Source organism: Agrobacterium sp. 22-214-1, from assembly GCF_053522465.1.
Map to the genome: position 1 here is coordinate 173015 of NZ_JBNWCK010000006.1, position 112480 is coordinate 285494.

The following is a 112480-nucleotide window of genomic DNA, read 5'->3' on the forward strand; positions in this document are numbered from 1 at the left end:
AGCATCCGGTCGCGAAAGGCTCGTTGCCTGGCCTTACCCTCGGTGTCCATTGCTCTCGCGAAGATCGCGATGAATGGCATGTGCTGAAGCTCGACGGCGTGCAATTCGACTGGCGCAATGACGGACGGGTGCTTCTGACCTGGCGCATCAGGTTTCCTCTTCCCGATGCCGGTGAAACAAAACTTACCCTGACGCGCGTTCGTCTGAAGTCGCCCGAAACCGAAGCGGCTCTGACCGAGAGGGAGACAGCATGAGTATCCCTGGCGACAACTATATCGGTGAACCGCAATATCCTGACACATGGGCCACGAAGACGCCGCGTGAGGGACTGCGCGACATCGACGAGGCGCGTATCGTCTCTTTGGCTCCGGATGTATGCCTGACACCCGTTGGCTCATCGGTGGTGCCCATTCCCTATCCGGTCGTGGATTTCTGCGGCCATGATAAAAACTACACGCCCTCCGTTCTCTTCACGGGCAAAAAGGCAATGGTGATGCGTTCGTGTACGACACATGTGCACGGCGACGCGCCGGGCAGCCGCAAGGGGGTAAAATCCGGCACGGTGGAAAGCATCTGCGAACCCATCGGGCACGCTGATCAGGTGCGTGCCGAAGGCTCGCATGTCATTCGCCACCTCGATCGTTTTTATATGAACAGCAGGAATACCCAGGGTGAGGCGATCTTCGTCCGCAGCACGCAGACCTATGATCCTCCCAAGGACGATGATCCGGTGCGGGGATCGCTCCGATGGCAGGACGGGTCGGACGAAGGCCGGGTTATGAGCGATGCGTCGCCCGAGCCGTTTAAAGAGGGCGAGAAATACGCTTATGCGGGATCGGCTGCCGCAGCGACGACTGGGGCTGCTCAAAACTCTGCGCAAGCACTTCGCGGGGGAATGCCCGCAACAAGGCCGACTGTCCCCCAGACTGTTCCTCGTGGTCCGGGAAGGGTGATAACCCCGGGACCTGCCCGAGCGCCTCAGTGGTATCGTACCCCGCCTCACAGGGTTGTGAGCGATCTTGCAAAAGTTGGCCGTCTCGCGAGGGTGGGCATTTGGGCCCGCCGCCTAAATGTCATCGGGATATTATCAAGCGTCCTTATCCCCGATAATGGTGCAAATCTGTCTGACGTCGTCCCACGGGACGATCAGGAGCGGCGGATCAAAGAAATGTTCGACGAGGGTGTCGACGCCGGACACGACAGCTGGGAGATGCGGGATTGGGCGATGGAGGAGCTCCGTCGACATCGGCAGCGAGTGCTTGAGGAACCAGAAACTCGACCGCAGGCATTACCCCAGAGCGAAACCGTACGTGTCTCCGATCGGGACGAATACCGCAAGAAGTGTCAGGTCGACCGTTACGGCAAGATGAAGAACGTCTGCGGTCAGTACGGCATGCAGGCTCACCATATAGTTCCGGACTGGACGCTTCGTTATGGTGCAAGAGAGGAGGCCGATAAGCGTATTCCGAATATGCCCAGCCTTAATGATGGTATGGCTATATGTGTTATCGGCAATGCCCGGGTAGAGCAAACCGAGCACTGGGGTGGTCATCTGGCGGACAAGGCGATCGAAAATGCCGGTAGAAATTCAACGCCACCTTTCACGGCACCCTTGCATAAAGTAGTTCAGGCGTCGGCCCAGGCTATGATAAGTGTGAGGCCCGATTGTGCAAAAGAGATTATGGCAGCCCTGACGACCCAATATACTGGAAAAAATCCCTTCCAGCTTTTACGAGCTAAACAATACCCTCCCCTTCCTGAAGAAACCATATCGGCTTTGAAGTCTGGAGCTGTTGAAGGAGCGACCAGAAAACCATGAAAACCAAGCTGCCTATCGATTTTACGAGAGCATATGCGAGGTCGGGCAAAACGCTCGCCGTTGTCGCAACGAGAGACAATGCTGAACCTTTCGATCCTGATGGCCGATTTTACCGGTATGATCGTGACGACGTGCCGCCGCAGGACTGGACGTATTCCGACTTCGGTTTCCATATTCAAAGCATGACTGTGTATCATAGCGCTGAGCATGCTACGCCAGATGGTTATTTCGTTTTGCTGTCGTCGGAGGGTGACGTTTATCACACCTACTGGAAGGAGAATTTTCAAGAGAAAATTCAGGGAGCCGGTAGTTGGAGTGAAGATTCGAAAGGCTATGGGCGTCTCACTCGCATCCGCGAGATCGGGCAACACCTATATGCCTGCGGAGAGGGGGGGCAAATCTATGTTCGCAAGGGAAGCAATGATTGGCGCCTCCTGACTGACAGATTGCTGCTGAACCCGAATGCGCAGGAAGAAGCAAAGCCTGAAAAAGAGCCGGAATTTCTTTCTCCGGAATGGCAGGAATGGGTCACTCGGTCGGCCCTCAATCCAGCCTCCCGCGATATACTGTTCTTTGACATAAACGGGTTGTCGGAAGAAGCCATCTATCTTTGCGGGGAGGAGGGGCCCGGTACCAAACCGGTCCTTTGTTTCTGGGATGGTCATGAGTTGCACGAACTGAAAATTCCAATTCCGGTAGCCGCTTTGACCGGAATTTACATCGAGAATCCTGACAGTGTCTGGATATGTGGGAGAGAAGGTGTCCTCATACACGGAAGTCACACACGGGGATTTTCGCCTGTCGCATTACGGCAGCAGCATAATCTCTTTCACATGATCACTCCGTATCGGGAAAAACTCGTCATGGCGGCGAGCGTTCGTCCCGGCGGTCTTTATGAGTATGATCCCAAGACAGGAAGTTTTGGCAGATTTGATCCTCCTCTTCCGCGCTTGAGCAATCGTGATGATAACGAATCTATGGACAATGGTCCGTTTTTTGCGCAGGTGACCGAAGACGTGCTTTGGGTCGTCGCATCGAAAGATGTTTTCCGCTTCGATGGTGCGGCTTGGGAGCGGATAGAACACCCAGATCTCTGAGTTGCGAGCTTCCGAAGGCTTCGAATGTTATTGGTGCGGCAGCTGAGGTAAGCATGCAGTTTGGACAAGATTAGTTTTCTGTCGGGTCTGCCTGAGGCCGCCTAAAATCGCAGCAACGTGGACCGGGAGGGAAATGGCATGAGCATTCCCCCTCCCCGACAACTACAGCGGTGAACCACAATACCGAGACACATGGGTCACCGGGACGCTGCAATAGGGCTGCATCTCCTTTATGAGGCACGTATCATCTCTTTGGCGCTTGATGTATCCCTGACTCAGGTTGGCTCATCGGTGATGCCTATTCCGGCGCTGGGGAAGTTTTACTCGGAGAGGGCATCGGAGCTTACCGCCAAGCCTTGTTTGGATTTTTGAGAGCTATGGATTTGGTGCGATGTTTGGGACTCGCCTGGCCCGAAAGAAACGCACCGACATCCTCTTCCCGAAGAGGCGGCGCATAGATATAGCCCTGCACCAGCGTGGCGCCGAGGCCTTCGAGTGCGGTGAGCTCGGCTGGTGTTTCCACCCCTTCCACCACGCATTCCAGTCCCATGTCGCGGCTGAGGGTGAGAAGGGATTTTACGATTTTGTAGCTGGCCGGTTTTTCGTGCAGATCCGTGACGAAGCTGCGGTCGATCTTGATCTTGGTCAGCGGCAATGCATGCAGTCGCGTCAGGCTGGAATAGCCGGTGCCGAAATCGTCCAGCGATATGCCGCAGCCGAGACGGCGCAGCATTTCGACCGATTGCCTCACCTGTTCGAAATCATGGGCAAAAGCCGTCTCGGTAATTTCAAGGTCCAGCCGTCGTGCATCGAAGCTGCTGTTTTCGATGATGCCGAGCAGGGAAAGCACGCCCTCATGGGAATTGAGGTCCTGGGCCGAAAGGTTGAACGACAGGCGCAGGGAGGGTTCCCATTTGGCGGCGGAGGCGAGCGCCATCTTGAGAAGCGGCCGCGTCAGCGAACCGACGATACCGGCTCGCTCGGCGATGGGGAAGAACTGGCAAGGCGGCACATGCCCGAGAACCGGGCTGTGCCAGCGCGCCAGCGCTTCGAACCCTGCCGTCCTTCCGTCGCGTATATCGACAATCGGCTGGAACACGACCGAAAGCTCGTTTTCCATATCCCGCTGCTTGAGCAGGTGCTCGACGCGGGCTTCGATATTGATCTGCTTTTCGTGCTCCGCATCGAACAGAACGGCATCGCCACGCCGGGTTTTCTTGGCGTGGTAAAGGGCATAATCCGCCCTGTCGAAAAGCTGTTCAAGCGTGGAGGCGAGGTTCGGAAACACGGCAATTCCCATGGAAGCGGAAACATGCACGGTGCCTTCCGGCATATGGTAAGGCGCCCTCAACTGCTCGGAGATCGCATTGGCATTTGCGACGAGTTGCGCGTCATCCGGTATGATCGGGGCGACGATGGCGAATTCGTCACCGCCCAGCCGAAAGGCCCTGCTGGCTTTCAGATTGGCGGTGAGGCGTTTGCTGACATTGACAAGCAGCCTGTCTCCCACGGAGTGTCCGTAAAGATCGTTGACGGGCTTGAACCCGTCCAGATCGATGACACCCAGCGCCAGCCGGGTTCCGTTGGCCCTGGCTTTTTCGAGCTCGGCCTCAAGATGGGCGAAAAAGGCGCGGCGGTTGGGCAGTTCCGTCAGGCTGTCGATATTGGCAAGCAGCAGGTTTTCGTTGCTGAGCGCTTCCGTGCGCTGTTGTGAAATGACCATGCGCTCGAAATTGCGGTAGTTGGTCAGCAGAATGGACATCATGCCGGTGCAGACCAGCAAAACGTTGATGGCGATGGCAACAAAGGTCGGTTGCTGCGACGCCAGAAAAAAGGCGATGAAGGCGCCATTGACGATGAGCGTCACCGTGAAGGCGGCCGAGCGCACATACATCAGACAGAAAATGCAGGAAATGACGGTAATCGCCATGTAGAAGGCGACGTGGGATTGCGTATAGGCATCCCCATAGGGCACCAGCAGGAAAGACCAGAGCGTGAATGCCATGGCGATGCCGGCAGCGAGGCGATTGGTGCGTCGAAGGGCTGCATGCGCCACCCGCGGTTCGGGATCCATGCCGCGCGTCCTCCACCAGAAGGCGACCCTGAGTGTGCAGCCGAGTGTGAAGAGGGCGGGAACTCCAACGGTGAGCCAAGGCGGCGCCAATCGCATATGCGTCACGGCAAGCGCCCATGTGCTTGAAAGCAGGATGAAATACATCATCGGCATCTGTCGGGTGAAAGCGCGGTACTGTGCTTTCAGCAGATCAGGATTGTCGGACCGGACGGACATGAAGTCCTGCAGTTTTTGTGTGGCGGTCAGTATTTTCATTCATGGCTCTTCAAGTACAGAACGTCATTTGTAACATAATTCCCGTTACATCATTGGAAATACACAGGGTTAACCGACAGACAACTGCATCAACCGCAAGATGCAGGCGCTTCGCTTCGCAACATTCCAATGTTTTCCTTATTAAACGTTTCCTACGAGGATATTGTTAGTGGTGAAGCAACCCTTTGCTTCATGCCATGAGTTGCGGCGAATCCATTGAATTGGCATGATCGGCCCGCCCGCTTCCAATGTTCATTAGCTCCCTTTCGATGCCCCTTGAAAATTTTGAACGCGCGTGCAATATGAACGCGTGTTCAAACTTTGAGAAATGGTTCTTGCGCATGGATTCGATCCACTATCCCGATACATTGGCGGCGCGTGCCGAATTGTGCCGCAGCGTTATTCTTTCCGCCGGGGAGCTGGTGCTGAAAGGTTTTCAGGGCGAGGCTACGCGCAGCTTTTCGATGAAGGGGCCGCAGGATTTTCTGACGGTGACGGATGCTGCCTCCGAAGCGCATATTCGCGGCGCGATCATGGCTGCTTTCCCGGAAGACAGTTTTTTCGGGGAAGAGGGCGGCGGCGAGATCGGTGAGCGCGTCTGGGTCGTGGATCCCATCGACGGCACCGCCAATTTTGCCCGTGGCATTCCGCATTTCTGCATCTCCATCGCCTATGTCGAAAACGGCCAGACCGAAATCGGGGCGATCTATAATCCCGCTCTTGGCGAGCTTTATTTCGCCCGCCGCGGCGAGGGAGCGACGCGCAACGGGCAACCGATCCGGACTGCGGAAACGGAGCGCTTCGATGCGGCTTCGATCGAGATGGGGTGGTCCACCCGTATCGCGAATGCGACCTATCTCGATGTCGTCAGGAACCTGCTCGATATGGGCGCCAATGTCCGCCGTGCCGGCTCCGGCGCGCTGGCGCTTGCCTATGTGGCTGATGGCCGTTCCGATGGCTATCTCGAATTGCACATGAATTCATGGGATTGTCTTGCGGGGCTGCTACTCGTCAGCGAAGCTGGCGGCGATGTGTGCCCTTTTCTGGAGATCGGCAGTCTTCGGGAGGGCGGGCCGGTGCTGGCCGCAGCAGCCGGTGTTGCCAAAGGCGTCAGCCAGGCATCGAATATAGCGCTGCCCGCGCGGCAGCTGTCGGATCGTCCGCGGGCGGTATCGGCGTGATTCATGGCGGAGGCCCTTTTGCAGAGGGGGGCTCGTGCTTCATGCATGTGGAGGAATGAAATGGATGGACCCGTTTATGCCCGGCCCGCAATCAGCCTGATTGCGGAAGGGCTCGGCCCGCACAATGCCGCGCTTTACATTGGCGGCAGCGATGGTGCGAGCGATCTCGGGCTCCTGCGCCGGCATGGCATCACCACCGTCGTCAATTGCGCCGTCAATCTGGATATCAATCTCGTGCAGGCGGTGGCGGAAAAGGGCGACAGGCGCGCCGTGGGTTATGGCGATATCCGTTATTACAAGCTCGGTCTTATCGATGGCGAGGGCAGCCCCGACACCATGATGCTGGGCGCCTATTACATTCTCGACGGCGCGCTTCGCCAGACCATGCCGAAGCGGGAAACCTATCCCTTTGCCGATGGCGGCAATGTGCTCGTCAATTGCCGCAGCGGCCGCAGCCGTTCCGTCTCACTGGTGGCGCTTTTCCTGCATAAGCAGCAGCCGGATCTCTATCCGACCCTCGACGATGCGCTGGCCGTGATCCGTACGAAACGGGAATTGCGGCCTGACGAATGGTTCGAGACGCCGAAACCCATGCTTTACGCCGCCGCCCGCCGTGCTTCCGACTGGATCGACATGGTCGAGGGCAGAAAGACCGCCCAACCATGCTGACACGCATGCTTCCCTCCGTTGCCGTCATCGCAGACGCGCATTTCCATGACACGGCAGCCGATTTCGGATTTCCCGGCATCGAAATCGATGGCCAGCGCATCACCATGCGCAGCTGGTCGGATACGCGTGAATCCACCCGGGTTTTCAACGAAAGCGCCGATGCATTGCATGCGGCGCTGGAAGAGGTGCGGCAGCGCGGCATTCGCCATGTGGTGCTGCTTGGCGACTATACCGATGATGGCCAGCGGGTGACGACTGAAACGCTGAAGAACATCCTGCAACGCCACAGCGACGCCCACGGCACGGCCTTCTACGCATTGCCCGGAAACCACGATATTTTCGGACCGCGCGGCCGGCACCATACCAAGGAGTTCTTGACGGAAAACGGCAAATGCCTTTCCGTTTCAAGCGATGCGCGGCGGGCCGGTGAGCGCGTCGTCGTTAGCGACGGGATGTATTGCGAAGGTTATCCCGTGGGCCTTGGCCCGATGGCGGCTTTCGGTTATTTCCGCCAGCCGGATTATCTGCATTGGGAAACACCCTTCGGTGTTTCCGATGCGCCGGAGGACCGGCTGTACGCGGTGCGCTCACCCGATGGGCGCAATGTCTACCGCCTGATGGATGCCTCCTATCTGGTCGAGCCGGAGCCGGGTCTGTGGCTACTGATGATCGACGCCAATATTTTCGAGCCGCTTGATGGTGAGTTCGAAGCGGGCGAGGAGGCGGCTTTTATCGACAGCACCTCCGGTGGCTGGAATGCGCTTTTGCGCTGCAAGCCCTTCCTCATCGACTGGATCGCTGATGTGCGCCGCAGGGCGGAGCTGCACGGCAAGACATTGCTCGGCTTTTCCCACTATCCGGCGCTCGATCCTTTCGATGGCGCAAGCGGTGCGGAAGGCACCCTGTTCGGTGAAACCAATGTCGTGCGCCGCACGCCGCGCAAGGCGGTGGAGGATGCGCTGTTACAGGCCGGGCTTGCCGTTCATTTCAGCGGGCACCTGCACGTAGAAGGCGTAACCCGGCGCGGGGAAGGCGAAAACTCGCTCACCAATATCGCCGTGCCGTCGCTCGTCGCCTTTCCGCCCGCCTTCAAGGTCGTCCACCCGTCGCGGCAGGCAATCCTTGTCGAGACGGTGGAGATGGCCGCGCTGCCGGTCAATGGCCGCATTTGCGATGGCTATGCAAAGGAAACCGCACTGGCAGGCGAGGCGAACGACCGGGCTTTTGCCGCCGGCAATTACGGTGAATTTCTGCTGGGCCACAAGCGGGCGCTGATCAGGCACCGTTATTTCCCCAGGGAATGGCCGGCCGAGGTCGTCACGGCAATCGCCGATAAAAGCGTTCGGGAGGTTCTCGATCTGCTTGGAGAAGAAGGCCTTTCCTCGTCTGATGCTGCTGTCCTGTCCTTGGACCTGCCGATATTCGAGCTGATTGCCGACTGGTATTGCCTGCGCCAGGGCGCAGGTCTGGCACTGCCGCATATCGCGCCGCAACGGCTTTCCCTTTATCGAACGCTGGCGGAGCGCTTCGGCCGGGAGCCGGATCGTCACAATGGTTCGGTCGAAAGCTTTCTCGAAATCTTCTTCGGAGCCCTCGGCCTGTTTCTCGAGCGTGCCGAAGGCAGCCCGCGCGATCTGGAGCTTGGGCTCGCACCGCCGCGTGAACGGGTTGCGGTTTGACCTGAGGTGTTTGCAACAAGCGTGGCCGCCATGCTGGGTCTGAGCCCGGACCGGCGGCGAGGATGACAAGCGGGGTGATCCGATGGAATCTGTCGTGGTCAGCATCAATCTGTTCGGCGCAGTGGCGCTGCTGCTTTTCGGCCTTGGGCAAATCAAGGACGGAATGTCGCGCGCCTTCGGCGCCCGGCTTCGCATCGGCCTTGCGGCCGGCACGCGGGGCGGGTTTCGTTCTTTCATCGCCGGTCTCGTGGCGACAATCGCCCTGCAGAGTTCGACCGCTACGGCCTTGATGGTCGCCTCCTTCGTCGAAAAGGACCTCATCGCGCCGGCCATGGCGCAGATCGTGCTGCTGGGGGCCAATGTCGGCACGGCGATGACCGCCTGGATTGTGGCGCTTGGGCTTGGCTGGCTGTCGCCGATGCTCATCCTTGCCGGTGTTGTCCTGTCACGCGGAAAATCGGTGCAACGGCAGGGAGCCGGTGCGGCGCTCGCCGGTGTCGGCCTGATGCTGCTTTCGCTGCATCTTCTTTCGGCTGCGACAGATCCCATAAGGCAATCGCCGGCGCTCGGTCTCTTCATCGGCATGCTCGGCAATGCCTGGCCGGTGGCGCTGATCTTCTCCGCCGTATTGGCCGCGCTCGCCTCCTCCAGTCTGGCGATTGTCGTTCTCATTCTGTCGCTTGCCGCAAGCGGCGGCGTTGAAACGAGCCTCGTGATCGTTCTGGTGCTCGGCGCCAATCTCGGCGGCGCGGTGCCGCCGGTGCTGGCGACGCTGAGAGCACCGGTTGCAGCGCGCCGGGTGGCCGTCGGCAACCTCATCGTCAGGGCAATCGGCTGTCTCGCGGCGCTGCCTCTTGCCGGATATGGCGCTGCGCTGCTGGAGATGTCGCCTTTCTCGCACGCCAATCTTGCGGTCGATGCGCATCTTTTCTTCAACCTGGCCGTCGCCGCCATCGCCTGGCCGCTCTCGCCGCTGTTGCTGCGGGTAACGACGGCGCTGTTTCCGGAAAAAGAGAAAAGCGAAAGCCATCGCAGCTATCTCGACAGCCACGATCTCGATCAGCCGGTTGCCGCCCTTGCCGGCGCGAGCCGCGAGGTCCTGCTGGTCGGCGATCTGATCGAGCGCATGCTGCGGCAGGCGGGCGAAGCCATGCGTGACAGCGACGTTGCGAAACTCAATGATATCAGCGCGCTGGAAGGCCGGGTCGACCGGCTACAGCACGACATAAAGGTCTATGTCTCGAAGGTGGGGCAGGACGGCTTGAGCGGGAAAGACCAGAGGCGTGCGATGGATATCGTCGAATATGCCATCAATCTCGAACATATCGGCGATATCATCGAGAAAGGCATCCGCCCGGAAATCGCCAAGAAGATCGATCTCGGACTGCGGTTTTCCGATGATGGCAAGAGCGAGCTTGAGCGTCTTTTTACTGTCACTCTCGACAATATCCGCATGGCGCAATCCGTCTTCGCAACCCGCAATGCCGCGCTTGCACGCCGGCTGGTGGAGGTGAAGGAAGATGTGCGGCGCCTCGAAAAGCAGTCGTCGGAGCGCCATCTCCAGCGCCTGCGCGACGGGCGGGCTGATAGCATTCAGACCAGCTCGGTGCATCTCGACATGTTGCGCGATCTGAAACGCATCAACGCCCATATTGCCGCCGTCGCCCATCCGATCCTCGATGAAAGCGGCCTTCTTATCGAAAGCCGCATCAAGCAGGTCGGTTAGGGGATATGGTAAAGCCGCGTGACGGCTTATGCCCGGAATGCATTTGCTCTAGCGCGCGGTGATACGCTCGACCATGGAAACGGGTACGACCTGAAGCCGGGTTTCCGGCTCATCGCTATCGAGCGCGGTTAAAACCTTCTCGGTCAATGCGTCGAAGGATTGGGCAACGGTGGTCAGCTGGTAGCTTTTCCAGCCCGCCTGCGGAATATCGTCGAAGCCGACAATCGAGATGTCTTCCGGCACCCGGCGGCCCATTTCCAGCCGCGCGGCGTCCATGAAACCGAGCGCCAGCAGATCGGTCACGCAGAAAGCGCCGTCTATCGTCTTGTCGGATAGCAACTCGCAGCCGGCCTGATAACCGCTGTCATAGCTCGTCGGCCCGCCGGACCATGGAATGACCTCGATGCCTTCGATGGTCATGCGCTGGGTAAAGGCGGCGGCGCGGCGCAACTGTGCCGGCGTCTGGCTGCCGCTGGAAATGACCGCGACCTTTTTGCATTTCGCTTCCACAAGCCGCATGGCGGCAAGATCGGCGCCGCGGGAATCGTCGCTCAGCACCATATTCGTATCGGTGCGATCAAGACGCTGATTGATGAGAATGAGCCGCACGCCATTGGCGATGCATTCATCGACGATCGAGGCCGGCGGTTCGCCGGAGAGCACGACGATGGCCTGCGCACGGAATTCGAAGAGAAGCTCGATCAGCGGCGCAATGTCCTTGCGGGCATCCGCCGCATTCAGCAGCAGGCATTGCAGGCCACGACGCAGAAGGCCGATGCTAAGGAGATCGAGCTGCTTTGAAATGAAGGGGGAGCCGAGGTTGGCGCCGACGACCCCGATGAGGTTGGAGCGGTCATTGTTGAGGCCCTGCGCCAGCCGGTTGACGCGGTAGCCGAGTTCCTGCGCGGCTTTCAGTACCTTGCGCCGGACGGTCTTCGATACGCTGCCGCCGGGTGTGAAGGTGCGCGAGACGGCGGAGCGCGAAACCCCGGCCTTTTTCGCCACTTCTTCGGCCGTCACGAACCCTCTCGCCATTCAACTCCCCCGTTGCGAAATCCTATGCCTGATATCACAGGCCATATGATGTCGGCTATTCCAATTGAAATTTTTCACCTGTGCTCGGCCACGCTGAGAAAAGGCCGCCCGCATTCCAGGAAAATGTCTCATCCGTTCCATTGTCGCCATGCAGGGGAAAAACATTTCCCACGCAAGCTCGTTCAAAAATTACAGTTTTGTGACAAAAAACCATTTTAAAACAAATAAATAAGTTAGTGATCACGTGTGCATTTTTTCATTGACAAAATGTTTTTTAAGACGGATCATGCATTCCAAGGTCAAGGAAGATATGGAATTTTTATTCTACATCGGCCTTGCCGGCGATGTTTTCGGGAGGAGCTGGATCATCGTTATTTGTGGGCTGGACGCCCGCTTGTGAAGCATTGACGCATTGCTGAAGGTCAACGCACGCGCCGCCTGTTCCGCGGGTCGCGCGAAGGCGGGTGCTTGCCGGCGTGTGGCGGCAATTGCGTGGCCATATGGGGAGAGATAATGGCTCTTTTAAGCGAATCGACGAAGGCGGAGGCGCTGGGAAGTCCCCCGGCGACCGCGCCTTCGGCATGGCAGGCCTGGCGGTATCGTCTCAAGGTCGCGCTCAGGGAACCGACGACGCTGATCGGCGTCCTGACGGCGCTGCTTTTCACCTATCTGATCGTCGTTCCGATCATTTCGATCATTCTCGACGCCGTCCGCGTCCAGTTCGGCCACGAACGGCGTCTCGGCAAGGATGTCGGCGATCTCACGCTTTATTATCTCGACAGGGCGTTTTTTTCGCCCGTCGCATCGGATCTTTTCTGGCGTCCGCTCTTCAATACGCTGACCGTGGCATTCGGGGCGATTGCGCTTTCGCTCGTCATCGGCACCGTGCTCGCCTGGCTTATCAGCCGGACGGACATGTTCGGCCGTCGCTGGTTCGCCACCGCCTTGATCGTGCCCTATATGCTGCCGGCCTGGACCTTTGCGCTTGCCTGGACGACGCTGTTTAAAAATCGCACCGTTGGCGGTCAGCCCGGCTGGTTCGAGGCGATAGGCCTCACTCCGCCGGATTGGGTGGCTTATGGGCGTTTCCCGATCACCATTATCCTTGCCCTGCACTACACGCCTTTCGTCATCCTGCTGTTCGGCTCGGCGCTTCGCCGCTTCGACTCGCAGCTTGAAGATTCCGCCCGCATTCTCGGCGCCCATCGTTATCAGGTGGCGTTGCAGGTCATCCTGCCGCTGATGCGCCCGGCGCTGCTTTCTTCCATGGTGCTGATCTTCGCGAAGTGCCTCGGCGAGTTTGGCGTGCCCTATGTTCTCGGGCTGCCCGTGAAGTTCGAGGTCCTGTCCACCTCGCTGTTCCGCAGCATTGCTTCGCGCCAGACCGGCGTTGCCGGCGTCGTTGCGGCCTCGATCATGCTCATCGGCATCATCACGCTCATGATCGACGCCCGGCTCGTTCGCGAAGCCCGCCGTTTCGTGACCATCGGTTCGAAGGGCTCGATGAACCGGCAAAACCGCCTCGGCAGGATGCGGCTTCCGGCAACCGGCTTTGCGGCCGCCATCTTCATCCTCAGCGTCGGTCTGCCGCTTCTGACACTGGCGCTCTCGACCGTCATGAAAATGCCGGCCCGCTTCACGTTCGAGAACTTCACGCTCGATTACTGGATCGGCAGCAATCTCAACACGGTGGCTTTGCAGACTGGCGTGCTCCTGAGCCCCGATCTGTGGGCAGCCGCGAAAAACACGATGATGATCGTCGGTCTTGCCTCGCTCACATCGGGTATTCTCGGCCTGCTTGTCGGTTATGTCGTCATCCGCACGCCGGTGCGGGCCCTGTCGGTCTATCTGCGACAGGTGACGTTCCTGCCTTATCTCGTGCCCGGCATCGCTTTTGCCGCCGCCTATCTGTCGCTCTTTGCCGTTCCGCGCGGGCCGATGCCGGCGCTTTATGGCACGGTGACGATTCTCATCCTCGCGCTGATCGCCGACCAGATGCCCTATGCCTCGCGCGCCGGCATTTCGGCCATGACGCAGCTTGGAAAGGATCCCGAAGAGGCGGCCCAGATCGCCGGCGCGGGCTGGTTCCGCCGCATGATCTCCATCGTCATTCCGATCCAGAAGGGATCGCTGGTGACCGGGGTTCTCCTGCCCTTCATTTCGGGCATCAAGGGCTTGAGCCTCTTCGTGATCCTGGCCGTGCCGAGCACGGATGTTCTGACCACCTATTCGCTGCGGCTGGTCGATTACCACTACACGCAGGCCGCCAACGCCGTGGTGCTGATCATCGCCGCCATCGCCTATTTCGGCACGCTGTTGGCCCAGAAGCTGACCCGCACAAATCTTGCAGAAGGACTTGGAAGCTGATGCCTACCATCAACCTGCGCGGTGCGCAGAAAAACTACGGTGTGAATTCCGCAAATGCGGTTTCCGATCTCGATCTCGAAATTCGCGACGGCGAGTTCATGTGTCTGCTCGGCCCTTCCGGCTGCGGCAAGACCACGACGCTGCGTATGATCGCCGGCCTTGAAAACCTCTCCGGCGGGGAAATTCGCGTCGGCGACCGGGTGATCGATTCCGTTACCGAAGGCATCTTCGTGCCGCCGGAAAAGCGTGAAATGGGCCTGGTCTTCCAGAGCTACGCTCTGTGGCCGCATCTGACCATCGAGCGCAACACGGATTTCGGCCTGCGCCTGCGCAAGCTGCCGAAAGCGGAGCGCGAAGCACGGGTGGAGCGCGTCATGCAGGCGCTCGATATCGCCAAATATCGCGACCGCTATCCGTCGCAGCTTTCCGGCGGACAGCAGCAGCGCGTGGCGCTCGCCCGCATGCTCGCGGTCAATCCGGGCGTTCTGCTTCTCGATGAGCCGCTCTCCAATCTGGATGCCCGGCTGCGGCTGGAAATGCGCGCCGAGCTGAAGCGGCTGCACAAGGAGTTCAAGACCACCATCGTCTTCGTGACACATGACCAGTGGGAAGCCATGACGCTCGCCACCACCATCGCCGTCATGAACGAGGGCACGCTGCAGCAGATGGGCACGCCGAACGATATCTATGACCGTCCGGCCAATCGTTTCGTCGCCGAATTCGTGGGAAGCCCGCCGATCAATATCCTGACCTTCGGCCAGCCCGGCGTGTCGGATATAGCCGACAGGGCGGAAGCCTATTTCGCAACGCGTTATCCACAACTGCGCGGCATCGCCTCGATCGGCATGAGGCCAGAGGCGATGGGTTATGCGATGAAGCCCGAGGATGTGCCGCAGGGCAGCTTCTCCGGCGAAATGACGGTGACCGGCGTGCTGCCGACCGGCGGCAGCTGGATTCTCGAACTCAGAAGCGAGAACCACACGTTGTTCCTGACCACCCATTCCCTGCCGCGTATCGACAGCGGCGACCGCGTGTTTTTCCACGTGCCGCCGGAGGCCCTGCACGCCTTTGACGTGAGGGGGCAGCGCATCACCGAGGCGGACGCCGTTCTGCGCAACAGCACCTACAACTGAAAACGCCGCCGAGACGGCTGAAGGAGAAGCAGTATGAAGCGGACAATGACGGGCCTGAGCCGGCTGTTATGCGCAACGGCGATCGCCGCAACGCTTGGCGGCGCGGCGAAGGCGGGAGAACCTTTCGACCTCAATGCCCTGATCGAGGCGGCGAAAAAGGAAAAGCCGATCACCGTCTATGACAGCACGGGCAAGATCGTCGAAATGGCGAAGAACTTCGCGGCAAAATATGGTGTCGGCGCAGAGGGCGCGAAGGTGAAGGCTTCGGCCCAACTGGAAATGATCATCCGCGAGGCGCGCGCCAACAATATTCAGGGCGATGTCTCTATCATCAGCGATGCGCCTGCGGCGATGGCGCAGCTTATTCCGCTCGGTTTCGTCGAAAGCTGGCTGCCGCCGGATATGGCCGGCAATATTCCCCCGGAATATCAGGACCCGCTTACCGTCGTCACCAGCGCCAATGTCTGGGCCTATAACAGCGAGCTTTTCGACAAATGCCCCGTTTCCAACATCTGGGAACTGACCGACCCGAAGTGGAAGGGCAAGGTGGCGATGCAGGATCCGCTGGGCAAGGCCTCCTATGTCGACTGGTTCAACCAGATGGCCAGCCACGGCGACGGCGAGGTGAAGGCGGCCTATAAGGCGCTTTACGGCAAGGACCTCGAAACCGGGGAAAAGAGCGCGACTGCGGCCTGGGTGAAGGCGCTCGCCGCCAACGCTCCGCTGCTGACCGACGCCGATGCGGCCGCTGCCGAAGCCGTTGGCGCTCCCGGCCAGAAGGAGCCCTTCATGGGCCTCATCAGCTCGGCGAAGTTCCGCGACAATGTCGAGAAGGGCATGAAACTCGGCCTCTGCAAGGAGCTGAAACCCTGGGTCGGCTGGCTCTATCCGGGTGTCGGGCTGATCACCAAGGGCACGAACAGCCCGAATGCGGCGAAGCTCTTCATTCATTACATCATGACCGCCGAAGGCATCGCGCCGCAGGCGATCGACGGCAAGATGTCGACCAACAAAGAGGTGAGCCTGCCTGCGGATGAGCCGTCGGGTATCGGCGCCGTTCTCGATGACATTCTGCCCTACAGCATGGCGACCAGCCTTGAAGACTGGGATGCGCGTGAAACCTGGCAGGACTTCTGGCGTGTGAACTACAAAAAATAACGGGGGGACCATCTGGTGACGATCACTACTCAGAACAAGAATGGCAATGAGCGCAGGCGGCGCAGGACCGCCTCCGCACTTTGCCTCGGCTTTTCGCTGGCGCTCAGCGGGGCCGCCCATGCGCAGGATGCCTTCAATCTCGATGCGCTCATCGACGCCGCGAAGAAGGAAAAGCCGATCACGGTTTATGCGGTGACCGGCAAGATCATCGATACGGCAGAGGCCTTCACCGCCAAATACGGCGTGCAGGCGAGCGGCAAGAAGGTGAACGAGGCAACGCAGGTCGAGTTGATGATCCGCGAACATCGGGCGGGCAATGTCGTCGGCGATGTCAGCGTGGCAACCGATGTCGCCTCCGCCATGGGCGAGCTTCTGCCGGAAGGCATCGCCACCAGCTGGACGCCGCCGGATCTCGAAGGCGATATTCCGCAAAAGCTGCGCGATCCGCTCGTGGTCGTCTCGGACCCGCATGTCTGGACCTACAATACCGAGAAATACGACACATGCCCGGTCACCAACATCTGGCAGCTGACGGAGCCGAAGTGGAAGGGCAAGCTTGCCATGCTCGATCTCTTCGACAAGCCGCTTTATGCCGACTGGTTCAACCAGATCGAAACCCATCACGATGCCGATGTCGCCAGGGCCTATGAGGACCTTTACGGCAAGAAGCTGGAGACGGGCGAAAAAAGCGCAACGGCGGCCTGGGTGAAAGCCTTTGCCGAAAATGCGCCGCTGCTGACGGATTCGAGTTCGGTGGCGGATGCGGCGGGTGCGCCGGGGCAGGCCGATCCCTTCTTCGTCATCACTTCGGTGGCGAAGTATCGTGACAACGAGGCCAAGGGGCTGAAGCTCGGTCTTTGCAGCGGCGTAAAGCCCTTTTCCGGCTTTCTTTATCCCGGTTTCGGGCTGATTGCCGGGCAAACGAAAAGCCCGAATGCGGCGAAGCTTTTCCTGCATTACCTGATGACGGAAGAAGGCATCGCACCGCAGACCGCTGACGGCAAGCTCTCCGGCAATATGAAAATTGCCCTGCCGGCGGATGAGCCCTCGAAGGTCGCCAATCATCTCGATGAGCTGATGGCTTTCGACGCCGCAACGGCGGCCGACGACCTCGACAAGCGCGAAGGCTGGCAGGATTTCTGGCGTGTGAACTACAAAAAATAAACGGAAGGCGGGTGCGAGCCCGCCTGTCTTTTCCTTGGGAGGGGAAGCGATGCGAAGAACCAATTTGAGGACCGCCTCGGCCATGGCCGCAGCTGCAGCGATTATGGGCGTTTCCGCATTGACCGCGGCGGCTGAAGAGACTTTCGATCTCGATGCTGTTCTTGCGGCTGCGAAGCAGGAGAAGCCGATCAACATCTATGACAGCACTGGCAAGATCGTTGAGATGGCCGATAAATTCAGCGCCAAATACGGGCTGAAGGCGACGGGAGTGAAGGTTTCCGCCAATAGCCAGCTGGAGATGATCATCCGCGAAAGCCAGTCGAACAATGTGCAGGGCGATGTAGTGCTGATCACCGATGCGCCTTCGGCGCTCGCCCAGCTTCTGCCGGCAGGTTTCGTCGAGAATTATCTGCCGGGCGACATGGTCTCGAAAATCCCGGCGCAGTTTCAAAACCCGCTGGCCATTTCCACCAATGCCAATGTCTGGGCCTATAATACCGAAGCCTATGACAAATGCCCGGTGACGAATATCTGGGAACTGACCGAGCCGAAATGGAAAGGCAAGGTCGCCATGGTCGATCCGCTCAGCAAGAGCACCTATACGGACTGGTTCAACCAGCTTGAAGCCCACGGCAATGAAAAGGTGGCGGCAGCCTACAAGGCCCATTCCGGCAAGCAGATGGAGGAAAAGGGCGCGGCAGCCGCCTGGATCAAGGCGCTGGCCGCGAATGGTCCGCTCGCCACCGATGGTGACGACCCGGTGGCGGAGGCGGTGGGCGCGCCGGGTCAGAAGCAGCCCTTCTTCGGCCTGCTGAGTTCGGCCAAATTTCGCGACAATGCCGACAAGGGCTACAAGCTCGGCCTCTGCACCGATCTCGATCCCTGGGTCGGCTGGACCTATATCAAGCTCGGCCTGATGGCCTCCAAGACCAGAAGCCCGAACACTGCCAAGCTCTTTATCCATTACGTCCTGACGGAAGAGGGCATCGCCCCGCAGATGAAGGACGGCAAGCTGCCGACCAATACCGACATCAAGATGCCGGATGACGAGCCTTCGGGGCTGATGAAGGTCGCCGACCGGCTGATGGGCTACGATTCCGCCACCGGTCTCGATGATTTCGACCGCCGCGAGGAATGGCAGGATTTCTGGCGCGTCAACTATACGAAATAACCCCGGCTGGCGCGGCCCGTGCCGCGCCGCCTCCTCCCTTTTGCGAACGAACGGACTGGACATGCCGATGCAGACCTCATTGAGCGAACGGAAACCTGGAGACGAGGATGCGTTTTCCCGCTCTGTGCGGTTGATGAAGATCGCGGAAACAGCGGCGCGTGCCGTGCGCGATCCGTTGCTGGCGGCGTTTCGGTCGGATATGGCGGTGGACTACAAGGTCGATCTCCACGATATCGTGACCATCCATGACAAGCGCGCCGAGGCTGCCATCCGCGCCGTCATTCGCGAACGGGAGCCCAATTCGGCGATCATGGGCGAGGAGGGCGGCCAGATCGGTAGCGGTGAGGTGCAATGGTATGTCGACCCCATCGACGGCACGGCAAATTTCGCCCGCGGCCTTGCTTTCTGGTGCGTGTCGATCGCTGCCGTCATAGGCGGAGAAGTCGTCGCCGGCGTGGTTTACGATCCTGTGGCAGACCAGATGTTTTCCGCCGATCTCAAAACCTCCTATCTTGATGGCGAAAGGCTGCATTCCCGCAGCGTTGCAGATGAGACGCGGGCGACGCTCATCACAGGCTATCCCGTCTCGCGCGATTTCCGGCTGGATGGGCGGGAAGCGGCGCTCGCCAATTTCGGGACTCTCACTGAGACCTTTTCGACATTGCGCCGGCCCGGCAGCGCTGCGCTCAGCATTGCCCATGTCGCGGCCGGCTGGACGGATGCGGCCGCCGGTTTCGGCGTCAATGCCTGGGATGTGGCAGCAGCCATTCTCATCCTCAAAAACGCCGGTGGAACCTATGAGCCGCTGACCCTCGGAAAGGTGGCGGAAGGTTCCGCCGATTTCCTTTGCCCGGGCTATATCGCCACGGGTGAGGGGGCCAGCTATCCGACATTGCAGCGGGTGGCGCGATCCATATCCGAAAGCCGCATCGCCAATGCAGCGATGCAACTGAACCAGTCGGCCGCGAAGGCCTGAAGACGCAATAGATGACGGCGGCCGTATAGACGCCGATGGAGACATGACATGCCGCAATCGCGACCGACCCCATTCCGAGAGCAGGAAACAGGCGAGCTGCCGAAGCTCAGCCGCATCTATGAGCAGCATCCGCTTTACGGCGTCGATCTCTTCATTTCCGGCAAGGAGGGGGCGAGCGACCTCAATCTTCTACGCCAGAACGGCATTACCACCGTCGTCAATTGCGCCGTCAATCTGGATTTCAATTTCGTGGAGCAGTCACAGGTCGTTTCCGACCACGAAGGCAGCGTCTATGGGCCGGGCGAAATCCGCTACTACAAGATCGGCCTGATCGACGGGAGCGGAAATCCCGATACCCAGATGGTTGCGGCCCATTATATCCTGCGAGCGGCGCTGGAGCAGATATTGCCCGACAAGCCCTCCTATCCCCGGCGGGAGCGTGGCAACGTGCTCATCAATTGCCGGGGCGGACGTTCGCGTTCCGTCGCCGTCGTTGCGCTTTTCCTGCATCTCACGTTGCCAATGGAGTTTCCGACGCTGGATGACGCCATAGGCTTCGTTCGCCTGAAACGCGAATTGCCGGAGAACGAATGGTACAAGGCGCCGAAACCCGTGCTTGCGGATGCTGCCCGCCGGGCCGCCGGCTGGATTGCCATGATCGACGCCGCGCATTGAAAGGCGGGAGACTGTCGGGTCAGTTTTGTGGCTCCAGCGCGCTTGCCGCGGCCTCGGCACGCGCGGCGGCCTCCTTTGCTTCCCGCTCGGCGCGGGAGGCCGCTTCCGGGTTGCTCGAACCGTCATAGCCTCCCATGGCGCGTTCCCCGATGGCGATGTGGACATCCTTGAGCTGGATGATGACAAGACCGATGAGGATGGCCGCGCCGATAAGGAACGCTGTTTTCCCGTTCATGGTCATTCGACTCCACGCTTCGTGTTTGCCGGCGGAGGAAACAGCCGGCAAAACCGCCGCTCAGCGGGACAGGAGGCCGATGCCTGTTTCCGCATCGAACAAATGCATATCGGACGGGTCGATGTCGAGGCCGATCGTTTCACCGGCCTTGACTGCGCTGCGTCCCTGCACCGCGATGACCAGTTCGGTGGAGGTTCCCGTCGTGAGGAAGGTCGCCGAACCGGTCGTTTCCACCGCGGAAACCGGCAGCGCCAATGTCGCTCCGGCTGCTGCGGCCGGCCGGATATGTTCCGGCCTGATGCCGACGATCACATCTTTGCCGGGCGGCAGGGAGGTCGGATTCCCGATCGATTGCTGCGGCTCGCCTTCGCCGAACCTGAGCTGAAGCGACGCGCCATCCGGGCTGACGGTCGCCGGAATGAAATTCATGGCCGGCGAGCCGATGAAGCCCGCAACGAAACGATTGACCGGGCTGTCGTATAGTTCCAGCGGCGTGCCCTGCTGCTCGATCACGCCATCGCGCATGACGACGACATGATCGGCCATGGTCATCGCTTCGATCTGGTCGTGGGTGACGTAGACCGAAGTGGCATGCAGGCGATCGTGCAGCGCGCGGATTTCCTTTCGCATGTGGACGCGTAGCGCCGCATCGAGATTGGAAAGCGGCTCATCGAACAGAAACGCCTGCGGGTTGCGGATGATCGCCCGGCTCATGGCCACACGCTGGCGCTGGCCGCCGGAGAGTTCGCGGGGATAACGCTTCATCAGCTTTGAAAGACCTGTTGTGGCGGCAACTTCTTCCGCCGCCTTTCGGGCCTCGGCCTTGGCCACGCCGCGCATACGCAGCGAATAGGTGAGATTTTCCTCCACGGTCATATGCGGGTAGAGCGCATAGGACTGGAACACCATGGCCACGTCGCGCTTGCGCGGCGGCACGCCGTTCATGAGCGTGCCGGCAATGCGCATGTCGCCGGCCGATATGGTTTCCAGCCCGGCGAGCGAGCGCAGAAGGGTGGATTTGCCGCACCCGGAGGGGCCGACAAGCGCGACGAAGGTGCCCTTCTCGATGGAAAGGTTGATGTTCTTCAGCGCATGAAAGGCGCCGTAATATTTGTTGACGCCGGAAAGTTCGATCTGAAGGGTCATTTGAGCGCTCCCGATGTCAGGCCGGATACGATGCGGCGCTGCAAGAGAATGAAGAGGGCGAGAATGGGCGTCACATACATGGTCGCATAGGCCATGATGTTGTTCCATTCGCTGGTGTTGGGGCCCATGAAGGAATTGAGGCCGACACTCGCCGGCTGCAATTCGGCCGCCTGGATCATCGATTTCGAATAGACGAACTCACCGAAGGCCTGCATGAAGATGAGGATGGCGCTGACGAGGATGCCGTTTCTGGCAAGCGGCAGCACTATGTTGAAAAACGCGCCGGCCCGGGAGTTGCCATCCACAAGTGCGGCCTCTTCCAGTTCCTGCGGCACGGCCATGAAGGTGGCGCGCACAAGCACCACGAAGAAGGGCATGCTTTTCGCTGCAATGGCGAGGATGACCGACAGGCGCGGATAATCGAGAAGCCCGAATTGCGAGAAGCCGACGAAGATCGGCGTGATCATCAGCGATGCCGGCAGAACCTGCAGCATGAGGATGAGGAACAGGCCGATATCCACCCAGACATTGCGATAGCGCGCCAGCACATAGGCGCAGCCGACGCCGAGAATGGTGATCAGCAGCACCGCGCTCGAAGCGATCAGCACCGAATTCCACAGGTATCTGCCCATGTTGCGGCTGTTCCAGACATAGGCATAGGTCTGCCATTGCGGGTCCGTGGGCCAGAAGGCGGGCGGATTGGCGAACATTTCCGAGCCGCTTTTGAGCGAGGTCAGATACATCCAGTAAAGCGGGAAAAGGTAGATGATGGCGAGCACGATGGCGATGGCCAGCATCAGGCAGTTGCGGGTCGTGATGCTCATCCGCGCACCTCATGCCGTGTGGAGCGCACATAAACGATGGAGGCCAGCATGACGAAAACGATCATGATGACGGAGATCGTGGCGCCCTTGCCGAAATCATATTGCCGGAAGGACAGGTCCCAGGCCCAATATTGCGCCACGTTGGAGCTGTTGTTCGGTCCGCCATCGGTAATGGCGGCGAAAAGATCGAATTGCTGCAGCGTAAAGATCAGCCCGAGCGAGACGATTGCACCGATGGTGGAGCGCATCATCGGCAGGGTGATGGTGTGGAAGCGCTGCCAGGCATTGGCGCCGTCCAGCTCCGCGGCTTCGTAGAGGTCGCCGGGAATGGAGGCGAGGCCGACGGAAAGCAGGATCATGTTGAAGGAGGTGCCGAGCCAGATATTGGCGATGACGACCGCCCAGAGCGAAAAATTCGCATCCGAACGCCAGAAGATATTGCCCGATATCAGGCCGCTTTCCCGCAGGAAGAAATTCAACACGCCGAAATCGCCCGAGAGAATCCAGTTCCAGATCGCGCCCACCACGAGGCCGGGCATGACCCAGGACACGAGAAAAAGGCCGCGCAGCCAGGTGGCGCCGGGAAAATTGACCCAGAAGAACAACGCCAGACCGAAGCCGATGGCGAATTGCCCGGCAATCGAGGCCACAACAAAGGTGACGGTGTTGAAAAGGATCGGCAATGTTTCCGGCTGCCGGAACAGATCTATATAATTCTTGAAGCCGACGAAGGGGCGCACGAAGGTGCCCAGGCTGAACATGTCGACTTCCTGAAAGCTCATGACGATGTTGTAAATGAGCGGCAGCCCCGCCATGACGAACAGGAAGCCCAAAGGAAAGGCGACAAGGACGATATCGAAACCGCGACCGTCACTGACGCTGGAAAACAGTTTTTTCATGAAACATCCTCGCAAGCTCCAGTCGGGGCCGCCGCCGCTTGTCGCGGCAGGCAGCCCCACCGGGAGGAACCCCCTGGGTGGAGGCCGGAGAAACCCGGCCGCCCGCCCGGATCAGCCTTCGACCAGCTTTATCTTTTCAGCGGCCTGGTCGAGCGCGGCTTTCGGCGTCATCTGACCCGAAAGCGCACCCTGGATGGCATCTTGAATCGCCTTGGAAATCTTCGGCCATTCCGGCGAGGGGCCGCGCGGCTGCGCATATTTCAGCTGTTCCACGAAGGTCTTCAGCGCCTCATCCTTCAACGCATTGCCGGTAGGCGGAACCGGAATATCCGAGCGCGCCGGCAACTGGCCGAAGTTCTTGAACATGTCCTTGTCCTTAGAGGCGAAGAACTCGATTGCCTTGAAGGCCTCTTCCGGATGTTTCGTCTTGGAGAAGATCGCCCAGTTATAGTCACCCATGGCCGAAGACCGGGGGGCGTCGGGCGTGGGAACCGGCAGCAAAGCAACACCCCAGTCGAATTTGGCGTCCTTCAGCATGCGGTCGATTTCCCATGGGCCGGAAATGACCATGGCGGCATTGCCGGCGTTGAAGGTGGCGGTGGAATCCCACTGGCTGCGCGTCAGCGTATCCGGCGATGCCAGCTTTTCATCCAGCATCAGCTTCCACGTCTCGAGTGCTTTGACGGCACCCTCGGTATTGATGTTCTTGTAGGTCGCGCCTGCCATCTGCGCCCAGGGCAGGAACTGGAAGGTGCCTTCCTCATTCGCCTTGGCGCTGAAGCTGATGCCGTAAATATTCTTCGAGGGGTCGGTCAGCTTGCGGGCCACTTCCACCAGCTCGTCCCAGGTCTGCGGCGGTTTTGCTGCATCGAGGCCTGCGGCCTTGAACAGGTCCTTGTTGTAATAAAGCGCAATCGTATTCGTCGCCTTCGGCACGCCGAAATATTTGCCGTCCCACATCACCGATTTCAGCGGTCCCGGAAAATAATTCTCCGTCTTGATGACATCCGACTTGGCGATCATGTCGGTCACATCGAGAAAGGCGCCGCGTGCGGCGAACATGGCGTGGTTGGGGTTGTCGATGGCGATGATGTCGGGCGCATTGCCGGTGGAATAGGCGCGCATGGATTCGCTCACCACATCATCGAACTGCAATTGCCGGTATTCGATCTTGATGCCGTTATTGAGCGCGTTGAACTCCTTGATGAGGTTCGGCGCCGGCTGGATATCGCGATCCAGCGACCAGAGGGTCAACGTCACATCTTCTGCCTGCGCCGCAATAGCGCCGGCGGATACGCCCGCCAGCATAAACGCGCCGGCCATCATGCATTTCGCGATACCCATAATCTCCTCCTCTTGGTTATCGTCTCTGCAATTTTCGAAAACCTTCTCCCAAAAGGCTTCCGTTATGTCGGATCGACGACGAAATCGCCGCCGCGGCATTTTTTCAGATAGTTCAGGCCATGCACCTGGCCCGTCATTTCCAGCGCGTCGCGATAGACGGGGTCATGCCAGCCCTCGATGTCGATGGAGCCAGACCAGCCGGCGAGGCGCAGTTCGGAAATAATGTCCGTCCAGTTGCTGTCGCCGAAGCCCGGCGTGCGCATGAAGACGAATTTTTCCTTGCCGAAAATGCCGTGCTCGCGAATGACATCCCAGCGGATGGTCGCGTCCTTGCCGTGCACATGAAAAATCTTGTCCGCCCATTTGCGGATCTGCGGCAGTGGGTCGATCAGATAGACCATCTGATGGCAGGGTTCCCATTCGATGCCGATATGCTCGTCCGGCGTTTCGTTGAAGATCAGTTCCCATGCGTCGGGATTGTGCGCGATGTTCCAGTCGCCGGTCTGCCAGTTGCCGTCCATGGCGCAGTTTTCAAAGGCGATCTTCACGCCCTTGTCGGCGGCGCGTTTTGCAAGCTCGCTCCAGATTTGCCTGTATCGGGGCAGGCTTTCCGGCAGCGGTTTGCCGCGCAGCCGGCCGGTGAACCCCGCAACGCAGGTCGCGCCGAAATGGTGGGCATTGTCGATGCAGTCTTTCCAGCCCTGCAATGTCTCAAGGTCGATGTCGGTTTCCTCCAGCGGATTGCCGAACATGCCGAGCGTGCTGATGGTGATGTCGCGCTCGCCAATCGCCTCGCGGCAGCGCTTGCCGAGTTCGGCAAGGTCCTGACCGTTGGTGGTCTGCCAGAAGAAGGGCTCGAAGCTTTCAAAGCCGAGATCGGCGATCTGGCCGATGCGTTCGGCGGCCTGTCCCTTGGTGGCGCTGACCATGGTGCCGATGCGGATGGATGTTGCCGGATTGCTCACGTCTTTCAGTCCTTATGCTGCAATGGAAACACGCTGGCCGAGGCGGGCGCTTTCAATCGCGCCGATCACCATGGCAAGGCTGTTGATGTTGTCGAAGGAGGCCGTTTCCGGCATCTCACCCGTGCGGATGGACTCTAGGAACGAGAGAATGACGCTGGCATGGCCGCGCGTGTCCTTCTCGGAAACGGTTTCGGAAACGTTTACGGTCTTAAAGCCGCGCAGAAGCCCCTGTTCGTCGCCGGCCACGGAGGCGGAGAAATTGTCTTCCCCGTCCCAGAGGATCATGCCCTTCGAGCCGATCAGTCGCCAGCGCGCTTCCCAGCTGGTCCGCTCGCCTTCGGCGCACCATGAACCGCGATAGGTGAAGACGACATCATTCGAGAACTCGAAAATGGCGTTGGCGCTTGCGCCATGGGCATACCATGAGCCGGCCGGGTTCTTTTCCACGCAGAAGACGGAGAGGGGTTTTTCATTGGCGACGAAACGGGCCGCATCGAAGGTGTGGATCGCCATGTCGAGAAGCAGGACGTTCTTCATCTCCTCGCGGAAGCCGCCGAAATGCGGCCCAAGGAAGAAATCGCAATGGATGGCCGTCAAATTGCCGATGACGCCGTCTTCCACCGCGCGGCGCAGCCGCCGGATACCCGCCACAAATCGTCGGTTTTGCACCACGGCATGAATTTTTCCGGCTTTTTTCGCCAGTTCTACCAGCGTGGCGGCTTCCTCCATCGAGGCGGCAAGCGGCTTTTCGCTGAGCACATGGCACCCGGCCTCAAGACCGGCCTCAACCACGGCGAAGCGCGCCTGCGGGATGACGATATCAAAAAGGATGTCGGATTTCGTTTTAGCGAGAACCTCGCGCAGATCCGTGCCGATGACCGCGTCGGTGAGGGCGAATTCTTCGGCAAGCGCGCGGGCCGTGTTCTCGTTCAGGTCGACCAGCCCGGCGATCCTGATCGCGCCGGCGATTTCCGGCGTGGATTGAATGGCGCGCAGCCAGCCTTTGGCCATGGCTCCGCACCCGCATAAAACGGCATTGAATGTCATCTCATCTCCCCGGACTCTTTCGCAAACTCCTCTTTGCGCAGAGCGTCGTAAACGTTTACGAGACTATGCCGATGATGTTAGATATGTCAAGACCGTTAAGGGGCGCGTCGATTGCGCGCCGGGCCTGGGAGGGGGAGTGCATGAAAGGAATTCGTCAGCTTGCCGATTATCTGGAGATATCGATAGGCACTGTTTCCCGTGCCCTGAACGGCAAGCCGGATGTAAACGAAGAAACGCGGCGGCGCGTTCTGGAAGCGGCGGAAAAGCTGGGTTATGTCGCCAACCAGTCCGGCCGTAGCCTCAGGCAGGGAACCACCAATGTCATCGGCCTGATGACCGGCAGCGACGCGCAGACCGTGGAGAACTCCGACAACTTCTTCCTGGGTGTGACGGACGGTCTGCAAAGCGTGTTTTCCGGACATAATCTCGATCTCATCGTTCTGCCCTGTCCGGGGGAAGAGGATCCGGATGAATATCTGAAGCGCATGGTGGCGCGCCGCATGGTGGATGCGATGATCATTTCCGCGACGCGGCGGATCGACAAACGTGTGGATTTCCTGAAGCAGACCCGGCTGCCTTTCGTAGCGCTCGGACGCACCGCTTCCAGCGACACTCACGCCTGGATCGATCTCGATTTCGAGGGCGTCGCGAAAAATGCGGTCGACCGCCTTGCCGCTGCCGGTCATCGTTCGATTGCGGTGGCGGTGCCCGACAGCGATATCAATCTCGGTTATGTTTTTCTGGAAGGGTACAGGCGCGCGCTGGAAGACAATGGCATCGCTTACGATTCCTCGCTGGTCATCCGTGCGAAATCGAGCGAGCAGGGCGGTTATCACGCCGCCAGCGAGTGGCTGCAGATGCGGCCCCGGCCAACGGCGATCGTGCTGATCTACGAACTGATGGCGGTCGGTCTTTATCGGCGGCTTGCGGAAGTGGGCCTGAAACCGGGGCGCGATCTCGCCGTCATCGGCTTCCGCGATGGCCCGCGCGGCCAGTTTCTGGAACCGCGGCTGACCAGTTTCCGCATGTCCCTGCATGATCTCGGCGTGACGGTGGCCCAGACGCTGTTATCGACCATGCCGGCCTACGCACCCTTTTACCCCGATCAGGCCCGCCATTGCGTGTGGCCCATGCTTCTGGTGGCCGGCGAGAGCGATCCCGCCCCATAAGGCCGCAGGCGGGCGTTAAAGCTTGAGGCCGTCAACGCTCACGACGCCGAAAGGATTGAATTTATATTCGTCTTCCTCATACCGTGTGTCGTCTGAGAGGGAGGCGCCACGGCCCTTCAGGGTGGCTTCAACGCCTTCACGCGCCATTTGCTCGGCGATATCATCTATCAAGGCAGCTATCGTCAGCTGTTCGGCGTTCGTCGATGGCTGGTCCTCGTCTTTTTTGGTGAAGCGCACCTGCACATCGGGCAAGCCGATCAGGTGAAATCCGACGCTCGTCATGCCTTCGGCATCGTCTCCTATGGGGCGGCGTGCGAAAGCCAGACGGCAGGTTCTGGCAAGCGCCATCCCGTCATCGGCGGCCGCCTCGCCGCGCGACTGCTCGTAAAGCTGCTTCCAGCGCCTTGCGCCATGGGCGACGCCCGCACTTTCACCCTTCACGGCGACAGCGCCGTGATCGAGCATGTGCTGTACGAATCCGAGGGCCTTTGCGGATGTCTTCACCGCTGTTTCGGCATCCATGGACGGGCTGAGCACATAAAGAACCGAGCCGTGTCCGGCGACGGCTTCCTCATCCTCCGGCTGGTAGGCATCGGGGTCGACGCGATCCCAACAGACATTGAACGAACGTTCCATTCGGTCGTCCGCCTCATCCTGTGAATAATCCTCGTCGAGACTGAAATCGGGCGCAAAATCATCGATGGCGGCGCGGGCGCTCTTCTGCAGCGCCGCCAGCCCATTTTCCGCGCCAAGAAAACAGAGGATGTGCCGGGGTTTGTATTCGGAACGGGATTCAGCAAAGGCCGCCGGCTTGCCCGTTGCTGCGCCGAGAGACGGCCTTGCCAGCATAAGGCCGCCCAGAAATGCGAGAACGCCACGACGCCCGGAATTCATCCGATACCCCCAAAGTTTCCATCAACAGGATGAGGGGGTTTTACACCGGCATATATCATTCAGCCATATGGCGTTCGATATTTTTGGCATCGCGGTTTTGTGCCCCGGAAGGAGCCGGCGGCCTGAGCCGCTGTGTCATCCGGCAGCGACTATTTCGTGGTGTAACCGCCATTGACCAGAATGGTCTGGCCGGTCATCCACCAGCCATCCGTGACGAGAAAGCGGATATAGGGAACGATGTCCTCGATATCGGTGAGACCGGTTTTCGAGAAGCCGGAAAGAGCGGCGGCGCTCTTGTGATAGGCCTGCGCCTCCGGCGTTTCCTGACCGTAGAAGAATGGTGTGTCCATCGGTCCGGGACCGATTGCCGTCACGGATATGCCGCGTTCGCCAAATTCCTTGGCGGCTGCACGGGTGAAATGTTCCACCGGGGCCTTGGTGCCGGCATAGCTGGCGTAAAACGGCGTGAAAGCGCCCAGGAGCGATGTCACGAGGGTGCAGATCTTGCCGTTATCGCTGACATGGCGTCCGGCCTGCTGGAGGAAAAAGAAGGCCGACTTGGCGTTAACGGCAGTCATTTCGTCATATTCGGCTTCGGACGTGTCGAGGATCGGCTTTTTCAGCACCTTGCCGACGGTGTTGATGGCAATATCCGGGCGGCCGATGGCGGCGACGGCATCGGCAAACAGCTTTTCGACCGCACTTGCCGTGGTGAGATCGGCCTGAAGGGCGACGGCCTCAGCGCCGGCCGCCTTCACGGCGGCCACGGTTGCCTCGGCATCGGCCCTGGTTGCGGCGCTGTTGTAATGGATGGCGATGGCGCGGGCGCCTTGGCCGGCAAAATCGCGGGCAATCAATCCACCGAGATTTTTCGCGCCGCCGGCGATGATGACGGTTTTGCCCTTGAGGGAATGGTCTGTCATGGGTCGGCCTCCTTTTGCCGTGCTCGGCCACGCTGGTGGCCGCTTTCGTTGCAGCAGGATATCGTCTAGCATTGCGTGATAAAGGCACTTATTCTGACATAACTTGTCAGAAAATCCGCACAATAGGGTGTTTTCGGTTGGACCGTATCGACCTGTTCCGCATCTTCACACGCGTCGTTGACTGCGCGAGTTTCACGCGGGCCGCCGATACGCTCGGCATACCGCGCTCTTCCGTTTCGGCGGCGGTGCAGGAACTGGAAGGGCGTGTCGGTGCGCGGCTGCTGAACCGCACGACGCGCAAGGTCTCGCCAACCGAGGATGGCTCGGCCTTTTACGAGCGCTGCCAGCGGCTGATCGCCGATGTCGAAGATGCGGAAAATCTCTTTCGGCAGACGGCGGCGCAGCCTTCGGGCCGGTTGCGGATCGACGTGCCGGGCCGGATCGGGCGGCTGGTCATCGCACCGGCACTCCCGGAATTTCTCGATCTTTATCCGCAGATCGACATAGGCCTCGGCGTTACCGACCGCGCCGTCGATCTGGTGGAAGACAATATCGATTGCGTGCTGCGTGTCGGACCGCTCAGCGATTCCGGCCTGATCGCGCGGCCGATCGGCAAGCTGCCGCTGATCAATGTCGCAAGCCCCTCTTATCTCGCGCGTCACGGAACGCCGAAAACGCCCCACGATCTTTCCCGCCACTGGGCGGTCAATTACGCGTCGCCGTCCAGCGGGCGGGTGGAAAACTGGGAGTGGGTCGAAGGCGAGACGCTGCATTCGCTTTCCATGCGCGGCCGCGTCGCCGTCAACAATGCCGAGGCCTATATCGCCTGTTGTCTTGCCGGTCTCGGCTTGATCCAGATACCGGCTTACGACGTCAGGCTGCATCTGGAGAGCGGCGAACTCATCGAGGTCATGCCAGCCCATCGGGCCGAGCCAATGCCGATGACGTTGCTTTATGCCCACCGCCAGCATCTGTCGCGGCGGCTGCAGGTGTTTGCGGAATGGCTGGAGGCCCTGCTGCGGCGACGGCTTTTGTAGCGTCGCGGTTTGCAGGCCCCCCGATTGGTTGCGGATGTTTCGTCGCCGGTCGCCACGCCGGCACATCCGCGTCAGCCGCCATACTGGTCATCCGTCACCTGTTCCATCCAGTCCACAACCTTGCCGTCCTTGACCTCCTGAAGTGCAATATGGGTCATGGCGATATCAGGTGCGGCCCCGTGCCAGTGCCTTTCGCCCGGTGCGAACCAGACGGTATCGCCGGGACGGATTTCCTCCACCGGGCCGCCTTCGCGCTGCGCGCGTCCGAGGCCGGAGACCACAATCAGGGTCTGGCCGAGGGGATGGGTGTGCCAGGCGGTGCGGGCGCCGGGTTCGAAGGTGACCTGAGCGCCCTGAACCCGCTCGGCATCAAAGGGGTTGAAGAGGGAATCGATGCGGACCTGCCCCGTGAACCATGCCTCGGGGCCTTTCGCCGATGCCCGTGTTCCTGCGCGCAATATTTCCATTGGTCGTTCTCCCGATTGCTGACTCGAGGCGATTTGAAGCGGGAATCCTCCCATTGTCCACAGTGAAATGAAAATCGACATGATCTGTCGGCCAAGGGCGTTTTCCGAAGCTCCGTGCCGCGTTGGTTTTGGCCCATGTCTCGATTTTTCAAGCCTTTTCCGTAGGTAGGAACTGCTCATCCGCCACCGTTCCACATCCTGCGATAAAAATTATTCTCGGGATTGACTCATTAATGAAAACGGTTACATTCGCCGATGTAAACGGTTTCATTAGTTAAAAACCGTGCTTGGAGGAGCAAATTTCATGTTTAGACATTTGATGGCTGCTGCCGCGATGGTGCTGGCGGCGGGCACGTCGGCGCATGCCCGGGAGCAGAGCTTCAAGATCGGTCTTTCCAATTCTTTCGTCGGCAGCGAATGGCGCACGCAGATGATAGAAGAGGCTCAGGCTGCCGCGAAAGCGTGGGGCGAAAAGGGCGTCAAGGTTGAGGTTGTCGTTCAGAGCGGCAATGTCGATGTGCAGGGGCAGATCGGCCATATCCGCAATTTCATGAACCAGGGCGTCGATGCGATCCTCATCAACCCCGGCAGCCCGACGGCCTTCGATCCGATCTTCGCGCAGGCCAAGGCGCGCAATATTCTCGTCATCGCAACCGACGCCGAAGTGTCCTCGAAGGATGCGCTCTATGTCGGCATCGACCAGAAGGCATGGGCGGCGCAATCCGCGCAATGGCTTGCGGATGCGCTGAAGGGCAAGGGAAGCGTCGTCGCCATCAACGGCATCGCCGGCAACCCCGCCAACGAAGCCCGCGTCGCCGGTTATCGCGAAGTGTTCAAGAAATATCCTGACATCAAGGTGCTGAACGAAGCCAATGCGAGCTGGGATCAGGCGCAGGGCCAGCAGGCCATGCAGAACCTGCTCGCCACCTATCCCGATATCAGCGGTGTGTGGGTTCAGGACGGCATGGCGGACGGCGCATGGCGCGCCATCGAAGCCGCCGGCAAGACCAAGGACATTGCCGCGACCGGTGAAATCCGCAAGGACTTCATGACCCGCTGGGAAAAGGAAAAGTTCAATTCCGGCGCTTCGGTCAATCCTCCCGGCGTCATGGCCAGCGCGCTCAACGTCGCTGTCCTGAAGCTGCAGGGCAAGGAATTCAAGGACGGCGTCTTCGGCGGCACCTATGGTAACGCCATCTATATTCCGATCCCCTTCGTCAGCAATGACAACCTTGCCGACAACATCAAGGCTGCCGATGGCAAGCCGGGCTACTGGTCCGTCACGGCGACCGTGACGCCGGAACAGGCCGGCGAGTTCTTCAAGTAAGAGCCGTTTCGGGTCGGCGACAAGCGCCGGCCCGAACCAGAATTTCGAGCGCGGACCGGGCCTTGGCCGGCCGCCTGTGACAAGCATTATTCGGGGACATGCGATGGCGAACGCTTTGGAAGCGGCCGGCATAACGAAGAATTTTGGCGCGGTGCGCGCGCTTTCCGACGGCAGGCTGACGGTTGGTCGCGGTGAAATTCACGCATTGCTGGGCGCCAATGGCTGCGGCAAGAGCACGCTTTGCAAGATCGTTGCGGGCGCGGTCGCGCCGACCAGCGGCACGATCCGGTTCAACGGTGCGGAAGTGCGCTTCAAAAGCCCGCGGGATGCCGAAAATGCCGGCATCGCCCTGTTTTATCAGGAACTCAGCCTCATTCCGCAGCTTTCGGTCGCCGATAATATCTTTCTCGGCCGCGAGCCGAAACGCGGCATCTTTGTCGACGGCAAGGTGCTGAAGGCCGAAGCGGCCAGACTGATCGCGCTGTTTGATGGTGTGGCTGGCGAAGGGCTGGAGCCGGACGCAATCGTTGGCAATCTGCCGCCGGATCAGCGCCAGCTCGTCGAAATCCTCAAGGTCTTCGCGCAGAATGCCAGCCTGATGATCATGGACGAGGCGACGGCGGCGCTCGATGGCCGCCAGTCCCAGCGCTTTTTCGAGATACTCCGGGCCAAGAAGGCGGACGGTATCTCGACCATCATGATTTCCCACCGCCTCGACGAGGTTTTCGCCGTCTGCGACCGCATCACCGTCATGCGCAACGGTGCGACGATTTCCGAACTCGACACCGCAGCCACCACCCGTGAAGCCGTCGTGCACGACATGGTCGGCGATGTTCGGGCCGCTCCTGCCCGTCAGAACGGGCGTTCGGCTGCTGCGCCGAGCCTGAAGCTGGCGGATGTTGCAGGTGAAGGCGTTCGCGGTGTCTCTCTGGAAGCCTATCCGGGCGAAATCGTCGGTCTGGCCGGCCTGCAGGGGCAGGGCCAGTCGGCCTTGCTGAAGGGCCTTTTCGGCGCCAACCCATTTGCTGCCGGCCAAATCCGGTTTGAGGGTCGTGAAATCACCATCGGCAAGCCTTCGCAGGCGGTTCATAGTGGTTTTGCCTATGTCTCTGGCGACCGTGGCCGTGACGCTTCCCTTCAGGGCCGGTCGATCTTCGAAAATCTCGTCGCGGCGCTGATGGTGCGTGAAAAGATGCGGCTGGTCCGTCCCGCGACTCTGAAGCCGCGCGTGCAGAAGGTCGCGAACGACATGAAGACGAAGTTCGCCGGCCTCGATATGCCGATCGGCACGCTTTCGGGCGGCAACCAGCAGAAGATTTTCATCTCCCGCTGGCTCGCCACAGCACCGAAACTGCTGCTGCTCGACGATCCGACCAAGGGCATCGATCTTGGCGCGAAAGCGGATCTCTTCGCCCTGATGCGGCAGCAGGCCGATGCTGGCGCGACCATCCTTCTTTATTCCTCGGAGGATGCGGAAATCCTCGAATATGCCGACCGTATTCTTGTGTTCAACGGTGGACGCATTTCTGCGGAACTGACCGGAGCCGACATGACATCCGTAAACATGACCCGCGCCGCTTATGGAGATGCCGCATGAGCGCCTCCGGTTTTCTGCGCAGGCAGCCATGGGTCATCACCCTCGTCGTACTGGCGCTTCTCATCGCCGTGAACACGTTTCTGCAGCCTTCCTTCGTTCAGCCTTCCGTGCTGCAATCGAACCTGACGACGTTTCTGCCGCTGATCCTGGTCGCCATTGGCCAGACCTATGTCATTCTGGCGGGCGATATCGATCTGTCGGTCGGCAGCATCGTGGCGCTCGCGAATGTCGTCACCGTCAGCGTCATCGCAGCACTCGGCGGCACGACGGGGGCCGTCTTCGCCGGCATGGCGGCGGGTGCGGCGGTTGGGCTGCTCTGCGGACTGGTCAATGGCCTCTTCATATCCGGCCTGCGCTTTCAGCCGATCGTCACCACCTTCGCAACCGGCATTATCTTCGCCGGGCTGGCGATCTGGGTTCTGCCGCAGGCGGGTCTTCCGGTGCCGGAGGCCTATTGGCAGACCTATTCCGGCAGCTTCATCGGCTTGCCCTTCGTGCTGTGGGTGCTGATTGGGGGCATCGCCTTCACCCTCATCGTGTCGCGTATTCCGTTTCATACGCACCTGTTGGCCGTCGGCGGCAATCGCACCGGGGCCTTCCAGACGGGTCTGCGCCTTTCGGGCATCCGCATCGGCGCATATATGATCTCCGGTCTGTTCTCGGCGCTGGCGGCGCTGTGCCTGACGGGGGAGACGGCCTCGGGCGATCCGTTGCTCGGCGCAAGTCTGGCGCTGTCCTCCATCTCGGCCGTGGTTCTGGGCGGCACCGCACTTTCGGGCGGTTTCGGCAGCTCGACAGGGTCGATTGCCGGCGCACTGGTGCTCGGCATGATCGGTAATGTGATTTTCTTTGCGGGGCTGCCCTTCGAGTACCAGACGCTGGTGCAGGGTTTGATCGTGCTGACGGCGCTGGCCGGCGGCGTTCTGGTGACGAGGCGTTGATATGACCAATCCCGGCTTGCAAATCAAAACCCTCCTAACCGATCCCCTGACCATCGCCATTGGCGCATCGGTCTTCCTGCTGCTGGTCGGCGAATTGTTGTCGCCCGGCTTCGCGCAAGGGTCCCAGATCGTGCGGCTGCTGACGATTGCCGCCATTCTCGGCATCGTCGCGGCGGGTCAGAACCTCGTCATCCTAGGCGGACGCGAAGGCATCGATCTTTCCGTCGGCGCGATGATCTCGCTCGGCGCCGTCCTTGCCGGCAATATGATGAACGGCCAGAATGCCGGCATTCCGCTTGCCATTCTCGTTGCCGGCGGCATTCCTTTCCTGATCGGCCTCATCAATGGCCTCGGCATCACCTTCGTGCGCATTCCGCCGCTGGTGATGACCCTTGGTATGACGGCGGTGATCCAGGGCGGATTGGTCGTTTATTCGCAGGGTGTTCCGTCGGGCGCGGCAGCACCCCTGCTGGCAGGTTTCATCAACCGGCCGCTCATTTTTGGCATCCCCGGCGTACTCTTCGTCTGGCTGGGCATCGCCGCAATCATGCTGTTCGTCCTGCGCCGCACGGCCTTCGGTTTCGCCATCTACGCCATCGGCTCCAATGAGCGGGCGGCGACGCTCACCGGATTACCCGTCTCTTTGATCCGCACGTTGCTTTATGGTCTTTCCGGCCTGTTTGCCGGGCTGACCGGGGTGTGCGTGATCGGTTACACCGGCACCTCCTTCATCTCCGTCGGCGACCAATATGTGCTTCCGTCGATCATCGCGGTCGTCATCGGCGGCACATCGCTTGCCGGCGGCGCGGGCGGATATGTCGGAACCATGGCCGGGGCAGTTGCGCTCACCATTCTGCAAAGCGTACTGATAACGCTCAACCTCGATGTATGGGCACGGCAGATCATATTCGGTGTCACGTTGCTAGCGCTGATGCTGCTTTATGGCCGCCAAAAGCAGTTGCGTGTGTGACAGATGAGCAAAGACCAAGGTTCGAATATCAGGGAAGTGGCAGCTCTCGCGGGCGTTTCCATCGCGACCGTATCGCGGGCGCTGCAGCAACCCGACAAGGTTCGCCCGGAAACCCGAAAGAAGGTTTTCGACGCCGTCCGGCAGGCCAACTTCGTTCCCAATGCGCAGGCGGCAAGCTTCCGCCGCCAATCCAACAATACCGTCATCCTTCTCGTTCGCGATATCGGCAACCCGTTTTATCTCGAAATCTACAAAGGCGTTGAGGAAGCGGCGGGCGAAGCGGGCTTCAAGGTGCTGATGGGCGACGCCCGCAACGACGAGAATCGCGTGGCGACCCATATCGACATGGTGCGCCAGAAACATGCCGACGGCCTGATCCTGATGACCGGCCAGTTTCCCGCCGAGCTTCTCGAACAGGGCGATGCGCTGCCGCCGATTGTGATCGCGTCGGAAACGGTGCCCGGCCTCGCGCTGCCGACCGTCAAGGTGGACAACCGCGCCGCCTCCAAAAACGCCATGCGCCACCTCATCGAGGCGGGACATCAAAGGATCGTGCATCTGGCCGGTCCGGTCCCGGAAAGTCTGGCGCAGGAGCGTTTCGATGGTTATCGCGCGGCACTTGCCGAAGCCGGCATCGCTTATACCGACGAACTTGTCGTGACGGGCGATTACAGCATCGAGGCCGGACGTCAGGCAATTGGCAGCCTTCTCGAAGGCGGCATTGCCTTTACCGCAATCTTCGCATCGAGCGACCAGATGGCGATTGGCGCGATCAGCGAATTGCGTGCGCGTGGCGTTTCGGTTCCGGCCGATGTCTCCGTCATCGGCTTCGACGATATCATTTTCGCCAATGCTTTCGAGCCGCCGCTGACCACGGTGCGTCAGCCCCGCCAGGAAATGGGCCGCAGGGCCATGGCGCTGATGGTGGATCGCCTGAACGGAAAACGCACGGCTGAAACCATCGTGCTGGATACGGAACTGGTGGTGCGCGGCTCGGTCGCGCCCTGCCGCCCGCCGCATCGGTAGCGGCCAGACTGTGAATGCAAGGAGTGTAAGGACATGAAGACGATCAAAGGCCCGGCGATTTTCCTCGCGCAATTTGTCGGGGACAAGGCCCCCTTCGACACGCTCGACAATCTCGGTCAATGGGCGGCTTCCCTCGGTTACAAGGGCATTCAGGTGCCGACCGATCCTAGGCTCTTCGATCTTGAAAAAGCCGCTGCCTCCAAGACCTATTGCGACGATATCAAGGGTCGTCTGGCGGAAATGGGTATCGAGATCACCGAGCTTTCGACCCATATTCAGGGTCAGCTCGTCGCCGTTCACCCGGCCTATGACGAAATGTTCGACGGTTTTGCACCTACCGAACTGCGTGGAAAACCGCAGGCGCGGCAGGAATGGGCGGTCAACCAGCTGAAATATGCGGCGAAAGCCTCGCAGCATCTCGGCCTCAAGAGCCATGCCACCTTCTCCGGCGCACTTGCCTGGCCCTTCGTTTACCCATGGCCGCAGCGCCCGGCGGGCCTCGTCGAACTGGCCTTTGCGGAGCTGGGCAAGCGCTGGACGCCCATTCTCGATACATTCGAGGAGAATGGCGTCGATCTCTGCTACGAACTGCATCCGGGCGAAGATCTGCATGACGGCATCACCTTCGAGCGTTTTCTCGAAGCCACCGGTAACCACTCGCGCGCCAACATCCTCTACGATCCCTCCCACTTCGTCCTTCAGGCGATGGATTATCTCGATTTCATCGACATCTACCACGAGCGCATCCGCGCCTTTCACGTGAAGGATGCCGAGTTCAATCCGACCGGCCGTTCCGGCGTTTATGGCGGTTATCAAGGCTGGGTCGACCGGCCGGGTCGTTTCCGCTCGCTGGGCGACGGGCATGTCGATTTCGGCGCGGTGTTCTCCAAGCTCACTCAATATGATTTCGACGGCTGGGCGGTGCTGGAGTGGGAATGCGCGCTGAAACACCCGGAAGACGGCGCGCGCGAAGGCGCTGGCTTCATTGAAAACCACATCATCCGCGTGACCGAGCGGGCTTTCGACGATTTCGCCAAAAGCGGTGTCGATGATGCCGCCAATCGTCGCCTTCTCGGTCTCTGAAAGGAAACTTCATGTCCTCCACGATAGCAAAATTCGATAGCCGCCGTATTCGTCTCGGCATGGTCGGCGGCGGTCAGGGCGCCTTTATCGGGGCGGTGCATCGCATCGCGGCCCGGCTGGATGACCGTTACGAACTGGTGGCCGGCGCGCTTTCTTCCGACCCGGCACGCGCTGCCGCTTCGGCAACCTTGCTCGGTATTGCCCCCGAGCGTTCCTACGTCTCGTTTGAGGAAATGGCGGCGTCTGAGGCTGGACGCGAGGACGGTATCGAGGCGGTCGCCATCGTCACGCCGAACCATCTGCATTTCGCCCCGTCCAAGGCCTTTCTCGAAGCCGGCATCCACGTCATCTGCGACAAGCCGGTGACCGCGACGCTGGAGGAAGCGAAGGCGCTGGCCGAGATCGTCAGGGCATCCGACAGCCTGTTCGTCCTGACGCATAATTACACCGGCTACGCGATGTTGCGGCAGATGCGCGAGATGATCGCTGATGGATCCATCGGCAAGCTGCGCCACGTTCAGGCCGAATATGCGCAGGACTGGCTGACCGAAGCCGTTGAAAAGACCGGGGCAAAGGGTGCGGAATGGCGCACCGACCCCAGCCGTTCCGGCGCTGGCGGCGCAATCGGTGATATCGGCACGCACGCTTTCAACGCCGCTGCCTTCGTCACGGGCGAAATCCCGACAAGCCTTTATGCCGATCTGACGTCGTTCGTTCCGGGCAGGCAGCTGGATGACAGCGCCAATATTCTGCTTCGTTATGCAAGCGGCGCGAAAGGCATGCTCTGGGCGAGCCAGATCGCCGTCGGCAACGAAAACGCGCTGTCGCTCCGGGTATATGGCGATAAAGGCGGGCTTGAATGGCACCACCGGGTGCCGGATGAGCTGTGGTTCACGCCTTACGGCGAGCCGAAGCGGCTGATCACGCGCAATGGCGCGGGTGCAGGCGATGCCGCCAACCGCGTCAGCCGTGTGCCGTCAGGGCACCCGGAGGGATATCTCGAGGGTTTTGCGACGATCTACCGTGAAGCCGCAGATGCAATCATCGCAAAAAGGGAGGGAAAGACAGCCGCCGGGGAGGTGATTTATCCCGGCATAGAGGACGGCCTTGCGGGTCTCGCATTCATCGATGCGGCCGTCCGGTCCAGTCGGACCTCGTCCTGGGTCGGGATCGACATCTAGCTCGCCCAATATCGGGCACGGACGACGCAGGGCACAGGAGGCGGTGCCCGGCATGACCCGGCCAGACGGCCGGGAAAGGCGAGGGCACGCGTGTCGTCATATTGATCAAACGGAAAGGGAGTTACGCGTTTGAAAACGTTCAAGTCAAAATTCGCTGGCATGGCATTCGTCGTCGGATTGGCGGCCGGTTTCGCAAATCCGGTTTTTGCCGATGACAGCAAGGTGCTGCCGATTGCCGCGCAGATGTACACGCTGCGCAATTCCGGAACGCTGGAGGAGCAGCTTGCCATTCTCAACCGCGCCGGCGTTTCCGCCGTGGAAACCGTGGATATGCAGAAGGTCAGCGCCGGCGAACTGAACACATTGCTGGAAAAGCACAAGATCAAGGTCATTTCCTCGCATGTGCCGATCGACAAGCTGCGCGGCAATCTCGATGCGGTCATCACCGAGCAGAAGGCTGTCGGCAACCCGGTCGTGACCGTGCCGTTCCTGAAGCCGGAAGACCGCCCGAAGGACGCTGCCGGCTGGACCGCCTTCGGCAAGGAGCTTGGCGGTTACGCGGACAAGCTTTCCGCGGCGGGCCTCTCCATGGCCTATCACAACCACGACTTCGAGATGGTCGAATTCGACGGCAAGACGGCGCTTGAGCTTTTGCTCGATGCGGCAGGCCCGAAGCTGCAGGCCGAAGTCGATGTCGCCTGGGTGGCGCGCAGCGGCAATGATCCTGCCGAATTCCTCGGCACGTTGAAGGGCAAGGTTTTCGCCATCCACGCCAAGGACAATGCACCGGCCGGCACGGCGGAAAACGAGCGTGGCTTCGCCACACTCGGCACCGGCGTTCTCGACTGGAAGACAATTCTGCCGGCGGCCAAACATGCCGGCGCAAAATGGTTCATCCTTGAGCACGATCTTCCGCTCGATGCCGAAGCGGTGGTGACCAAGGGCAACGCGTTCCTCAATGAACGCCTTCCGACCATTCAGTAAACACTGCCAGTGAAACCAGAACCGCTCCCCGGCGGCCGGTTTCGGCGGGGAGCATGAGGTTCGACAGACGCATGACCAGTTTCCGCCGCGTCGCGACGGGAGGCGCGTTGCCCTGTCGTTTTTTCCAAGCTCACATCGGAGGAGTTATCATGGCAAACAATCATTATGATGCGATTGTTGTCGGCTCGGGCATCAGTGGAGGCTGGGCCGCAAAGGAACTTACGCAAAAGGGCCTGAAGGTCCTGATGCTGGAGCGCGGCCGTAATATCGAGCACATAACCGACTATCAGAATGCCGACAAGGAAGCCTGGGATTACCCCCATCGCAACCGCGCCACGCAGGAGATGAAGGCGAAATACCCCGTTCTCAGCCGCGATTACCTGCTAGAAGAAGCAACGCTCGGCATGTGGGCCGACGAGCAGGAAACGCCCTATGTCGAGGAAAAGCGCTTCGACTGGTTCCGTGGTTACCATGTCGGCGGTCGCTCGCTGCTCTGGGGCCGCCAGACCTATCGCTGGTCGCAGACCGATTTCGAGGCCAATGCGAAAGACGGTATCGCCGTTGATTGGCCCATCCGCTATGAGGATGTTTCTCCATGGTATGACTATGTCGAGCGCTTCGCAGGCATTTCCGGCAGCCGCGAGGGCCTGGATATTCTCCCCGATGGTGAGTTCCTGCCGCCCATTCCGCTCAATTTCGTGGAACAGGATGTGGCCAGCCGGCTGAAAAAGGCGTTCAAGGGCACGCGCCACCTCATCAATTCACGCTGCGCCAACATCACCCAGGAACTTCCCGATCAGGAGCGTACGCGCTGTCAGTTCCGCAACAAGTGTCGGCTGGGCTGTCCCTTCGGCGGCTATTTCAGCACGCAGGCCTCGACCCTGCCTGCGGCGGTCGCCACCGGCAATCTGACGCTCAGGCCTTTCTCCATCGTCAAGGAAATCCTTTACGACAAGGACAAGAAAAAGGCGCGCGGCGTCGAGATCATCGATGCTGAAACCAATCTGACCTACGAATACACCGCCGACATCATCTTCCTCAACGCCTCGACGCTGAACTCGACATGGGTGCTGATGAATTCTGCCACTGATGTCTGGGAAGGCGGTCTCGGCAGCAGCTCGGGCGAACTCGGCCACAACGTGATGGATCACCATTTCCGCATGGGCGCGACAGGCCAGGTGGAAGGTTTCGAGGACTTCTATTTCAAGGGCCGTCGTCCGGCGGGCTTCTACATTCCACGTTTCCGCAATACCGGTGACGACAAGCGTAAATATCTGCGCGGTTTCGGGTATCAGGGCTCCGCCAGCCGTTCGCGCTGGGAACGGGAGATCGCCGAACTCAATATCGGTGCCGACTACAAGGAGGCCCTGACGGATCCGGGCGGCTGGACCATCGGCATGACCGCCTTCGGAGAAATGCTGCCCTATCACGACAACCGCGTGAAGCTCGATCATGACAAGAAGGACAAATGGGGCCTGCCGGTCCTCTCCATGAATGTCGAGATGAAGCAGAACGAACTCGACATGCGCGAAGACATGGTCAATGACGCCGTCGAAATGTTCGAGGCGGTCGGCATCAAGAACGTCAAGCCCTCGCGGGGCAGTTACGCCCCCGGTATGGGTATTCACGAAATGGGAACGGCCCGCATGGGCCGCGACCCGAAAACCTCCGTCCTCAACGGCAACAACCAGGTCTGGGATGCGCCCAACGTATTTGTCACCGATGGCGCCTGCATGACTTCGGCCTCCTGCGTCAACCCGTCCCTGACCTATATGGCGCTGACGGCGCGTGCCGCCGATTTTGCCGTTTCCGAACGCAAGAAGGGGAACCTGTGATGAACAGACGCGAACTGCTGAAACTGATAGCCATTGCCACCGGCCTTCCGCTGATCGGCGCGGATGTCCTCACGGCTGCCGAAAACGCTGCCAAGCCCGCCGGCGCTACCCACGTCTTCACCCCGGAGGAAATCCGCTTTCTGGACGAGGTGGCGGAAACCATCATTCCGCGCACCTCCACGCCGGGGGCGAAGGATGCCGAAGTGGGTGCCTTCATGGCCGTCTATGCGGCCGATTGTTATACCGACGAACAGCGGACACTTTTCCTTTCGGCGATTTCCGACATCGACAAGCGCAGTCAGGCCGAACACAAAAAGGCCTTTCTGGAGCTGACGCCGGAACAGCGGCAGGCGCTGCTTGCCGCGCTGGACAAGCAGGCCAAGGCGGAACAGACGCCTGCAAAGCCGCACGCCTTCACGCTGGTCAAGCAGTTGACGCTGCTCGGCTTCTTCACCTCGAAGATCGGGGCCACGGAAGTTCTCGTCTACGACGAGATTCCCGGCGGTTTCGAAGATCGCGTTCCCTACAAGAAGGGCACGCCCGCCTGGGGCACGACCTGAAGAGAGAACTGTTGGCCCGTCCGCATTTGCAGACGGGCCACACTCAAGCGGCAAGACAAGGATGACACGATGCGCAAGACAGTAATCATCGCGGCGGCTATGCTGATCGCAAGCACCGTTCCCGCTCTTTCGGAGGGCGATGTTGCCAAGGGGGAGGCGGTGTTCAAGCGCTGTTCCGCCTGTCACGCCATTGGCGAGGGCGCGAAAAACAGGGTCGGCCCGCAGCTTAACGGTATCATTGGCCGTGCGGCAGGCGGCGTGCCTGACTATACTTATTCGGCTGCGATGAAAAAAGCGGGCGAGGACGGCCTTGTCTGGACACCGGAAGAATTGCGGGATTTCCTGAGCGCGCCCAAGAAGAAAATACCCGGCAACAAGATGGCGCTGGCCGGCATCAGCAAGCCGGAAGATCTGGACAATCTCATCGCCTATATCGAAAGCGCCGCTTCGAAGCCGGCTGAGTGAGAGCAGCACGGCTGCCCGGTGGAAGTAAAACTCCTGGCGAAGGTCAGGCGCCTGCGCGCTACACCTGGCTCACTTCGCCCTCCGCCAGCTGCGCGAGGCCCGGCAGATTGCAGACCAGAAGCTTCTGCCGTCCGCCCTGCACCAGCCCCTTGCTCTCCCAACTGCTGAGGATGCGGGAAACGGTGTGCAGTGTCGTGCCGGTCATTTCGGCTATATCCTGTCGCGAGATTGGAAAGTCAATGCGGATGCCGTCCACCTCTTTACGTCCCGCCTGTTGCGAAAGGCGCAGCACGGCGTGGGCTACCCGGCGCTCCACCTCCTGCGTCGACATTTCGCGGATGCGCGTATGGGCTTCCTCGAGGCGCTGGCCGATGGTCTGCATGGCGGAAACGGCAAGATGTGGGTTCTGTTCGACGAATTGCGGCCAGAGGTCCGTCTGCCAAGAGAGTATGACGCTTTCGGCAGCGGTCGTGGCGGTGCCGGGATAATCGGACCGTTGCAGCGCCCGGGCAAAACCGAAGAGATCGCCGGGATGCACCACGCGCACGATGATCTGCTGGCCGTCATGGGTCACCTGCGTCACCTTCAGGCGGCCGTGGATGAGCAGAAAGAAATGCGTGGCCGATTGGCCCTGCTCGAAAATGGCTTCGCCCGGCGGCACCAGCCGGGATGTGGCGTGGGTCAGCAGCCCGTCCAGCTCATCGTCGGCCATCTTGGCAAACAAGGCCAGCGACCGGATGACGCTTCGGTCAATCTTCACTTGCACCCTCTCCGGTGATTGGCCGCCGCCCTGGTTCCCGCAATGGGCACCCGGGTGTCGGCCTCTTCTGTATCCTCACAATACAGCACTATCACGGGTCGAAGAAGATCAAATGATATGAATCAACCGATTGTTTTTATTGACGATTATCAAGAAAATAGAGCGGTTGCGCGAAGCTTTTCGAGAAGCGGCGCATACCAGCGCGTATCCCTCACCAGCCGGAAACCCAGATTGTCCGGCGGCACGCCGACGGCGCAGCCGCCGCTTTTCGGGTTTTTGACGAAGGCGCTCATCGCCGCCCGGTGTTTTCCCGAAGCGACGGGAATGCCGCAGGAGGCGACGGTGTCGACTACCTCGCCATCCGTGCCGAGCGTCACACGGTGGCTGCAGCTGGAGGTCCATTCCCAGACATTGCCGCCGAAATCGGCAAGGCCATATTCGTTTTCGCCGAAGCTGCCATAAGATTGCGGAACGGGGTTGCCCGAGGCCTTGCGGCTGGTCTGCCGCTCGTAATCCGCCAGCCAGCGCAAAGCGGGGTTTTCACTATCCCCAGCCACACCGAGCGTCTCATCCGGGAAAAGCGACCCGGCGGCGAAGGCCAGTTCAGCGTCGCTCGGCAGGCGCCAGACAGTGCCTGTCCGTTCGCTCAGCCACGCCGCATAAGCGCGGGCGTCGTCCTGGCTGATGCCGGTTGCCGGTATCGCGCCGCCGACCGGAGCGGCAAAGCCGGGTTCCGGCTGCTGACAGCCGCCTTCCGCCACGCAGCGTGCATAATCCGCACTCGATACCTGATATTTCATGATCGTCAGATTTTGCCGCATCGCCACGTCGACCATCGGGCCATCGACGGCATAACCGTTTCGGAAATATTCTCCCTCCGCCCGATAGGTGAAATGTCCCGCGGGCACGGTGATGACCTGCGGAGCGATTATGGCGGCGCGTGGATCGGCGCCGCTGCGGATGATCCCGGACTGAAAACCGATGGCCGTTGCCAGAAGCGTTGCAAGCGAGAGCGGCAAAAGAAGCGAGACGGCATTTGGGAAATGGTTGTTGCCGGGAATGCCCATGGGAACCTGCCTGCGTCAAGAAGACGCTAAAGTTCGGACCTGCTTTCAGGCCGCATAGCAGAAGGGGGAGCGCGCCGCGACCGCTGGCGGCGGCGCGCTCCCGTTTGTGTCAGATGCTCGAGGGGGCGAGCACCGCCTGCATCAGGTTGTTGTTCCACTCACCCGTCACCTTGAAGTGCGCGGCCGCGCCTAGCTCGAAAGCTTCAATGAGGTTGTGGTTGACATAAGCGTAGATGCCGGGCTGCTCGAAGGTATAGAAGGCCGCGCCCGCCGTGCCGCCGGGAATGAACCAGGTTTCCTGGTCGAGATCCGGCGGGTTGCGGAACTTGCCCGTCGCCCAGACATAATCGCCGTGGCCGCCGATGAGGTGCGGGCGGGTATCGCGGTTTGCCTGCGAATGGACGATCAGCACCTTCTCGCCAACGGCGGCCTGAAGGGCGTGTTCCCCGGTCAGGGCGCCGACTGCGCCGTTGAAGACGATGTGGCTCGGCGTCAGCTTGCGCATCACCTCCAGCGTGTCGGCCATGGCGTCGCCGGCGCTTTCATATTTCTTGAAATTGCCGTTCTCGTCGCGGGGAATGTAGAAGTCCTGCTCGCCGACATAATAGACCTTGTCATAAACAAGCTCCTTGCCGTGGCCGTCCGTCAGGCCCTCTCGCGGCAGTACCATGATCGCGCCATTCATGCCCGAGGTGACGTGCCAGGGCACCATGCCGGGAGGTGCGCAGTGATAGACGAAGACGCCGGCCTTGGTGGCCTTGAAGCGCAGGATCGCCTTTTCACCGGGGTTGACGATGGTGAGCCCGCCGCCGCCAAGCGCGCCGGTGGCCGAGTGGAAATCGATATTGTGCTGCAGCTCGTTGCTATCGGGGTTGATGAGGGTCAGTTCGACATAGTCGTCCTGATGCACCACCATCAGAGGCCCGGGAACCGAGCCGTTGAAGGTCATGGCGTGGACCTCGGTGCCCTTGTCATCGAGGATCATCTTCTGCTCTTTGATCGTCAGCGTGAACTCGACGATCTTCGGTCCACCTTCGGCTTTCTGCGTGTGGGCGTGCACGAAGGGCGGTTTGACGAGATCAACTTTTACGCGAGGTAGCGCTGCAATCTCTGCGCTCGTCAATGGCTTGGCTGCGGCCTTCTTTTCCTCTGCCGCGCTCGCTGCCGATGGCATGATGACGGGAGCTATAGCCCCTGCAAATGCTGCGCCTGCGAGAATATTACGCCGTGTGATGTGGAAGGTTTCCGTCATCATTCTTCTCCTATCCCTCTTAGGGCAGAGCATGTTTCGCTCTGTCACAGCATTTGTAGCGGAGGGGCGGAAATACAATTTGAGATGGAGCAAACTTCGCTTTCGGCACCCTGCGACATTTTGGCAGGCGGCTGAAGGCCGGTGAGGAAGCGTCGCACCGCCTCTTTGCCTGTTCGCAAAGAAGCCGGACGGGCTTGGGTCTAGACATATGTCAAGACCAAGCAAGGAGCATTATAATGAGTGGCAGCGAAACCGTTCTCACCCAAGGGCGCAGCCGGCCGAAGGGCGGCATTCCACGAGGGCTGGCGCGCACCGGCCCGGTTATCTTTTCTTACGGCTTCCGGCCGTTTTTCCTCGGCGGCGCCCTCTGGGCCATCGTGGCGATGCTGTTGTGGATCGCAGCCCTTTCCGGCTTCATCGACCTCGGCGGGGATTACGGCGCACCGAACTGGCATGCCCATGAGATGCTGTTCGGTTTCGCTTCGGCGGTGCTGGCGGGCTTCCTCTTAACGGCCGTGCCGAACTGGACGGGGCGGCTGCCGGTATCGGGCAAACCTTTGGTGTGGCTGTTTGCGCTCTGGTGCGCCGGCCGGCTTTTCCTGCTTGTGCCGGATCAGGTAGGCGTGGTCACCGCCGCAGCCGTGGATGGGCTTTTCCTGCCGGCACTTCTCACGATCTGCGCGCGCGAGGTCATTGCCGGGCGCAAATGGAAAGACCTGAAAGTGCTGGGCGGGCTACTGGCGCTTTCCATCGCCAACATCGTTTTCCATGTGGCGGCGATCGAAGGCGACCTGAGCCAGATGGCAACCCGCCTCGCGGTCTCGGCCTATACGGTTCTTGTCATCATCGTCGGCGGCCGCATCGTGCCGAGTTTTACCCGCAACTGGCTGAACCGTTTCGGCCGCACGGATTTCCCCGTGCCCTATAACGGCTTCGATACCGCCGCCATCCTCACTGGCATCGTTGCGCTGGCCGTCTGGACGATAGAGCCCGAGAGCATCGTGGCGGTGCCAACGGCGCTTCTGGCCGCGTTCATGCACGCCGTGCGTCTGATCCGCTGGCGCGGCTGGACGACATGGCCGGAGCAGGTGCTGGTGGTGCTGCATGTGGCCTATGCCTTCATTCCCGTCGGTTTCATCACCATAGCGCTGGCGGCTCTTGACGTCATGGACACACGCTCCGTCCTGCATGTCTTCACCGTCGGCGTTATCGGCTGCATGATGCTTGCTGTCATGACGAGAGCGAGCCTTGGCCATACCGGACGCAAGCTCGCGGCCAGCAGGGTCACCATTGCCGCTTATGCGGCGCTGATCGCCTGCGCGCTGCTGAGACCGGCAGCCGAGTTCTTCCCCGGTGCGATGATGCATCTTTATGCCTGCTCGGCGCTCTTCTGGATCGTGGGTTTCGGCCTCTTCTGCGTTGAATATGGGCCGATCCTGATGCGCGAGCGCAAACCGCTGAAAGCCTAGATTGCTTGCGACGCCGCTAAAACGAAACGCCCCGGAAGCAATTTCCGGGGCGTTTCGTTTTCTGGGGATTTGATTTCTGGCTTAATGCGCGCCGGCACCGGCGCGGATGAAGATGCGAAACGCCGTGCGCGCCTCGTCGAAATTGCCGGCCCATTGGTGGCCCCTGGCCAGAAGGTCCGGGTAAAGAAAGGTCGGTTCCTGCGGCATCAGCACGAAGATCACGGCACCCGGCGGAAGACGGTCAAGTGCGGCAAGAGTGCGGCTCGCCTGGCCTTCGGTCGTCTCGTCGCTCAGATCGAGATAGACGACCGGATCGGGCCATATCTGCGGCTCCTCGGCATTACCCGCAAGCGCCGGTGACACGGAAATCTGTTCGGTCTCAGTGGATTGCGGCGTAAACAGCACTTCCCAGTCACCGCCGCTGATTTCCCTGACCTTATGGTCGAAACCGCGCTCGGCCATCACCTTGAACAGCGGGACGGGCCGGAAGGTGGCGTATAATCGCAGCGCCTCACCGGGAGCAAGCCCGGCCACGGCTTCCATGATGGCCGGAAAGGGCTCGCCGCCGCTCTGCAAAAGCGGACGGACATCGAGTTCCCTGATCATTTCCGTCATTGCATCACCTCATCTGTCGGCTGGCGGCGGCAAAGGCCGGCCGCCAGAGGTCTTTTCACCACGCGGCCGGGGCAGGGGTCAATGTTCGGATCCGCAGCAGCATTCGCAGCCGGACATATCGTCCTCGGAACCTTCGGCCTGTTCTTCAAGCCGGCCGATATCGAGGCGCCAGACTTCCGGACCCTGTTCGAGATATTCCCAACCGAACTGGCCAGGGAAATTGGTGGCGAGCTGGTAAAGCAGCGGACGGGGATCGTGATCGCTGGTGATCTGCAGCGATTGCCCCTCATTCAATGCGCTGAGCGCACCAAAAATGCGCGGATGGCGTTCGCCATGCGGAATGATGCGCACATCGATATTGGTTGCGGTTTGGGCTTCGGACATAGGCGGGCTCCATGGCCGCGGATGGAATGATGTCCGGCGGTGCGGCCGGCCGGCGGACTGGAAAAACCTATCTGCCGGGCGGTCGGGAGACATTGTCGCTGCGCAAACAAACCTGAGATTCGTCAGGTCCGTCTGCGTTATATGCGTCACCCGGCAAGGTTGCGATAGATCGCCGGCAGCGCCGATGGCAGCTTGGCGATCCTGTTGACGATGGCATAACCGTTCTGGCCGAACATGGCCGGAATATAGGATTGCGCCTTGCTGTCGACCGTTACGCCGAAGACGCTGACGCCCGAGCGCCGCGCCTCGGAAACCGCGCGGCGGCTGTCCTCTATGGCGAAGCGGCCCTCATAATGATCGACATCGTTCGGCTTCCCGTCCGTCAGCAGCAGAAGCAGCTTGCGCCGCTCCGGCCTGTCATGCAGCTTGGCGCTGGCGTGGCGGATGGCGGGGCCGATGCGGGTGTAGAAGCCGGGTTTCAGCGCCGCGATGCGCCGCTCGACAGCGTGGCCCATCGGCTCATCGAAATCCTTCACCGTTTCCACCCGCACCCAGGAACGGCGGCGGGAGGTGAAGGTCAGGATGGAGTGACTGTCGCCGCAGGCGGAAAGCCCGTGGGCAAGCACCAGCAAGGCTTCCTTCTCCACATCGAGAACCCGGCGATTGTCGAACCACGCATCGGTCGATAGCGACACGTCGACGAGGATTGTTACGGCAAGATCATGCGCCTGTGGGCGGCTTGCCATATGAATGCGGTCGCTGCCCTGTCCGCCGGCGGCGATATCGCTTCTGGCGCGAACCACCGCGTCAAGATCGAGATCGTTGCCGTCAAGCTGGGCGCGCAGCATCTCGTGGCGTGGCCGCAGCACCTCGAATTGCCGCCTGACCCGGCGGATGAGGCTTTTGGTGTCCGGGCCGGGTTCCGGTGCCGTCTCCGCGTCTTTCGCCGGACCGGCGATGACCCGGCAATGATCGGTGAGATAGCTGCTGCTGCGATAATCCCATTCGGGATAGGTGAGCTCTGCCGTCAGCGCGGTATGGTTCAGTGCTTCGGGCGGCAGGTCGAGATCGAAGCGGAAGCGGGCGGAAGGACGCCCCTTTCTTTCACCCAGCGTCATATCGTCAAGCTCGTCCGCCGCGCTGCCATCGGCATCGTCGCTATCGTCACCCGGCCGGTCGACATTGACCATCTCGGCCATGGCGAGGATTTTTTCGAAACGGTTGAGGATGAAGGGGCTGCGTTCGGTCTGGCGGTTCTCGGTCTTTTCGCGCACGGCGATATGGCGGGCCGCTTCCGCGCCCTGCGGCGCGGCGCCCGCTGCCGGCTGGTCTTCGCTCTGCCTGGCCTCGGATGTTTCGCGCAGCAGCGTGTCCGGCCATAGCGGCACCGGCAACATCGGCAGGTAGCGCGGCGGCGCCTTGGCCGGAAAGCCGGCGGGTGGCGCATGGCCGTCGATCCCTGCCGCATCGGCGAGCATGGAAAGCACCCGTTGTTCCACCTGCTGCTCCGCCTGCGGCAGCGGCCGTTTCTGCCGCACCGCGAGCATGGCGGCGCAAAGCCGGCGATAACGGGCCTTCATTCCGGGGAAGGCATGGATGACGGCTTTTGCCAGTTCTGCGGCGCGGTCGAGCCGGGCAAGATCGTTGCGAAGCGGGTCGGCGGCCATGACTGGTTCAAGCGGCATCATCGCCATGGCGGCGGCGAGCCAGAGATAAAGATCGCGGTTGAGACGCCGGTCGGGAAACAGATCGAGCACCGGCGGCAGCATCAGCGTGGCATGATCGCGTCCTGGCTGGGCGAGCTTCTCTTCGCCAAGACCCATGCGCTGGCGCAGCCTCAGCCGGTGGCTGGAGGTGCGGGCGCGGGCCGGCGCGATCTGCACCGCATGTTCACCGCCAAAACCGCGGAAACATATGGCCAGCACGGCCTGCATATCTTCCAGCTTCACGGCATGATCCGGGAAGCGCGGCCATGTGCCGGTTTCGCCGATCAGCCTGTGCCAGGCGCGGCCGACGGTTTCTTCCAGTTCCAGAAAGTCCAGCATGGTTTATCCTCATGGCATCGGACCCGGAACGCGCGGGGCCGCGCAATCCGGTGTGGATATCAAAGCGCCTATCGAATGATCGCATCCGCGACTTCATGCAGCGCGGCCTTCACATCCGGCTCGTCGGTCAGCGGTTCGATCATGGTCGCGCGCACGGCCTGACGGGCGGGAAGGCCGGTATCGATGAGGCTGGCGCAATAAACGAGCAGACGGGTGGAGACGCCTTCCTCAAGGTCATGGCCCTTCAGGCCGCGCAGCCGGTGGGCAAGATCAACGAGCGGCTCGACGTCGCGCGCATCCAGCCCGCTTTCATGCGAAACGACGGCGATTTCCTGCTCCTTGGGCAGAAAATCGAATTCAATGGCGACGAAACGCTGGCGGGTGCTGGGCTTCAGGCTTTTTAAAAGGTTCTGGTATCCGGGATTATAGGAAACGACGAGCATGAAGCCGGAGGGTGCTTCCAGCACCTCACCGGTGCGCTCCAGCGGCAGGATGCGACGGTCGTCGGTGAGCGGATGCAGCACGACAGCCACATCCTTGCGCGCTTCCACAATCTCATCGAGGTAACATATGCCGCCCTGGCGCACGGATCGCGTCAGCGGGCCGTCCATCCACACGGTTTCGCCGCCTTTCAGCAGGTAACGGCCGGTCAGATCGGCGGCGGCGAGGTCGTCGTGGCATGAAACGGTGGAAAGCGGCAGGCCGAGTTTCGCCGCCATATGGCTGACGAAACGGGTCTTGCCGCAACCTGTCGGGCCTTTCAGCAGCAGCGGCAATTGCCGCACCCAGGCGCTTTCGAACAGCGTGCATTCATTGCCAAGCGGGGTGTAGAACGGCGTGTCCGGCAGAGGCTGCGGCGCGGGGCGGAATATCGTGTTCATGGTCATCTCCATGTTTGTTGATAAGGAACCGGCTCTCCGGGGGAAAAGGAGAGCCGGTCCGTTTTCTCATTCGGCGGGTTGCACGAGGCGGGCAACGTCACCCTGTTTTTCTTTGCCCGGGACCAGGATTGCCCAGATGAACATGGTCGCCGAAATGAGAACCGCGAAACCGGAGCCGAGGCGGATCCAGTAGAAGATCGCCAGCTGGTCCTGCACATCCATGAAGCTTTCGCCCATGACCCGCTGAAGCTGGATTTGCACCACGCCGGCGAAGGTCAGCGCGAAGGTCATCACCGACATGGCCGTGCACATGACCCAGAAGCTCGTCATCGAAAGCCACTGGTTGTAGGGCGCACGTTTCTTCATTTCCGGCACGGCATAGGCCATCATGGCGAGGTTCAGCATCACATAGGCGCCGAAGAAGGCGAGGTGCCCGTGAGCGGCTGTCAGCTGCGTGCCGTGGCTGTAATAGTTCACCGAAGACAGCGTGTGCAGGAAACCCCAGACGCCGGCCCCGAAGAAGGCCATGACCGAGCAGCCGATCGACCACAGAAGCGCTGCGCGGTTCTCATGCTTGCGGCCGGCCTTCCAGGTCATGACGAAGGTGAAGATGACCATGGTGAAGAAGGGGGCCACTTCCAGCGTCGAGAACAGCGAACCGATCCACTGCCAGTAACCCGGTGCACCGATCCAGTAATAGTGGTGGCCGGTGCCGAGGATGCCCGAGAAGAGGGCAAGGCCGACGATGACATAGAGCCATTTTTCCACCACTTCGCGGTCGATGCCGTTGAGCTTGATCATCAGGAAGGCGAGGATCGAGGCCATGATCAGTTCCCACACACCTTCCACCCAAAGATGGATGACGTACCACCAGTACATCTTGTCGAGCGCGAGGTTCATGGGGTTGTAGAAGGCGAAAAGGAAGAAGATCGCCAGACCCCAGAGACCGAAGAGCAGGATGTTGATAACCGTGGTCTTGCGGCCCTTCAGCGCCGTCATGGTGATGTTGAACAGGAACATCAAAACGACAAGCACGATGCCGACCTTGATGGCGAAGGGCTGTTCGAGGAATTCGCGGCCTTCATGGATGCGGAACATATAGCCGACCACGGCGACGGCGGCGGCCACCAGGAAGATCCAGAACTGCGCGATGGCGAGTTTGGGGCTGTAAAGCTCGGTTTCCGTTTCTTCCGGCAGAAGATAGAAGGTCGAGCCCATGAAGCCCATTAACAGCCACACGACCAGTGCATTGGTGTGGATCATGCGCACGATGTTGAAGGGCAGAAGCTCGGAAAGCGTATTGGGCAGCACGTAGATCGTCGCGGCGACGACGCCGAACAGGATCTGCGCCACGAACAGCCCGATTGCGCCGTAAAAATACAGCATGGCGACTTTTTGCGTCTGGTATTTCATCTCGTCATCTCCTTGCCGTCAGCCTCAACCCGCATCGTTCGGCGGCCAGTTCTGCGTCTTGATCCGGCTCGTCCATTCGAGGAAGTCGACGAGATCATCGAGTTCCTGTTCGGTGAGATTGAACTGCGGCATCTGGCGGCGGCCTTCGATGCCGGTGGGCTGGGCGGCCATCCACGCCTTGATGGAATCGCGCGCCGCTTCCTTGTCTTCCACGCCGCCATAGCGCTTCCAGACATTGCCGAGTTCGGGCGCGAAATAGGCGCCTTCGCCGAGCAGCGTGTGACAGTTGATGCAGGAATTTTTCTCCCACACATGCTTGCCGCGCGCGACGCTTTCGGTCAGCGTGCTTTCATCCGTCGAGGTGGTGCGCATGTAATAATGGCTATGGGCCGTCAGCCCGACGAATATGGCGAAGAAGAAGATGGAGCCGCCGTAAAAGACGTTTCGCGCTCCTGTTTTGGTCAGGCGTTCTGCCATGCCAATGGTCCTTTCCATCCGGAAGACCGCTTATGCGGACTGGCTTGATCGAACCCTCTTGCCGGAATTTGCCGGCAGGCTTCGGGTCTCGCCCCTTTCTAGCCGCTGGCCGCCGGCGTTCTTTGCCATTTGGCAAACAAGTGGAGAGGTGGTGTGGTCCGCTTTTTCAGAGCGAGAAAATGCCCTGCAGGAACGCCCGCAACAGGGCTGCGGCGGCAAAGATGGCCGGCCATGCCAGAAGTGCCGTGCGCAGCAGGCCACGCTCTTCGCGAAAGCCCAGAAAATCGTCGATGACGCGTCTGGATTTCATGAGCGCGAAAAGCAGCATCAGGCAGGCGGCGGCGACCGGTGGCAGAAGCGCCGCTTTCCACGATGTCACGACGGCTGTGCCGGCGAGAACGAGAATGGCGAGTGCTGCAAAACTTCTCGCAAGCTGGCGGGAGGTGCGGTGGATCATGATGTCAAACCAGATAAATAACGGGAAAAATGACGATCCAGACCAGATCGATGATATGCCACAGCGTTGTCACCAGCGTGACGTTCTCGTTTTTGGGAAAGACTGCGACGAGAAACAGCAGCACGGCCACGAAGACCACATGCAGCAGGTGGAAGCCGGTGAGCAGGAAATAAAGCTCAAAGAAAGCGCCATAGGCGGGATCGGACGCGAATGCGATTTCGGTGGAGTATTCATAGAGTTTTACGCCGACGAAAGCGAAACCCAGCAGGCCGGCAAGCGCGAGCGCCCGCCTTCTGCCCGGCAGCGCGGTGTGGCGACTGGCCGCAACGGCCGCCTGCCAACCGCTCGCCAGCAAAATCAGTGTGTTGAGGCCGGCAAGTTGTGGCTGCAGATGTTGGCGCGCGGCGGCGAAGGCCTCGGGATTGAGGGTGAAGGCAATGATGAAGGCGCCGGTCAGCGCGCCGAAAGCGGCAAGTTCGCTCCAGACCAGAATCCACAAAAGCAGGTTTCCGCTTTCCTCTTCCGTATTGATCGCCATGGCCTTGTCCGTAATTGTAAAACAGCAAGCCACGCTTAGGCGTCCTCAAACCCCGCTTCTTTGCGGTCGGTCAAAGAAGGGAGCGCGCAAAGTCCTATTGTCATGACAAAGCGCAACTCTCAAAAATGGAGCTTCCCATGAACGACGCGCAGGTCGGGCTGATTGTCGCAACCCCTGTTATCATTGGCTTTGCGGTGCTGTTGTACCGTATGGGAGTTTTGCAGCGCATGGGCGCGGTTTCCGCCGTGCTTGCCTCCGTGGCGATCGCGTCGGTGCTGTTCCTGAACCAATGAGAAGACAGTCGCATGCTTGAACTTGTCGCCGCTCTTTCGCTTTTCGTGGCGCTGCATTCCATTCCCGCCGTCCCTGCCGTGCGCGGCCGGTTGATTGCGGCGATCGGCCGGCCCGCCTATTTCGGGGCTTATTCCGTCGTCTCGCTTCTGACGCTGGGCTGGGTGTTTTATGCCGCGCTGTCGGTCGATTATATTCCGCTTTGGGATGTCGCGCCCTGGCAGGCGCATGTCACCTTTCTGGCAGCGCCGATTGGCCTGTTTTTCGTGCTGGCCGGCCTTCTCAGCGCCAATCCGCTTTCCATTTCCGTGCGGCAAGGGCAGGAGCCGGGGGCCATTGTCCGCATCACCCGCCATCCGGTGCTTATCGGTTTTCTGTTCTGGTCGCTTGGCCATGTCGTGCCGAATGGCGATCTGCGCTCCGTCATCCTGTTCGGCGGCTTTGCGCTGTTTTCGCTCGGCGGAATGGCCATGACCGAGAAACGCGCCCGGAAAAGGCTGGGGAATGCGTGGAACTTGGCGGCTGCCGGAAGCGCTACGATTCCCTTCGCGGCGGCTCTCACAGGCAAAACCCGCATCGCCGTCGATGGGCCGATGCTGCTTGCCGCGGCGCTGATGGGGTTGACGGCGTGGTGGCTGCTGGCCGGCGGCCATGCCATGCTTTTCGGCGCGGACCCCATGGCCTATCTCTGATCGCTTAGGGCGCCTTCACCATATGCGGCTGCCATATCGGCGCTTGTGGCGCGGAAGCGATGCCGAGCTGATCGATGGCGCGGGCGGCGAGCTGGTCGACAATATCGTCGACGCTTTGCGGCCTGTGGTAGAAGGCCGGCACCGGCGGCATGACGATGGCGCCAGCCTCCGTCACCGTGCACATGTTGCGCAGATGGATAAGATGCAGCGGCGTCTCGCGCGCCATCAGCACAAGTTTCCGGCGCTCCTTCAGATGCACATCGGCGGCGCGGGTAAGGAGATTGTCCGAAAGCCCGGTTGCAATGGCCGCGAGCGTCCGCATCGAGCAGGGGGCGACGATCATGCCGGCCGTCAGGAAAGAGCCGCTGGCAATTGCCGCGCCGATATCGTCGACGGCATGATTGACGCTGGCGAGCGAAAACATCCGTCCCATGGCTTCAGCACCTTCCTCATGCAACACGGTGCGTCTGGCGGATTGCGACAGGACGAGATGGATTTCGACGCTTTCCATCGCGGCGAGGCGCTCGACGATGCGCAGCGCTATTCCGGCACCCGAGGCACCGGTGACGCCGACCACCACACGGCACGGGCTCATGGCTGTTCTCCAAGGCCGAGATCGCGCCACATCAGATCCACTTTCGCGATCAAGTCAGGCGTCATGGATAGCACGCGGCCCCATTCGCGCTCCGTCTCCGGCGGCAGCTTGCGGGTGGCGTCCAGACCCATCTTACCACCGAGGCCGGTTTTCGGCGAGGCGAAGTCGAGATAATCGATCGGCGTATCGTTGATGATCGTTGTATCGCGCGAGGCGTCGAAACGGGTGGAAAGCGCCCAGACGACATCCGCCCAGCTGCGGACATCAATATCGGGATCGACCAGAATGATGAGCTTCACATAGCTGAACTGCGGCAGCATCGACCACAGGCCCATCATCACCCGCTTTGCCTGACCGGGATAACGCTTGTCGATGGAGGCGACCATGACGCGGTAGGAACAGGCCTCCGGCGGCATCCACAGATCGACGATTTCCGCAAACTGCCTCTTCACGAGCGGCAGGAAAATCTCGAGCATGGCTTCGCCGAGAACCGAGGGCTCATCCGGCGGCCGGCCGGTATAGGTGGAAAGATAGATCGGGTCGCGGCGCATGGTGATGGCCGACAACGTCATGATCGGAAAGGCTTCGACCGAATTATAGTAGCCGGTGTGGTCGCCATAGGGGCCTTCCATTGCCGTTTCTGTGGCCGAAACAGTACCTTCCAGCACGATCTCGGCATTGGCGGGCACCGGCATTGGCACCGTCAATGCCTTTGCGATGCGGCTTTTCGAGCCGCGCAGCAGGCCGGAAAAACCAAGCTCGCTGATATGTTCGGGAAGCGGCATGACGGCGGAAAGAATGGTGGCGGGATCAGTGCCGATGGCGACTGTTACGGGCATATCCAGCCCGCGCGCCTGCCACAGCCGGTGGTGATGCGCCCCGCCGCGATGCGCCAGCCAGCGCATGATCACCCTGTCCGGTCCCAACACCTGCATGCGGTAGATGCCGACATTGATATCGTCGGGATCGTCAGGCGAACGGGTGATAACCAGCGGCCATGTGATGAGCGGGGCCGGCTCGCCCGGCCAGCACCATTGCACCGGCAGGCAGGCAAGATCGACCGCATCACCCGTCACTACCTTTTCCTGCACCGGCGCGCGCGAGACGTTGCGTGGCCGCATGGATAGTGCGGCCTTCAGCAAAGGCAGCTTACCCCATGCATCGGCCATGGATTTCGGCGGCTGCGGCTCGCGCAATTCGGCGAGCTTTCGTCCAAGTGCAGGCAGGTCGCCGGTCTCAAGCCCCAGCCCCCATTCGATGCGCTGCCGCGTGCCGAAAAGATTGGCAAGCAGCGGCATGTCCCGCACCTTGCCTTCATGGTCGACAGGTCGCTCGAACAGCAGTGCCGGCCCGCCATCGGCGAGCACGCGGCGGTGGATTTCGGTGATTTCATGCACCAGCGATACCGGTTGGCGAATTCGCCGCAGCTGCCCACGCTCCTCCAGCAGCCGGATGAAACCGTGCAGATCGGCGGTGCGGACGGGTCTCGTTTCTGTTGCTTCGTCTCTCATGCCGCCTGTTTGCAGGCGCCAGTGCGGCATGTCCTTGCGCTGCCGCAAATGCGGCTCAGTGCGAACGAAGATATTCGGCGAGAACCAGGGCGTGGTTGTGTTCGGTATCGTGGGCGGCATAAAGCAGCGTGACCCGGCCCTTCGCCATCAGCTCCTTCATGTGCGCCACGGCATCGGGATTGGCGGCCAGCTCCTCATGATAATGCCGGGTGAATTCCTCAAAGCGGGACGGCATATGGGAGAAGTTCTTGCGCAATTCGTTGCTGGGCGCGATTTCCTTCATCCACAGGGAGAGCTTTGCGTTTTCCTTGCTCATGCCGCGCGGCCACAGCCGGTCTACCAGAATGCGCGCGCCGTCATCGTCGCTGGCGGGTTCGTAAATCCTTTTGACCCTTAAATCGGACACGGGCGGCCTCCCTAGCTTGGCAAGTGAATGATTTATAGCGGCTTTTGTGAAGGCGCACCCGAAAATTTCCCTGTCTTTGCGTTCGCTCAAACCGCCATCCGCGCGCTGCGGTTAGGTTGCCGCCCCAACTGAGCCGACAGGACCTTTCATGAGACCATTTCCCGCTGCCATCGCCCGCCCCATGAATTTCCTGCCCATTGCCGTGGTGCAGCGAGCGACGGCGGCGATGCTGGCGCAGATCATGAAGCGGCATCCGGATATGTTCGTCCGGCTCGGCGAACATCGTGGCAAGCGCTACGCCTTTCTGCCCGTCGATCTCCCCTTTGCCTTCTTGGTCGAGCCGGCAGGTCCCGCCATCACCGTCAGCCGCAAGGCCCGCCTGCCCAAGACGGATGCGGCGGTCGAGGGACCGCTCTTCATGCTGCTTGCGTTGATGGAGGGGCGGCAGGATGCCGATGCGCTGTTCTTCTCGCGCGATCTCAGCGTCACCGGCGATATGGAGGCGATGCTGGCGCTGCGCAATGCGCTCGATGACAGCGGTATCGATCTGCCGCGCGATCTCGGTGCATTTGCCGGACCTTTCGCGCCAATGGTAACGGGTCTTGCGAACCGCCTGCGCGGCCATGTTCTATCCGAAACACGGGGAGGTGAGGCATGGAACTGATCTGTCCTGCGGGAACGCCTGCCGCCTTCCGCGAGGCCGTGGATGCCGGGGCGGATGCGGTCTATTGCGGTTTTCGGGATGAAACCAATGCCCGCAATTTCCCCGGCCTTAATTTTTCCCGCGAGGAGCTCGCCGAGGCCATCGTTTACGCGAAAAAGCGCGGTGTCCAGACCTTCGTGGCGCTCAACACCTTCATGCGCGCCGGTAGTGAGGATATCTGGTATCGCGGTGCGGCCGATGCCGTGAAGGCGGGGGCGGATGCGCTTATCCTTGCCGATTTCGGTCTGATGGCGCATGTGGCGGAACATCATCCGCAGCAGCGTATCCACGTCTCCGTGCAGGCCTCCGCCTCCAATGCGGACGCTGTGAATTTCCTCGTCGATGCCTTCGGCGCGAAACGTGTGGTGCTGCCGCGCACGCTGACCATTGCCGACATCGCCCGGCTGGCGCGGCAAATCCGCTGCGAGATCGAAATCTTCGTGTTCGGCGGTCTCTGCGTCATGGCGGAGGGGCGCTGCTCGCTATCCTCCTACGCCACAGGCAAGTCACCCAACATGAACGGCGTCTGCTCACCGGCCAGCCATGTGCGTTACCGGCAGGACGGGCAGGAGCTGGTATCGGAACTCGGCGAATACACCATCAACCGTTTTCCGGCCGGCGAGGCGGCCGGTTACCCCACGCTGTGCAAGGGCCGTTTCGAGATCGCGGATGACAGGTCCTATGCCTTCGAGGATCCGGTGTCGCTTGACGTGATGGACCAGATCGATGCCTTGCGCGAGGCGGGCGTCAGCGCGCTGAAGATCGAGGGCCGCCAGCGCGGCAAGGCCTATGTGGCGGAAGTGGTTTCCACCCTGCACCGGGCGCTTGCCGCCGGTGCTGAGGAGCGCGGCAGACTGCTTTCCCGCCTCCGGCTCCTGAGCGAAGGGCAGCGCACCACCGTCGGTGCTTATGAGAAACGCTGGAGATGACGGCGATGGCAAAACCCGCAAAAGCCACATTGGCCCTCGGCCCGGTCCTCTATCTCTGGCAGGGGGAGAAATGGCGCGATTTCTATTTCCGTATCGCCGATGAAGCGCCCGTCAGCCATGTCTATCTTGGTGAAACCGTCTGCTCCAAACGGTTTCATTTCACCGAGCCACATCTGGCGGAGGTGATCGAGCGGCTGGAGAGTGCGGGAAAACAGGTGATCCTCTCGACGCTTTCGCTGGTGACGCTGGAGCGGGAAAGCCGCCACCTGCGCGGCCTGATCGCCGACAGTCCCTATCCGGTCGAGGCGAACGATCTTTCCGCGCTAGGCATGCTGCACGGCATGCAACATGTCGTCGGGCCGATGGTGAATGTTTATAATGCCGCGACCGCGCGGTTGCTGTCGTCTCGCGGCGCGAGCGCCATATGCCTGCCGCCGGAACTGCCGATGACCTCGGTGGAGCGCATCGTGGCGGAGGCGCCTGATGTGGACTACGAAATCTTCGCCTTCGGCCGCCTGCCGCTCGCCATTTCGGCGCGCTGCGCCCATGCCCGCGCCAAGGGCAATATCAAGGATAATTGCCAGTTCGTCTGCGGGGACGATCCGGATGGATTGCCGGTACGCACGCTCGACCGGCAGTCGTTTCTGGCGCTGAACGGCGTGCAGACAGTGTCGCACACCTGCCAGTCGCTGCTTGGCGAATTGGAGGATCTGGCCTCTGCCGGCATTTCCCGCTTCCGGCTGTCGCCGCAGGACTGCGACATGGTCGCGGTGGCGCAAATCCATGATGATGTTCTGGCCGGCAGGCGGGAGGCGGAGGACGGTCTTGCACGTCTCGAGCAAATCTATCCGGACGTGCCCTTTTCCAATGGTTTTCACCACGGGCAGGAAGGGGCGGCCTGGATCGCCCGTGCCCGCAACACGGCGCATGGGGTGAATGCATGACGACGAACGGGCAAAGTGAGCAAACGCTGCCCGCAGCGGCACCGGGCGGAGCGGATATCGCGGCGGCAATCCATCTGGTGCGCGACATTGTCTTGCAGAGCGCGCTTGATTGCGGCTGCCGCGACAGGGTGCACGAGGCGCTGCGCGAACTCGAGGATTTCGAGCGCCAGCGCAATATCGTCAAGCTTCTGGCCGCCGCCCGCGAGGAGCGGCGCAAGATCGCGCTCCTGACCGAGATGCTCTGCGATTTCGCCGAAGACGACAAGGTGGATGAAGGTGTGGTTGAAACCGCAAGCCTGATGTTTCTCGATATCGCCGCCGCCGCTCAGGAGGGCTCGCGACTCCTGCGGGACGCGCTTTCACTCAAGAAGGGTGAATAAATCCCTGTTTTCGGCCCTGTTTGATCCTGCGCAAAGAGCAGGCGCTTGCAAAATGTCATTTCCGGGGTGGTGACGCGACGGGACCGGAAGACAGGTCTGAGCGGGCGTCACGCGCATCATGGCGCTTCCGGCGCGAAAGGATCAGGACCATGGCCCATCTCACCCGTCGTCAGGCTCTTTCAGCCTTTTCCGGGCTCGCGGTCGCGACACTTGCCGTACCACATGTTGCGAAGGCGGAAGCGCCGCTCACCTTTTATGGCCCTCCGGCCGCGCCCTCCGCCGTGCTGGCCCATGCGGTAAAGGGTGGGTTCCTGAAGGATGTCGCACCCGGAGCGGTCTTCAAAGCCTGGAAAACGCCGGATGAAATGCGCGCCGCCGTCGCCTCCGGCTCCATGGGGGCGGTGGTGATGCCGAGCTACGGCGTCGCCAATCTCCACAATCGCGGTCTCGGCCTCGGGCTGTTGAACGTGCTGACCACGGGCCTGCTCTATATCGTTTCGAAAGACGGGACGTTGAACTCCCTGCAGAGCCTTTCCGGCAAGACCCTCGCTTTGCCGTTCAAGAACGACATGCCCGATTTCGTGCTGCGCCGCCTTGTTGCCGAAAACGGCCTGAAGCCCGGCGACATCACGCTGGAATATGCCGCTTCGCCGCCGGAAGCCGTGCAATTGCTGCTGACGGGCCGGGTGGATGCCGCCCTGCTGAGCGAGCCGGCCGCGACCGCCGTGCTCATCAAGGCGAAGTCTTTTTTCATGACCGTCCATCGCACCATCGATATCCAGCGGGAATGGGCGAAGGTGGCGGGCAAGGCTGAAATTCCGCAGGCTGGCCTCGCCTTGACATCGCCGGTCCAGCAAAAACTAGGCAGGGCCGGCATCGAGGCTTTGCAGGGCGCCATGGAGACGGCGCTTGCCAGCGCTGCGGCCGATCCGAAGATGGCGGCCGCTGCGGCCGCCGATGCCTTGGGTTTTCCGCCGGAAATCATCGCTGCCTCCTTCCCGACAAGTCATCTGTGCGCCCTGAAGGCGAGCGCTGCGCGCGCCGATCTCGAGGCTTTCTACGATGAGCTTGCCAAGGCCGACCCGGCAATCATCGGCGGCCGGCGGCCGGATGACGGGTTTTATCTGGTGTAGCAGGCATGAACCGCATTCTCGAAAGTCTTGGCTGGATGGGCCGCTATCTTTGGGCGGGCTGGGCCGGGCTTTCAGGCATTTTCTGTTTTCTCGCCGCCTGGCAGGCCGGGCATGAGATTTATGGCTCCTTCATCCTGCCTTCGCCCGGGGAGACCTTCGCGACAATGGGGCTTCTGGCGGCACGACCGAATTTCTTCGCCATCCTGTCGCAGAGCGCCGTCAGGGCCCTGACCGGCTTTGCCATCGCCGCCGGCATCGGCACGGTGGCGGGCGTGCTGGCGGGCTATTCTTTCGCGGCCATGCGGTTGATGAAGCCTGTCGTCACCGTTCTGCTCGGCGTGCCGCCCATCGGCTGGATCGTGCTTGCGCTCATCTGGTTCGGCTCGTCGGGGGGCACGGCTGTCATGACCGTCATCATCGCCTCGGCTCCCGTGTCCTTTGCCGGTGCGCTGGAAGGTGTCGCCAAGCGGGACCGTCAGCTGGAGGTGATGGCGCAGGCCTTCGGCGCTCCATGGTTTTACCGGCTGCGCACCGTCACCATGCCGCATGTGCTCTCCTACCTCTTCCCGGCCTGGACGACGACGGCCGGAAGCGCGTGGAAAGTAACCGTCATGGCCGAGCTCCTTTCGAATTCCGGCGGCATTGGCGGCGAACTGGCCACCGCACGCGCGCTGTTCGACATCGCACAGGTCAGCGCCTGGCTCACCATCACCGTCGCGCTGGCGCTGCTGACCGATTACGGCCTGCTGCATCTGCTGCGCGAGGCGCTGGAACGCTGGCGCGCCGCCGGGCTACCATGGGGTGTCAAACGATGAGCGACCGTTCCATCCTGCGCTTCGAACATGTCGGCCACGCCTTTCTCGGCCGCAGCCTGTTCGAGAATTTCAATCTCGGCATAGCGCCGGGGGAAACCGTGGCGCTGCTCGGCCCCTCCGGCAGCGGCAAGACGACGATTTTGCAGATCGCGGCTGGTATCATCGATCCTGTTCGCGGCCGCGTGCACCGCCATTATCGCCGGCAGGGGCTGGTGTTTCAGGAGCCGAGGCTGCTGCCGTGGATGACGCTTATCGACAACATCGCCTACGGCCTTGCGGCGGCCGGCATGCCGAAACGGGAGCGGCGCGAAAGGGCGGGCCGTTTTGCGCTGGAAGTCGGTCTGGAGGCGGCGGATTTCGGTAAATATCCGGTGGAACTCTCCGGCGGCATGCGCCAGCGCGCCGGCGTTGCGCGGGCGCTCGCCGTGGAGCCGGACATGCTGTTTCTGGATGAGCCCTTCAGCGCCGTCGATGTCGGCCTGCGCCGTCATTTGCAGGAGCTTCTGGTGAGCGCCGCCCGCCGGCGCGGTTTTTCCACCCTTCTCGTCACCCATGATCTTCATGAGGCGTTGCTGGTTGCCGACAGGCTGATCGTGCTCTCCGGCGTCGATGGCCGAGTCATTGCCGCGCATGAGCCCGCGGGTTCGCCGGGCCGGCGCATGGCGCGTGCGGTTTTCGACGAAGCGGAACGCCTGTCCGAGAGCCCGGCCTTCGCCGAATTATTTTCAGCAAAGGAGCGGGTACGATGAGGCAGCCCCCCATCCTTTCCGAAGCCTTGCGGCTGTTTTTCCCTCTGGCCGCCCTGCACGGTGCGAGCTGGCCCTTCCTGTGGATCGTCATCGGTGGTTATGCCCTGCCTTTCGCCGATGCGGTGCCTGCATCGCAATGGCACGCCCATGAAATGATCTTCGGCACTTATGGCATGGCGCTTGCCGGTTTTCTTGGCTCGGCGGTGCCGGAATGGACGGATACGAAGCCGACGCAGGGACGAACGCTGCTTCATCTTGCCGGTCTCTGGTTGCCGGGCCGCCTTATCGGCTTTCTCGGGATGGAGGCAGGGAGCCTGTTTGCAGGTTTTTTCGATCTCGCCTTTCTGCTCGCGCTCTCTGTTCTCATCGGCAGGGCGATGCTGGCGCGGCGCACGGCGAAGCACCTGGCGTTCCTTATCTGGCTTCTTCTGTTTACGGCGGCTGAAGCGGGTGTGCGTTATGCCTGGTGGAGCGGCGATCTCGAACTTGCATCCCGCTTTCTGGAAGCGGCGCTGTGCATTTTCACCGTGCTGTTTTCACTTTCCGCCGCGCGTATCAATGTGGTCGTCATCAATCTGGCGCTCGATCCGGGTGGCGAGACCACGCCTTACCGGCCGCATCCCGGCCGCCAGCATATGGCGGGCGCCATGGTGACGCTTTACATGGCGGCGAAACTTTTCTTTCCGCAAAGCGATGTCTGCGCCTGGCTTTCGCTTGCGGCCGGGGCCGCCTTTTTCGACCGGTTGGCCGAATGGTTCATCGGGCGTGCCGCCTTCAAGACCGAGGTGCTGTTGCTTGGCCTCGGCAACGCCTTTGCGGGCGCGGGTTTTCTGGCGCTCGGCGCGACACGGCTCGGTTTTCCCGTCACGCCCGCCGCAGGGCTGCATCTGCTGTCGGTCGGGGCGCTGGGATGCGCCATCATGGCCGTCTTCATCATTGCCGGGCTGCGGCATACGGGCCGCAATCTGACGTATCTGCCATGGCAGACGCATGCGGCCGCCGTTCTGATGGCGATGGCCGGTCTGGTCCGCATCCTGCCGGAATTCGATTTTGCCGCGACATTATCGCCCTATCACCATGGCCTCAGCGCCGTTTTGTGGGCGGCGAGTTTCGGGGTCTGGTTGCAGGGCTTTCTGCCTTTCATGCGCTCGCCTGGCATCGATGAGGCGGGGGCATGCGGATGAGACAGACCTTGCCCCGCTGCGCCGACATCACTGTTCTGACGAATTTGTTTATTTTTTCGGCAAAAGCACAATGTGAAATCAGTGGCTTGGAGGAGGGGTATTGATGAATGTTAGTTTTAATAAATAATCAATAAAATCAAGTGGTTGAACATATTTTCTTTTTGGTCGATTATAACTCCAACCGAATAGGGAACCGCGAATATGCCTAAAATAGTCGCGCCTCAACACGCAGATGAAAAGCCGAGCCGGACGAGGGAACTTGTGACCTTCGCCGTTCTGGCCTTTGGAATCTGGCCCATTCTGGCGGTCGGATTTGTCGGAGCCTATGGTTTTATTGTCTGGATGTTCCAGATCATTTACGGCCCGCCGGGGCCGCCCGGACATTGAGGGCGAGATGATGATGGAAGTCTCTCTCAGCCGGCGCGATTTCCTGCGCGGCGGGCAAAAAAATAGACCACGCATCTGTCCCCCCGGGGTCGCGTTGAGCGACCTCGCCGCGTGCAGCGGTTGTGCAAAATGCGTCGAGGCCTGTCCCACCGGCATCATTGCCATGGCGGACGGTCTGCCTTGCGTGGATTTCTCCGCTGCGGAATGCACCTTCTGCGGCAAATGCGCGGAGGCCTGTCCCGAGCCTGTCTTTGCCGCCCCCGCGGCGCAGCGCTTCGATCATGTCATGGCGATCGGTGAGGGGTGTCTCGCCTTCGGCAATATCGATTGTCAGGCCTGCCGCGATGCCTGTCCGACCGAGGCTATCCGGTTTCGGCCCCGGCGCGGCGGCCCCTTCGTTCCGGAACTGCTGGAAGATGCCTGCACCGGTTGCGGGGCCTGCGTGTCCGTCTGTCCCGCCAGTGTGATCGAGATCAAAGATAGAGCCACGGAGATGCAATATGCCTGAAAATACAGGCCGGTATCATGTTTCAAGCGCCGTGGTGGCGGTGATGCCGCAGATGCGGGACGCCGTGCTGGCAACGCTTTTAAAGCTCGACAATGTCGAGGTTCATGGCGAGGGCAACGGCAAGATCGTCATCGTCATAGACGGCACGAGCACCGGCATGCTGGGCGATACGCTCACTTATATTTCGACACTCGACGGTGTGATTGCCGCCAACATGGTTTTCGAACACGTCGACACAGAGGAGACAAGCGGCGATGAGCAGCGAACTGACGCGGCGTGATCTATTGAAGGCCCATGCCGCCGGCATTGCGGCGGCAACGGCGGGTATTGCGCTACCGGCCGCTGCCCAGCCGGTGCCGGGCGGGGTTTCCGCATTGCAGATCAAGTGGTCCAAGGCGCCCTGTCGTTTCTGCGGCACGGGCTGCGGCGTCATGGTCGGCGTCAAGGAAGGCAAGGTCGTCGCCACCCATGGCGACATGCAGGCGGAGGTCAATCGCGGCCTCAACTGCATCAAGGGCTATTTCTTGTCCAAGATCATGTATGGCAAGGACCGCCTGCAAACCCCGCTTCTGCGCAAAAAAGGCGGCGTCTACGCCAAGGACGGCGAGTTCGAGCCGGTGAGCTGGGATGAGGCCTTCCACGTAATGGCGCAGCAGTGCAAGCGGGTGCTGAAGGAGAAGGGGCCGACGGCCGTGGGCATGTTCGGCTCCGGCCAGTGGACGATCTTCGAAGGTTATGCCGCGACCAAGCTGATGCGCGCCGGTTTCCGTTCCAACAATCTCGATCCCAATGCCCGCCACTGCATGGCGTCCGCCGCTTACGCCTTCATGCGCACCTTCGGCATGGACGAGCCGATGGGCTGTTACGATGATTTCGAGCATGCCGATGCCTTCGTGCTCTGGGGTTCGAACATGGCGGAGATGCATCCCATTCTGTGGACGCGCATTGCCGACCGGCGTCTGGGCTTCGACCATGTGAAGGTGGCGGTGCTTTCGACCTTCACCCATCGCAGCATGGACCTTGCCGATATTCCGATGGTCTTCAAGCCGGGTACGGATCTCGTCATCCTCAATTACATTGCCAACCACATCATCAAGACCGGGCGCGTCAACGAAGACTTCGTGAAGAACCACACGAAATTCGTGCGCGGTGTCACCGATATCGGTTATGGCCTGCGGCCCGACAATCCGGTGGAGGTAAATGCCGCCAATTCCGCCGATCCGACCAAGACCGAAGCGATCGATTTCGAGACCTTCAAGGAATTCGTCTCCGAATACACGCTGGAAAAGACCGCCGCCATGACCGGCGTGGAAGCCGGCTTCCTGGAGGAGCTGGCCGAGCTTTATGCCGACCCCAACCGCAAGGTCATGTCGCTCTGGACCATGGGTTTCAACCAGCATGTGCGCGGCGTCTGGGCCAACCAGATGGTCTACAATATCCATCTTTTGACCGGAAAGATTTCCGAGCCGGGCAACAGCCCGTTCTCGCTCACCGGCCAGCCCTCGGCCTGCGGCACGGCGCGCGAGGTGGGCACCTTCGCCCATCGCCTGCCGGCCGACATGACGGTGACCAACCCGGAACACCGCAAACATGCCGAGGAAATCTGGCGCATCCCGCACGGCATCATCCCGGAAAAGCCGGGTTATCACGCCGTGCAGCAGGACCGCATGCTGCATGACGGCAAGCTGAATTTCTACTGGGTGCAGGTCAATAATAACGTCCAAGCCGGTCCCAACACCAAGAACGAGACCTATCAGGGCTATCGCAACCCGGAAAATTTCATCGTTGTTTCGGATGCCTATCCGACCATCACGGCCATGAGCGCTGACCTCATCCTGCCCGCCGCCATGTGGGTGGAGAAGGAGGGGGCCTACGGCAATGCCGAGCGGCGCACCCATGTCTGGCACCAGCTGGTGGAGGCGTCGGGCGAGGCGCGTTCCGACCTCTGGCAGCTGGTGGAGTTCTCCAAGCGCTTCACCACGGATGAGGTGTGGCCGGCGGAGATACTGGACGCCAATCCCGCCTATCGCGGCAAGACGCTGTACGAGGTGCTCTTCAAGGACAGCGATGTCGGCAAGTTCCCGTTAAGCGAGATCAACGGCGAATACGAGAACCAGGAAGCAAAACACTTCGGCTTCTATCTGCAAAAGGGTCTCTTCGAGGAATATGCCGCCTTCGGGCGCGGCCACGGCCACGATCTGGCGCCTTACGATGCCTATCACGAGGTGCGCGGCATGCGCTGGCCGGTGGTGGATGGCAAGGAAACGCTGTGGCGTTACCGCGAAGGTTACGACCCCTATGTCAAACCGGGCGAGGGCGTGAAATTCTACGGCAACAAGGACGGCAAGGCGGTCATCATCGCCGTGCCCTACGAGCCGCCGGCGGAATCCCCGGATGCGGAATTCGATACCTGGCTGGTGACGGGTCGCGTGCTGGAGCACTGGCATTCCGGCTCCATGACCATGCGTGTGCCGGAACTCTACAAGGCCTTTCCCGGCGCCCGCTGTTTCATGAATGCCGACGATGCGCGCAAGCGCGGGCTCAATCAGGGCGCGGAAATCCGCATCGTCTCGCGCCGTGGCGAAATACGCTCCCGCGTGGAAACGCGCGGCCGCAACCGCATGCCGCCCGGTGTCATCTTCGTTCCCTGGTTCGATGCCAGCCAGCTCATCAACAAGGTGACGCTCGACGCAACCGATCCCATCTCCAAGCAGACGGATTTCAAGAAATGCGCAGTCAAGATAGAGCCGGTCGCATGATCAGGAAACACGGATGGATGATCGCCGCTTTCGTCGTTGCGACGGTGGCGACGGGGGCCGTTGCGCAGATGGTGCCGGAATTGTCCGGTCCGCGCGGCGATGCCATGCAGACCGAACCTGCGAAACCCCTGCCGAAATGGGTGATCGACGATTTCAGGCGCATGCGCGCCTATCCCGAACAGCCGCCGGTCATCCCGCATTCGATCGACGGTTACCAGCTTTCGGTCAATGCCAACCGCTGTCTCTCCTGTCACAAGCGCGAATTCACGCAGGATTCCGGCGCGCCGATGATCAGCGTCACCCACTACATGACGCGCGAAGGCCAGATGCTGGCGGATGTTTCGCCGCGCCGTTATTTCTGCACCGCCTGCCATGTGCCGCAGGCCGACACACGGCCGCTCGTGCCCAACACCTTTCAGGACATGAGCGAGATGGGCGTCAAACCGGCGGGTAGCGAATGATGATCGCCCGTGTGAAAAAACTTCTCGTTTGGCTCTGGGCGGTTCTGACGACGCCGGCCGGCACGCTCAGCCTCGCCTTCCTCACCCTTGGCGGTTTCGTCGGCGGAGTCATGTTCTGGGGCGCCTTCAACACCGCGCTCGAAATGACCAACAAGGAAGCCTTCTGCATTTCCTGCCATGAGATGCGCGCGAATGTTTATGAGGAACTGACGCGGACGGTGCATTTCTCCAACCGCTCCGGTGTGCGCGCCTCCTGTCCGGATTGCCATGTGCCGCATGAGTGGACGGACAAGATCGCCCGCAAGATGCAGGCCTCGAAGGAGGTCTGGGGCAAGATTTTCGGCACCATCGATACGCGCAAGAAGTTCCTCGACAAGCGGCTGGAGCTTGCCCAGCACGAATGGTCGCGCCTGAAGGCCAATGACAGCCTGGAATGCCGCAACTGCCATTCCTCCGCCGCCATGGACTTTACCAAACAGACGCAGCGCGCCGCCGATATCCATTCCAAATATCTGCTGACGGGCAAGGCCACCTGCATCGATTGCCATAAAGGCATCGCCCATGAATTGCCCAATATGGAAGGCATAGACCCCGGCTGGAAAATGCCGCCAGCGCTCAACGACCAGCCGGGGCCGACGGCCTCCGCCGTCGACGACCTGCGGCGTGCGATGACGGATGTGCACCGGAACGTGTTCTGATCGCCTGAAGAACAAAACGCCGTGCATCCCTTCGGGCGCACGGCGTTTTCGTCAGTGCAACCGGATCGCGGCTGTCGCGGCGATCCGGTTGCCAATATGTCTATGGCTTAGCCGATCTTCACATTGTCATCGCGCTTGATGGCGATGACGGTCGAGCGCGGCAGCTTGCCTTCGCCATCCGGGAAGGGAGCGTCGGGGTGCTGGATGCCGACGAAGTGGGTGCGCTTGTCGCCGGACCATGTCTGGCCGGTGACTTCGGAACCCTTCGGGGCGGTGAGGAAGCGCTCGATACGGCCGGTGGCCGGGTCGCCCGCCAGCATCTGGTTGTTGCCCTGGCCGGCGAAGTTGCCTTCATTGGTGTCCTCGCCATCGGTCTGGATCCAGAGCAGACCGGTGCTATCGAACATCATGCCGTCAGGCGAATTGAACATGTTGCCTTCGTTGATGTTCGAAGAACCCGCATAGGCGTCCTTGTGGACGGAAGGGTTGCCGGCCATGCAGAACAGGTCCCACTTGAACTTGCCGTCCGCATGGTCGTCATTTTCCGGATACCAGCGCACGATCTGGCCGTATTCGTTCTTTTCGCGCGGGTTGGCGGCATTGATTGCCATGGCGTCGCCGCCGGCATTGGCGCGCAGCTTGCCGTCCTTCATTTCGCCGCGACGGCTGTTGTTGGTCAGCGCGCAATAGGCTTCGATGGCGACCGGGTTGATGGCGACCCATTCCGGGCGGTCCATGGTCGTTGCGCCGACCTTGGAGGCGGCCTGACGGGTGAAGACGCAGATTTCGTCCATCTTCATTCCGGTGGTTTCAGGCGTCAGGGCGAGCCATTCGCCGGCGCCGTCATCGGCGAACTTCGCGACGTAAAGCGTGCCTTCGTCGAGCAGCTTCGAGGTGTCGCCGCCCGGCACGTAAATGCCGTTGGAGACGAATTTATAGAGGAATTCGCCACGCTCGTCGTCACCCATGTAAACGACGACACGGCCATCGCGGGCGATGACCACGGCGGCGTTTTCGTGCTTGATGCGGCCAAGCGCGGTGCGCTTGATCGGGGTGGAGGAGGCGTTCGAAGGATCGATCTCGACCACGTAACCGGCGCGGCGCGGTTCGTTGGGGTTCTTGGCGACGTCGAAACGCTCGTCGAACTTCTCATAGGCGTAGCGGGTTTCGGCGACGATGCCGTAACGCTTGTAATCGTCAGGCAGCTTGAAGGCGGCATCGGTGGTGCCGAAATAGCCGTTGAAGTTTTCTTCGCAGGTGAGGTAGGTGCCCCAGGGCGTGCGGCCGGCGCCGCAATTGTTGAAGGTCCCGAGACAGTCGACACCCTTCGGGTCGGCGGCGGTCTTGACGAGATCGGAGCCTGCGGCCGGGCCGGAAAGCTTCATTGGCGTGTTGTGGTGGATACGGCGGTTGAAGGGGCTGTCGAGAACGATCTTCCAGCCGTCCTTGTCTTCCGCGACTTCCATGACGGTGACGCCCTGCATGTTCTGCAGGATTTTCACGTCGTCGGCCGTCTTCGGATTGCCTTTCTCAGCGTGCGGAAGGTTGACTTCGGGGTTCACATATTCATGGTTGACGGCGATCAGCTGGTGGCTGCCGACCACGAAGAGTTCCATGCCGTCGGTGTTTTCGCCGAAGACCTTGTCGGAGTTTTCAACGCTGACGCCCTTGGCGGGGTCGAGATCGGGAACGTTGGAGAACAGCGGCTGGCCCCATTTCGCCAGCGGCTTCCAGTTATAACCTTCCGGGACATGGATGGTGTTGTCGGTGGCGGCGGCAACCGGCTTGAAGGGGAAACGGCCGACGGCGGCTTCCTGCGCTTCGGCCGAGGTGCTGCTCATCAGGTTGCCGAGCGTGCCCATGGCGGCCGCGGCCGAACCGAAGGCAAGCACGCCGCCCAGAAAGCCGCGGCGGGAAATCGCGGTTTCGACGACGCGGTCGAAATCGGTTTCGGCCGGCGGCGGGTTCTGCAGTTCGTCCCACTCGTCCCAGGACAATTTGCTCGTATCGATGTCGGTCATAGTCTGTCTCCACCGTTGCTTGTTTGGAATCATTCCAGCAAGGTGCCTACCGTCCCAATATTTCATGCGGATGACGGAAAGGGCAGTATCGGCGGTCATTTTCCCCGCGCCGGGGCGGCTTTTTTCGTCAGCGCCGGATCAGGATGCGGGTGACAAGAAAGCCGTCGAAGCGGCAGAAGCGGAAGGGAATCTCCGTTCCCCTGCGCCATTCGCCGCCTATGTCGGCGGTCAGCCGCAGCGAGGCCGAGCCGTTGTCGTCGAAGCCGGATAATTCCGCCGCCTCGAAAAAGAAAAACCGTTTCACTGTCGGATAAAGCGCCTTGAACAGGCTTTCCTTGGCCGAAAAAATCAGACCGGTCATGAAGGGGTCTATGGCGTTGCCGAGGCTGTGGCGTTCATTCGCCGTCAGGGCCTGCGTGGCGATATCGCAGGCCTCCTCTTCATTCAGAAGCCTTTCAATATCGATGCCGATGCCGCGGAACCGCCCGGAAGAGCCGGCAAGGGCAATCGCCCGCTCGTGGCTGTGGGAAATCGCGCCGATCACGCCTTCGGGCCAGAGGGGCGCGCGGTCCTCACCCATGCCGGGAAAGGTGGAGCGGCCGGTGAGGCGGCGGATGGCCTCGGCCGCGCATCTGCGCCCGGCGATGAACTCCGCCTTGCGTTTGGGCAGTGCGTGTAAAAGCTGCGGCGGCAAGGGAGGGACCTCGCCGCCGCAACCCTCATCGGCGCTGTAACGAAGGGTGAGGCAATGGCAATCGCCGCTGTCGTCCGGCCAAGGCCAGATGGCCTCCGGTGGATCGCCGGAGACGGCTTCGCGATGAAACGCCGTTGCAATGGCCATGTCCGTCACCTTCATCCAGCGGCCTAGATCATGATGTGAGCGGGATGGCGAAACCGCTCACGCTTTTCGCCCTCCCGCTCCCGTTCAGGCCGCAAGCGTCGCGCCGCCATCGACGACGATCTGCTGCATCGTCACATGGCCGGCCTGATCGGAGGCGAGGAACAGCACCGTATCGGCGATATCGTCCGGCCTCGCGATCTTGCCGAGCGGGATGCCGAGCTTGAACTGCTCGGGCAGGCCGGCGACCAGCCGGTCCTTGCCGGAAGGATCGCTCAGCATGCCGGCGAGCATCGGCGTATCGGTGGAGCCGGGTGAAACGACATTGCAGCGCACGCCATAGGGCGCAAGCTCAAGGGCGGCGCAATGGCTGAGGCTGACCAGCGCCGCCTTGGAAGCGCAATAGGCCATCATGCCGATGCGCGGCACGACGGCGGCATTGGAGCCGACATTGACGATGGCGCCGCGCCGCTGCCGCTTGAAGGTGCCGCTCCATTGCCGCAGCATGTAGAATGGCCCGGCGGCGTTGACGTCCATGCAGGCCTTCCAGTCCGCCGGCGTCAGGCTTTCGCTGTCGCCGAGCCGCAAAATGCCGGCGGCATTGACCAGAATATCGAGCCCACCCCATTCGCTCTCGATCGCCTTGCAGGTCGTCTCCACTGCCGCCGCATCGGTGATGTCGAGTGCGATCTGGCGGAAGGGGGCGTCCGCCGTGTCGGCCAGAAGGTCGAGGCCGATGACCTCGGCCCCTTCCTCGATGAAACGTTCGGCGATGCGGCGGCCGATGCCCTGGGCCGTGCCCGTCACCAGCACACGCCGTCCGGTAAATCTCTGTTGCGTCATCTTGTCCGTCCGCTCAGGCTGCGAGCCGCTTTTCTTCGATCAGCGCCCACCAGGCGGAGAGTGTCGGCACACGCGCAAGCTCATCGAAGCCGACGGTGACACCGCGTTCCTTCAGCTCGCCGGCAAGCTTCATCACCTGCAGTGAATCCAGTCCGTAGAAGATGAGGTTCTCATCGGGGTCGATATCGCTTTCATCCTCCACCATCTGCAGGACGCGGGCTTTCAGCCATTCGCGGGTGCCGGTGGCCTCGCCTGCGCCGACAAGGCTTGCGGTGTCGATCACCACGCCGCAGCGCGTCGCCACATATTGCAGCGCCATGCGGTGTTCGGCCTCGGAAAAATCGGCGACACCGTCACCGATCATGAAGGGCTGAATATCCTTCATGAAGGCTTCCACCGCCGTCATCATGCAGCCGATATGGGCGTAAACGCCGCCGACGATGATCTGGTCGCGGCCCCAGCCTTTCATGCGCTCAGCAAGGTCGGAACGCTGGAAGGCGCTGTAGCGCCATTTGGTCAAAACCACGTCGTCGGGCGTCGGCGCGAGCTTGTCGACCACCTTCTGCAATTCCGGATCGACGACGGTGAGACCCGGCCCCCACATGTCGTTCAGGAGCGCGCGGTCGCCCGGCGGCTGGTTATGCGGCTGGGCGGTATAGATGACCGGCACGCCGTTCTCTACGGCCCATGCCTTCACCTTGGCGAGATTGTCGATGAGGGCGGTCATCAGCTTGCCGTCGGCCTCGTAAAACCGCAGGAAATAACGCTGCATGTCGTGGATGAGCAGTACGGCGCGTTTCGCATCGGGCTGCCATTTTGTCTTGTTGGCCGGAAAGTTCGCGGCGACCGGCATCGGATAGTCGGAAATGGTGGGGATCGTCATGATGACCTCGGTTTTTTGCTGCGCCGGCTCGGGCGGCGCGTAATCTTTGGAATTGGGGACGCCCTTTTTTGAGCGTCCCTTTCGATTGGCGCTGCTTGTCAGGCGCTGATGGCGACGGGGGCCGTCAGCAGGTCGCGCAGGCGCTTCTTGTCGATCTTGCCGACGGCGGTGAGCGGCATGGCCTCGATGAAGCGCACACGGTCCGGCAGCTTGTAGTCCGCGACGCCGAGACCGGCGAGATGCTGGCGGATGGCTGGCGCCTTGAGCGCGGGATTGCGCGACACGACGAAGACGCAGCTTTTTTCGCCGAGAAGTTCGTCCTGCATCGCCACAAGCGCCGCGTGCGTCACATCCGGATGCCGCAGGATCAGGTTTTCCACCTCTTCCGAGGCGACCTTTTCTCCGCCGCGATTGATCTGGTCCTTCACCCGGCCAACGACCCGGAGATAACCTTCGGGCGTGCGCTGCACGACGTCGCCGGAATAATAGAAGCCATCCTCGTCGAAGACCCGGGCGCTGTGTTCGGGGGCGCGGTAATAGCCCCGGAATGTATAAGGACCACGGGTCGCCAGCATGCCGGCTTCGCCCTCGGGCACGTCGTTGCCGTCCTCATCAACGATGCGGATTTCGTCATCCGGGCTGATCGGCCGGCCTTGCGTGGTGAAGACGATATGGTCGGGATCACCGAAGCGGGTGTAGTTCACCAGACCTTCCGCCATGCCGAAGACCTGCTGCAGATCGCAGCCCAGCACTTCCGGCACCTGGCGGGCCAAAGCCTCGGCGAAGCTTGCGCCGCCGACCTGCAGGAGCTTCAGCGACTTCAGCCGTTCGCGATGGGCGGGAGCCGCCTGCAGCCACAGCGCCACCGCCGGCGGCACCAGCGGCACGATATCGACGCCGTGTTTTTCGATCAGATCGAAGCAGGCAAGCGGCTCCGGATTGGCGGCCATCACCACGGTACCGCCGGCGTGGAATACACCGAGCGCGCCGGGCGAACTCATCGGGTAATTATGCGCCACCGGAATGGCGCAGAGGAAGCGGGTCTGCGGCGAAAGTTCGCAAATCTCCGCGCTGGCCCGGGCGCTGTAGTCGTAGTCGTTATGCGTCCGGGGGATCAGTTTCGGCGTTCCGGTGCTGCCGCCGGAAAGCTGGAACAGCGCCACCTCATCGGCGGCGGAAGGGGCGTAAGCCGGTGGATTTTCGGCCGGGGCGGCCAGCTTCTGCTCCAGGCTTCGCTGCGGATCGGTTTCGCCGAGCAGCAGGGTTACGGCAAGCTTTGGAGAGACCGCCTTCAGCGCCTCCACAAATGTGTCATCGGCGAAAAGCTCGTGGCTGCGCGAGGCGATCACCAGCTTCGGCGCGATCTGCTCCGCATAGGAGGTCATTTCCAGCCGGCGATGGCTGAAAAGCGCATTGACGGGGGCGGCGCCGATTTTGATGAGCGCGAAAAAGACGAGATAGAACTCGGCTATGTTCGGCAATTGCACCAGCGCCGTATCACCCCTGCCGATGCCTGCGGCGGAGAGATGTCCGGCCAGATTGGAGGATTGCCGGTCGAGATCGGCATAGCTGAAACGACGGTCGCCGCAGATCAGCGCTGCGGCGTCCGGCCGGCGCTCCACCTGTTCGGCGAGAATGCCGCTCAGCGGCCGGTCGATCCAGTAGCCACGTTCGCGGTATCGGCGAACGAAATCCTCGGGCCAGCGTTGGAATTCGATTGTCATGGTTTGTCCCTGGAAAAATTAGGCCGCAAGACCGCAGGCGTTCAGCATGGTCTTGAGCTTGGTCTGCACCTCGGCCCATTCGGATTCGGGCTCCGAGGCTTCCACGATGCCCGCGCCGGCAAAGAGCCGCACGGTTTCCCGCTGCACGGTGCCGCAACGGATGGTCACCACCCATTCGCCGTTTCCTTGCGAATCCGTCCAGCCGACCATGCCGGTGAAGAGGCCGCGCTCGAAAGGCTCGACGAAGCGGATGAGGCGATGGGCGCGCTCGGTGGGGAAGCCGCAGACGGCTGGCGTCGGGTGCAGCAGGCAGGCAAGCTGCAGCGCATTGGTTTCCGGATCGGCGAGACGGCCTTCGATGCGGGTCGAAAGATGCCAGAGTGCCGCCGTGTTGATGAGGGAGGGTTTTTCGGGAACATCGAGTTCCGCGCAGACCGGCGAAAGCAGCGAGCGGATATCCTCGATGACGAGGCTATGCTCGTAATGGTCCTTTTCCGAAGCCGAGAGCCGATCCGCATTGGCCTTGTCCGCCGCCGGATCGACCATGCGTTTTGCCGATCCCGCCAGCGGGTTCGAGATGATTTTCTCTCCCTGCTTGCGAATCAGAAGTTCCGGGCTGACGCCGATCAGGTCGCCGCCATCGGGCAGCGGGATGCGGAACTGGTAACCTTCGCGGTTCTGTTTGGCGAGGCTCGCCAGCAATCTTTCGACATTGACCTCGGAGGCGAAAGTCAGTTCACGCATGACGGAAAGCACCGCCTTGCGGACTTCGGAATGGCGGAAATTGACGATGGCATGTTCGACGGCGTGTTTGAAACCGCTCTCGTCCGGCAAGCTGTTCTGTCCGACAAGTGCGGGCATGGCCGAATCGGCGACGATCGGCTCCGCATCCTTGGAATTCCATTCATAGTTGTATGGAATATACAGGCATGAAGGTTCGCTGACATCGAAGGGGATCGCGCCGATGGCGATGGGGTTCTCCTGTCCCTCCCGCTGCGCACGCTCGAAGGCGCCGGCCAGTGCCTGCTGCAGCGGGCTGGCAATGTCTTCGCCGCCCCGGGCGGGAATCGTTATCTTTTCGCGAATGCCCTTGGCGCGCAATTGCCCGCTGCCGGAAGTAAATAGAAATTCTCTATTAAATTCAGTAGTTTCGTCGGATTCGACGTCATTCGTCCTGAGTGCTCCCGTTTTCATGGGATGCCTCCTGTGCGAGTGGTTGACGATGGCTTATACTTGAGTATGCTAATCATGTTTTGTCAACCGGTTCAAATTCACATGCTAAATTTAACCCCCATGCAGGTGGCCTATTGGGTCGGCCGCGAGGCGGATGGAATACTCGGGAAAGTTACGCCGCATCTCTACCTCGAATTCGACGGACAGGCGGTGGATGCGGAAAAACTGGCCGTTGCCGTGGAAAGGCTCTGCCGGCGTCACCCCATGCTGAGCCTCAGGATCGATGCTGAAGGCCATCAGTCCGTCGATCCTGCCGGCCGGCCGCTCCGCCTCGATGTGGAGGACATGGCCGCGCTCGATTCGGAGGCGCTTGCACGCCGTCTTGAGGCGAAGCGCGAGGAATGGAGCCATCGACGGGCCGATCTTCGCGTTGCCGCACCGGCGGCGATCTCGCTCAGCCTGTTGCCGGAAGGGCGTTGCCGTCTGCATGTGGACACAGACATGCTGGCCGTCGATCCGGCCAGCGTGCGGATCGTGATGGAAGACCTTGCCCGCTTTTACGAGACGGCGTCAGGCGTAGACGAAACCCGGACTCTCGAATCAGTGACCCCGTCGTTTTTCGACTGGGCGGAACGTCTCATGTCCGATCCGGACTTGAGGGGCCTGCGCGAAAGGGACCGGCTGTGGTGGCGGAAACGGCTTGCCGATGTTCCGGACGCGCCGCCGCTGCCGTTTCTGTCCGATGACACCGTGCGCGCCGTTCACACGGATCGGCTCGCCACGCTGCTTTCTGCGGCGGAGCGCGGCAGTCTGGAGCGGACAGCGCGGCGTTTTTCCGTGACGACATCGACCCTTCTGCTCGGTGTTTTCGCATTGGCGCTGTCTCAGGCGTCGAGGGCGGAAAAATTCCGGCTTTCCGTGCCGGGTTTCTGGCGCGCGCCGCTGGTGGAAAGGGTCGATGAGATCGTCGGCGAGTTTTCCAACGTGCTCGTGCTCGGCGTCGACATCAGGCCTGAAGAAACGCTCGAGGCGTTGCTTGGTCGGCTGTTCGATGAAATGAACGGGCTTCTCGCACACCAGTCCTATCCGGGCGTCAGCGTCATGCGCGATCTCTCCCGCCAGCGCGGTGGTTTGCAGACCTCGCCGGTGGTTTTCACCGCCGGGGTCGATCTTCCGGGCGGGGAGCTGTTTTCGGAACGGGTCGGGCGGGTGTTCGGTTCGATGGTCCACACCGTCTCGCAGGGGCCGGGGGTGGCGCTGGATGCGCAGGTGGCGGCGGTGGATGGCGGTCTGCTGATCAACTGGGATGTGCGGCTCGATGCGCTGCCGGAGCGCTGGCTGCGCGCCTTGTTCGAAACCTACGTCGCTCTTCTTCGCCGGATCGCGGAAAGCCCCGATCTCGCTTGCGAAAGCGTGGAGCGTTTGGTCGCGCAGCGGTCGGAAACGGCAGCCGAGGCAAAAGGAAAGCCCATGGAACGTCCCCTCTCACCCCTGCAACAGGCCTATCTGCTCGGGCGCGGCACCCATCTGCCGCTGAGCGGCGTGGCCATGCAGGAGTTCCGCGAATATCGCGGCGATATCGACCCGGAACTGCTGCGGTCGCGGCTTGCCGCGATGGTCGCGAGACATGAAAGCCTGCGCACCCGCATCGATGAGCGACGGCTGGTGCAGATGGTCTCCGAAGAGCCGAAGATCAATCTCGATCTCGTCGATCTTTCGGCCCTGTCTCTTCCGCAAGCCGAGGTAAGGATCGACGCGGTGCGACGGGATTTTTCCCATGCACATTTCGATCTCGCAGCCTCGCCATGGCAGGTCACTGTGTTTCTTATGCCGGATGCAGGGCCGACGGGGCATAAGATCGTGGTCTTCCTGCGTTTTGACGCGCTTATCCTTGATGGGCGGGCCATTGCCAGCCTCGCGGCGGAACTCTTCGATGGTGTCGTGCCGCCGGAAGCCGCTGCTACGACCGGAACGCCGAAGGAGGATATCTCAGCGGCCCGTGCCGGGGATGCCGCCTATTGGGCTGAAAAGTTGAAAGATGCTGAGGTGCCCTCGCAACTGCCGTGGAAAGCACCGCTCGAAACCATTCCCACCTCGCGTTACAGCCGCCAGAGCCTGACTGTCGAAAAACAGCGTTTCACCGCCTTTTCACGCATCGGTGCGAAAGAGCGGCTGTTCAAGAATTCGGCGCTGACGGCCGTTATCCTTGATGTGCTCTCGCTCTGGCTCAACGAAGGCGCGCTCGTCGTCGGCATTCCCGTCGCGCCGCAGGTGGAAGGCGCCTTCGCCAACCGCTCCAGCTTCATCGCCATTCAATGGGATGCGGCCAGGAATAGCTTTGCGGAGCGGGCGGCAGGCCTCCAGACGGATGTGCTGGAAGGGCTGAACCATCTCGCCTTTTCGGGTATCGATCTCAATCGTGTGCTTCTCAATGCCAATCCGGGCGGGCTCGCCTTGCCGGTGGTGATCACCAACGGTCTGACCTGGCCGACGCTTTCATCCGAATCGACGATGCAATGGACCGGCGGGCTTACCCAGACGCCACAGGTGGCGCTGGATTTCCGCTTTTCGCAGAATCCGCAGGGCGATCTCGTGCTCGATATCGACTATGCCGAACAGGCGATCGATGCGGCGACGGTGGCGGATATTCTCGCCGCCATCGAACGCGCGATTGCCGGGATCGCCAATAGCGGCGCTTTCTCCTTCAACGCACGCGATATTGTCGACCTGTCCCACTACTGGCTGAACGGCGACGAAGGAAACTTCGTCTGCCCGCCATTTCTGGAACGGATCGCCGGCCATCTTTTCGAGGGCGACCCGTCGCGCACGGCGCTCGTCAGCGGCAAGCGGCGTATTGCCTATGGCGAACTCGGTCAGATGGTGGCAGGAGCGATGGCGGGCCTCAGGGCGCGCGGCATCGGCCGTGGCGATGTCGTGGCCGTGTGCCTGCCGCGCAGCCCGGAACATACGGCCATCACGCTCGCTGCAGCGCTGATGGGTGCAGTCTGGGTGCCGGTCGATGCCGGCTCGCCGGAAGATCGCCTGCGCTATCTGCTGACCAATTGCCGCCCGGCGATCGTCGTCGCCCGCAGCGTTCCGCAGGGCTTCGACGCTGTCGATCCGGCGGCGCTTCTGTCCGCGCCCGCACCGGCCGGCGCACCCGTTACCATGGCGGAGGTGGCGGCGCTTTCCCAAAGCGAAGAGCCTGCCTATTATCTCTATACCTCCGGCACGACAGGCAAACCGAAATGCGTCGTGCTTTCCAACCGCGCCACGGCCAATGTCATCGGCAGCACGCTTGCGGAATGGGCGGTGACGGATGGCGATGTGTTCATCTCCGTCACGCCGCTGCATCACGACATGTCCGTCTTCGATGTTTTCGGCGCGCTCGTCGCGGGAGCGACCCTGGTGTTGCCGGAACCGGGCGAGGAAAAGGATGCTGTGCGCTGGAACGAGCTGGTGGCCGAACATGGCGTCACGCTCTGGTGCTCGGTGCCAGCCATCCTCGAAATGCTTCTCTCCTGCCGCCGTGGCGACCAGCTTGCCTCGCTGCGGCTCGTCGCGCAGGGCGGCGATTACATCAAGCCGATGATCGTCGAAGAGCTTCGCAGATTGAAGCCCGGCCTGCGGCTGATATCGCTTGGCGGGCCGACTGAAACGACGATCTGGAGCATCTGGCACAAGATTGTTGCCGAAGATGTGGCGGCCGTGCCCTATGGCCACCCGTTGCCCGCCAATCGTTATTTCGTCCTCAACGATCAGGGCGGCCATTGCCCGGCCGGTGTTGTTGGCCGCATCCATACGGCCGGCGTGAATGTGGCAATCGGCTATCTCGAGGATGGCGCGATTACCCAGACGGATTTCGTGACGGTCAAAGATCCGGAAGGAAACCCTGTGCGTGCCTTCCGCACCGGAGACCGGGGCCGTTACCGGCCTGATGGCAAGATCATGTTTGCCAGCCGCGTCAATGGTTACGTCAAGGTGCGCGGCGTGCGCGTTTCGCTGCCGGATGTGGAAAACGAGCTTATCCGCCATCCTTCCATCCAGCGGGTTCTGGTGGTGGATTACGGCGTCGAACAAAAGGGCGAGGCGGCCATCGGCGTGCTGTACGTCGTTGCACCGGGCCTTGAACTCTCGACCGCCGATCTGCGCAATTTTGCCCGCCAGCATCTGCCGGAATCGCATGTGCCCGGCCGGTTTCTCAAGGTCGACGATCTGCCGCTCTCGGCCAATGGCAAGCCGGATCGCCGTCGCGCCCGCGAATTGCTGACCGGTGCTGCGGAACCGGCAAAAATCTCCGCCCCTGCGGCTCCCGCCGTCGATCAGGGCGACCGCCGGGTGCTGGATATCTATCTCGGCGTGCTGGGTAAAAAACCGGCGAATGTGGATGCGAACAGCGACCTGCTGGCGCTCGGTCTTCTGCCTTCGCATCTGAAAACCGTCTCGGCTGAAATCCGCACTGCCTTCGGCGTGGAGCTCACACCGCAGCAGCTTCTGCGGTGCCGCAACGCCAGACAGGTGACTTCGCTCCTGGCCGCCCGGGCGGCGTGAACCCAATCATTTCGGGCGGCACTTCGCGCCCGATAACGGAAATTGTGCAAGGAAAAACAGATGGCGCATATCGATCCTGCCGGCGGCTGGCTTCCACTGACGCAGCCGCAACTCGATTTCTGGGAGGAGTTTTCCTTCCATCCCGACGAGCCGGTTTCCACCGTCGCCCATTACATCGATCTTTCCGGTGCGGTGAATGAAAGCGCGCTCATCGAGGCGATCAAACGCACCGTGCGCGAATCCGAAGTCCTGTCGATCCGTTTCCGCATCGGCGATGATGGCGAGACGCCGCAGCAATGCTGCGACCCAAGCCATGCCCCGGTGGTGGAGCTTGTCGATCTCCGCGGCGATTCCGCCCCTGTGGAAGAGGCGCTGCGGCGCATGAACGCGGATGTGGAAGCAAGGCTCGATCTCAGAACCGACAGGCTTTCGGCGCAGCTGCTCTACCGTATCGCCGATGATCGTTACCTCTGGTATATCCGCGCCCATCATATCGTCGTTGATGGTTATGGCCTGACGCTGGTCGAGCAGCGCTGCGGTCAGCTTTACGGGCACTATTGCGGCAAGGGCGAAGCGGGTCCGGATTTCCACCCCTTCGGCGATTTCCTTGCCGAAGAGGATGCCTACAAGCAAAGCCGGCGTTTTGAAAAGGACCGCGATTTCTGGGCGGCCTATCTTGCCGCACCCGCCGATCTGCCGGTGCTGGACAAGGATTGCGAGGATTATGGCGGCGGCGGCCTGCATACGGACGCGGCCTTGCCGCAGGGTTTCAGCACGCGGTTGCAACAGGTGGCGGGCGCAATGGAGATCGGCTGGCCGGACCTTCTGGTGCTGCTTTCCGGCCTTTATCTCCACCGTGTCCTGCCCCGGCCGGACCGCGATGTGCTGACCTTGTGGCTACCCTTCATGAGCCGCTGGGGCAGCGTCGGCGCGCATATGCCGGCCATGCTCGTCAATATTTTGCCCTTCCATCTCACCATCGAGCCGGGCGAGAGCCTCGGCGCATTTCTGACGCGCAACGCCGCCAATCTGCGAAAGCAGCGCCTGCATGGCCGCTACCGCATCGAGCAGATCGCCGCCGACCGGGAAATCCCGAAGGGCCGGCGCTTCTTCTTCTCGCCGCTCATCAATGTCCTGCCCTTCAGCGCGCCGGTCTTTGCCGGGCTTACCGTTATCAGGCACATCCTTGCCAACGGTCCCGGCGACGGGTTCAACCTGACCTTCCGTGGCGAAGATGACGGCAGCGAGCTGAACCTGCATATCGATGCGGATTCAGCACTGACGCAAGCGGCGGATTTCGCCCGTTACCGCGAGGAACTTCCATCGTTCCTCGATGCGATGCTGCGCGAGGATGCGCTGACGCTTGCGGCGGCTGAGGCGTCCACGGCATTCCGTCTGGCGGTTTGAAGGGAAGGCCGATAACGCTTACCCGATACTCTACGTCATCCTCGGCCTTGTGCCGAGGATCTAATCACGTCCAATAAGTCGAGGGGCTGCAGATGCTCGGGACAGGCCCGAGCATGACGTAGGAGGGCTTTCAGGATTTTGCCAACAAATTGAACCCGGCTCCGCTAAGGCGAAGCCGGGTTTTCCTTCCCCAAGTCCAGCTCAGGCGAGCGTTGTCAGCACGCGGCTCGAAGCGCCGGCTTCGGCAAAGCGGCAGAAGACGCCGCTGGTGGTCTCGCGCAGCCGCTCGACATCGTCAGGGCCGTAGCGGTCCGAACGGTAGCTCATCAGCACGCGAATGGAGCGCTCGCCGCCGATCGTCTCTTCCATCACCTCGAATTGCAGCCCCAGCATGGATTCATGCTTGTCGGGATCGATCTGGCGAAACTCCACCGGCTTGCCATCCGGCCCGGCAACGGTGCCGTTAAGCTTGTTCTTGGCGTGGATCTGGATGAAGACCTCGAACAGATGGTCGCGGCCGGGCGTCATGCCCAGCGCTTCCTCGACGAGATCGATCGGGATTTCGCTATGTTCCAGCGAGCCGTTGATGGTGTTCTTCACCGAAGAAATCAGGTCGCCGACGGTCATGGTCTCACCGAAACGCACGCGATGGGCGACAACCGTGGTGAAATAACCGATCGTATCGAAAAAACCGCTATCGGTGCGGCCCGAAGCCGAGGTGCCGACCACGAGATCGCTCAACCCGCCGAGATGGCGCAGCGATGCGGCGATGGCAGCATAGACCACGTTGAACAGCGAGGCGCTGTTCTGCTTGGCAATGGCGTAAAGCCCGTCGCTGACATGTTTTTCCAGCTTGAACTCGATCCAGCCGCCCGCCGGTGCTTCGTCCTGCGATGCCTCGTGCGGCGTGCCATCCTGTCCGTTAAGGGTAAGGCCTTTCGGCGCATCCCGCAGCATATCGGTCCAATAGGCAAGGTGGTCGGCATTGACGCCTGATGCGACCTGTTTTCTCGCAAATTCATGGAAGGGCGCCGGCTTGGTGGCAAAGACCGGAGCCTTGCCCGCCGCCCTTGCCCGGTAGGCCTCGGTCAGCTCGTCCATCATCAGGTTCACCGACCATTCGTCGAGCACGATGTGATGGAAGAGGAAGGAAAGCACCTGGCGGCCGGTCTGCGCATCCTTTAGGAAGCGCAGCCGCATCGGCAGTTCATGCGCAAGATCGAACCGCCAGCCGGCCTCCGCGTGCCGGTCCACACCTTCGCTTTCTTCGCTGGTCCAGAACCATTTGTAACCGGGCAGATCGTGCATCGGCACGATCTTCTGCAGAACCGTATCGTCTTCGACGTAGAAATGGGTGCGCAGGCCGGGATGGCGCTCGATGATATCGAGGAAGGCGCATTCGAAGGCATTCTCATCCACGGGATCGAGGAAATCGAGCGCGAAGGGAATGTTGAAGATTTCGCCGAAACCGAAGGCGGCATAGGCCTTCCAGAGCGACATCTGCGCCAGCGAAAGCGGTGCGGTGAGCGAGCCGCTCGCGGTCGCCTCAGCCTGCGCGGGTGCTGCGGTTTCGAGCCGGGTCGCCTGTTTTGCGAGCGAGGCGGCGGTCGGGTAGCTGAACAGGTCGTTGAAGCGCAGCTCGATGCCGTAATTGCTGAGAAGGCGTCCGATGATGCGCGTCGCAATCAACGAATGGCCGCCGAAATCGAAGAAATCGTCATCCGGCCCCATGTCGGGCGAAACGAGCGCTTCACGGAATTCCGCAAGGATCGTTGCGACGGTGTCGTCGTCGCTCTCACCGGAAGCAGCGCTCGAAAGGGCCGCCTGCTGCGGTGCCGCCACGGCGTTTTGAGGGACGATGCCGGAAAAATCAGCCCCGCCTTCGAGATGGCTGACGAAGCGCTCCAGCAGGAAGGCCGTCGCATGTGGCGATGTCTCCCTTCCGCCCGTCAATTCGAGGCGGATATCGCCGGCGGTTGTCGGACCGGCGGCAAGCGTCAGGCCGAGACCGGATTGCAGGGAGGGCAGGGGCAGGTGCTCGAACTGGAGCCCATGCTCCGATATGGCCTGAACGGGTGTCGCAAGCGCCTGCAGCGTGAAGATGGTGGTTCCGCCTTCATTGTCGTTTCGCTGCTCCAGACCGGACAATACGGCTTTTTCAGCCTGTTCGGGCGTTTGGTCGCGGGAGATCGCTACCCGTGCCACAGCCTCGGCTGACATCGGCATCGCAGCGCCGACGCCGGGCTGCAGGCGCAGGGTTACTGTCTCGGGACCGCCGGTTTTCGCGAGGAAAAGGGCAAAACGCGATCCGGCGCGGGCCAGAAGCGCATTCGTCGCCGTGGAGCTGTTGAGGCCGAGCAGGGTGGCGGGAAGATCGACGCCGTGGCTGTGGCTCGCCGGCCTGTCGATCCCGTTTTGCCGCAGCGCCACGACGGTCGAGCCGGAGGCCGGACGTTGCAGCCAGCCGAGTGGAAGCGGGTCGACACTGTTACTTTCGACCGCGCGCGGTGAAAGCGGTTTCGGTGTCTCACCGGCATAGGCCGCCGTAATGCCTTCCAGCAGGATTTGCGGCGAGAGGACTTCGCCGAGCAGGCCGTGGACCAGAAATGCCAGCAGGATTTCTCCCTCGCTCAAAAGTACGACGGCCTGAAACGGCGGGTCGGTCTCGGCATCGAAGGGCCTTGCCTGCAGGTCGTGCAGCAGGGTCAGGGCCTCGCCTGCCGATGGAACATGCAGCAGTTGCACGACGGATGCGGACGGGGCCTCGATGCTCTTGGCAAGCGTGCCGTCCTCGCCGAAGGCAAAGCGTGCACGAAGTTCGGGCCAGACTTCGCAAAGCGTCTTCAGCGCCGAGGTCAGGCGCAGCAGATCGCACTCTTCACCGATGCGATAGGCGAGAAGGGCGCGGAAGACCTGATCGGGATCCTGAAACTGCTCGAACCAGACCCGTTCTTCGTATTGGCTGGGCGGGGCTGCATCTCCCCTGTCGAAAGTTTCTTCGATGCGACGTGCGAGCATACGCGTATTGTCTGCTGCCATGGTCCTCTCCTTGGAAATATTCGGGAATCGCGCTCCGGCGCGAAAAATGCTGTGTCGTGGGATCAATGTCCCGCGCGCGACCGTTCGATGAGCGCCTGCCAGGCGGCAAGCGTGGGCTGCCGGGCCAGATCCTCATAATCGAGCCGTGTCCCGGCAAGCTGTGAAAGCGGTGGCATCAGCCGCATGAGGGCTAGCGAATGAAGCCCGCGACCGAACAGGTTGTCCCCCGGTTCGATGTCGCGCACTTCATCGTCGAGAACCCTGGCGATAAGGGCCTTGAGTTCCGTCATCATCGTTTCCGCCTTCGGCATGGCGTCCGCCGCGATTGCCGGTTCACTCATCGAAATGATCGTGAACGCCGCTGGCGCCGCGCCGCCAGTAACCGGAAGCGCGAGTCCATTTGGGGTTGGCGCCGAATTCTTCGACCAGAAGGGCGCGAACCTCCTTTGCAGCCTTCGATTCGCAGGCGACCCAGCTGAAGAAATCGCCCTTCGGCAGGTCGAGCTTGCGCAGCGCGCCCGCCAGCGGGTCGTGGTCGGTTCCGTTTTCCGTCTTCTGCGTCACCCAGACGATAGACGCATCCGCCTTCGTCGTGAGCTCCAGCCGGTCGGCATCCGTCTCGACCTCGATCAACGCCACGACTCGGGTGCCCTCAGGCATTTCCTCCAGCCGCCGCGCCAGCGCGGGTAGGCCGGTATCGTCGGCAATCAGCAGGTGCCAGTCGTAGGTGAAGGGAACGGTGAAGGAGCCGCGCGGACCGGCGATCCACGCTTTGTCACCCGCTTTGGCGGCTTTCGCCCAGTTGCTGGCGGGGCCATCGTGATGGGTGGCGAAATCGATGGCGAGCTCGCCCTTTTCGGCGTCGAAGCTGCGTGGTGTGTAGTCGCGCGCCAGCGGGCGCGGCGCGCCTTCCGGGAATTCAATGCCGTTCGGGCCGATCACCGGCAGGCTCGGCTCGGTTTCGCCGGGCTGGGCAAAGAACATCTTGACGTGGTCGTCGAAACCGAGGCTCGCAAAACCCTCCAGTTCCGGCCCGGTCAGGACGATGCGGACCATGGACCGGCTGAGCTTTTCGACGCGCGCGACATTGAGCGCGCGCAGCGCGACGGCGTGGCGATGGCGTTTGGGAGTGCGGTCCGGAATGGGGGAATCCATGGTTTCTGGCATGCTCATGCTATTGTCTTTCCTGGGATATCGCCGACGGGTTCGGCGGTCTCGCTGTCCCGGATCGGCGTGCCGGACGATCGCGCGTTGGGAATCTCATCCGGCGCGATATTCCGGCGTCGTTGCGTCAAGATGCGCGAACCATAACAGGCGGTTTCGGCCCCGGCAATATAACTTTCTCCAAAAACTCAAGTTTATACCCGGCACATAAATCGTGCCGAGATTGGCTTTGGATAAAGCCGTTCAGCGGCGGCCTGCCCAGCTTTCCACCTCATTCAATGTGTGCAGGGCGCTCGGAATGGAAGGCGTCGTGACCCTGGTGGAATCGAGGAAAACGATCCTTTTCTCGCGCGCCGGTTTTACGAAACGCTCCCAGCCGGGAATGATCTTTTCAAGGGCGGCGCGCGTTCCGGCCTCACCGCGGGCGGGGCTGGTATAGCTGTTCATCACCACCAGCAGATCGGGATTGAGCTTGCCGAAGGCATCGGCGCTCAGCGGCATCATCAGGGTCGAGCCCATGCCGCCCGAAGAGGCGGCGTTGTCGATCTTCAGGCGGGTATAACCCAGATCCTCCAATGCCTGCACCGCGCCGGACATGTCGCCCACCGCATTGATCTGGTCGGTCAACAGGATCGCGAGATAGGTTTTGCCCTTGATATCGTCGCCCAGCGTCTTTTTGACGGCGGCGAGCTTCGTGTCATAGGTCTTCCGGCGCTCGGCAAAGACATCGCTTCGCCCGACCAGGGCGGCAAGGTTTTCTTCGACGCTGAAACCATAGGCATGGCCGGTGCTGACCTTTTGCAGATAGACGGGGGCGACGGTGGAGAGCTGTTCGGCCTTGCCGCCATCCATTTCCGTGGCGACGATCAGGTCCGGTTGCAGCGCCCGCAGTTTTTCAAGGTCGATCTGGCCGACCGCGCCGAAACCCTTCGGTTTCGTGCGGCCCTCACCGAGAACGGTGTCGACGAAATCGACGGCGGTGGCGAATTTGCCGTCGCTGTTGCGGCCATAGGCGCCGACCACATTGGCGTCGAGATCCATCAGCGGCACGCCGAGCAGCGGCTCGTGCATGACGACGATGCGCTGCGGCTTTTCCGGAACGGAGACGGTGCGGCCGGCGGCATCGGTCACGCTGCGCTCGGCGGCGAGGCTCGTTCCGGCGGCCAGAAGTGCGGCGATGAGGATGGCAATTCGCATGGCATTCCCTTTATTCGATGTCTTCAGTGGCTATTGGTTCTGCGCAGCGCCTGAAGGCGCAGCGTGAGGATGAAAAGCGGCACGCCGATCAGCGTCAGCGCAAGGCCGATCGGCATCGGCGTATCGGCCACCAGCCCGCGTGACAGCGTATCGGCGGTGACGACCAGAATGCCGCCGGTAAGCCCAGACAGGAAAAGCCTGGCGCGGCCGACGGCGGGCGAAACGAAGGTGGCCAGATGCGGGGCGATAACGCCGAGGAAGGTGAGCGGGCCGACGGCGGTAACGGAGGAGGCGCTGAGGATGACCGCAAAAACAATGACGAGCGGGCGGGAATGCCTGACGGTTTCGCCGAGCGCCATGGCCATTTCATTGCCGAGATCGAAGACCGCGAGCGCCCGGCCGATGAGAAAAATGCCCACAAGGCTTGCGCCAAAGAGGGGCGCGAAAACGAGGATGGTCGACCAGCTTGCCTGAAACAGCGAACCCGCCATCCAGTCGGCCAGCGACAGCGAGGTTTCGGCCGGCGTGTAGAGCAGAAGCACGGAGGAAACGGAGGAAAGCGCCGATTCAATTGCGATGCCCATCAGCAATATGGCAAGGCCGCTCGAGCGTTCCCGTCCGACGAGGGCGATGAGAAGGAAGGCGACGGCCAGACCGCCGCCGACGGCAGCGAGCGCCACCAGGGTCTTGGGTGCGGCCGGCACCAGCACCAGAAGCAGCATGATGGTGGTCATCGACCCCTGGCTCAGACCGAACAGGCCGGGATCGGCGAGCGGATTGCGGGCCACGGATTGCAGCATGGCGCCTGCCAGCGCCACGCTCCAGCCGGCCATGAAACCGATGAGGATACGCGGCAGCCGCACCGTCCACAGCGCATAGGCCTGATCGTCGCCGAGATGCCCGCCCACCAATCCGCGCAGGAGATCGGCGAGGCCCGTTTCGGTATTGCCGAGGCTGACGGACAGGGCAGCGAGCGCCAGCGCCAGCACCATCAGCGCAAGGCCGGCCTTCAGATTGCCGATGCCGATCTGCAGGCCGCTCGGCAGCCGCAGCACCGCTTTGCCGTCGGTGGCGAAATGCCGTTTCATGAAAGCCCCCTTCATGACAGCCCCCTCGCCGAAGGCGACAGATAGAAGCGCTTGACGATGACGATGAAGACGAGGCCGCCGAGCAGATCCATGAACAGCCCGGTATTGACCACATAGGGCGCAAACAGGGTTTGCGCGCCAAGATCGGCCAGCACGCAGAGGCCCGCGCCGACCAGCGCGGAGGCCGGCAGGGCAAGCGTGAAGTTCACCCCGACCAGGGGCCGGATCATATGCGGCACGATGAGGCCGACGAAGCCGATGGGGCCGCAGATCGCCACCGCCGAACCCGAGGCCAGCATGGTGGCGAAGAGCGCGATCCGGGAAATGCGCGTGACATTCACACCGGCGGAGGCGGCCTTTTCCGCGCCCAGCAGAACCAGCGTCAGCGGCCTGGCGACCGCCCACAACATGACGAGCGCAATTGCGCCGATCCACCAGAAATCGAACAGGCGCTCGGCATAGACGTGGTTGATATTGCCGCCCACCCAGCTCAGGAACTCGGCGCGGCGTGTGGGGTTGGAGAGAAGCAGGGCGTTGGTCACGCCGATCAGCAGCATGGAAACCAGCGCGCCGGAAAGGATGAGCGACAGGCCGCGCGGATCGTTCGCCCGCCCGGCGAGACGCGCGACGACGAAGCAGGCGGCAAAACCGAAGCCGGCGCCCGCGAGCGCGGCAAGGCCCTGTACTTCCGGAGAGAAATCGAACACCAGCGCGCCGGCAATCACAAAAAGCGTCGCGCCGGCATTCAGCCCCAGGGTGGAGGGCGAGGCGAGGGGATTGCGCGCAAGCCCCTGCAGCACACAACCGCTGACGGCCGTCGTCGCCCCCACATAGATCGCAATCAGCGCGCGTGGGATTTGCTGATAGAGAAGCACCGACTGCTCATAGCTGTCGGCCTCGCCGCGCCAGAGCGTCGCCAGGATTTCGGCAGGCGGCATGTCGCCGGACATTACCAGCAGATTGATGGCGAGGATGGCGGCCAGCAGCAGCGCGGGGGCGAAAATCAGCGTTATTTTCGGGGTCATGCCGGAATGGCCTGTTCCTGCCGCTCCAGCCGGGGCACGCAGATGAGCCGCCCCTGCCGGGAGAAGATATCCGCTTCGAGATCGAAGACCTCGGCGACATTTTCGGGTGTGACCGTTCTTTCCACCGGCCCGGACGCCAGAACCCGCCCGGCTTTCAGCATGATGACATCATCGGCGAAAGTGGAGGCAAGGTTGAGATCGTGCAGCACGACGATGACGGTCTTGCCATGCCTGTCCGTCAGTTCGCGCACGAGGCCGAGAACGGCATATTGATATTTCATGTCGAGATGATTGACCGGCTCGTCCATCAGGATCACGTCCGTATCCTGCGCCAGCACCATGGCGATGAAGGCGCGCTGGCGCTGGCCGCCTGAAAGCGTGTTGACCTGCGCTTTCGCCTTGTCTTCCAGCCCGACGGTCTTCAGCGCCTCGGCAAAAAGCGCGCGGTCGCGTTCGGTGGGGCCGCCCGCAAGGCCGTAACGGGCGTAACCGGCAAGCTCGATCAGCTCGCCGAGCGTCATATAGTCAGGGCAATGGCACTCCTGCGGCAGATAGGCGATGCGCCGCGCCAGTTCGCGGCGTCCGATCTCGCTGATCGAACGCTCACCGAGCCTTATTGCCCCCGATGACAAAGGCACGAAACCCATGATGGTCTTCAACAGCGTCGACTTGCCGCAGCCATTGGGGCCTACCAGCGCGGTGACGCGGCCGGATCGGAAACGGGCGGAAAGCCCCCGCAAGACGGGAACATGTCCATAGCTGGCGTGAAGGTCCGTGGCGTCAAGCACCGGATACAACTCCTGTTATTCATGCGCCCATGCGTCGAGACGCCGCACGGTCGTTATAAGTATTTGAATTTAAATATCGAACCCGTGGAAAAAGCATTTCTTTCCGGCAGGCGCGACGGTGTGGTCTTGAAGCGACACTAAACTATAGTAAAACTCTCCACAAATCGAAATTTGCCGATTCAACGTGCGGATTTCTTGCCGGTTATTTCAGTTGAGGTGCATCATGTCAGTCGCAGCCAAGCTTCATGTCGGCATGTCGCTGGCCCCAACCTGGCTCAGCGGCGAGGCATGGCGGCGCGCGGACAGCGATATAAACGGGGTGTTTTCCAGCGACTATTTCGTCGATCTGGCGCAGCGTGCGGAGGCCGCGCATGTGGATTTCGTGTTTCGGCCGGATACGCTTTTTCTGCGCACCGAGGGACTTGAGACCGGCGGCGGATTTGCCAGCATGGATCCGACCATGCTTCTTGCGGCCATTGCGCGGGAAACCAGCCATGTCGGGCTGTTGTCCACCGTTTCGACCACATTTCTGCCGCCCTATGTGGTGGCCCGCCAGATCCAATCGCTGAACTGGCTGAGCAATGGCAGGGCGGGGTGGAATATCGTCACGGCGCTTGAGGGGCACGAAAATTTCGGCCTGAAAGAGATGCCTTCGCCGCAGGAACGCTACGAGCGCGCCGCCGAATTCACGCAGGTGGTGAAAGCGCTATGGGCGAGTTTTCCGAACGAAGCTATCAAACTCGACCGGGAAAGCGGTCGGTTCGCGGATTCCTCACTGGTGCGGCCGGTGGCGCATGAGGGCAGGCATTTCAGCGTCAAAGGCCCGCTCAACCTGCCGTCCCACGCCAGCCGCATTCCGCTGGTGCAGGCGGGCGCCTCTCCCGAGGGCCGTGATTTCGCCTCGTCGGTGGCCGACGCCGTCTTTGCCTCGACGCCGGATATGCAGGCGGCCATCGAACTCAGGGCGGATTTGCGGCGGCGTGCCGAGGGGCATGGCCGAGACCCCGACGGCGTGAAGCTGATGCCGGGCCTCAGCCTCTATCTCGCGGAGACCGGCAGGGAGGCGCTGGAACTCTTCGCGGAGACCCATGCCCGCGCCAACCGCGCCCGCGCCTTTGCCTCCATCCGCGATATGACGGGTCTTGATCTCGCGGACTGGCCGCTCACGCGGATCGTTACCGCCTCCGACCTGCCGCCGCCGCCGGAGACACCGAGAAGCCGCACCCATGCCGGCCTGCTGCGCCGGCTGATCGAGCGGGAGACGCTGAGTGTTGCGGAATTATTGCGGCGTCCGGAAGTGATGGGGTCGGGCCATTGGCAGATCATCGGCACTGTTGAAGATGCCCTTGAGGCCATCCGCGAATGGGCGGCTGCCGGTGCTATCGACGGTTTCGTCGCGGTGCCCGGCGGTTCGGTGGCGTCCATGCGGCTGGTGCTGGAGCGGCTGTTGCCGAAGCTCGCCGATGCCGGGCTGTTCCGCACGGCTTATTCCGGCCGCACCTTTGCGGAGCATCTGGCCAAATAGGCTTACGCTCCGCCGGATTCGGCCGTCGCCTGTCCGGCGGCTTCGATCAGCCGGGAAAAATGCCGTTCGGTCTCGGCGGTGGCCACGAAGGATACGGTGGTGACGACACAACAGAGTTCGCCCTGGGCGTCGAAAACCGGCGCCGCCTTGCCCGTCAGGGCGGAGAACAGATGTTCATTGAGTTCCGCGCCGCCGACCTCACGAATGGTTTCCAGAATGCCGGCATCGGGACGGGAGCCGCGAAAGGCGGCCGGTTGCAGCTTGCGCACGGCGGCTATCCTGTCCGGCGGCAGGTAGGCCTGAAAAACCAGCCCGCAGGCGCTGTTGTCCAGCGGCAGAACATCGCCGAGCGCCACGGTGCTGATGGAAAAGCTGGCGCTTCTCGCCCATCGCACCACGGTCGGGCCGCGTTCGGTCCAGATCGCCACGCCGCAGCTGGCGCCGATCCTGGAGGCAAGCGCATTCATCTGGCGGCCGGCGGTTTCGACCGGATTGATTCGCCTGAGCGCGCTGATGCCTATTCCGAGCGCGGCAGGTCCGAGATCGTAACTGCCGCTTGCGGGGTCCTGTATCACCAGCCCCTCCCGCACGAGGCTTTGCATGTAGCGATGCGCGGTGGAGCGGCCGGTGCCGGCGCGTTTGGCCAGTTCGCCAAGTGCCAGCGCGCTGTCCGATCTGGCGAGAAGATTGAGGAAACGTGCCGCTATCGATACCGATTGAATGAGGGCAGAGCGCTTTTCGCCCTCGTTTTCCGGCAGATTGTGCGAATCGTCATCCATGGCGTTCAAGCGCGTTCCCCCCGTTTTGTTGAGCATGCCTAACGCATCGGGCCGGAAATCGGAATCGATTTCTGCGGACGGAACCATGCTGTTCCCTTTCGAAACGCTGCGGGTGCGCAAACGGCGGTCGGTAAACTTTGTTGTAAATATGGCACATCCCGTTACGGAAGCCTTTTCGTCCGCAATACAGAACGCATTCTCTATTGCGAAACGGATAACGCTTCCGTTACTTGAATATGACTTTAATACTCATGTTTATTAGGGGTGTGTGATGGGGTTTAGCTCTAGCGGTCGTTTGATGAGCGGGGTCAGCGCTCTGACGCTGGCGACAATGTTTGTGACGCCGGTTCTCGGTCAGGATCAGCAGGCGACGGCGGCGGGCACCACCGTCCTGAAGCCGATCGTCGTGACCGGTGAAAAAGTGGCGCGCGACATGAAGAACACGGCGTCGTCCGTCTCGGTCATATCCGGGGATAAAATCAAAAAGGAAAAGACCGGCGACCCGACCGTATCGGAAGCGATCAAGGATATTCCGAACGTCGTTTACACCGACAATGTCAGCGCCCCGATCATTCGCGGACAGGACACGCAGGGACCGAATACCGGCTCCATCGCCTTCTTCACCGGCACGGTGCCGCGCGCGACGATCAATGTCGACGGCCACTATCTCGGTTATAACGAGTTCATCTATGGCGCGAGCTCCATCTGGGATGTCGAAAGCATCGAGGTATTCCGCGGCCCGCAGACCACCTCGCAGGGCGCCAACGCCATTGCCGGCGCGATCCTCGTCAACACCAAGGACCCGACCTTTACGCCCGAAGCCAGCTATCAGGCGGAAATCGGCAATTATCACCAGAAGCGGGCTTCATTCGCGCTTTCGGGGCCGCTGATCGAAGACGAGCTGGCGGCGCGCATGGCGATCGATTATTCCGGCCGCGATACTTTCATCGACTATATCAATCCGAGCTTTGCACGCAGCGGCACGGACCAGGACTTCAAGGAGTTCAACGGCCGCTTCAAGCTCTTGTGGGAACCTGCGGAAATTCCCGGCCTTTCGACCAAGTTGACCTATTCCTACAATAACTCCAACCGCCCGACATCGGAGGCGGCTTTCGGTCGTTACGAGGATCTCACGCACACGACCGCCACGAAACCGAGTTTCAAACAGCACACCAACACCGTCATTCTCGACATCAACTATGACTTCGAGAACGGTGTGAAAGTATTCAACCAGACGCAATTTTCCGCTGCCGATACCAAGCGAAGGGTGGGTATCCCCAATACCGGCGACGCCGACGTCGATCAGAAAAATACCTCCAACGAAACGCGCGTAACTTTCGGCGATCAGGAAGATACGCTGAGCGGCGTTGTCGGTCTTTATTATGCTCACACCCAGACCGACGAAAAACTCCTTCTCAACGGAACGTCTCTTTTCGACGATACCAAGGATAATTTCGGTCTCTTCAGCGAGCTGAGCTATCGCCTGACCGATCAGTGGACCCTGACCGGCGGTCTGCGGTATCAGCGGGACCAGATTCAGCGCGTCGGCTTCAGGGCGTTGGGCGCCGGAAGAAGTTCGGTGAACTACGACGAAACCTTCTCGGAAATTCTGCCGAAGGTCTCTCTTGCTTACGCCGTGACTGACGACTGGACGGTCGGCGGCATGATCAGCAGGGGTTACAATCCCGGCGGCGTGGCCTTCGATCTGACAACCAGCAAGTGGCGCAATTTCGACAAGGAAACGATCTGGAACTACGAGCTGTTCACGCGGGCGAACCTTCTGGACGACACGCTGACGGTCAACGGCAACCTGTTCTATATGGACATGCAGGATGCGCAGTTCAGCATTCCGGTGTTTGTCTCCTCGGGCGTGACCGAAACCTATACGATCAACGCCGAAGAGGCTCATGCCTATGGTTTGGAAATCGGAGCTGACTATCAGGTTCTCGACAATCTGACGCTCAAGGCCAGTGCCGGCGTATTGAAAACCGAAATCGACGAGATTTCCAGCAATGCCGCCTATGCCGGCAAGGAGTTCGCCAAGTCTCCGGGTTACATGTTCACCGTTGGCGCAAGTTGGGATGTGACCGACAAGTTCACGGTTTCAGGTCAGGTGCGTCATCTGGATGGCTATTTCTCGGATACGGCCAACACTTCGGCCTATGCGATCAAGCCCTATACAATTGCGGATATACGCGCGAGCTACAAGTTCCAGGAACAGCTCGAGCTCTATGCCTACGTCAAGAATGTGTTCGACGAACGCGCGCCGACCTACAAGATGCTGACCCGCGGTATCGGCGCGTCGGGCATTGAGGCGAGCATGACCGAACCGCGCATGTTTGGCGTCGGTATTCGCGGCACGTTCTGAGCGATTGCCGGATTTGAAAAGCAAAAGGCCTTCGAAGTGATCTTCGAAGGCCTTTCTGTTTCAGGGGGGGATCGCTCCCGATGATACGATTTGAGCTTGGCTCAGAGCGCTGGCTCACATTCGCCGGGGCGTCATGCATTCTCCCTCCGTCATTCCGGCCTTGAGCCGGAATCCAGCCAGCCCAAGTCCTTGGGCTGAAAGGAGTCTTCCCGCCACGCGGACGCGCGTCGGCTGGATTCCGGCTCAAGGCCGGAATGACGGTGAGAAGAAATGTCGCCGTTTACTATGACCGACGCCGTCCCCGCTCCGGTCCATAAGCCTCAGAAAAACGCCTGAATGCCCGTCTGCGCCCGGCCGAGGATCAGCGCGTGGACGTCGTGCGTGCCCTCATAGGTGTTGACCGTCTCAAGGTTCTGGGCGTGGCGCATGACGTGATATTCGATCTGGATGCCGTTGCCGCCATGCATGTCGCGGGCCTGGCGGGCGATATCCAGCGCCTTGCCGCAATTGTTGCGCTTGATGATGGAGATCATTTCCGGCGCCATCTTGTGCTGGTCCATCAGCCGGCCGACGCGGAGCGATGCCTGAAGGCCGAGCGCGATTTCGGTCTGCATGTCGGCGAGCTTCTTCTGGTAAAGCTGCATGCCGGCCAGCGGCTTGCCGAACTGCTTGCGGTCGAGACCATATTGCAGGGCGCGGAACCAGCAATCTTCGGCAGCTCCCATCACACCCCAGGAAATGCCGTAACGGGCGCGGTTGAGGCAGCCGAACGGGCCTTTCAGGCCGGAAACATTGGGCAGCAGCGCGTCTTCGCCCACTTCCACACCGTCCAGAACGATCTCGCCGGTGATGGAGGCGCGCAGCGAAAGCTTGCCGCCGATCTTGGGAGCGGAGAGGCCCTTCATGCCCTTTTCCAGCACGAAGCCCCTGATCTGGTTGTCATGGGCTTCCGATTTCGCCCAGACGACGAAGACATCGGCGATTGGAGCATTGGAAATCCACATTTTCGAACCGCGCAGGCGATAGCCGCCGGCGATCTTTTCGGCGCGGGTCTTCATGCCGCCGGGATCGGAACCGGCATCCGGCTCGGTGAGGCCGAAACAGCCGATCAACTCGCCCGAGACGAGGCCGGGCAGGTATTTCTTCTTCTGCTCGTCAGAGCCATAGGCGAAGATCGGATGGATGACGAGCGAGGACTGCACGCTCATCATCGAGCGGTAACCGCTGTCGATCCGCTCCACCTCGCGGGCGACGAGGCCGTAAGCCACATAGCTGGCATTGGCCGCGCCATATTCTTCCGGCAGGGTGACGCCGAGCAGGCCGGTGCGGCCCATCAGGCGGAACAGTTCCGGTTCGGTTGTTTCGGAGAGATAGGCCTCGGAGACACGCGGCAGGAGTTCCGATTTGCCGAAGGCGGCGGCGGCGTCGCGGATCATCCGCTCGTCGTCGGTCAGTTGGTCTTCGAGCAGAAAAGGGTCCTGCCAATTGAATGCTGCGTGTTCGCTCACGTGATGCCTCCGGATTTGCTGGCCGGATTATTGGTATTCGAGCCAGTCGGCACAAGCCATGTTTACTCATTTTTGCATTACATATAGTAATGGCTCATGACGTCTCTCAGCCGCAAACTCCTGCCCTCCACCAGTGCGCTCGCCGCCTTCGATTCCGTGGCCCGGCTCGGCAGCTTTTCCGCCGCCGCCGATGAGCTTGCCCTGACGCAGGGGGCGATCAGCCGGCAGGTTATGTCACTGGAAGAACAGCTTGGCGTGCGCCTGTTCGAACGCGGCGCACGCGGCGTGGCGCTGACGGCGGAAGGCCGTGCCTATGCAAAATCCATCGCCTCCGCCCTTGGCGAGATACGCTCCGCCTCACTGCAGATCATGACCAAAACGCATGGCAATACCTTGAACCTTGCCATGTTGCCCACCTTCGGCACCCGCTGGCTTCTGCCGCGTATCCCGGATTTCGTGGCGAACCACCCCGAAATCACCATCAATTTCGCCACCCGCATCGGCCAATTCGACTTTGAGCGTGAGCAGCTGGATATGGCGATCCATATCGGCCAGGCCGATTGGCCGGGGGCGGAAAGCACCTTTCTCATGCATGAGATGGTCGCGCCGGTGTGCAGCCCGCAATTCCTCAGCGCCCATCCCGTGGAAAAGGGAGAGGATATCGCCGCCCTGCCACTGTTGCACATGGCCTCGCGGCCGGGCGCATGGGGTCACTGGTTCGAAAGCCTCGGCCTGTCGCTCGCCTTGCCGCAGGGCATGCGCTTCGAGCAGTTTTCCAGCGTGGCGCAGGCCTGCATCGCCGGGCTTGGAGTGGCGTTGATGCCGCTTTTCCTGATCGATAACGAACTGAAATCGAAGCAACTGGTAAAGGCCTTCGATCATCAGGCCAGAAGCCCCAGCTCCTATTATGCCGTGGCACCGCTTTCGCGCGCCAATCACGTGCCGGTCGTGCTGTTTCGCGATTGGCTGGTGCGGCAGGTGGAGGCATACCGCGCAGTGAACAGCGAAGCCTCGCAAAAATAATCGCACTTTTTTCGGGCAGTTAGACTTTATGCCCGGGTTTTCGCCGATTTTGCCCTCCGCCGGACTCGACAGGGCGGCCTTGCTCGATTATCGTGATTAAACGTTTAATCAGCCCTTCCGGACCATCATGGCGTCTTCACGGCCTGCCACCAATCTGAGCGCGATAGCAGCGGCACTCGGCGTGTCGGCGGCAACCGTGTCCAATGCGCTGTCGGGCAAGGGTCGGGTTTCGCCGGAGCTGGTGGAGCGCATTCGCAAGACGGCAAGCGAGCTGGGCTATGTGCCGAGTTCGGCGGGCAGGGCGCTTCGCACCGGCAGAAGCGGTGTTCTGGGGCTGGTTCTGCCGGATATTGCCAATCCTCTCTTTCCGCAGATCGCGCAGGCGATCGAAAAGGCGGCCGTCACTGCCGGTTACGGCGTGCTGATCGCCGACTCGCGCGGTGAGATCGCCATGCAGACGGATGCGATCAACCGGCTGATCGAGCGCGGTGTGGATGGCATGGTCATCGTTCCCCGCCGCGGCACGCGCATTGCCGATGTCGATTGTCCCGTCGCGGTGATCGACAGCCCCTCGACGCCCGGCAACACGGTCGCCGCCGACCATTGGGATGGCGGCCGGCAGGTGGGCGAATATCTGGCCGGGCTTGGCCATCGCAAGGTGGTGCTGGTGGGCAAGAACCGCGATTCCAACGTGCAGAACGACCGTCTCGGCGGTATTCGCGATGGTCTTGGCAAGGCGTGCGTGACGCAGACGCTCTGGGTGGACGCCATTGAACAGGCGGGCGGCGCGGGTTGCCGGCTTGGTCTTGCAGAGAAGGTTGCCGAAGGTTTCACCGCCTTTGCCGCCGTATCCGATCTGCATGCGCTGCGCGTGCTCACCGAATTGCAGCGCGAGGGCATCGAGGTGCCGGAAGAGGCCAGTGTCACCGGCTTCGACGATCTCATCTTTTCCGCCGTGGTCACTCCGCCCTTGTCGACCATGCGCATGGATATGGGCCGTATCGCCGATCTCGCCGTCGGCGCGCTGCTGCGCGCGATAGATGGCGCGGGCGAAAACGGCGTCGCCGTCGATGTGACGGCGGACATCTCGAAAGTACCGATGGCGCTGATCATGCGCGGCTCCACCGGCAAGGCAAAGCATGATGCGATTGAAGCCAAAAAAACGACAGCAGGAGAACTCACACCATGAAAAAGATCATTCTTGCATCGGGCGCCGCCCTGATGTTGACGATGGGCGCCGCGCAGGCGCAGGACAAGACGCTGACCATCTCCGTCTACGCCTTCGCGCAGGACGAATTCAAGGAGCTGGTCTATACGCCGTTCGAAAAGCAATGCGGCTGCAAGCTGGTTGTCGAGACCGGCAACAGCGTCGAGCGTCTGGCCAAGATGGAGGCGAACAAGGCCAATCCGGTGGTCGATCTCGCCATCGTTTCCATGGCGGATGCGCTGTCGGCCACCCGCAAGGACCTGATCCAGAAGATCGACGCGTCCAAGGTTCCGAATATCGAAAAGCTCTATGATATCGCCAAGGATCCGAATGGCGACGGCATGAGCGTCGGCGTCAATTTCTACGCCACCTCCATCGTTTACCGCACCGACAAGATGAAGATCGATAGCTGGGCCGATCTTCTGAAGGACGGCATTGTCGACCACGTCGCCTTCCCGAATGTCACCACCAACCAGGGCCCGCCGGCGCTTTACATGCTCGGCAAGGCCATCGGCAAGGACACGCCCGATCTTTCCGGCGCCATCGAGGCCGTGGGCGAAAAGAAGGACGATATCGTCACTTTCTACGTCAAATCCTCGCAGCTGGTGCAGTTGATGCAGCAGGAAGAAATCTGGGCAGCGCCCATCGGCCGCTTCTCCTGGGCGCCTTTCACCAAGCTCGACCTGCCGCTCGCCTGGGCAACACCCAAGGAAGGCCAGACCGGCGGCATGAACGTGCTCGTGGTGCCGAAGGGCACGAAGAACGAGGAACTCGCGTTGCAGTTCATGGATTTCTGGCTCTCGACCGACGTTCAGAAGGCGCTGGCCGAAAAGCTGGTGGACAGCCCGACCAACAGGGAAGTCAAGGTTTCCGACGAGGTGGCGAACAACATCACCTATGGCGACGAAACCGCAAAAAGCCTGCAGCTCATTCCTTCCGACGTGACGCTCGATAACCGCGACAAGTGGCTGTCGGAGTGGAATTCCAAGGTCGGTCAGTAAGTCCTTCACCGTTTGGAATGGGGCACCCAAACGTCCGTCAGGGCGGCTCCATTCCCGGAAAAGCGGTTCGGTCGTCCCCTGACCGCTTTTCCACTATTTTGATCGTAGGCCGGCGCGTCTGGCGAACCCAATGGCACCAAGCTCAATGATTTCGTGTTTTGGCCCACCACACACTCCCTCATTCCTGTGCTTGTCACAGGAATCCAGCCGACACGCGTCTGCGTGGCGGGATGAGTCTTTTCAGCCCAAAGACTTGGGCTGGCTGGATTCCTGTGACAAGCACAGGAATGAGGGAGGTGGTGATCGGCCTCAACTCTTGCTGCATTCGCCAAACTCCAACCACAGCCGGTGCACACCGCCGCTGCCGTTCAGGGAATAAACCCATGTTTCAGAACCGGGCCGAAGCGCTGGCGCTTGCCTTGCCCGCCGCAATTTTCGCGGCGGCGGTCTTTCTTGTGCCGGTCTTCATCCTGCTGTCGGAGGGTTTTCGCACCGCCGATGGCTGGACATTGGCGGCTTACGCCGATTTCTTCACCGATCCGCTGAACCAGACGGTTTTCCTGCGCACCCTGAAGCTCGGCGCGCTTGTCACCATCGTCTCGGCGGTGGTGGGTTATGCGGCGGCCTTCGCTATCGTCAACCTGTCGCAGGGCGCGAAGGGGCACGTCGTCAATCTGGTCGTGCTGCCGCTGATGATTTCGCCGGTCGCCCGCACCTATGCCTGGATCGTCATTCTGGGTCGAACCGGCATCGTCAATCAGGCGCTGCAGGCCATCGGCCTCAGCGACGGGCCGATCCGTATCCTGTTTTCCGAAACGGCCGTCTTCATCGGCCTTCTGCAATTGTTCCTGCCATTGATGATCATCTCGCTCATCAGCGCGCTTGAGAATATGCCGAAGGATACGATTGCGGCTGCCCGCGTTCTCGGCGCAAGCTGGTTTCAAGTGTTCTGGAAGGTCATCCTGCCGCTCACCAAGGAAGGGCTGGTCGTCGGCGGCACGCTGGTCTTCACCGGTTCGCTGACGGCCTATATCACGCCCGCCATTCTCGGCGGCTCGAAGGTGTTGATGCTGGAAACCCTGCTTTATCAGCAGGTGACGGTTTCCAACAATTTCGTCTCCGCCAGCGTCATCGCCTTCATCCTGATCGTCATGAGCTTTGCCGCCAATATCCTGCTGAAGCGCATCGCCACCGCAAGGAACAAGAAATGACCCGGCAGCTCTTCATTCCGCTCACGCTTCTTCTTGTCGTCGGTTTCCTGATCGGGCCGTTCCTCATCATCGTCGCGGCCTCGTTTTCGGCCGGCGATACGCTCGCCTTTCCGCCGCAGGGTTTTTCGCTGAAGTGGATCGCCAAGGTCTTCACCGTGGAAAGTTTTCGCGAAAGCTTTGCCATGTCGATGTTCCTTGCCATCGGCGGCACGTTTGCGGCGCTCATCCTCGGCATTCCCGCTTCTTACGCCATGTCGCGCTACAAGCTGCCTTTTGCAGAGACGGTGCGCACCATCGTTTCCGCGCCGATCATCGTGCCCGGCATCATCGTCGGTCTCGCGCTGCTGCGTTATTTCGTCGTGCCCTTCGGCATCGGCATCACGCTTGCTTTGTTCCTCGCCCACACCGCGCTCATCCTGCCCTATGCCGTGCGGGTGGTGTCGGCCAGCCTCAACAATCTGCGTTCCGATATCGAGGAGGCGGCGGTGCTGCTTGGCTCATCACGGGTCGGGGCGTTTTTCCGCGTGGTGCTGCCGAATATTCGCGGCGGCATTCTCTCAGCCTTCATTCTCGGTTTCGTGACGAGCTTCAACCAGGTGCCCGTGTCGCTGTTCCTGTCCGGCCCCGGCGTTCGCACGCTGCCCATCGATATGCTGGGTTACATGGAAATCGTCTTCGATCCTTCCGTTGCCGCACTCTCCTCGCTGCTCGCCTTCCTTTCCATCGGCATCGTCTTCATGGCCGAACGTTTTCTGGGGTTCTCCCGTTATGTCTGACGCAAATTACCTTTCGCTCAAAAAAGTTTCGCTCGCCTATGGTGGCAATGTCGCCGTCAAGGACCTCGATCTCGATATCCGCAAGGGCGAGCTACTCGCGCTTCTCGGGCCTTCCGGTTGCGGCAAGACCACGACGATGCGCGCCATTGCCGGGCTGATGCCGGTGGCGGGCGGGCGCATCGATCTCGATGGGGCAGACATTACCCGGGTGGCCGCGAACAAGCGTGCCGTCGGGCTGGTGTTCCAGTCCTATGCGCTCTTCCCGCATCTGACGGTTTACGAAAACGTCGCTTTCGGCCTGAAGCTCAAGGGCATGAACGGCAAGGCGCTGGAAGACAAGGTCGCCTCCGGCCTGAAATCGGTGGGCTTGTCCAGCTTCGCCTCGCGCAAGCCTGCGGAGCTTTCCGGCGGCCAGCAGCAGCGCGTGGCGCTGGCGCGCTCCATGGTCATGGAACCGAAGGTGCTCCTGCTCGATGAGCCGCTCTCCAACCTGGATGCGCGTCTCAGGCTCGAAATGCGTACCGAATTGCAGCGCGTGCAGAAGGAGACCGGCGTGACGATGATCTTCGTCACCCATGACCAGATCGAGGCTTTGGCGCTCGCCGACCGTATTGTCGTCATGAAGGGCGGCAAGATTGAGCAGATCGGCACGCCGGAAGATATCTACAACGCGCCGGTTTCGTCCTTCGTGGCGGATTTCGTCGGCTTTGAAAACATCTTCGCGCTGGAAGGCGGCGCGCTCAAAACCGCAAACGGCACGACACCGCTTCCCGGACCAGTCCCTTCAGCATCCGGACTGGCCTGGCGGCCGCGCATGGTCACCCTCGGTTCAGGTCCTTTCCAGGGAACCGTGCGCGGCACCTCCTTTGCCGGCAACAGCCGCGAATATCTGCTCGATACGCCGCTCGGCCCCATCAAGGCGGAAACGGACGCCGCCCTGACCTCCCACACAATCGGCGATACGCTCGCCTTCGACCTGCCGGTCGAAAAGGCGGCAAGCCTCAAGGTGTTCAACTGACCATGGGTGTATGGATCGATACCGATATGGGCTTCGACGACATCGCCGCCATCATGGTGGTGCAATCGTCGGGCCTTGCCATTGACGGCATTTCGCTGGTCTTCGGCAATGCGACGCTTCAGGCGGTCTGCCGCAATGCCGCCGGCGCCGTTGCCGCCTTCGGCTGGTCGATGCCGATCCATCAGGGCCGCGCCATGCCGGTGCTGGGTGCGCTCGAAACCGCGCAATGCATTTTGGGCGATAACGGCATTCCGACCGTCGGCCAAAGCCTGCCGGATGCGCCGGCCCTGCCGAACAGCGATGCCTTTGCCGCGCTCTGCGGCTGGCTGGAGGGGGAAGGCGAGAAGCGCATTCTCGCACTCGGACCGCTCACCAATATTGCCGCCCTGTGCCTTGCCCGGCCCGATCTTGCCGCAAAAATTTCCGATCTGACCTGGATGGGCGGCGGCGTGACCAGCGGCAACCACACGGCCTCGGCCGAATTCAACGCCTTTGCCGATCCGGAAGCGCTGGCCATCGTGCTCTCCCACGGCCTGCCGTTGCGCATGGTCGATCTGGACGCCTGCCGCAAAGTCACCGCCTCGCCGGCCGATGTGCTGCCGATCCGCAATGCCGGTGGTAAAAACGCCGGGCTGATTGCCGATCTGCTGGAAGGTTTCATCGGCATCGCCACCAGCCGTGGCAGAGCCGCCATGGCGCTTTACGATCCCGTGGCCGGCGTCGCATTCGCCTCCGGTCTCATCGGTTGGCGTCATGCGCGGATCGATGTCGAGCTTCAGGCGACGCTGACGCGCGGGCGAACTGTGGTCGAGACGCGCGCTCAGAAAGCGAAAGCCTTCAACGCGCATTTCGCCGAAACGGTGGATGCCGAAGGTGCGAAGACGGCGATTCTCGAGGCGCTGCGCCGGGAGGCCGCCCGATGAACGTGAACTCTTCGACACACGAGCCTGCCGATCTCACCGATGATGCGCTGCGCAGCCGCGCGGTCGCCGCCGCACGCGGCGATGCGCCTTTCGATGTTCTCATCACCGGTGGAACATTGGTGGATGTGGTGACGGGAGAGCTTCGCGCCGCCGATATCGGCATCGTCGGCCCGCTGATCGCCAGCGTGCACGAGCGGGCAAGCCGGAGCGACGCTGCACGGATCATCGATGCGGCAGGCGCCTATGTCTCGCCCGGCCTCATCGACACACATATGCATATCGAAAGCTCGATGGTCACACCGGCCGCTTATGCGGCGGCCGTGGTCGCCCGTGGCGTCACCACCATCGTCTGGGACCCGCATGAATTCGGCAATGTGCATGGTGTGGAAGGGGTGCGCTGGGCGGCGAAATCAATCGAAAACCTGCCCCTGCGCGCCATTCTGCTCGCGCCTTCCTGCGTGCCTTCCGCACCGGGGCTGGAGCGCGGCGGGGCGGATTTCGATGCCGCCATTCTTGCCGATATCCTGTCATGGCCGCAGGTCGGCGGTGTCGCGGAAATCATGAACATGCGCGGCGTCATCGAGCGCGATCCGCGCATGAGCGGTATCGTGCAGGCCGGGCTTGCCTCGGAAAAGCTGGTCTGCGGCCATGCACGCGGCCTGAAGGGCGCCGATCTCAACGCCTTCATGGCGGCTGGCGTTTCTTCCGATCACGAGCTGGTCTCGGGCGAAGACCTGATGACGAAACTGCGGGCAGGAATGACCATCGAGCTGCGCGGCTCGCACGATCACCTGCTGCCGGAATTCGTGGAAGCGCTGAATACGCTCGGCCACCTGCCGCAGACGGTGACACTCTGTACGGACGACGTCTTCCCGGATGACCTGCTGCGGGGCGGTGGGCTTGACGACGTGGTGCGCCGCCTTGTCCGTTATGGCCTGAAGCCCGAATGGGCGCTGCGCGCCGCAACGCTCAATGCCGCGCAAAGGCTCGGCCGTGCCGATCTCGGCCTCATCGCCGCCGGCCGTCGCGCCGATATCGTCGTCTTTGAGGATCTGAGCGGTTTTGCCGCCCGCCACGTTTTGGCCGGGGGCAGGGCGGTTGCGGAAGGCGGGCACATGCTCGTCGACGTTCCGGCCTGCGATGCGGCGGCGCTCGAAGGCTCGATGAAGCTGCCACTGCGCGTAGCCGATGATTTCCGGGTTGCCTGCGAAGGCGCGAAGGTGCGCCTCGCCACCATCGACCGCCCGCGCTTCACGCAATGGGGCGAGGCGGAAGCCGAGGTGAAGGATGGTTTCGTCGTTCCGCCCGAAGGTGCGACGATGATTTCCGTCACCCATCGCCACGGCATGGCCGAGCCGATCACCAGAACCGGCTTCCTCACCGGCTGGGGAAACTGGAACGGCGCCTTCGCCACCACCGTCTCGCATGACAGCCACAACCTCACCGTTTTCGGCGGTAATGAAGACGACATGGCGCTCGCCGCCAATGCGGTGATAAAGGCCGGCGGCGGCATGGCTGTCGCTTCCGAAGGCAAGGTGACCGCACTTCTCCCGTTGCCGCTTTCCGGCCTCGTTTCCGATGCCCCGCTTGAAGACGTGGCAAAGGCTTTCGAAGAATTGCGCGAAGCCGTCGGCAGGGTGGTGGAATGGCAGCCGCCCTATCTCGTCTTCAAGGCCTGCTTCGGCGCCACGCTCGCCTGCAATATCGGCCCGCACCAGACGGATATGGGCATTGCCGATGTGTTGACGGGCAGGGTGATGGAAAGCCCGGTGATTGCCGTTCTCGAATAGCGGCGGCCCGCATCTGCGGGCTGCGGTTTATTCGACGGTGGGCTCATCAGGCGTCTGTGTTTCGCGCGCGGCAATGCGCGCCGCCAACACGAAATTCTTCACCACCGGCGATGTCGTTCCGCGCCGATAGGCGAGCGATATGGAAAGCCGCGGCGGCGGGCCGCTGGAGGGTAATAGGACGATGTTCTGCATTTTGACCTGCGCGACGGATTCCGGAAGGAGGGAAACTCCGAGTTCGGCCGCGACCAGCGACAATATCGAGGCGATTTGCGGTGCCGCCGGCCCGAGGCGCGGCGTGAAACCGGCCTCCTGGCAGGCTTTTATCGATGCATCGTGAAGGCTGGTGCCGACGTTGCGTGGCGTCAGAATGAAAGGGTCGTCGCGCAATTCCATCAGGTCTATGGCGGTGCCGCGCCGCGCGAGCGGATGGGATGCCGGCAGGGCGACCAGAAGCGGTTCGTCGGTGAGCACTTCCTCGAGCAATGTATCGGGATCGAATTGAGAAGGGCGCAAAAGCGCCACGTCCAGCCGATCTTCGAGGAGAGCCGGCGTCAACGCCAGGGCAGCAGCCTCCATCACCTGAAGTTCCACGTCGGGATATTGGCGTCTGTAGGTGCGGATGCAGGCCGGAACCAGAGGGTTGAGCGCCGCCGTGCCGGTAACGCCTATTCTCAGAATGCCGGTTTCGCCGGCCGCCGCCCTGCGTGCGAGCCGGACACCTTCGCCCACCTGATGCGGAATATGGGTCACCGCAGCACGAAAGGCATGGCCCGCCGGTGTCAGTTCCGCGCCATGTGCGAGACGCCGGAAGAGCCGAACGCCGATTTCCTGTTCCAGAACCTTTATCTGCTGGCTGAGCGGCGGCTGCGCGATTCCCAGATGTTCTGCCGCCCGCGTAAAACTGCCTTCATTGGCGATGGCCAGAAAATAGCGGATGTGCCTGAGTTCCATGATATTAGATCCAGATATGATTGGAACGCCTTCCATATATTAGAATGAAAGACGGAGCTGCGCTATAGCTGGGAGCGAAAAGGACAAACCCGATGCGCCAGCTCAAAAAACAGGATTTCACCCCGCCGATCGTCATGACGGAGGAGCCGTCGGATGTGCTCTGGATACGGCAGGGAAGCCGCCAGTTTCGCCGGGCGAGCTGGGCGCTTTTCCTCGCGGGCTTCGCCAGCTTTTCGCTGATCTATTGCGTGCAGCCGCTCTTGCCGGAATTTCCGGCGGAATTCGGCATCAACCCTGCAACCGCATCGCTCGCTTTGTCGCTGACGACGGGAACGCTTGCCTTCGCCATTCTTCTCAGCGGCGCCTTTGCCCAGCTCTTCACCCGCAGAAATCTGATGTTCGTTTCGATGATGCTGGCGGCCATCGCCAATATCATTGCGGCAAGCACGCAAGGCTGGGCATGGCTGCTTGCCGCCCGTGCGCTGGAAGGCTTCGTGCTCGGCGGCGTTCCGGCTGTCGCCATGGCTTATCTTGCCGAGGAGATCGAACCTTCCAGCCTCGGCAAGGCGATGGGGCTTTATGTCGGCGGCACGGCCTTCGGCTCCATGGCGGGGCGTGTCGGCATGGGGCTGGTGTCCGCCTATACCTCCTGGCAGGTGGCAATGTATGCGCTGGGGGCGGTCTGCATCCTCGCGGCCATCGGCTTCCTGCTGCTGCTTCCGCCCTCGCGGAATTTCCGGCCGCAGCACATGCCGCTTAAAAATCATCTGAGAATATGGGTGCAACATCTTGGAAACCCGGAACTTCGGCGGTTCTATTTCCTGGGCGCGATGCTGACGAGCGTGTTCACCACCGTTTTCAACTATTGCGCCTTTCGCCTCGTCGCGCCGCCTTACGAATTGGGCCGCACCGCCGTCAGCATGATTTTCCTGACCTTTGCCCTGGGTATCGTCGCGTCCTCCTATGGCGGCGCGCTGGTCGACCGGTTCAGCCGACGGATCATGCTGGTGGTTGCCTTTTCCACCATTCTTGCCGGTATCCTGCTCACATTCGCCTCAAGCATCATCCTCATCGTGGCGGGGATTGCGGCGATAACCGTCGGATTTTTCATCGGGCATTCGGCTGCCAGCAGCGGAGTGGGGGCCAATGCGGGCGCCGCCAAAAGCCATGCTTCCGCGCTTTATCTGCTGTTTTATTATTGCGGAGCGAGCATCACCGGCTGGGTCGGCGGCTGGTTCTGGATCCATGCCGGCTGGCCCGGCATCATGGCGATTACCGCCGGCTGCGCGCTTGCCGGAATTTTAGCCAGCCTCGCTCGCCCCGGTGCCCGGATCGTCTGAGGGCGTCGCCGTCACTCCGCCGCCAGTTCCTGCTCCACCAGCGTCGCCCAGAACGCCACGCCCGGCACGATGGCCGCATCGTTGAAGTCGTAGGAGGTGTTGTGGTGCAGCGCGCCATCCACCGCCGGGCCGTTGCCCAGCCAGACGTAGCAGCCGGGCGCTTCGCCCGCGAAGAAGGCAAAATCGTCGCCGGCGGTCGAGGGCGGGAAGGCGTTGCGGGTCCGGTTGCCGAAGACGGTTCTTGCGGCGCGCAGCGCCCGTTTCGTCGCATCCGCCTCGTTGATGACGGGTGGAATCCGGCGGATGAATTCGTAATGCGCCTCGATGCCGAACATTGCCGCCGTGCCCTTCGCCAGCCTGCCGATTTCCGCTTCGAGCTGGTCGCGCACGTCAGCCGCATAAGCGCGCGCCGTGCCGCCGATTTCGACGAGATCGGGAATGACGTTGAGCGCCTTCGGGTCGCCCGCCTGCACCGAACAGGCGCTGACCACGGCGGGTTGCAGCGGATCGACGACGCGGCCGACGATGGTTTGCAGCGAGGCGAGGAAGGTGCCCGCCGCCGTTACCGGATCGCGGCCGAGATGCGGCTTGGCGCCGTGGGTGCCAATGCCTTTGAACGTCACGCGCCAGCTATCGGAAGAGGCGAGCTGCGGGCCTTCCACCACTGCCATTTCGTCGATGCCGAGCCCCGGCATATTATGCAGGCCATAGACCGCATCGCAGGGAAACAGGGTGAAAAGCCCGTCCTCCACCATTTTTTTCGCGCCGCCGCGGCCTTCTTCCGCCGGCTGGAAAATGAAATGCACGGTGCCGGAAAAATCGCGGGTCTTTGCGAGGTAACGCGCAGCACCCAGCAGCATGGCGGTGTGGCCGTCATGGCCGCAGGCATGCATTTTTCCGGGAAATTTCGATTTATAGGGCCGGTCGGGAACTTCCGGCATGGCAAGCGCATCCATATCGGCGCGCAGGCCGATGCTGCGGGTGCCGTTGCCCACCTGCAGCGTGGCGACCACGCCGGTGCCGCCGAGACCGCGATGCACCTTCAGCCCGGCACGCTCGAGAAGATCGGCGACGATGGCGCTGGTTCTTTCCTCTTCAAAACCCAGTTCGGGATGCGCGTGCAGGTCGTGGCGAAGCTCCGTCAGGAATGGCAGGTCCTCGCCGATGCGGTCCAGCAGTCTCATGGGCAGCTTGTCCTTGAATATGGGAAAAACCCGCGTCATAGGTGGGTTCATCCGAATGCCTGTTGCTTTTTTCTCTTCTAGAGCATTTCCAGCAAAAGTGTGTAGCGGAAAAAGCCAATGAAATGAACCCGCAGCGTCTCTGTGGTTGCTAAAATGACTAATCTGCCGAACGGGATTGGCGCGGCTGAAAACCGCCTCCGCCTTGCGCCATCCCGGTTCTGAAAGGAAAAACCGATGCCGTCATCCGCATCGCCTGCCGCCCATTCTCCCGCCGCGCCGCATGAGTTCTGGCAGGAGATCCATCCGCGCCGCAGCTTCGAAACGGCAGGCCCGCATTCCGCCTTCTTTCCAGCGGCGCTGGATGATGGAAGGCAGATATGTCTGCCGATAAGGCCGCTGGCGGATGGCGAACATGCGCTCGCCTCGCTCATCGTCAATCAGGCCTCTTTTGAGGTGCTCGAGGCGCTGGCGGCCGATCTCGCCGCACAGCTTCTTCCCTTCAAGCCCGATGTCGTCATCGGCCTGCCGACGCTGGGACTGACGCTCGCCGCCGCCGTTGCCCGGCATCTCGGCCATTCCCGTTACGTGCCGCTCGGCACCTCGCGCAAATTCTGGTATCTGGAGGAATTGTCGGTGCCGATGTCCTCCATCACCACAAGGCAGGAAAAACGGCTCTATATCGATCCGCGCATGCTGCCGCTCATCGAGAACCGGCGGGTGGCGCTGGTGGATGATGTCATCTCCAGCGGCAGCTCCATCATAGCAGGTCTTTCGCTTCTCGCCGCCTCCGGCATTCGGCCCGCCGTCATCGGCGCGGCCATGCTGCAATCGGATCGCTGGCGGGAAAAAATCGCCGCTTTCGGGCCGGAGTGGCCGGAGCGGGTGAGGGGTGTTTTTTCAACGCCGCTGCTCACGAAAGCGGAAGGCGGCTGGCGCGCCTGACGAAGCGCAAATTCCGGCAAAAGGCAAGTGGTGATAATTTCACCGCTGCCTAATTTGTGTCTTGCGAAGCTCGAAGAGATCGTCCTAAGATCGCCCCCGACAGACAATAGCGGTCGGCGAACTATGCGCCGGTTTGCTTTCGCGCGGTGTCATCCCGGCGTCTGCCCGCCCCCGTTTTGTTCTTTCCGATGACTGGAATTTCTTCCCATGCACGCAGTGTTCGACGGTCATAATGATGTGCTGCTTAGGTTGTGGCGCAACAGCAAGGCCGGCGCCGATCCGGTGGCCGAATTCAGGAACGGCACACGCGAAGGCCATATAGATGGCCCGCGTGCGAGGGCAGGCGGCCTCGGCGGCGGCATCTGCGCGATCTATATTCCCTCCGGCGATCTCATCCTTCAGGAACCGGATGAAAGCGGCCATTACAACACGCCGCTCGCCTCCCCACTGGAGCGGCAGCCCTCGCTCGATATCGCCATGGAAAAGGCGGCGATTGCGCTGAGGCTGGACCGCGCCGGCGCGTGGCGGCTTTGCCGCTCCACGGCCGATATCCGCAAGGCCTTTGCCGAGGATATCTTCGCCGCCGTGCTGCATATGGAAGGCTGCGAGGCGATCGGGGGCGATCTCGATGCGCTGGAGGTGTTTTACGCCGCCGGCCTGCGCTCGCTCGGCCCGGTCTGGAGCCGGCACAATATCTTCGGCCATGGCGTTCCTTTCTCTTATCCCATGTCTCCCGATACGGCGCCCGGCCTCACCGACGCCGGTTTTGCGCTGGTGAAGGAATGCAACAGGCTCGGCATTCTCATCGATCTCGCGCATATCACCGAAAAAGGCTTCTGGGATGTGGCGAAGACCACCAACCAGCCGCTGATCGCCAGCCATTCCAATGCGCATGCGCTTACCCCGGTGGCCCGCAATCTCACCGACAAGCAGATGGATGCCATCAGGGAAAGCGGCGGGCTGGTGGGGCTTAATTATGCCGTGACCATGCTGCGCGCGGATGCGCGCGACATTGCCGATACGCCGCTTTCCGACATGGTGCGCCATATCGATTACATGGTGGAGCGCATGGGCATCGATTGCGTGGCGCTGGGATCGGACTTCGACGGCGCGACGATACCCGTCGGCGTTGCCGATGCGAGCGGCAATCACAATCTGGTTGCGGCGCTGAAATCGGCGGGCTACGGTGATGGAGAACTTGCTAAAATATGCCGGGAAAACTGGCTGCGTGTTTTGTCTCAGGCCTGGCACGAGGCGGCCTGAGAAGAGCTGAAGCGAACCAAATCAAGCTTATAACAAAAGGGGAGATCCTATGATCAAATCGCTCAACAAATCCATGCGTATTCTGAGCACCAGCGCCGCTTTGTCGCTGATGATGCTGGCCGCGCCCCATGCTTTTGCCGCAACGCCGGCCGATACGCTGGTCGAAGGTTTCGCCATCGATGACATCATCACGCTCGATCCGGGCGAGGCTTTCGAACTTTCCGCCGCCGAAGTCACCGGCAACACCTACAGCAAGCTGGTTTCCATCGATCTCAACGACACGTCCAAGGTGATCGGCGATCTGGCCGAAAGCTGGACGACCTCCGAGG

103 protein-coding genes (2 of these 103 cut by a window edge) are annotated in these 112480 nt (G+C 61.3%); 60 read left to right on the forward strand and 43 right to left on the reverse strand.

The window, feature by feature from the left end; all coding sequences use genetic code 11:
- The 3 genes in view from ACQZ5G_RS20265 to ACQZ5G_RS20275 are tightly spaced (each overlapping or abutting the next) and all read left to right on the forward strand, a layout consistent with a single transcriptional unit that may run on beyond the window.
- Nucleotides 1-254: the 3' end of a DUF2169 family type VI secretion system accessory protein gene (locus tag ACQZ5G_RS20265; protein WP_448742677.1), read on the forward strand. The gene continues 862 nt to the left of window position 1, outside the view; 254 of the gene's 1116 nt are visible here — the last part of the coding sequence; the start codon falls outside the window, past its left edge; it ends in the stop codon at nt 252-254.
- Entirely contained in the window at nt 251-1819 is a 1569-nt protein-coding gene (locus tag ACQZ5G_RS20270; RefSeq protein WP_448738665.1) for a DUF4150 domain-containing protein, read from the forward strand. The genes ACQZ5G_RS20265 and ACQZ5G_RS20270 overlap by 4 nt, the downstream gene beginning before the upstream one ends.
- Nucleotides 1816-2916, forward strand: coding sequence for a hypothetical protein (locus tag ACQZ5G_RS20275; protein WP_448738664.1), 1101 nt, complete (start codon nt 1816-1818; stop codon nt 2914-2916). The genes ACQZ5G_RS20270 and ACQZ5G_RS20275 overlap by 4 nt, the downstream gene beginning before the upstream one ends.
- 343 nt (nt 2917-3259) lie before the next feature.
- On the opposite strand, the gene ACQZ5G_RS20280 is transcribed toward ACQZ5G_RS20275, so the two are convergent.
- A complete protein-coding gene (locus tag ACQZ5G_RS20280) occupies nt 3260-5245 on the reverse strand; it encodes a putative bifunctional diguanylate cyclase/phosphodiesterase (protein WP_448738663.1) in 1986 nt (661 codons plus the stop codon).
- 341 nt (nt 5246-5586) lie between these two features.
- Between ACQZ5G_RS20280 and ACQZ5G_RS20285 the strand changes: the two genes are divergently transcribed.
- The 4 genes from ACQZ5G_RS20285 (at nt 5587) to ACQZ5G_RS20300 (ending at nt 10500) form a co-directional block, all read left to right on the forward strand.
- Entirely contained in the window at nt 5587-6426 is an 840-nt protein-coding gene (locus ACQZ5G_RS20285; protein ID WP_448738772.1) for an inositol monophosphatase family protein, read from the forward strand.
- A gap of 60 nt (nt 6427-6486) precedes the next feature.
- Nucleotides 6487-7095 carry a dual specificity protein phosphatase family protein gene (locus ACQZ5G_RS20290; protein WP_304983094.1) on the forward strand — a complete coding sequence of 203 codons (609 nt, stop codon included), beginning with the start codon at nt 6487-6489 and terminating at the stop codon, nt 7093-7095.
- Entirely contained in the window at nt 7089-8774 is a 1686-nt protein-coding gene (locus tag ACQZ5G_RS20295) for a metallophosphoesterase family protein (RefSeq protein ID WP_448738662.1), read from the forward strand. The genes ACQZ5G_RS20290 and ACQZ5G_RS20295 overlap by 7 nt, the downstream gene beginning before the upstream one ends.
- Before the next feature lie 82 nt (nt 8775-8856).
- Nucleotides 8857-10500: a Na/Pi cotransporter family protein gene (locus ACQZ5G_RS20300; protein ID WP_448738661.1), complete on the forward strand. Its 1644-nt coding sequence runs from the start codon at nt 8857-8859 to the stop codon at nt 10498-10500.
- A gap of 48 nt (nt 10501-10548) precedes the next feature.
- Here ACQZ5G_RS20300 and ACQZ5G_RS20305 read toward each other — a convergent pair whose 3' ends face one another.
- Complete coding sequence (locus tag ACQZ5G_RS20305) at nt 10549-11535, reverse strand: LacI family DNA-binding transcriptional regulator (protein ID WP_448738660.1); 987 nt, start codon at nt 11533-11535, stop codon at nt 10549-10551.
- 513 nt (nt 11536-12048) lie between these two features.
- Between ACQZ5G_RS20305 and ACQZ5G_RS20310 the strand changes: the two genes are divergently transcribed.
- The 7 genes from ACQZ5G_RS20310 (at nt 12049) to ACQZ5G_RS20340 (ending at nt 20179) form a co-directional block, all read left to right on the forward strand.
- Nucleotides 12049-13902: an ABC transporter permease gene (locus tag ACQZ5G_RS20310; protein WP_448738659.1), complete on the forward strand. Its 1854-nt coding sequence runs from the start codon at nt 12049-12051 to the stop codon at nt 13900-13902.
- Nucleotides 13902-15035, forward strand: a complete 1134-nt coding sequence (locus ACQZ5G_RS20315) for an ABC transporter ATP-binding protein (RefSeq protein ID WP_003522023.1) — start codon at nt 13902-13904, stop codon at nt 15033-15035. The genes ACQZ5G_RS20310 and ACQZ5G_RS20315 overlap by 1 nt, the downstream gene beginning before the upstream one ends.
- A gap of 33 nt (nt 15036-15068) precedes the next feature.
- Nucleotides 15069-16193 (forward strand): ABC transporter substrate-binding protein, encoded by a 1125-nt coding sequence (locus ACQZ5G_RS20320; RefSeq protein WP_448738658.1) that lies wholly within the window; start codon nt 15069-15071, stop codon nt 16191-16193.
- A 15-nt stretch (nt 16194-16208) separates the two neighbouring features.
- Nucleotides 16209-17357, forward strand: a complete 1149-nt coding sequence (locus ACQZ5G_RS20325) for an ABC transporter substrate-binding protein (RefSeq protein ID WP_448738657.1) — start codon at nt 16209-16211, stop codon at nt 17355-17357.
- Nucleotides 17358-17406: 49 nt separating this feature from the next.
- Entirely contained in the window at nt 17407-18528 is a 1122-nt protein-coding gene (locus tag ACQZ5G_RS20330; RefSeq protein WP_080820431.1) for an ABC transporter substrate-binding protein, read from the forward strand.
- Between the two features lie 61 nt (nt 18529-18589).
- The gene (locus tag ACQZ5G_RS20335; protein WP_448738656.1) at nt 18590-19504 is read left to right on the forward strand and encodes an inositol monophosphatase family protein; all 915 of its coding nucleotides are present in this window, start codon (nt 18590-18592) and stop codon (nt 19502-19504) included.
- Between the two features lie 48 nt (nt 19505-19552).
- Nucleotides 19553-20179, forward strand: a complete 627-nt coding sequence (locus ACQZ5G_RS20340) for a dual specificity protein phosphatase family protein (protein ID WP_220318216.1) — start codon at nt 19553-19555, stop codon at nt 20177-20179.
- Between the two features lie 19 nt (nt 20180-20198).
- Here ACQZ5G_RS20340 and ACQZ5G_RS20345 read toward each other — a convergent pair whose 3' ends face one another.
- The 7 genes from ACQZ5G_RS20345 to ACQZ5G_RS20375 all read right to left on the reverse strand — a co-directional run bounded on the left by ACQZ5G_RS20345 (nt 20199) and on the right by ACQZ5G_RS20375 (nt 26639).
- Nucleotides 20199-20414: a hypothetical protein gene (locus ACQZ5G_RS20345; RefSeq protein ID WP_152442688.1), complete on the reverse strand. Its 216-nt coding sequence runs from the start codon at nt 20412-20414 to the stop codon at nt 20199-20201.
- Between the two features lie 60 nt (nt 20415-20474).
- Nucleotides 20475-21560, reverse strand: a complete 1086-nt coding sequence (locus ACQZ5G_RS20350; RefSeq protein ID WP_448738655.1) for an ABC transporter ATP-binding protein — start codon at nt 21558-21560, stop codon at nt 20475-20477.
- Nucleotides 21557-22384 (reverse strand): carbohydrate ABC transporter permease, encoded by an 828-nt coding sequence (locus ACQZ5G_RS20355; RefSeq protein ID WP_448738654.1) that lies wholly within the window; start codon nt 22382-22384, stop codon nt 21557-21559. The genes ACQZ5G_RS20350 and ACQZ5G_RS20355 overlap by 4 nt, the downstream gene beginning before the upstream one ends.
- Complete coding sequence (locus tag ACQZ5G_RS20360; protein ID WP_078053306.1) at nt 22381-23283, reverse strand: carbohydrate ABC transporter permease; 903 nt, start codon at nt 23281-23283, stop codon at nt 22381-22383. Before ACQZ5G_RS20360 ends, ACQZ5G_RS20355 begins: the two co-directional genes overlap by 4 nt.
- Before the next feature lie 111 nt (nt 23284-23394).
- Nucleotides 23395-24627 (reverse strand): ABC transporter substrate-binding protein, encoded by a 1233-nt coding sequence (locus tag ACQZ5G_RS20365; RefSeq protein ID WP_448738653.1) that lies wholly within the window; start codon nt 24625-24627, stop codon nt 23395-23397.
- Nucleotides 24628-24689: 62 nt separating this feature from the next.
- Nucleotides 24690-25592 carry a sugar phosphate isomerase/epimerase family protein gene (locus ACQZ5G_RS20370; protein WP_080820441.1) on the reverse strand — a complete coding sequence of 301 codons (903 nt, stop codon included), beginning with the start codon at nt 25590-25592 and terminating at the stop codon, nt 24690-24692.
- A gap of 12 nt (nt 25593-25604) precedes the next feature.
- Nucleotides 25605-26639 (reverse strand): Gfo/Idh/MocA family protein, encoded by a 1035-nt coding sequence (locus ACQZ5G_RS20375; RefSeq protein WP_448738652.1) that lies wholly within the window; start codon nt 26637-26639, stop codon nt 25605-25607.
- Between the two features lie 140 nt (nt 26640-26779).
- Here ACQZ5G_RS20375 and ACQZ5G_RS20380 point away from each other — a divergent pair, with 140 nt between their 5' ends.
- The gene (locus tag ACQZ5G_RS20380) at nt 26780-27808 is read left to right on the forward strand and encodes a LacI family DNA-binding transcriptional regulator (protein ID WP_031234048.1); all 1029 of its coding nucleotides are present in this window, start codon (nt 26780-26782) and stop codon (nt 27806-27808) included.
- A 15-nt stretch (nt 27809-27823) separates the two neighbouring features.
- Here the strand turns inward: ACQZ5G_RS20380 and ACQZ5G_RS20385 are convergent, their stop codons facing one another.
- Both ACQZ5G_RS20385 and ACQZ5G_RS20390 read right to left on the reverse strand, forming a co-directional pair.
- Nucleotides 27824-28702, reverse strand: a complete 879-nt coding sequence (locus ACQZ5G_RS20385) for a hypothetical protein (protein ID WP_448738651.1) — start codon at nt 28700-28702, stop codon at nt 27824-27826.
- 149 nt (nt 28703-28851) lie between these two features.
- Complete coding sequence (locus tag ACQZ5G_RS20390) at nt 28852-29625, reverse strand: SDR family oxidoreductase (protein WP_448738650.1); 774 nt, start codon at nt 29623-29625, stop codon at nt 28852-28854.
- A 137-nt stretch (nt 29626-29762) separates the two neighbouring features.
- Here ACQZ5G_RS20390 and ACQZ5G_RS20395 point away from each other — a divergent pair, with 137 nt between their 5' ends.
- Entirely contained in the window at nt 29763-30662 is a 900-nt protein-coding gene (locus ACQZ5G_RS20395) for a LysR family transcriptional regulator (protein ID WP_448738649.1), read from the forward strand.
- A gap of 71 nt (nt 30663-30733) precedes the next feature.
- On the opposite strand, the gene ACQZ5G_RS20400 is transcribed toward ACQZ5G_RS20395, so the two are convergent.
- Entirely contained in the window at nt 30734-31129 is a 396-nt protein-coding gene (locus ACQZ5G_RS20400) for a (R)-mandelonitrile lyase (RefSeq protein WP_448738648.1), read from the reverse strand.
- 304 nt (nt 31130-31433) lie between these two features.
- On the opposite strand from ACQZ5G_RS20400, the gene ACQZ5G_RS20405 reads away from it, so the two are divergent.
- The 11 genes from ACQZ5G_RS20405 (at nt 31434) to ACQZ5G_RS20455 (ending at nt 43098) form a co-directional block, all read left to right on the forward strand.
- Nucleotides 31434-32456 carry a substrate-binding domain-containing protein gene (locus ACQZ5G_RS20405; protein WP_448738647.1) on the forward strand — a complete coding sequence of 341 codons (1023 nt, stop codon included), beginning with the start codon at nt 31434-31436 and terminating at the stop codon, nt 32454-32456.
- A 103-nt stretch (nt 32457-32559) separates the two neighbouring features.
- Entirely contained in the window at nt 32560-34053 is a 1494-nt protein-coding gene (locus ACQZ5G_RS20410) for a sugar ABC transporter ATP-binding protein (RefSeq protein ID WP_448738646.1), read from the forward strand.
- On the forward strand, nt 34050-34994 hold the full coding sequence (locus ACQZ5G_RS20415; protein WP_046800969.1) for an ABC transporter permease: 945 nt from the start codon (nt 34050-34052) through the stop codon (nt 34992-34994). Before ACQZ5G_RS20410 ends, ACQZ5G_RS20415 begins: the two co-directional genes overlap by 4 nt.
- A gap of 1 nt (nt 34995) precedes the next feature.
- The gene (locus tag ACQZ5G_RS20420; protein ID WP_065117786.1) at nt 34996-35964 is read left to right on the forward strand and encodes an ABC transporter permease; all 969 of its coding nucleotides are present in this window, start codon (nt 34996-34998) and stop codon (nt 35962-35964) included.
- Between the two features lie 3 nt (nt 35965-35967).
- Nucleotides 35968-36990, forward strand: a complete 1023-nt coding sequence (locus tag ACQZ5G_RS20425) for a LacI family DNA-binding transcriptional regulator (protein WP_448738645.1) — start codon at nt 35968-35970, stop codon at nt 36988-36990.
- A 33-nt stretch (nt 36991-37023) separates the two neighbouring features.
- Nucleotides 37024-38073, forward strand: a complete 1050-nt coding sequence (locus ACQZ5G_RS20430; RefSeq protein ID WP_448738644.1) for a sugar phosphate isomerase/epimerase family protein — start codon at nt 37024-37026, stop codon at nt 38071-38073.
- 11 nt (nt 38074-38084) lie between these two features.
- Nucleotides 38085-39254 carry a Gfo/Idh/MocA family protein gene (locus ACQZ5G_RS20435; protein ID WP_448738643.1) on the forward strand — a complete coding sequence of 390 codons (1170 nt, stop codon included), beginning with the start codon at nt 38085-38087 and terminating at the stop codon, nt 39252-39254.
- A 129-nt stretch (nt 39255-39383) separates the two neighbouring features.
- Nucleotides 39384-40238: a sugar phosphate isomerase/epimerase family protein gene (locus ACQZ5G_RS20440; RefSeq protein ID WP_448738642.1), complete on the forward strand. Its 855-nt coding sequence runs from the start codon at nt 39384-39386 to the stop codon at nt 40236-40238.
- Between the two features lie 149 nt (nt 40239-40387).
- Nucleotides 40388-42073, forward strand: coding sequence for a GMC oxidoreductase (locus ACQZ5G_RS20445; protein WP_448738641.1), 1686 nt, complete (start codon nt 40388-40390; stop codon nt 42071-42073).
- Nucleotides 42073-42633, forward strand: a complete 561-nt coding sequence (locus ACQZ5G_RS20450; RefSeq protein WP_003522050.1) for a gluconate 2-dehydrogenase subunit 3 family protein — start codon at nt 42073-42075, stop codon at nt 42631-42633. Before ACQZ5G_RS20445 ends, ACQZ5G_RS20450 begins: the two co-directional genes overlap by 1 nt.
- A 69-nt stretch (nt 42634-42702) precedes the next feature.
- Nucleotides 42703-43098 (forward strand): c-type cytochrome, encoded by a 396-nt coding sequence (locus tag ACQZ5G_RS20455; RefSeq protein WP_448738640.1) that lies wholly within the window; start codon nt 42703-42705, stop codon nt 43096-43098.
- A 58-nt stretch (nt 43099-43156) separates the two neighbouring features.
- On the opposite strand, the gene ACQZ5G_RS20460 is transcribed toward ACQZ5G_RS20455, so the two are convergent.
- The 3 genes from ACQZ5G_RS20460 to nirK form a co-directional block, all read right to left on the reverse strand.
- The gene (locus ACQZ5G_RS20460) at nt 43157-43858 is read right to left on the reverse strand and encodes a Crp/Fnr family transcriptional regulator (protein WP_448738639.1); all 702 of its coding nucleotides are present in this window, start codon (nt 43856-43858) and stop codon (nt 43157-43159) included.
- A 149-nt stretch (nt 43859-44007) separates the two neighbouring features.
- Nucleotides 44008-44925 (reverse strand): SUMF1/EgtB/PvdO family nonheme iron enzyme, encoded by a 918-nt coding sequence (locus ACQZ5G_RS20465; RefSeq protein WP_448738638.1) that lies wholly within the window; start codon nt 44923-44925, stop codon nt 44008-44010.
- Between the two features lie 109 nt (nt 44926-45034).
- Nucleotides 45035-46177, reverse strand: coding sequence for a copper-containing nitrite reductase (gene nirK, locus ACQZ5G_RS20470; RefSeq protein WP_065655301.1), 1143 nt, complete (start codon nt 46175-46177; stop codon nt 45035-45037).
- A 236-nt stretch (nt 46178-46413) separates the two neighbouring features.
- Here nirK and ACQZ5G_RS20475 point away from each other — a divergent pair, with 236 nt between their 5' ends.
- Nucleotides 46414-47646, forward strand: coding sequence for an NnrS family protein (locus tag ACQZ5G_RS20475; RefSeq protein WP_448738637.1), 1233 nt, complete (start codon nt 46414-46416; stop codon nt 47644-47646).
- Between the two features lie 81 nt (nt 47647-47727).
- On the opposite strand, the gene ACQZ5G_RS20480 is transcribed toward ACQZ5G_RS20475, so the two are convergent.
- The 8 genes from ACQZ5G_RS20480 to ACQZ5G_RS20515 form a co-directional block, all read right to left on the reverse strand.
- Entirely contained in the window at nt 47728-48261 is a 534-nt protein-coding gene (locus ACQZ5G_RS20480) for a DUF2249 domain-containing protein (RefSeq protein ID WP_448738636.1), read from the reverse strand.
- A 78-nt stretch (nt 48262-48339) separates the two neighbouring features.
- Nucleotides 48340-48645 (reverse strand): DUF2249 domain-containing protein, encoded by a 306-nt coding sequence (locus ACQZ5G_RS20485; RefSeq protein WP_448738635.1) that lies wholly within the window; start codon nt 48643-48645, stop codon nt 48340-48342.
- A 146-nt stretch (nt 48646-48791) separates the two neighbouring features.
- Complete coding sequence (locus ACQZ5G_RS20490) at nt 48792-50690, reverse strand: VWA domain-containing protein (RefSeq protein WP_448738634.1); 1899 nt, start codon at nt 50688-50690, stop codon at nt 48792-48794.
- A gap of 68 nt (nt 50691-50758) precedes the next feature.
- The gene (locus ACQZ5G_RS20495) at nt 50759-51571 is read right to left on the reverse strand and encodes a CbbQ/NirQ/NorQ/GpvN family protein (protein ID WP_003520971.1); all 813 of its coding nucleotides are present in this window, start codon (nt 51569-51571) and stop codon (nt 50759-50761) included.
- A 66-nt stretch (nt 51572-51637) separates the two neighbouring features.
- Nucleotides 51638-52984, reverse strand: a complete 1347-nt coding sequence (locus tag ACQZ5G_RS20500; protein WP_448738633.1) for a cbb3-type cytochrome c oxidase subunit I — start codon at nt 52982-52984, stop codon at nt 51638-51640.
- Between the two features lie 24 nt (nt 52985-53008).
- Nucleotides 53009-53461 (reverse strand): c-type cytochrome, encoded by a 453-nt coding sequence (locus ACQZ5G_RS20505; protein ID WP_003520968.1) that lies wholly within the window; start codon nt 53459-53461, stop codon nt 53009-53011.
- Between the two features lie 166 nt (nt 53462-53627).
- Entirely contained in the window at nt 53628-53918 is a 291-nt protein-coding gene (locus ACQZ5G_RS20510; protein WP_448738632.1) for a hypothetical protein, read from the reverse strand.
- A gap of 4 nt (nt 53919-53922) precedes the next feature.
- A complete protein-coding gene (locus tag ACQZ5G_RS20515; RefSeq protein WP_003520965.1) occupies nt 53923-54456 on the reverse strand; it encodes a cytochrome c oxidase subunit 3 in 534 nt (177 codons plus the stop codon).
- Nucleotides 54457-54593: 137 nt separating this feature from the next.
- Here ACQZ5G_RS20515 and ACQZ5G_RS20520 point away from each other — a divergent pair, with 137 nt between their 5' ends.
- Together ACQZ5G_RS20520 and ACQZ5G_RS20525 are read left to right on the forward strand one after the other, a co-directional pair.
- Nucleotides 54594-54749 (forward strand): hypothetical protein, encoded by a 156-nt coding sequence (locus ACQZ5G_RS20520; protein ID WP_003504656.1) that lies wholly within the window; start codon nt 54594-54596, stop codon nt 54747-54749.
- A 12-nt stretch (nt 54750-54761) separates the two neighbouring features.
- Complete coding sequence (locus ACQZ5G_RS20525; RefSeq protein WP_448738631.1) at nt 54762-55439, forward strand: NnrU family protein; 678 nt, start codon at nt 54762-54764, stop codon at nt 55437-55439.
- A gap of 4 nt (nt 55440-55443) precedes the next feature.
- Here ACQZ5G_RS20525 and ACQZ5G_RS20530 read toward each other — a convergent pair whose 3' ends face one another.
- The 3 genes from ACQZ5G_RS20530 to ACQZ5G_RS20540 are packed head-to-tail and all read right to left on the reverse strand — an operon-like array spanning nt 55444 to nt 57951.
- Nucleotides 55444-56034 carry a UbiX family flavin prenyltransferase gene (locus tag ACQZ5G_RS20530; RefSeq protein WP_448738630.1) on the reverse strand — a complete coding sequence of 197 codons (591 nt, stop codon included), beginning with the start codon at nt 56032-56034 and terminating at the stop codon, nt 55444-55446.
- The gene (locus ACQZ5G_RS20535) at nt 56031-57545 is read right to left on the reverse strand and encodes a UbiD family decarboxylase (protein WP_448738629.1); all 1515 of its coding nucleotides are present in this window, start codon (nt 57543-57545) and stop codon (nt 56031-56033) included. The genes ACQZ5G_RS20530 and ACQZ5G_RS20535 overlap by 4 nt, the downstream gene beginning before the upstream one ends.
- A gap of 55 nt (nt 57546-57600) precedes the next feature.
- On the reverse strand, nt 57601-57951 hold the full coding sequence (locus ACQZ5G_RS20540; RefSeq protein WP_448738628.1) for a DUF488 domain-containing protein: 351 nt from the start codon (nt 57949-57951) through the stop codon (nt 57601-57603).
- Between the two features lie 148 nt (nt 57952-58099).
- Between ACQZ5G_RS20540 and ubiT the strand changes: the two genes are divergently transcribed.
- The 14 genes from ubiT to ACQZ5G_RS20610 all read left to right on the forward strand — a co-directional run bounded on the left by ubiT (nt 58100) and on the right by ACQZ5G_RS20610 (nt 69601).
- Nucleotides 58100-58615 (forward strand): ubiquinone anaerobic biosynthesis accessory factor UbiT, encoded by a 516-nt coding sequence (gene ubiT, locus ACQZ5G_RS20545; protein ID WP_443407689.1) that lies wholly within the window; start codon nt 58100-58102, stop codon nt 58613-58615.
- Nucleotides 58606-59583, forward strand: coding sequence for a ubiquinone anaerobic biosynthesis protein UbiU (gene ubiU, locus ACQZ5G_RS20550; protein ID WP_448738627.1), 978 nt, complete (start codon nt 58606-58608; stop codon nt 59581-59583). Before ubiT ends, ubiU begins: the two co-directional genes overlap by 10 nt.
- A gap of 5 nt (nt 59584-59588) precedes the next feature.
- Nucleotides 59589-60527 carry a ubiquinone anaerobic biosynthesis protein UbiV gene (gene ubiV / locus ACQZ5G_RS20555; RefSeq protein WP_448738626.1) on the forward strand — a complete coding sequence of 313 codons (939 nt, stop codon included), beginning with the start codon at nt 59589-59591 and terminating at the stop codon, nt 60525-60527.
- Nucleotides 60524-60907, forward strand: coding sequence for a hypothetical protein (locus ACQZ5G_RS20560; protein WP_448738625.1), 384 nt, complete (start codon nt 60524-60526; stop codon nt 60905-60907). The genes ubiV and ACQZ5G_RS20560 overlap by 4 nt, the downstream gene beginning before the upstream one ends.
- Before the next feature lie 149 nt (nt 60908-61056).
- On the forward strand, nt 61057-62040 hold the full coding sequence (locus ACQZ5G_RS20565) for an ABC transporter substrate-binding protein (protein ID WP_448738624.1): 984 nt from the start codon (nt 61057-61059) through the stop codon (nt 62038-62040).
- A 5-nt stretch (nt 62041-62045) separates the two neighbouring features.
- Nucleotides 62046-62855 carry an ABC transporter permease gene (locus tag ACQZ5G_RS20570; protein ID WP_448738623.1) on the forward strand — a complete coding sequence of 270 codons (810 nt, stop codon included), beginning with the start codon at nt 62046-62048 and terminating at the stop codon, nt 62853-62855.
- Entirely contained in the window at nt 62852-63604 is a 753-nt protein-coding gene (locus ACQZ5G_RS20575; RefSeq protein ID WP_448738622.1) for an ATP-binding cassette domain-containing protein, read from the forward strand. The genes ACQZ5G_RS20570 and ACQZ5G_RS20575 overlap by 4 nt, the downstream gene beginning before the upstream one ends.
- Entirely contained in the window at nt 63601-64788 is a 1188-nt protein-coding gene (locus ACQZ5G_RS20580; protein ID WP_448738621.1) for an NnrS family protein, read from the forward strand. Before ACQZ5G_RS20575 ends, ACQZ5G_RS20580 begins: the two co-directional genes overlap by 4 nt.
- A 201-nt stretch (nt 64789-64989) precedes the next feature.
- A complete protein-coding gene (napE, locus tag ACQZ5G_RS20585; RefSeq protein WP_003585411.1) occupies nt 64990-65175 on the forward strand; it encodes a periplasmic nitrate reductase, NapE protein in 186 nt (61 codons plus the stop codon).
- 7 nt (nt 65176-65182) lie between these two features.
- A complete protein-coding gene (locus tag ACQZ5G_RS20590; RefSeq protein ID WP_448738620.1) occupies nt 65183-65683 on the forward strand; it encodes a ferredoxin-type protein NapF in 501 nt (166 codons plus the stop codon).
- Nucleotides 65676-65963, forward strand: a complete 288-nt coding sequence (locus ACQZ5G_RS20595) for a chaperone NapD (protein WP_448738619.1) — start codon at nt 65676-65678, stop codon at nt 65961-65963. Before ACQZ5G_RS20590 ends, ACQZ5G_RS20595 begins: the two co-directional genes overlap by 8 nt.
- Nucleotides 65938-68442: a periplasmic nitrate reductase subunit alpha gene (gene napA, locus ACQZ5G_RS20600; RefSeq protein WP_448738618.1), complete on the forward strand. Its 2505-nt coding sequence runs from the start codon at nt 65938-65940 to the stop codon at nt 68440-68442. Before ACQZ5G_RS20595 ends, napA begins: the two co-directional genes overlap by 26 nt.
- The gene (locus ACQZ5G_RS20605) at nt 68412-68903 is read left to right on the forward strand and encodes a nitrate reductase cytochrome c-type subunit (protein ID WP_065655264.1); all 492 of its coding nucleotides are present in this window, start codon (nt 68412-68414) and stop codon (nt 68901-68903) included. Before napA ends, ACQZ5G_RS20605 begins: the two co-directional genes overlap by 31 nt.
- Nucleotides 68904-68905: 2 nt before the next feature.
- Nucleotides 68906-69601, forward strand: coding sequence for a cytochrome c3 family protein (locus ACQZ5G_RS20610; RefSeq protein ID WP_031234041.1), 696 nt, complete (start codon nt 68906-68908; stop codon nt 69599-69601).
- Between the two features lie 107 nt (nt 69602-69708).
- Here ACQZ5G_RS20610 and ACQZ5G_RS20615 read toward each other — a convergent pair whose 3' ends face one another.
- From ACQZ5G_RS20615 to ACQZ5G_RS20640, 6 genes are all read right to left on the reverse strand, one after another.
- Complete coding sequence (locus ACQZ5G_RS20615) at nt 69709-71622, reverse strand: PhoX family protein (protein ID WP_003520939.1); 1914 nt, start codon at nt 71620-71622, stop codon at nt 69709-69711.
- A gap of 127 nt (nt 71623-71749) precedes the next feature.
- Nucleotides 71750-72463, reverse strand: a complete 714-nt coding sequence (locus ACQZ5G_RS20620) for a 4'-phosphopantetheinyl transferase family protein (protein WP_003520938.1) — start codon at nt 72461-72463, stop codon at nt 71750-71752.
- Nucleotides 72464-72547: 84 nt separating this feature from the next.
- The gene (gene dhbA, locus ACQZ5G_RS20625) at nt 72548-73303 is read right to left on the reverse strand and encodes a 2,3-dihydro-2,3-dihydroxybenzoate dehydrogenase (protein ID WP_003520937.1); all 756 of its coding nucleotides are present in this window, start codon (nt 73301-73303) and stop codon (nt 72548-72550) included.
- A 13-nt stretch (nt 73304-73316) separates the two neighbouring features.
- Nucleotides 73317-74186 carry an isochorismatase gene (locus ACQZ5G_RS20630; protein ID WP_003520935.1) on the reverse strand — a complete coding sequence of 290 codons (870 nt, stop codon included), beginning with the start codon at nt 74184-74186 and terminating at the stop codon, nt 73317-73319.
- Nucleotides 74187-74284: 98 nt separating this feature from the next.
- Entirely contained in the window at nt 74285-75910 is a 1626-nt protein-coding gene (locus ACQZ5G_RS20635; protein ID WP_448738617.1) for a (2,3-dihydroxybenzoyl)adenylate synthase, read from the reverse strand.
- 18 nt (nt 75911-75928) lie between these two features.
- Nucleotides 75929-77104 carry an isochorismate synthase gene (locus tag ACQZ5G_RS20640; RefSeq protein WP_448738616.1) on the reverse strand — a complete coding sequence of 392 codons (1176 nt, stop codon included), beginning with the start codon at nt 77102-77104 and terminating at the stop codon, nt 75929-75931.
- A gap of 81 nt (nt 77105-77185) precedes the next feature.
- Here ACQZ5G_RS20640 and ACQZ5G_RS20645 point away from each other — a divergent pair, with 81 nt between their 5' ends.
- Both ACQZ5G_RS20645 and ACQZ5G_RS20650 read left to right on the forward strand, forming a co-directional pair.
- Nucleotides 77186-81634 carry an amino acid adenylation domain-containing protein gene (locus ACQZ5G_RS20645; RefSeq protein ID WP_448738615.1) on the forward strand — a complete coding sequence of 1483 codons (4449 nt, stop codon included), beginning with the start codon at nt 77186-77188 and terminating at the stop codon, nt 81632-81634.
- Between the two features lie 60 nt (nt 81635-81694).
- Nucleotides 81695-83041, forward strand: a complete 1347-nt coding sequence (locus ACQZ5G_RS20650) for a condensation domain-containing protein (protein ID WP_448738614.1) — start codon at nt 81695-81697, stop codon at nt 83039-83041.
- Between the two features lie 201 nt (nt 83042-83242).
- Here ACQZ5G_RS20650 and ACQZ5G_RS20655 read toward each other — a convergent pair whose 3' ends face one another.
- The 7 genes from ACQZ5G_RS20655 to ACQZ5G_RS20685 form a co-directional block, all read right to left on the reverse strand.
- Nucleotides 83243-86080 (reverse strand): condensation domain-containing protein, encoded by a 2838-nt coding sequence (locus tag ACQZ5G_RS20655; protein WP_448738613.1) that lies wholly within the window; start codon nt 86078-86080, stop codon nt 83243-83245.
- Between the two features lie 62 nt (nt 86081-86142).
- Nucleotides 86143-86421 carry a phosphopantetheine-binding protein gene (locus ACQZ5G_RS20660; RefSeq protein ID WP_003520927.1) on the reverse strand — a complete coding sequence of 93 codons (279 nt, stop codon included), beginning with the start codon at nt 86419-86421 and terminating at the stop codon, nt 86143-86145.
- Nucleotides 86414-87253 (reverse strand): siderophore-interacting protein, encoded by an 840-nt coding sequence (locus ACQZ5G_RS20665; RefSeq protein WP_448738612.1) that lies wholly within the window; start codon nt 87251-87253, stop codon nt 86414-86416. Before ACQZ5G_RS20665 ends, ACQZ5G_RS20660 begins: the two co-directional genes overlap by 8 nt.
- A gap of 234 nt (nt 87254-87487) precedes the next feature.
- Nucleotides 87488-88441: an ABC transporter substrate-binding protein gene (locus ACQZ5G_RS20670; RefSeq protein WP_020811034.1), complete on the reverse strand. Its 954-nt coding sequence runs from the start codon at nt 88439-88441 to the stop codon at nt 87488-87490.
- 23 nt (nt 88442-88464) lie between these two features.
- The gene (locus tag ACQZ5G_RS20675) at nt 88465-89529 is read right to left on the reverse strand and encodes a FecCD family ABC transporter permease (protein WP_448738611.1); all 1065 of its coding nucleotides are present in this window, start codon (nt 89527-89529) and stop codon (nt 88465-88467) included.
- 11 nt (nt 89530-89540) lie between these two features.
- Nucleotides 89541-90554, reverse strand: a complete 1014-nt coding sequence (locus ACQZ5G_RS20680; RefSeq protein ID WP_448738610.1) for a FecCD family ABC transporter permease — start codon at nt 90552-90554, stop codon at nt 89541-89543.
- Nucleotides 90551-91351, reverse strand: coding sequence for an ABC transporter ATP-binding protein (locus tag ACQZ5G_RS20685; protein ID WP_448738609.1), 801 nt, complete (start codon nt 91349-91351; stop codon nt 90551-90553). Before ACQZ5G_RS20685 ends, ACQZ5G_RS20680 begins: the two co-directional genes overlap by 4 nt.
- A 214-nt stretch (nt 91352-91565) precedes the next feature.
- Between ACQZ5G_RS20685 and ACQZ5G_RS20690 the strand changes: the two genes are divergently transcribed.
- A complete protein-coding gene (locus ACQZ5G_RS20690) occupies nt 91566-92867 on the forward strand; it encodes an NtaA/DmoA family FMN-dependent monooxygenase (protein ID WP_448738608.1) in 1302 nt (433 codons plus the stop codon).
- A 2-nt stretch (nt 92868-92869) separates the two neighbouring features.
- Here the strand turns inward: ACQZ5G_RS20690 and ACQZ5G_RS20695 are convergent, their stop codons facing one another.
- Nucleotides 92870-93646, reverse strand: coding sequence for an IclR family transcriptional regulator (locus ACQZ5G_RS20695; protein WP_448742678.1), 777 nt, complete (start codon nt 93644-93646; stop codon nt 92870-92872).
- 298 nt (nt 93647-93944) lie between these two features.
- On the opposite strand from ACQZ5G_RS20695, the gene ACQZ5G_RS20700 reads away from it, so the two are divergent.
- Nucleotides 93945-96014 (forward strand): TonB-dependent receptor, encoded by a 2070-nt coding sequence (locus ACQZ5G_RS20700; RefSeq protein ID WP_448738248.1) that lies wholly within the window; start codon nt 93945-93947, stop codon nt 96012-96014.
- 320 nt (nt 96015-96334) lie between these two features.
- On the opposite strand, the gene ACQZ5G_RS20705 is transcribed toward ACQZ5G_RS20700, so the two are convergent.
- The gene (locus ACQZ5G_RS20705) at nt 96335-97522 is read right to left on the reverse strand and encodes an acyl-CoA dehydrogenase (protein WP_448738249.1); all 1188 of its coding nucleotides are present in this window, start codon (nt 97520-97522) and stop codon (nt 96335-96337) included.
- Nucleotides 97523-97618: 96 nt separating this feature from the next.
- Between ACQZ5G_RS20705 and ACQZ5G_RS20710 the strand changes: the two genes are divergently transcribed.
- The 8 genes from ACQZ5G_RS20710 to ACQZ5G_RS20745 all read left to right on the forward strand — a co-directional run bounded on the left by ACQZ5G_RS20710 (nt 97619) and on the right by ACQZ5G_RS20745 (nt 106471).
- Nucleotides 97619-98545, forward strand: coding sequence for a LysR family transcriptional regulator (locus ACQZ5G_RS20710; RefSeq protein ID WP_448738250.1), 927 nt, complete (start codon nt 97619-97621; stop codon nt 98543-98545).
- Between the two features lie 127 nt (nt 98546-98672).
- Complete coding sequence (locus ACQZ5G_RS20715) at nt 98673-99734, forward strand: LacI family DNA-binding transcriptional regulator (RefSeq protein ID WP_448738251.1); 1062 nt, start codon at nt 98673-98675, stop codon at nt 99732-99734.
- A complete protein-coding gene (locus ACQZ5G_RS20720; protein WP_137005542.1) occupies nt 99731-100753 on the forward strand; it encodes an ABC transporter substrate-binding protein in 1023 nt (340 codons plus the stop codon). The genes ACQZ5G_RS20715 and ACQZ5G_RS20720 overlap by 4 nt, the downstream gene beginning before the upstream one ends.
- 383 nt (nt 100754-101136) lie before the next feature.
- Nucleotides 101137-101964 carry an ABC transporter permease gene (locus ACQZ5G_RS20725; protein WP_448738252.1) on the forward strand — a complete coding sequence of 276 codons (828 nt, stop codon included), beginning with the start codon at nt 101137-101139 and terminating at the stop codon, nt 101962-101964.
- On the forward strand, nt 101961-102740 hold the full coding sequence (locus tag ACQZ5G_RS20730) for an ABC transporter permease (RefSeq protein WP_065655279.1): 780 nt from the start codon (nt 101961-101963) through the stop codon (nt 102738-102740). The genes ACQZ5G_RS20725 and ACQZ5G_RS20730 overlap by 4 nt, the downstream gene beginning before the upstream one ends.
- Nucleotides 102733-103758, forward strand: a complete 1026-nt coding sequence (locus tag ACQZ5G_RS20735; protein ID WP_448738253.1) for an ABC transporter ATP-binding protein — start codon at nt 102733-102735, stop codon at nt 103756-103758. Before ACQZ5G_RS20730 ends, ACQZ5G_RS20735 begins: the two co-directional genes overlap by 8 nt.
- A 2-nt stretch (nt 103759-103760) precedes the next feature.
- The gene (locus ACQZ5G_RS20740) at nt 103761-104681 is read left to right on the forward strand and encodes a nucleoside hydrolase (protein ID WP_448738254.1); all 921 of its coding nucleotides are present in this window, start codon (nt 103761-103763) and stop codon (nt 104679-104681) included.
- Nucleotides 104678-106471, forward strand: a complete 1794-nt coding sequence (locus ACQZ5G_RS20745; RefSeq protein ID WP_448738255.1) for an adenine deaminase — start codon at nt 104678-104680, stop codon at nt 106469-106471. Before ACQZ5G_RS20740 ends, ACQZ5G_RS20745 begins: the two co-directional genes overlap by 4 nt.
- A 27-nt stretch (nt 106472-106498) precedes the next feature.
- Here ACQZ5G_RS20745 and ACQZ5G_RS20750 read toward each other — a convergent pair whose 3' ends face one another.
- A complete protein-coding gene (locus ACQZ5G_RS20750; RefSeq protein ID WP_448738256.1) occupies nt 106499-107422 on the reverse strand; it encodes a LysR family transcriptional regulator in 924 nt (307 codons plus the stop codon).
- 92 nt (nt 107423-107514) lie between these two features.
- Between ACQZ5G_RS20750 and ACQZ5G_RS20755 the strand changes: the two genes are divergently transcribed.
- On the forward strand, nt 107515-108762 hold the full coding sequence (locus tag ACQZ5G_RS20755; RefSeq protein ID WP_448738257.1) for an MFS transporter: 1248 nt from the start codon (nt 107515-107517) through the stop codon (nt 108760-108762).
- Nucleotides 108763-108773: 11 nt separating this feature from the next.
- Here ACQZ5G_RS20755 and ACQZ5G_RS20760 read toward each other — a convergent pair whose 3' ends face one another.
- A complete protein-coding gene (locus ACQZ5G_RS20760; RefSeq protein ID WP_059761247.1) occupies nt 108774-109946 on the reverse strand; it encodes a M20 aminoacylase family protein in 1173 nt (390 codons plus the stop codon).
- A gap of 234 nt (nt 109947-110180) precedes the next feature.
- Between ACQZ5G_RS20760 and ACQZ5G_RS20765 the strand changes: the two genes are divergently transcribed.
- The 3 genes from ACQZ5G_RS20765 to ACQZ5G_RS20775 all read left to right on the forward strand — a co-directional run.
- A complete protein-coding gene (locus tag ACQZ5G_RS20765) occupies nt 110181-110888 on the forward strand; it encodes a phosphoribosyltransferase (RefSeq protein ID WP_003523142.1) in 708 nt (235 codons plus the stop codon).
- Nucleotides 110889-111095: 207 nt separating this feature from the next.
- The gene (locus ACQZ5G_RS20770; RefSeq protein WP_003523143.1) at nt 111096-112151 is read left to right on the forward strand and encodes a dipeptidase; all 1056 of its coding nucleotides are present in this window, start codon (nt 111096-111098) and stop codon (nt 112149-112151) included.
- 49 nt (nt 112152-112200) lie between these two features.
- Nucleotides 112201-112480, forward strand: the 5' end (the start) of a protein-coding gene (locus tag ACQZ5G_RS20775) for an ABC transporter substrate-binding protein (protein ID WP_448738258.1). 1361 nt of this gene lie beyond the right edge of the window; only the first 280 of its 1641 coding nucleotides appear in the window; the start codon lies at nt 112201-112203; the stop codon falls past the right edge of the window.

What these genes read in the sequence shown, in the direction of transcription:
- ACQZ5G_RS20770 (WP_003523143.1), top strand. Translation starts at nt 111,096, where the DNA reads ATGCACGCAGTGTTCGACGGTCATAATGATGTGCTGCTTAGGTTGTGG.
- ACQZ5G_RS20740 (WP_448738254.1), top strand. Translation starts at nt 103,761, where the DNA reads ATGGGTGTATGGATCGATACCGATATGGGCTTCGACGACATCGCCGCC.
- ACQZ5G_RS20365 (WP_448738653.1), bottom strand. Translation starts at nt 24,627, where the DNA reads ATGGGTATCGCGAAATGCATGATGGCCGGCGCGTTTATGCTGGCGGGC.
- nirK (WP_065655301.1), bottom strand. Translation starts at nt 46,177, where the DNA reads ATGACGGAAACCTTCCACATCACACGGCGTAATATTCTCGCAGGCGCA.
- ACQZ5G_RS20650 (WP_448738614.1), top strand. Translation starts at nt 81,695, where the DNA reads ATGGCGCATATCGATCCTGCCGGCGGCTGGCTTCCACTGACGCAGCCG.
- ACQZ5G_RS20475 (WP_448738637.1), top strand. Translation starts at nt 46,414, where the DNA reads ATGAGTGGCAGCGAAACCGTTCTCACCCAAGGGCGCAGCCGGCCGAAG.
- ACQZ5G_RS20500 (WP_448738633.1), bottom strand. Translation starts at nt 52,984, where the DNA reads ATGAAATACCAGACGCAAAAAGTCGCCATGCTGTATTTTTACGGCGCA.
- ACQZ5G_RS20570 (WP_448738623.1), top strand. Translation starts at nt 62,046, where the DNA reads ATGAACCGCATTCTCGAAAGTCTTGGCTGGATGGGCCGCTATCTTTGG.
- ACQZ5G_RS20615 (WP_003520939.1), bottom strand. Translation starts at nt 71,622, where the DNA reads ATGACCGACATCGATACGAGCAAATTGTCCTGGGACGAGTGGGACGAA.
- ACQZ5G_RS20560 (WP_448738625.1), top strand. Translation starts at nt 60,524, where the DNA reads ATGACGACGAACGGGCAAAGTGAGCAAACGCTGCCCGCAGCGGCACCG.
- ACQZ5G_RS20415 (WP_046800969.1), top strand. Translation starts at nt 34,050, where the DNA reads ATGAGCGCCTCCGGTTTTCTGCGCAGGCAGCCATGGGTCATCACCCTC.
- ACQZ5G_RS20680 (WP_448738610.1), bottom strand. Translation starts at nt 90,554, where the DNA reads ATGACCCCGAAAATAACGCTGATTTTCGCCCCCGCGCTGCTGCTGGCC.
- ACQZ5G_RS20505 (WP_003520968.1), bottom strand. Translation starts at nt 53,461, where the DNA reads ATGGCAGAACGCCTGACCAAAACAGGAGCGCGAAACGTCTTTTACGGC.
- ACQZ5G_RS20735 (WP_448738253.1), top strand. Translation starts at nt 102,733, where the DNA reads ATGTCTGACGCAAATTACCTTTCGCTCAAAAAAGTTTCGCTCGCCTAT.
- ubiU (WP_448738627.1), top strand. Translation starts at nt 58,606, where the DNA reads ATGGAACTGATCTGTCCTGCGGGAACGCCTGCCGCCTTCCGCGAGGCC.
- ACQZ5G_RS20765 (WP_003523142.1), top strand. Translation starts at nt 110,181, where the DNA reads ATGCCGTCATCCGCATCGCCTGCCGCCCATTCTCCCGCCGCGCCGCAT.
- ACQZ5G_RS20375 (WP_448738652.1), bottom strand. Translation starts at nt 26,639, where the DNA reads ATGACATTCAATGCCGTTTTATGCGGGTGCGGAGCCATGGCCAAAGGC.
- ACQZ5G_RS20330 (WP_080820431.1), top strand. Translation starts at nt 17,407, where the DNA reads ATGCGAAGAACCAATTTGAGGACCGCCTCGGCCATGGCCGCAGCTGCA.
- ACQZ5G_RS20450 (WP_003522050.1), top strand. Translation starts at nt 42,073, where the DNA reads ATGAACAGACGCGAACTGCTGAAACTGATAGCCATTGCCACCGGCCTT.
- ACQZ5G_RS20335 (WP_448738656.1), top strand. Translation starts at nt 18,590, where the DNA reads ATGCCGATGCAGACCTCATTGAGCGAACGGAAACCTGGAGACGAGGAT.
- ACQZ5G_RS20400 (WP_448738648.1), bottom strand. Translation starts at nt 31,129, where the DNA reads ATGGAAATATTGCGCGCAGGAACACGGGCATCGGCGAAAGGCCCCGAG.
- ACQZ5G_RS20670 (WP_020811034.1), bottom strand. Translation starts at nt 88,441, where the DNA reads ATGCGAATTGCCATCCTCATCGCCGCACTTCTGGCCGCCGGAACGAGC.
- ACQZ5G_RS20525 (WP_448738631.1), top strand. Translation starts at nt 54,762, where the DNA reads ATGCTTGAACTTGTCGCCGCTCTTTCGCTTTTCGTGGCGCTGCATTCC.
- ACQZ5G_RS20760 (WP_059761247.1), bottom strand. Translation starts at nt 109,946, where the DNA reads ATGAGACTGCTGGACCGCATCGGCGAGGACCTGCCATTCCTGACGGAG.
- ACQZ5G_RS20695 (WP_448742678.1), bottom strand. Translation starts at nt 93,646, where the DNA reads ATGGATGACGATTCGCACAATCTGCCGGAAAACGAGGGCGAAAAGCGC.
- ACQZ5G_RS20295 (WP_448738662.1), top strand. Translation starts at nt 7,089, where the DNA reads ATGCTGACACGCATGCTTCCCTCCGTTGCCGTCATCGCAGACGCGCAT.
- ACQZ5G_RS20390 (WP_448738650.1), bottom strand. Translation starts at nt 29,625, where the DNA reads ATGACAGACCATTCCCTCAAGGGCAAAACCGTCATCATCGCCGGCGGC.
- ACQZ5G_RS20655 (WP_448738613.1), bottom strand. Translation starts at nt 86,080, where the DNA reads ATGGCAGCAGACAATACGCGTATGCTCGCACGTCGCATCGAAGAAACT.
- napA (WP_448738618.1), top strand. Translation starts at nt 65,938, where the DNA reads ATGAGCAGCGAACTGACGCGGCGTGATCTATTGAAGGCCCATGCCGCC.
- ACQZ5G_RS20660 (WP_003520927.1), bottom strand. Translation starts at nt 86,421, where the DNA reads ATGAGTGAACCGGCAATCGCGGCGGACGCCATGCCGAAGGCGGAAACG.
- ACQZ5G_RS20725 (WP_448738252.1), top strand. Translation starts at nt 101,137, where the DNA reads ATGTTTCAGAACCGGGCCGAAGCGCTGGCGCTTGCCTTGCCCGCCGCA.
- ACQZ5G_RS20620 (WP_003520938.1), bottom strand. Translation starts at nt 72,463, where the DNA reads ATGGCCATTGCAACGGCGTTTCATCGCGAAGCCGTCTCCGGCGATCCA.
- ACQZ5G_RS20700 (WP_448738248.1), top strand. Translation starts at nt 93,945, where the DNA reads ATGAGCGGGGTCAGCGCTCTGACGCTGGCGACAATGTTTGTGACGCCG.
- ACQZ5G_RS20565 (WP_448738624.1), top strand. Translation starts at nt 61,057, where the DNA reads ATGGCCCATCTCACCCGTCGTCAGGCTCTTTCAGCCTTTTCCGGGCTC.
- ACQZ5G_RS20465 (WP_448738638.1), bottom strand. Translation starts at nt 44,925, where the DNA reads ATGGGCATTCCCGGCAACAACCATTTCCCAAATGCCGTCTCGCTTCTT.
- ACQZ5G_RS20320 (WP_448738658.1), top strand. Translation starts at nt 15,069, where the DNA reads ATGAAGCGGACAATGACGGGCCTGAGCCGGCTGTTATGCGCAACGGCG.
- ACQZ5G_RS20485 (WP_448738635.1), bottom strand. Translation starts at nt 48,645, where the DNA reads ATGTCCGAAGCCCAAACCGCAACCAATATCGATGTGCGCATCATTCCG.
- ACQZ5G_RS20595 (WP_448738619.1), top strand. Translation starts at nt 65,676, where the DNA reads ATGCCTGAAAATACAGGCCGGTATCATGTTTCAAGCGCCGTGGTGGCG.
- ACQZ5G_RS20410 (WP_448738646.1), top strand. Translation starts at nt 32,560, where the DNA reads ATGGCGAACGCTTTGGAAGCGGCCGGCATAACGAAGAATTTTGGCGCG.
- ACQZ5G_RS20380 (WP_031234048.1), top strand. Translation starts at nt 26,780, where the DNA reads ATGAAAGGAATTCGTCAGCTTGCCGATTATCTGGAGATATCGATAGGC.
- ubiT (WP_443407689.1), top strand. Translation starts at nt 58,100, where the DNA reads ATGAGACCATTTCCCGCTGCCATCGCCCGCCCCATGAATTTCCTGCCC.
- ACQZ5G_RS20530 (WP_448738630.1), bottom strand. Translation starts at nt 56,034, where the DNA reads ATGAGCCCGTGCCGTGTGGTGGTCGGCGTCACCGGTGCCTCGGGTGCC.
- ACQZ5G_RS20575 (WP_448738622.1), top strand. Translation starts at nt 62,852, where the DNA reads ATGAGCGACCGTTCCATCCTGCGCTTCGAACATGTCGGCCACGCCTTT.
- ACQZ5G_RS20520 (WP_003504656.1), top strand. Translation starts at nt 54,594, where the DNA reads ATGAACGACGCGCAGGTCGGGCTGATTGTCGCAACCCCTGTTATCATT.
- ACQZ5G_RS20405 (WP_448738647.1), top strand. Translation starts at nt 31,434, where the DNA reads ATGTTTAGACATTTGATGGCTGCTGCCGCGATGGTGCTGGCGGCGGGC.
- ACQZ5G_RS20510 (WP_448738632.1), bottom strand. Translation starts at nt 53,918, where the DNA reads ATGATCCACCGCACCTCCCGCCAGCTTGCGAGAAGTTTTGCAGCACTC.
- ACQZ5G_RS20305 (WP_448738660.1), bottom strand. Translation starts at nt 11,535, where the DNA reads ATGGCGAGAGGGTTCGTGACGGCCGAAGAAGTGGCGAAAAAGGCCGGG.
- ACQZ5G_RS20580 (WP_448738621.1), top strand. Translation starts at nt 63,601, where the DNA reads ATGAGGCAGCCCCCCATCCTTTCCGAAGCCTTGCGGCTGTTTTTCCCT.
- ACQZ5G_RS20355 (WP_448738654.1), bottom strand. Translation starts at nt 22,384, where the DNA reads ATGAGCATCACGACCCGCAACTGCCTGATGCTGGCCATCGCCATCGTG.
- ubiV (WP_448738626.1), top strand. Translation starts at nt 59,589, where the DNA reads ATGGCAAAACCCGCAAAAGCCACATTGGCCCTCGGCCCGGTCCTCTAT.
- ACQZ5G_RS20350 (WP_448738655.1), bottom strand. Translation starts at nt 21,560, where the DNA reads ATGACCCTTCAGATCGAACTTTCCGGCGTCAACAAATATTACGGCGCC.
- ACQZ5G_RS20630 (WP_003520935.1), bottom strand. Translation starts at nt 74,186, where the DNA reads ATGACGATCCCCACCATTTCCGACTATCCGATGCCGGTCGCCGCGAAC.
- ACQZ5G_RS20715 (WP_448738251.1), top strand. Translation starts at nt 98,673, where the DNA reads ATGGCGTCTTCACGGCCTGCCACCAATCTGAGCGCGATAGCAGCGGCA.
- ACQZ5G_RS20280 (WP_448738663.1), bottom strand. Translation starts at nt 5,245, where the DNA reads ATGAAAATACTGACCGCCACACAAAAACTGCAGGACTTCATGTCCGTC.
- ACQZ5G_RS20645 (WP_448738615.1), top strand. Translation starts at nt 77,186, where the DNA reads ATGCTAAATTTAACCCCCATGCAGGTGGCCTATTGGGTCGGCCGCGAG.
- ACQZ5G_RS20310 (WP_448738659.1), top strand. Translation starts at nt 12,049, where the DNA reads ATGGCTCTTTTAAGCGAATCGACGAAGGCGGAGGCGCTGGGAAGTCCC.
- ACQZ5G_RS20340 (WP_220318216.1), top strand. Translation starts at nt 19,553, where the DNA reads ATGCCGCAATCGCGACCGACCCCATTCCGAGAGCAGGAAACAGGCGAG.
- ACQZ5G_RS20635 (WP_448738617.1), bottom strand. Translation starts at nt 75,910, where the DNA reads ATGACAATCGAATTCCAACGCTGGCCCGAGGATTTCGTTCGCCGATAC.
- ACQZ5G_RS20710 (WP_448738250.1), top strand. Translation starts at nt 97,619, where the DNA reads ATGACGTCTCTCAGCCGCAAACTCCTGCCCTCCACCAGTGCGCTCGCC.
- ACQZ5G_RS20535 (WP_448738629.1), bottom strand. Translation starts at nt 57,545, where the DNA reads ATGAGAGACGAAGCAACAGAAACGAGACCCGTCCGCACCGCCGATCTG.
- ACQZ5G_RS20455 (WP_448738640.1), top strand. Translation starts at nt 42,703, where the DNA reads ATGCGCAAGACAGTAATCATCGCGGCGGCTATGCTGATCGCAAGCACC.
- ACQZ5G_RS20755 (WP_448738257.1), top strand. Translation starts at nt 107,515, where the DNA reads ATGCGCCAGCTCAAAAAACAGGATTTCACCCCGCCGATCGTCATGACG.
- ACQZ5G_RS20750 (WP_448738256.1), bottom strand. Translation starts at nt 107,422, where the DNA reads ATGGAACTCAGGCACATCCGCTATTTTCTGGCCATCGCCAATGAAGGC.
- ACQZ5G_RS20590 (WP_448738620.1), top strand. Translation starts at nt 65,183, where the DNA reads ATGATGATGGAAGTCTCTCTCAGCCGGCGCGATTTCCTGCGCGGCGGG.
- ACQZ5G_RS20640 (WP_448738616.1), bottom strand. Translation starts at nt 77,104, where the DNA reads ATGAAAACGGGAGCACTCAGGACGAATGACGTCGAATCCGACGAAACT.
- ACQZ5G_RS20275 (WP_448738664.1), top strand. Translation starts at nt 1,816, where the DNA reads ATGAAAACCAAGCTGCCTATCGATTTTACGAGAGCATATGCGAGGTCG.
- ACQZ5G_RS20745 (WP_448738255.1), top strand. Translation starts at nt 104,678, where the DNA reads ATGAACGTGAACTCTTCGACACACGAGCCTGCCGATCTCACCGATGAT.
- ACQZ5G_RS20605 (WP_065655264.1), top strand. Translation starts at nt 68,412, where the DNA reads ATGCGCAGTCAAGATAGAGCCGGTCGCATGATCAGGAAACACGGATGG.
- ACQZ5G_RS20345 (WP_152442688.1), bottom strand. Translation starts at nt 20,414, where the DNA reads ATGAACGGGAAAACAGCGTTCCTTATCGGCGCGGCCATCCTCATCGGT.
- ACQZ5G_RS20515 (WP_003520965.1), bottom strand. Translation starts at nt 54,456, where the DNA reads ATGGCGATCAATACGGAAGAGGAAAGCGGAAACCTGCTTTTGTGGATT.
- ACQZ5G_RS20445 (WP_448738641.1), top strand. Translation starts at nt 40,388, where the DNA reads ATGGCAAACAATCATTATGATGCGATTGTTGTCGGCTCGGGCATCAGT.
- ACQZ5G_RS20490 (WP_448738634.1), bottom strand. Translation starts at nt 50,690, where the DNA reads ATGCTGGACTTTCTGGAACTGGAAGAAACCGTCGGCCGCGCCTGGCAC.
- ACQZ5G_RS20420 (WP_065117786.1), top strand. Translation starts at nt 34,996, where the DNA reads ATGACCAATCCCGGCTTGCAAATCAAAACCCTCCTAACCGATCCCCTG.
- ACQZ5G_RS20360 (WP_078053306.1), bottom strand. Translation starts at nt 23,283, where the DNA reads ATGAAAAAACTGTTTTCCAGCGTCAGTGACGGTCGCGGTTTCGATATC.
- ACQZ5G_RS20730 (WP_065655279.1), top strand. Translation starts at nt 101,961, where the DNA reads ATGACCCGGCAGCTCTTCATTCCGCTCACGCTTCTTCTTGTCGTCGGT.
- ACQZ5G_RS20430 (WP_448738644.1), top strand. Translation starts at nt 37,024, where the DNA reads ATGAAGACGATCAAAGGCCCGGCGATTTTCCTCGCGCAATTTGTCGGG.
- ACQZ5G_RS20480 (WP_448738636.1), bottom strand. Translation starts at nt 48,261, where the DNA reads ATGACGGAAATGATCAGGGAACTCGATGTCCGTCCGCTTTTGCAGAGC.
- ACQZ5G_RS20425 (WP_448738645.1), top strand. Translation starts at nt 35,968, where the DNA reads ATGAGCAAAGACCAAGGTTCGAATATCAGGGAAGTGGCAGCTCTCGCG.
- napE (WP_003585411.1), top strand. Translation starts at nt 64,990, where the DNA reads ATGCCTAAAATAGTCGCGCCTCAACACGCAGATGAAAAGCCGAGCCGG.
- ACQZ5G_RS20435 (WP_448738643.1), top strand. Translation starts at nt 38,085, where the DNA reads ATGTCCTCCACGATAGCAAAATTCGATAGCCGCCGTATTCGTCTCGGC.
- ACQZ5G_RS20290 (WP_304983094.1), top strand. Translation starts at nt 6,487, where the DNA reads ATGGATGGACCCGTTTATGCCCGGCCCGCAATCAGCCTGATTGCGGAA.
- ACQZ5G_RS20315 (WP_003522023.1), top strand. Translation starts at nt 13,902, where the DNA reads ATGCCTACCATCAACCTGCGCGGTGCGCAGAAAAACTACGGTGTGAAT.
- ACQZ5G_RS20690 (WP_448738608.1), top strand. Translation starts at nt 91,566, where the DNA reads ATGTCAGTCGCAGCCAAGCTTCATGTCGGCATGTCGCTGGCCCCAACC.
- ACQZ5G_RS20665 (WP_448738612.1), bottom strand. Translation starts at nt 87,253, where the DNA reads ATGAGCATGCCAGAAACCATGGATTCCCCCATTCCGGACCGCACTCCC.
- ACQZ5G_RS20720 (WP_137005542.1), top strand. Translation starts at nt 99,731, where the DNA reads ATGAAAAAGATCATTCTTGCATCGGGCGCCGCCCTGATGTTGACGATG.
- ACQZ5G_RS20385 (WP_448738651.1), bottom strand. Translation starts at nt 28,702, where the DNA reads ATGAATTCCGGGCGTCGTGGCGTTCTCGCATTTCTGGGCGGCCTTATG.
- ACQZ5G_RS20285 (WP_448738772.1), top strand. Translation starts at nt 5,587, where the DNA reads ATGGATTCGATCCACTATCCCGATACATTGGCGGCGCGTGCCGAATTG.
- ACQZ5G_RS20495 (WP_003520971.1), bottom strand. Translation starts at nt 51,571, where the DNA reads ATGAACACGATATTCCGCCCCGCGCCGCAGCCTCTGCCGGACACGCCG.
- ACQZ5G_RS20675 (WP_448738611.1), bottom strand. Translation starts at nt 89,529, where the DNA reads ATGAAACGGCATTTCGCCACCGACGGCAAAGCGGTGCTGCGGCTGCCG.
- ACQZ5G_RS20270 (WP_448738665.1), top strand. Translation starts at nt 251, where the DNA reads ATGAGTATCCCTGGCGACAACTATATCGGTGAACCGCAATATCCTGAC.
- dhbA (WP_003520937.1), bottom strand. Translation starts at nt 73,303, where the DNA reads ATGACGCAACAGAGATTTACCGGACGGCGTGTGCTGGTGACGGGCACG.
- ACQZ5G_RS20300 (WP_448738661.1), top strand. Translation starts at nt 8,857, where the DNA reads ATGGAATCTGTCGTGGTCAGCATCAATCTGTTCGGCGCAGTGGCGCTG.